This window comes from Pedobacter sp. CG_S7 (assembly GCF_040544395.1).
In the GTDB taxonomy this organism is placed as follows: Bacteria; Bacteroidota; Bacteroidia; order Sphingobacteriales; family Sphingobacteriaceae; genus Pedobacter.
Window position 1 is genome coordinate 115,344 of sequence record NZ_JBEONS010000002.1, and the last position, 104,335, is coordinate 219,678.

Here is a 104,335-nt window from a genome sequence, read left to right on the forward strand (position 1 = left end):
ACAAGCAGAAATAACGGCTGAACTTTATCCTGCTGCTTCAAAACTGAAGAAACAGATGAGTTACGCAGATGCTAAAAAAATTCCTTTTGTGATTTTAATTGGCAGTGATGAAATGCAAAGTGGCTTACTTACTCTTAAAAATATGACTACCGGAGATCAGGAGAAATTAAGTTTGTCCGCAATCATTAACCACTTAAAGCATTAAAATGCAGTCATAACTCATAAAAAACAATTTTTAATATGTGGTGTTATTACGTAAAATCAGTACATAATGAGGTCTATCTGGAAAGGTTCTATCGGTTTTGGCTTGGTTAATATCCCTGTTAAACTTTATTCAGCGGTTCAAAAAAGTAACCTTGATCTGGATATGCTTGACAGTAAAGACCATGCAAGAATTAAATTTCAGCGGATTAACGAAAACACCCGTAAAGAAGTTCCATTTGAAAAAATTGTACGGGGGTATTTCTTGAACGATAATTATGTGGTTTTAGAGGAACAGGATTTCGCTGATGCCAGTCCCGAGAAAGCCAAAATGATAGAATTAGAGAATTTTGTAGACATCAACGAAATCAACCCGATCTACTATGAAACTTCCTATTATGCCGAACCCGAAACGCAAGGAAAGAAAGCCTATGCACTCTTATTAAAAGCACTTATAGAATCAAAAAAGGCTGGTTTGGCTCGCTTTGTATTGCGCAATACCGAGAACCTCTGTGTCATCCATCCGATGGAGGAAGTAATTGTAGTCACTAAAATTCGTTTTCAGGAAGAGATACGCGCTATAGAGGAACTCCATTTACCTTCACTGGATTCTATTAATAAAAAAGAGCTGGAGGTAGGGATGAGCTTAATTAAACAATATTCCTCACCTTTTGATATTTCGAATTTCAAAGATGAGTATAGCAAAGAATTACTAAAAATCATCAAAGCTAAAGCTGCTGGAAAAAGAGCTAAAGTTAAAAAGCTGAAAACCAGAACAGCTACCGAAGATGATTTATACGGTCAGTTATTGGAAAGCCTGAAAAGCAAGGGTGCCTAGCAATAAGTTTTTCCCGCTAAGATACCTTCAATACGATCTAATAAGTTGTCGATGTCAAAAGGTTTTGCCAGGAATCCATTAGGTTTGAACTCGCCATGTAGAAAATTTTCTTCGGTATACCTTGCAGAAATCATCAATACAGGGATGTCAATGGTATTAACATCATTCCTTAACTGTTGCAGCAATACCCGTCCATCACCATCGGGCAGCATGATGTCTAATATAATCAGGTCAGGTTTAAGCTGCTCAATGTGCATTGGCATGTCAACACTTTTACTTAATCCGGTTACTTTATAAGATTCACTTTGAAGTATCAAAGTAATCACATCTAAAATAGCATGATTATCCTCTATAACAAGGATGTTTTTATAAGATTTAGAGTCTATTACCAATTGATTGCTATTTAGTATTTACTAAGCTACAAAGCTAAGTAATGTTTATGAATTATTGAAATTGTGTAAACAAAATATTTACAAATTTAAGCTCGGTCAATGTTTTCTAAGGGTGTCTTGGCAGTCATTTATTGTTACATCATTAAGCATTTATCTTCTAGCTCGTCGAAATGTTGCTGCGTAGCCCATTTAGGTACCAGTTTTTTACTTAGGTCTAAAGTTAGATCCATATTTAGGGTATAAGAACATTGTTACGCTAACAAATGGCTATAATTATTAAGATTTGATTACTTTTGTGCACATTGAAAAATAGGCGCAACCATATCAAAAGTATTTTATCAGCAATTTTGCTGCTGGTATTTTCTATTGCCTTAACACCATGGAGTGCTTTACATCACCATCCTGAAGTAGTATATCATCCGGAAAAAGAAAAAATATGTACGCATAAACTACACATCAGCAGTCATGTAGACACCTGCTTGGTTTGTGCCGCACATTTCGAGAAAAACTATGTTAATGCCAGCGCTACTTTCCAGGTTTTCCTTTCCATCCAGTTGTGGGTTAAAGAAACTCCTATTCTTCGTAGTTCCTCTGTAGCACTGTTCAGTACCTCCGTTAGAGGCCCCCCTGTAGCAATTTCTTAATTCTTATGGTTTTTATACAGAAGCCATAAAACTTCTTGATTCTTTTGGCCTTAAAATACCTATGGTTTTTCACGGCCTTATAAAAATATAAAATATTCTGATGAAAAAAATACAATTCACACTTGCGGTGATGTTGCTGCTATTTTCTGCCAGTAGTTATGCTATTGTGCTGATACAATTTAATGGTAAAGTTATTGATGCCATAACTAAAGAAGCACTACCAGGTGCTGTTATTTCTATTCCTGACCTGCGTGTTTCGGCGGTGACTAACGACGAGGGGGAGTTTATCCTTAAAAATGTTCCCGGTAAGGGTAGTTTTCTTGTCCAAATTAGGTATATAGGCTATGAAACCATCAGTCAGGTGGTCGATTTTGCAAACTTGCATGCTACCGTATTTGCTTTGAAGCCCAGCGTTATCGAAGGCCGGGAAGTTGTGATAACAGGCATAGCCAACAGTTCAAACAGTCGTAAAAACAGCACTTCTATTGCCACAGTAAGTAAAGAAGAGTTATTAGCTCATCCGGCTACTAATTTAATTGATGCTCTGTCGCGTGTTCCCGGTATAGCTCAAATTACTACGGGCAATGCCATTTCAAAGCCAGTGATCAGAGGCCTCAGCTCTAATCGTGTATTAACCCTCAACAATGGGGTTAAACAACAAGGACAGCAGTGGGGTGATGAACATGGTATTGAGATTGACCAGTACAGTGCCGATAGGGTTGAAATATTAAGAGGTCCTGCAAGTTTACTTTATGGTTCAGATGCCCTGGGTGGCGTTATCAATATTTTGGATGCCCTTCCGGCGCCAGTAGGAACTATACAGGGAGAGTTTTTAACCAATTACGCCACCAATAGTGGTTTAAGTGGCAGCTCTTTAATGCTGCAGGGTAACGAAAATGGTTTTGTTTACCGCGCCAGGGGAAGTTATAAAAATGCACATGCATTTGAAACGCCTACTGGATATGTTCCAAATTCAGGCTTTAATGAAACCGCCTTCAGTGCGCAATTAGGACTTAATAAAGCCTGGGGTTATGCTCATTTAGATCTTTCCAGCTTCCGCAATAACATTGGTTTTTACGAGCCCGCAGTAAATAGCTCAGGCCAGTTTGTGGATGAGAACGGCGATGTCTTTACCAAAGATCAGTTCAAAGACCGTAGCCTTAGTTTCCCTCAACAAGATGTGAGGCATGATAAAATTGCCATCAATAGTAATATCTTGTTTAACGAAGGCAGTTTGAAAACAATTTTAGGTTACCAGCGTAACCAACGCCGGGAACTGGAGGAAGCCGAGGGTGCGCCTGCGTTGTTTTTGGATATGCATACTTATAGTTATGACTTTAAATATTCCTTTAAAGCAACAAATGGCTGGGCACCAGTAGTGGGCCTGTCCGGTGAGTTTATAAATAGTGACAATACCAATGGAATCGAAGCTTTGATACCTGATTTTGATGCGCAATCGTATGGTGCTTTTGGATACATTAAAAAAACGTGGGACAAAAACACCCTGAATGCAGGGATAAGGTTTGATTATCGGAAGCTTAACGGTAAAGAATTCATAGCAGATGATGCGGTAGTCTTTAATAATTTTTCCAATAAATTCTCCAACTTTAGTGGTGGTTTAGGTTATACTCACGAATTCAATGATTCTTTTAGCTTAAAGGCTAATGCAGGATCAGCTTTCAGAGCACCCAATATTGCCGAACTTTCTTCTAATGGTGTTCATGAAGGGGCTTTTCGTTATGAAATTGGGAGTGCTGATTTAAAGCCTGAGCAAAGCTACCAGTTTGATGCCGTGGTTGATTATCAAACAAATACTGTTAGCGCTAGTTTGGGTGGCTTTATGAATTATATCAATAATTATATCTTCTATAATACTACCGGTGAAACCATAAACGATCTCCCGGTATACCGCTCTATACAACGCGATGCTTTTTTAAGAGGATTGGAAGCTTCGTTAACTTTGCATCCGGTAGAACTGTTGCATTTTGAAAATAGTTTCTCCTACACCTGGGCAACCAATAGGGCTACTAAACAGCCGTTACCTTTTATTCCGGCAGCTATTTTACGTAATGAACTTCGTTTTGAACCCGTTTTTGAAGGTGTTAAAAAGTCATACCTTTCTGTTGGATTAGATAGTTATTTTAAACAAAGTAGGGTAAGTGAGTTTGAAACGGCCACCAATGGTTATACTTTACTCAATGCTGCTGTTGGCACCACTATTAATCTTCATAAACAAGAAATTACATTATATGTTTCTGGTAAGAATCTGCTCAATAAAAAGTATTATGATCATTTAAGCCGTTACAAACCTGGTCGATTGGATGAATCAAATCCAACTTTTGGAATTTATAACCCCGGTCGTAATGTTACTTTTGGCGTTATGCTTCCCTTTAATATAAAGAAGTAAAGTTAATTTATTTAAAGGAGGCTGTATCATTTCCAAAATGATCAGCCTCCTTTTTTTGTGCTTTATTCTCATAGATCGGTTAGGGTTGGTAGGTCCTCGGTAGGTCGTTTGTAGGTCCTTTCCTTATCCTCGGTATATCTAAATGACCTAGCAAGGACCTGCCAGGGATAGGCCAAAATCCTGCCAATAAACGTTCAAGGGTTACCCAGAGCTAAACTTAAATAAAATGATTTTTTAAAAATAGAATTTGTTGCTGACTCAAAATTTCAGTAATCCGGCTAAGAGATAGTCGGTCGTTTCCGATGAAGCAATTGCTCATTTTTTATAGTTAGCTATCAAAAGTATAAAAAAACTATATATTTAGAACTTTCACCGCGTTATCTTGTTTTTCGTTAAAATACAACTATGTTTAAAAAGACTTACTTATTGTTGCTGCTCTCGCTATCTCTTACTGCTACTGTTTTTGCTCAAAATATTGATACCCTTTCCATCACTTTAGAGAACGTTAAATATGCTTACCCGGTAAAATATTTTGCCGTGGAAAGTGAAGGACAAGATTTGAGGATGGCTTATATGGATGTCGCCCCTACACAGCGCGTAAATGGCAGAACGGTAGTTCTTTTTCATGGTAAAAACTTTGGTGGGTATTATTGGACTAATGTTATAAAGGGGCTAACCGACCGTGGTTTTAGGGTGGTGGTGCCAGATCAAATTGGTTTCGGTAAATCATCGAAAGCATTCATTCATTATAGTTTCCACCAAATGGCCGCATGGAATAAGGCCTTATTAACCTCTTTAGGTATTGAAAAAGCAAGTATCCTCGGCCATTCCATGGGAGGGTTGCTGGCTACTCGTTTCGCTTTACTTTATCCTGAGTCAACAGAAAAGTTATTACTTGAAAATCCTATTGGTTTGGAAGATTACCGCCAAATTGTGCCTTATGTAAATACGGAAGTACAATATAAAAATGAGTTAAAAGCTACTGCCGAAACGGTACGTAAATATTATCAAAACTCTTATTTTACGATGTGGAAACCCGAGTATGAGTTTTTGGTGCGCGTTGCAGGTGGTGTTACCAATAGTGTAGATTTTCCGCGATGGGCAAAAGTAGCAGCAATGACTTACACCATGATTTATGAGCAGCCGGTGCTCTATGAGTTCCCTAATATCAAGGTGCCAACGGTGCTTTTTATTGGTAAAGAAGATAAAACTATTGTCGGCAGAGGACTTCTCAATCCACAGCAACAAGCGCTATATGGGCAGTATAAAATATTGGGTAAACAAACTGCGGCAAAAATACCTAAAGCTAAATTAATTGAATTTGAAGGCTGTGGGCACATCCCGCATCTGGAAGTGCCCACAGAATTCATGATTGCTTTATTGGGTAGTTTATAAGCTATGCTTTAGGCTTCCAATATTTCCAGTTGCCATAATACTTGTTCTTCTTTTACAGGAAAATCTTCTCCATGGGTAAGGGATTGATAGATGGATTCAAATAACTCCATGTACCGGCCCTTTCCTGAGGTGATTAAAGTGGTGTTTTTATTCCCTTCTTCATCTATCAGCGTCAATACTCCTTCAGATCCTATTTCTTCAATACCATATTGGCTATCTGTAGGTTTCATGTTTTTTAACAGCTGGCCTTCCTGTGTATCCGCACGAGCCTTAATGAAACTACCTTTTTCTCCATGCAACACAAAGCCTGGTTCCATAGCTGCAACCAGCATATTAGCATGAAGAAAAACATTTACGCTGTCGGCATAATTTAAATGAATGCAGAAATAATCGTCTACCTGCGTTTCTTTTCTATTTTTTCCTAATACTTTGTAGTGGCTTAAAGGTTTACCGAATAAGCTGATGGCCTGGTCTATTAAATGCGAACCAAGGTCGTACATTAAGCCACTTGCTGGCATAGGTTCTTCCTTAAATCTTTTGGGGCCAATGGCAGGACGGTAGCGGTCATAGCGGATGTGAACTTCGTTAAGTTTTCCTAAAACACCACTTTCAATTATATCGATGACTGCGTTAAAGTCGCTATCCCAACGCCGGTTATGGTAAACAAATATTTTTTTATCCAGCTGTTTGGCCAGTTCAAATAATTCTTTGGCTTGTGCAGCCGTTGCGGTAAACGGTTTTTCCACTAAAATATGTTTGCCTTTTTGCAAGGCGCTTTTTGCATAATCATAATGGGTAAAGTTAGGGGTGTTGATCACTATTAACTCCAACGATTCGTCGTTCAGTAAATCATCTATTGTATCAAAGCTCTTCAAATTGGGGTAGTCGATAGCTGCTTTTTTTTGGTTACGTTCCAAAATTGCATCCAACTTAAAGCCGGGGTGTGCATCGAGGAACGGGGCATGAAATACTTTTCCAGACATGCCGTAGGCTAGTAATCCTGTTTTAATAACTTTTTCCATAGGCTAAAAATACGAAATACAAATTCGATATAGGTATCTTTGTACCTATGAAACCAGCAGAAATACATGCAAAATGGAAAATTTTACAGCAAAAGATTGCTAAAGAATTTGATTCCGATGTGCCGGACCTTAAAGTCATCTTATTTTTAATTGGTGTACAGGAATTGGGCAAAGGGCCAGGGAAATATAGTAAAAGGCAAAAAGAAGAGCTGATGCATATCGCTACCTGCCGTTTAATGAGTGAAATGGGCTTTTATGAATTGGAAGGTTTAGATCAGGATGGATGGCCTCACTGGAGACTGGTTAAGCCTGTTCCTTCATTCGCTATGATGCAGCAGGAATTAATGCTAATGTCTTTGGCGATTGATTATTTTGAAGATATTTTTAAAGAGGATTAGCCCATTAAAGCATAAAAAAACCCGAAGTACAAAAGTACAACGGGTTTTCATTTTTATAGGTAGATGTAATGTTTAATTAGCTTGTTGTTTTGCTTCCGCTTTAAGTTGATCGTTAGCAACAATTACGATTTCCACACGACGGTTAGCCGCTCTTCCAGCTTCAGTTGTATTGTCTGCAATGGGCTCACTTAAACCTTTACCAATGGTAATTAACCTGGAAGAAGGAACACTTTTTGCCACTGCATAAGCTTTAACCGCTGCTGCTCTTCTTTGTGAAAGGCTAAGGTTATAGGATTCTGCACCTTTATTATCAGTGTGACCGATAATTTTAATATCTGTTCCAGGATATTCATTCAATGAATTGGCTAATGTTTGAATATTTTCTTTTGCAGCAGCTTTCAAGTTAGAGCTGTCAAAGTCGAATAATATACCACTATCAAATTTTACGATAATACCTTCGCCTTCACGGATAACTTCTGCACCAGGAATTGAATTTTGTATTTCTGCTGCTTGTTTATCCATTCTTTTACCAATAAATGCACCAGCTGTACCACCTACGGCCCCACCAATAATAGCACCTACTGCAGTATTTCCTGCTTTTTTACCGATGATAGCTCCTAAAACACCACCAGCAGCAGCCCCAATACCTGCGCCTTTTTGGGTTTTAGTTAAACTATCACATCCTTGAAATGTCATAGCGCCAATTGCTAACGCTATGCTGAATGCTGCTATTTTAAATTTTGAAGTAATCATGTTCTGTTTTTTTGTGAGTTTGTTTGTCTTGTTATAATTGCCTTAAGTCAAACCAAATGCCAATTCTGTTTTTTTGATAATTATAGTGCCCAAAGTTAATAAGTGATGAGAATTTAAGCAATTCTGCCCGATCCTTATTATTTTATGTACACTTTACCATACATTTTTATTCCGAAAAGTAGGCTTTTAACTCTTTCAGGGTATTTTCATCGGTAGGAATATCTTTAATGATCACTCCTTTTTCCATTAAAATGATCCGGTTACAAACGGCCGTTACGTGGTTTAAATCATGGCTGGAGATGATTGTAGTTAAGTTATACCCTTGTTTTAAATGCTTTAGCAATGTTTTAAGTCTAATTTGGGTTGTAGGGTCAAGGTTGGCAAAAGGCTCATCTAGCACTAGCAATTCCGGGTTTTGCATGATTGCTGCTACAATACCTATTTTATTTTGATTGCCTTTAGAAAAATCCCTGATATATTTACCGCTGTTCAGGATTTCACCGTTGAAAAATTCCTCATATTGTTTTAAGTTATCCATCACATGGGAAATGCTTTGATGATGGAGACTGCCAATAAATACAAAATATTCTTCAGGTGTTAAATAATCAATCAAAAAGCCTTCATCCAAAAAGGAAGCAGTATAACTTTTCCATTGATCATTCTGGGCCACATGGATGCCTTTGGATAAGATTTCTCCTTCGTCAGGTCTGATTAAATCCAGTAACATTCTAAAAAGTGTCGTTTTGCCGGCCCCATTATTTCCAACAAGGCCAATCGTTTCGCCAGCGTCAATTTGTAAATGATCGATACTTACCACTGTACGATTGCCGTAGACCTTCTTTAAGTTTTTAATTTCTACAATCATGAGTGTTCTCTAAAGCCTTCGGCTATTTTGTATTTTCTTTTATTAAATTCTTTCACTAAAAAATCAACCCAAAAGCTACGCGTAAAAAGTCCAGCGAGACCAAATACGGTTATCCCAGCCAAACCAAGGTAAGGGTTGCTATAATGGGCCAGGGGTAAGTAGATTAAAAAGGGGATTAGCATTACAGGAAGGCTCATTAGCATCGATGCAGCACCCACACCCTGCCAGTTAAAACTAGAACCTTTGCTGAGGTCTATGAACTTATAATTTCTGGTAGCAAAATACAAAACTATAACTGCTGCTACTCCAATAGAGTAAAAATAAGCGGCAAATTGTACGAGCAATATTTTCCAGCTCATCAATCCATATAAACTTACTACAATGGTAAATATGGTGGAGGATATGGTAAATAATAAAAACTTTGATTTAATGAAAGTCTTAACATTTGTTCTGTTGGCCATCAAACCATCAAACTCAGCACCTTGCCAGCCAAACATAAATTGACCATAAAGCAACACTAAATTTCCAGTCATAAATAGAGCGGCAAAAAGCATCATCCCAAATTTATCTTTTTCTATGAGCTCTGTCCTGTAAAATAGAAATCCGTAGAAAATAAAGATAAGACCTTTTAAAACGGTGGCTTTTGAGCGCTTGTTTCTTAGAATAAGTTTAATTTCCAGTGCAGCAAGTATACCAACTTCACCAAACCTGTCCAGAAAAGGATAGTCGGTTGCAGATTTGCGCTTCTCTTCTACGCGGAGTTCTTCCATGTAGAGGTTCTTTTTCAGGTAATTTGAATTCACCAAAAAAATTGTGAGCGCTAAAAGTGAGAAAATGAAACCTAATAAAGGTTGTAAGGCAACCTGGCTGAATACCTTGTTCGAGACTTCAGCAATTGAAAATAGTTCGTAATATTCCAACGTTGCGAAGCTTAACAACAATAATAAGCCGGCAAATACAAACCAAACACTTACCGTAGAAAGGCGTTTAACATATAAAGCCAGGTAGTTGTTGAATAGGGCTAAAGAAAAAATGGAGACCATAAACATAGCACCGGCAAAACTACCGAAGGTTGCGCTGATGCGAATGGCACAAAAAGGGAAAAAGATGAAAATGGGAATAAGGTTGAATGGTGAAAATAAAGCTTGCAAATTTAAAAAGCTGACCAGCTTATTTTTACGGATGTTTAAATGCAGGTAAGGAACCACGGCTAAAGTTGGGAGCTCCTGCAGCTGCAGCCTTATCAGAAAATCTACCACAAAATAATAGAGAATAAAGCCATTAAAGACCATCAATACATCCTTATTTGGCAAGAATTGCGGGATAAAAACGTCCATCGCTACGCCAATAAAAAAAGCAGATGCTAAAACATAAAGAATTAAAATAGCCATGATAATCTGGATAGCAATATGGCTGCCTTTACCACGGGACCTCCAGAAGCTTGTCCACTGGTGACTTAAAAAAGTGAGAAGCATAGGTTAATAATTGTATTTAGATTTCCAGTTTTGTCGTAATTTTTCTCTTAATTTATCTTCGGCAGGGTTTTTTCCGGGATCATATAATTTGGTTCCACTAATTTCTTCTGGCAAGTATTCCTGCGGGGAGAAGTTTCCCTCATAACCATGTGAATACTTGTAGTCCTTTCCGTAGCCGATGTTTTTCATCAATTTTGTTGGTGCATTTCGGATGTGTAAAGGGACAGGTAAATTTCCTGTTTCTTTGACCAGTGCTTGTGCTTTACTAATGGCTTCATAAGCAGCATTGCTTTTTGGTGAGGAAGCCAGGTAAGTTACGGCCTGGGAAAGGATGATCCTGGATTCAGGGAAGCCAATCACATTGACCGCCTGGAAACAGTTATTCGCCAGGAGCAGGGCATTTGGGTTGGCATTGCCAATGTCTTCTGAGGCAAGGATTAAAAGTCTTCTGGCGATAAATAAAGGATCTTCGCCACCCTCAATCATTCTGGCAAGCCAATAAACGGCCCCGTTTGGGTCACTGCCCCTGATAGATTTAATGAATGCAGAAATAATATCGTAATGCTGTTCTCCGGCTTTATCGTATAAAGCCAGGTTTTGTTGCGCATGTTCCAGCACATTTTTATTGGTCAGGATAATGTCGTTTCCGCCAATACCATTTATGGCAATTTCCAGCACATTTAAAAGTTTCCGCGCATCACCACCAGAAAGGCGGATCAAAGCTTCGTGTTCTTTTATGGTGATCTTCTTTTCTTTTAAGATGATATCCTGCTGCATTGCAGTTTGGAGTAAGCCGGATAATTCCTGTTCATCGAGTGATTTTAAGATGTAGACCTGCGACCTGGAAAGTAATGCGGAAATGACTTCAAAAGATGGGTTTTCAGTGGTGGCACCAATTAAAGTTACCAGTCCGCGCTCAACCGCTCCCAGCAGACTGTCTTGCTGGGATTTGCTGAAACGATGGATCTCATCAATAAATAAAATAGGCTGACCGAGAAAACTATCTTTTAATTGTGCCGCTTTATCGATCACTTCCCTAATATCCTTAACGCCAGAATTTATGGCACTAAGGTTAAAGAAAGGGCGGTCTAAAGTTTGGGAAATGATATACGCCAGCGTAGTTTTACCTACGCCTGGCGGCCCCCAGAATATCATGGAAGGGAGTTGTCCGCTTAAAATAGCTTTACGCAATACGGCATCAGGACCAACCAAATGCTTTTGTCCGACATACTCGTCCAGGTTTTGAGGACGCATACGTTCAGCTAAAGGAGGTAGGTTTTGCATAGCCTAAAGATACTAAATCGGTTACATTGCTTTCTTTTTATGCCAAACTTTCTTTTGTTGTGGTCTGTGACCTTTTGATGGTTCCGTTCTGTGGATAGCTTCGATAGCAGCAATTTTTTGAGGGACTTCAATCACATCGATCTTGCGTTCAATTAATTTCTCTATGCTATCCAGTTTCCGCTTATCACGGGAATTAACTAGGGTAATTGCTGTCCCTTTGCTTTCAGCTCTTGCGGTACGTCCAATTCTGTGCACATAATCTTCTGCATCATGGGGAACATCAAAGTTTACGACAAGGTCTATACCTTCTACGTCAATACCACGACTTAACACGTCCGTACCAATTATTATCGGCAATTGTTTGTTTTTGAAAATCTGCAATATGCTTTCGCGTTCCTTTTGATCTAAATCAGAATGAAAAGCTTCAGCTTTTAAGCCAAGGCCCCTAAACACTTTGCCCAGGTTTTTTACTTTATCTTTTGTGGATGCAAAAACAATAATGCTTTTATAAACGCCGGTTTTTAACAAGTCGGTTAATAAAGGTACCTTTTGCTCATCATGAACCATGTAAACCTGCTGCGAAATTCCTGCTGCGGGTTTAGATATCGCCAGACTAATTTGTGAAGGGTCTTTTAACAGTTTGGCCGCCATAGTCCTTATTTTAGGAGGCATGGTTGCCGAGAACATCACCGTTTGTCTTTTTTCAGGAAGAAAGCTGATGATTTTCATGATGTCTTCATAGAAACCCATGTCGAGCATGCGGTCGGCCTCATCTAAAACCAAGTGTTGCAGCTTATCTAGCTTTAACAACCCTGAAGAGAGGTGAGAGATCAAGCGACCAGGGGTTGCGATAATCAAATCTACACCTTCCCGCATGGATCTTTTTTGCTGTTCGTAAGCTATGCCATCTCCACCTCCATAAACAGTTAAAGAACTGATGTTGGTGAAATAGGAAAGTGCTTCTACTTGCAAGTCAATTTGTTGCGCCAATTCTCTTGTCGGAGCTAAAATTAAGGTGTTATTGTGCCTGTCTTCGGTTTCACTGATCATATTCATGATCGGCAAAAGATAGGCTCCAGTTTTTCCGGTACCTGTTTGCGCGCAGGCAATTAAATCTTTTTTATCTAATATAATCGGGATCGCCTGTTCCTGAATGGGTGTGGCATTGCGAAATCCCATGGCCAGTAAACCCTCTAACAGTTGAGGGTTAAATTTAAAATCTTTAAAATCCAATGTACTTTTTAATTGTTGTTATGTATTGTATAAAAGTAACTTAAATATTTATTTATTCCTATCAGCATAACCAAACACTTTTTGTAATAGCGTTGTAGACCTGGAATTGAAATCATTTCTGATTTTTAATTCTTCTTGTGCAATTTGTATAAACATGCCTTCGATTGCTTTTTGTGCTACATAAGCAGAAAGGTCTGTGTTTACCGGATTAACCAAGGGTAACCTGTTGTATTGCAAAGCGGCATCGCCCCAATATTTCGTGGCACCCACTTTATTTAAGCTATTATTTACCACGGGTTTAAACTTCTCTAGCAGTTGTGAGGTGGTTACACGCTTAAAATAGGCCGTTGCGGCGTCATTATTCCCTAGTAAAATATTTGTGGCATCGCTGATGGTCATTTGTTTAATGGCGGAAACAAAAATAGGCTTCGCTTCTTTTGCTGCATCTTCTGCAGCGCGATTTAAGCTGGTCACCACATTGTCAGCCAAAGATCCTAATCCGAGTGTGCGTAAAGTTTTCTCTACTTTCTGTGCTTCTGTTGGGAATAATATTTTTACAGCCATATTACCTAAAAAGCCATCTTTTGCGGCAAGTTTATCGGCGCCGGCTGAAGTTCCAAATGTTAAAGCTTGTTTTATACCTTCTGCCATTTCAAATGTTGTGGGGTTGCCAGCGCTGGGTATTTGTTTTAAAATATTGCCAAGTTGGGCCTGACTTTGGACATCACAACCACCTAATACGATTAAAAAGGCGCCAAGGAGGAAAGGGATAATTTTATTCATGTTTATTTTTTTGTTGTTTTAGCAAATTTGCGGCCAGCGATAGAAGTATGAGAAAAAATAATTATACTTGAGTTGATTTTAGTGATAAAAACCTTGAAGTTAATCCAACCTAAAACCGGTAATCCTGCCCAAAATGATGGCACCCTTATTGCCCTCTATAAAAAGAATGGCGATCTGGAGGTGTTGGCTCAACTTTATGGGCGTTACATGCATTTGGTTTATGGGGTGTGTTTAAAATACCTCCAGGATGAAGAACTGAGTAAAGACGCAGTAATGCAGATTTTTGAGGAGCTTGTTGTGAAATTAAAAATTCATGAAGTGCAGAATTTTAAAAGCTGGCTTCACGTGCTTTGTCGTAATTATTGTTTGATGGCGCTTCGGAAGTCCTCTAAAAATAAAAACGTCCCTTTGGAAGATACATTTGTGGAAAACACAGATTTCGTGCATCTGAACTTTGACGATACTAAAGAGCAACAGCTTAGCCTAATAGAGAAGTGTATGGAAAGCCTTCCTGAAGAGCAACGAATTAGTGTAGATCTGTTTTATTTACAGGAGAAATGTTATAAAGAAATTGCTGAAATTACCGGTTATGAGCTGCTGAAAGTGAAGAGCTATATCCAGAATGGAAAGAGGAATTTAAAAATTTGTATTGAAAGGAACAGCAGTGATTAAAGATTGGTTGGCTACAACAGTATTAGAAGATTACCTTGACGGAAAGCTGGATTCCTCAGCGATGTACCAGGTGGAGCTGCATGCACTGGAAGATCCTTTTGTGGCTGAAGCTTTAGCGGGTTTATCTGAATCGCCAAAACGTTCCCTCCAATCGATTTCTTTGTTGCAAAAACAATTGCATGACCGGGTTGCTCAACAAAAAACCTATAAAAAAGAGGCCGTTGTTACCTGGCAGCGCTTAAGTATTGCTGCTGCTGCTGCCGTTATATTTATATTGGTCAGTATTATTTTTGTGATGAAAGAAAATGCATCCAGAGCGCAGCAGACCAAACAACAACAGGAAGCTGCAGCAACGGTAACAACTTATTTAACTGCTGCACAGCCTGTTGGAGGTTATCAAGCCTATCAGGTTTACCTCGAAAAAAACAACAGACTTAAAAGTAATAAAATAAATCAAATGGTGAGCCTGACCTTTGTGGTGCAGAATGACGGGAGTGCTGCTGCTTTCGAAGTTTTAAAAAGCCCAGGGAAAGTATATGCTGAAGAGGCTATTCGCCTGATTAGAGAAGGCCCTAAATGGGAACAAACTGCTAAAGAGGAGAGAAAAGTAAGCTTGAGTATTGGGTTTTAGTTATTTTAATCTCCCAGAGTCAGCTGCCTAATAAAGCTCTGGTTAAGTAAAGCCTAACTGAAAAGCCCTGTCATTTTATGTATGACAGGGCTTTTTTTATTTTTAACTATTTTTTATCAACAAATTGTTTTTTTGTTAAAAGAAGAAAAGGTGGATGATCGAAAATACGATGGCTGCCAATACAGCTGATACAGGAATTGTTAAAACCCATGCCCAAAGCAGGCTCACTGTTACTCCCCAACGTACTGCAGAAACCCTTTTTAATAAGCCAACACCAACAATTGATCCGGTGATGGTATGCGTAGTGGATACTGGAATACCGAAGTGTTCAGTCATACCTAAAGTTATGGCACCCGCAGTTTCTGCAGCTACACCTTCAAATGCAGTAACCTTGGTGATTTTGGAGCCCATGGTTTTTACAATCTTCCAGCCGCCACTCATGGTGCCTAGCGCAATTGCGGCATAACAAGATATGGGAATCCATTCTGGCATGGAATCGCCAGTATGCAAAACATTCCCAGCAACCATCGCTACATAAATGATACCCATTACTTTCTGTGCATCGTTACCACCGTGTGTAAAACTTAGTGCAGCAGAAGAAACCAGTTGTAGTCTTTTAAACCATTTTTCGGCAACAGAGGGCCGTGCATTCTTGGAGATATGCAAAATAATAATTGAAATGACTACCGAGACCAACATACCAATAACTGGTGCAAGGACAATAAAGGCAACCACCTTAAATATAGGCGCAAAATTGATGGCAACTAATACATTGTGCCCCAAAAAGGCGGCTTTCGTCATTCCAGCACCTGCAAATCCACCAATAAGCGTATGAGAAGAGCTGGATGGAATACCAAACCACCAGGTAAATAAATTCCAGGCAATTGCAGCAAGTAAACCAGCTAAGATTACTTCTAGTGTAATATAGTTTTCAACCACGGTTTTAGCAATGGTGTTAGCTACTTTGTGGTCTGTAAAGTAAAAGTAAGCAGCAAAGTTGAATACTGCAGCCCAAAGAACTGCTTGAAATGGCGTCAGTACTTTGGTAGAAACAATTGTTGCAATAGAATTCGCTGCATCATGAAAACCATTGATATAGTCGAAACCAATAGCCAGTATAATTACAACGACCAATAAGGTAAAGGTAGGATCCATTTTTTATTTTTAAGCGTTCTTTACCAAAATAGATTCCAACACATTCGCTGCATCTTCACATTTATCTGTTGCAAGTTCTAAGGTTTGAAGAACTTCTTTTTGTTTAATCAACTCAATGGCATTTGTCTCAAAGTCAAACAAACGGGCAATAGCCAGGTTACAGATATGATCTGCCTGATTCTCTCCACTGTTTATTCTAACGCAGGCATCAGCAATTATACGAATGTTTTTAAAACTCCTGAGTTCTTTAATGGCTTTCTCCAAATCGGTACACATTTCTACCAGCAATTCTGCCAGTTTAATCATAGAGTCACCAATTACAACAATATTGTATAATTCAATGTTTGTAGCTGAAGCATGGATATAATCAGCAATATCATCAACAGCACTGGCAAGGGAGTGAATATCTTCCCTGTCAAATGGGGTAATGAAGTTCTTGCTGAGTTCAAGAAAAATGGAGTGAGTAATGTCGTCGCCTACATGTTCCAGGCGTTCTATTTCTTTAATATGTTCTTTTCTTTTTTCCAGATCAGAAGTATTCAAGGCAATTAATAAAGCTTCCGAAATCTTTACCGCATTGTTTGCGGCTTGCTCAAATAGAGGCTGGAATTTTTTATCTTTCGGCGTAAAGAACTTAAAAATATTGTTCATCGGTATGTTTTTGTTTCTTTTATTTGTTCGCTGGGACTTACCTGTTCCGGGCAGATAAAATAAAATATTTTACAAAAGTAGGATTGCAATGTTAAGTTAGTGTTAAGTATTAGGATTCTTATTATTAATATTAAATTAACTTGCCTTGGCTAGGGTAAAAGCAAAAGTAGTGCCTATTTGCAACGTACTTCTAACCGAAATAATTTGTTGGTGTGCTTCAAGTATGTGTTTTACAATGGCTAAGCCTAAACCCGTACCGCCAATTTCTCTAGACCGATGGGAATCTATTCTGTAAAAGCGTTCAAATAATCTCGACAAATGTTTCTCTTCAATACCAATTCCATCATCAGTCACCTCAATTAAATATTGGTCATGCAGTTCAAAAATCTTAATTGCTGTAGAACCATGGTCTTTACCATACTTTAAAGAATTCTGAATCAAATTAAGCATTACCTGTCTTATTTTCTCCCGGTCGGCTCTTACCATAGCGGGGTGGGTATATTTCTCTTTAAAAAACAGTTTGATGTCTTTAATTTTAGCTTTATCTTCCATTGCTTCCATCACCTCCTTAGCGAGGTTTACGAAGTCAAATTTTTGAAAGTTGATAGGTACCTGACCGCTTTCTAACTTAGAAATCGCATCCAGATCGTTAATGAGATACGTTAAACGCTCAACATTTTTTTCTGCTTTCTTTAAAAAAAGTACAGCTCTGTCGGGATCTTCAGTCATACAGTCTTCTAATGCTTCTATATATCCCTGGATAGCAAATAAAGGTGTTCTAAATTCATGGGACACATTGGATAGGAATTCTCTTCTATACTTTTCCTGTTGTTTTAAAATATCAATTTCCTGCTTTTTAGCGCCTGCCCAATCTTTTACTTCTTGCTCAACGTCATTGATAGGGTCATTACTGACGTATTCTCCCAAGGCATCTTTCAGATCCTTACCCAGCTTTAAGTTGTGTATAAGTTTGTAAATCAGTTTGACCTTTGAATATATATATTTTTCCAGCAGGTAATAAAACACAATAAAGCTGGTGATGAAGGAAATCCCAAAGGAGATCAACATGTAATACCAGCTATTTTGGAAATGATAATTGACTAAGCCAATAGAAAGCGCAACGGCAAGCGCAGTAATGAGAACTAATACACTTAACTTCATAGCAGCAATTTACAAGATTATTTTAAATAGCCAAATGGAAGTATCTTTTTTTGTTTTGTTTAAGAATACGGTATATAAGTTAGCTGTTTATTTTATTCCTTCCCATTCTGCGTAAAATTGCTGCAAGTAGATTTGCATAAACTCATGTCGTTCTTCAGCCATTTGTTTTCCAGCAGGCGTTTTCATCAAGTCTTTTAAAAGCAGCAACTTTTCGTAAAAATGATTGATTGTTGGCGCAACTGTATTTTTATAGGCTTCCTTATCTGGATATTGCTGCGGTTTTATTTCAGGATCATAAAGCACCCTGTTTTTGAAGCCGCCATAAGTAAATGCTCTTGCAATGCCTATGGCACCTATAGCATCTAAACGATCAGCATCCTGTACAATATCCAGTTCTTTTGAAGCGAAAGTAATTTTCCCTAAACTAGCTTTAAAACTAAGGTTTCTAATGATTTCCTGAACGTGTTCAATGATAGCCGTTTCCAGATTCAGACTTCTTAGGAAATCTCCGGCAATCTGGGGGCCAATTTCTTCATCGCCGCCATTAAATTTGCTGTCTGCAATATCATGTAATAAAGCAGCTAAGGCCACCACCAGTGTATCGCCTTTTTCCAGGTTATTGATTTGTTTGGCCGTTTTATAAACCCTTTCTATGTGAAACCAGTCGTGCCCGGTTTCAGCACCTGCTAAAGTTTCCTTGACAAAATCAATCGTTTTGCTGATGATGATCTGCTCCATGTTAATTAATCTTGCGGTGTTTTTTGAACAGGTCTTTCTTCTTCTGCTCTGCGTGTGCCATCATACAGTTCATATTCCATCATACGGCAATCTAATTTGCCATTGTAGAATTCAATTTTACGAGAAGCTTTAAGACCTATCTTCTTAGCAAGATCAGGGTTTCCCGTAAAAATATAGCCTGTATAACCTTTGCAATTCTGTTTTAAGAAATCTCCGATTCGTTTATAAGTTAATTCCAGTTTGGAGTGTTCTCCCAGACGTTCGCCATATTCAGGGTTGAAAATAACTACACCTCTGCTGCCTTCGGGAACAGGTGTATCTGCAAAATCGCAAACCTCAAAGGTAATGAAGGTGTCTACACCAGCAGTTTTTGCATTCCTGCGACTAATTTCAACGGCATCTTCAGAAATATCTGATGCAATAATGGTAAGGTCTGCATTTTTAATAACCTGTTCTTTTAAAATTCTGCGCTCAGCAAAGAAAACTTCTTCGTCGTAACCCAGCACATGCATAAAACCATAATTCATTCTATACAAACCCGGACGGCGGTTGGTTGCAATTAAAGCAGCTTCGATGGCTAATGTGCCAGAGCCACACATGGGGTTAATGAAAGGCGATTTTTGGTCCCAGGTAGTGGCTAAAATTGTACTAGCAGCAAGCGCTTCCAGCATTGGTGCTTTTCCGGGGATTTTACGGTAACCATGTTTGGCAAGAGTTTCGCCAGAGGTATCTATAAAAACATCTGCTTCGCTGTCTTTCCAATATAAATGGATAACGGTTTTATTTCCATCAGAACCAGAGTTCGGACGAATGTCTTTTTTTGCTTTGATACGATCCACAATAGCATCCTTTACTTTGAGATTAGCGAATAAAGGGGTGGTAATGGTAGGGTTATCTACATTGGAAGTCACCGAGAAATAGCCAGCAAAATCTATCAGTTCTTCCCATTCTATATCCACAACTTCGCGATAAAGCTCTTCAGGATTATTGGCTTTAAAACTGCTGATGCAGTATAAAATCTGGCTGGCGCAACGCAGGTTCAGATTAAGTTTTATACATTCCGTTAAGGTAATGTTTAACTCTACACCCGTCGGGAAATCCCTGACGATAGTGTAACCCAATGACTTAACTTCCTCTACCAGGTAGGGTGAAAGTCTTTTGTTGCAGGTTATGATAACCTTATTGTTTGTGTGGAAAACTTGCATCATATATTGTGCGAAGTTATCAATAAAAATATAGAGATTTGAATTTCAAAGTATAATATAAGAGTATTTGTTATGGAATTAAAAGGAAAAGTGCACGAAATCGGTGCATTACAACAGGTGAGTGAGACTTTTAAAAAACGTGATCTAATTATAGAGTATGCTGAAAACCCTACTTATCCAGAATATATCAGGTTTGAAGCTCTGCAAGATAAAACTGGTTTATTTGATAGTTTGAAAGTTGGTGACAATATAGAGGTTGCGTTTAATTTACGGGGTCGCCCGTGGACGGATAAAACCGGTAAAGTTTCTTATTTTAATAGTTTAGTAGTTTGGCGTATCAATGCATTGAACAATGCAGCAGGTACAACACCAGAATATGCTCCGCCTGTAGATTTAAACAGTGCACCGGGCGATGAAGATGATTTGCCGTTTTAAAGATCTTTTTTAAGAAAACAGTTTTAATAATTAATGCCGGGATTTTTTCCGGCATTTTTTTATGCGACATAATTGAGGTTCTAAGCTATTTTACCCTTGATTTTACGTAAGTTTTGAAGTAGATTCTTGTCTTTATATTCGAGTTAATATTAACTTAATATAAAATAGTTAATTTTATATCCTTATGGAGAGTTCAAGAAGAAATTTTATTAAAAATACCAGTCTTGTGAGCTTAGGCTTCATTGGATTAAATAATTATGCTGCAAATGCAACGATGGGCTTTTTTGCATTACCTGGGGCTGGCTTTGGTCCGCTTAGTTATCAGAATGGTGACGTGCTCAGTCTTCCTAAAGGATTTATAGCAAAGATTATTTCCCGGAAGGGCGATATGATGAACGATGGTCTGCTGATGCCTGGAATGTATGACGGGATGGGAACTTTTTCACATCAGAATGGTAAAACAATATTGATTAGAAACCATGAAAATAGCCCTGGAGCAGACGAATTAGGTCCTTTTGGGAAAAACAATGAACTGATCAATAAAATCAATAAAAATAAGATCTATGACTTTGCCAAAGGTGATGACACCTGCGTTGGTGGCACCACGACTTTGGTGTATAATGAAAAAACACAAAAAGTAGAATCGCAATATTTAAGTTTAATTGGAACGGTGAGAAACTGTGCTGGTGGTATAACGCCATGGAAATCATGGATCACTTGCGAGGAAAGTAGTTTGAAGATGGGACATGATGGCGGCAGTCTGGAAAAAGACCATGGATTTAACTTTGAAGTCCCAGCTACAGAGAGAATTGGCATTGTTGATCCACATCCAATTAAGGCAATGGGTAGATTTACACATGAAGCAGTTGCTGTTCAGCCTCAAACAGGTATCGTATACCAAACAGAAGACGAAGGTGATAGTCTTTTTTACAGGTATCTTCCAAATGTTTATGGCAAATTACATAGCGGTGGAAAGCTCCAGTGCCTTGCCATCAAGGAATGGAAAAGTGCTGATACCCGCAATTACAACACTTTAACTACTGAAAAGTTCCCTGAAAAGAAATCCTTTGAGGTTGAATGGCTGGATCTTGATGACGTGGAAGCACCCGATGGTGATTTAAGACTCAGGGGATTTAAACTCGGAGCTGCCAGGTTTTCGAGGGGTGAGGGTATTTGGTATGGCAAGAACGAATTGTTCTTTGCTTGTACCGATGGAGGAAAAAACAGGAAAGGGCAAATATTTAAATATACGCCAAGTAAGTTTGAAGGAAAGCCTGGTGAAAAAGATGCACCAGGTATAATGGAATTATTTTTGGAGCCAAATGATGTTGAAACTTTTCAAAACTGCGACAATCTGACAATTGCTCCCTGGGGAGATGTAATCATTTGTGAGGACAAAAAAGACCCACGGATAATAGGTATTACACCACAGGGAAAAACCTATGTTATTGCAAAAAATATTGGTTATCGGGCTTCAGAATTCGCAGGGCCGGTATTTTCTCCTTCAGGAAACACCCTTTTTATAAATATTCAGTCACCAGGGCTAACTCTTGCTATAACTGGTCCATGGAAAAGGAATTATACGACTGGATAATTGAGCTACGTTAACATGCCCCATACCGATAATTAATCGGTATGGGGCATGTTTTAATGAATTCTTATTTTTCATCCGGAACGCAGATTGGCTATCAGCGCTTTACATTGTTGCTTTTACGTTAAAAAGTGTTAAAATGATGCGTTTCTAATAATGCTTACTTAGTTTTGAATATATTATGATTAGCTGGTAGGGTTTACTGGTTTCAGCATCATAATAGAGAATATGGCTTCATATCCTTTAAAATTTTAGTTTAGCAATGAAAAAAACAAGTTTTTGGCTGATTACCGCATTGATGACAATTGCACTGGTTGGTGTAGTGGTCATGCAATTGTATTATATCAGACAGGCTTATCAACTCAATTCCAAACTTTTTGAACAGAATGTAAGTCAGGCTTTAAATGCTGTTGTCAGCAAAGTTCAGCGTAGAAATGCTGCTACTTACATAGACAAGAAAGATTTTGAATGGCGCTTAAAACGAGAACAAGAGCAAAGGAATAAAGAAAAATCAATTCTTCTGCTTGCAGAAAAATATAAGGAAGAAGAAAGACAAAGGAAAATCAGGCAACAAAAGATCATTATTGACGATCTGAATTTTCAGGACAGCATGATCAGGGTTAAGTTTTATAATCCGGCGATTATAACCGAAGCTGAATATTTTGCTTTAAGCAATCAATCTACCACACCATTGGATGTAGATGTTAATGTAGGCTTTGACCAAGACCTGCAAATGGTTGGGGGTAATGTTCGTAAAACCTTTCGTTTAAAAGCCAACAAAACTTTCAATATTAAGCCTGAAAAACTACCTGACAGCATCAGGTACCTTGCATATAGCCCTCTTGACGGACAGCCACTTAAAGTTTCACTTGCTAGTGTTGATGGGGTATTAGATGTTAAATTTAAAAGTGAGGATGCTCTCGCCGAAAGACGTTATAGCCAGGAACTTAAAAGATTAAAGACAGATACGCTTGATATTTTTAACTCTGACAACTTTAACCTGGTGGAAGAGGCAGCCAAAGAGATGCAGCAGGAAAATGTGCCTATCACACAAAGGGTCTCTGAAAATGTATTAGATACGCTAATTAAGAAAGAATTGCTCAATAAAAACATCAACTTGCCTTATAACTTCTGGGTTAAATTGGCACAGCGTGATTCTGTCTTGTTTAAAAAGGTTGCGAATGAAGATGTAGCAGCTTCTCCATCCAATACTTTTCAAACCACCTTATTCAGTAACGATATTAAACGTGATCCTGGGATGCTTTACGTAAGTTTTCCCAATAAGAATGCTGCTATATTTAACAATATGGGAGCCACGCTGGCTTCTTCAGGAGGTTTGCTGCTGGTGCTGATTTTTATCTTTTCTTATACTTTGTATGCTATTTTAAGACAGAAAAAAATCTCTGAAATGAAAACGGATTTCATCAATAACATGACCCATGAGTTTAAGACGCCTGTGGCTACCATTATGATTGCCAGCGAAGCACTCAAAGATTCTGAAATTACTGCTGATAAAAGTCGTATTAAAAGACTTGCGAATATTATTTATGATGAAAACATGCGCCTGGGTAATCATATTGAACGGGTTCTCAGTATTGCGCGGCTAGAGAAAAAGGAATTGCATCTGGAATGGGAAGATGTAATAGTAAATGATTTGATTGCTGCGGTAACGGATAGCATGTGTTTGCAACTGCAGAAACGCGAAGCAACAATGACTTTACGCCTTGAGGCACAGAATTCTACAGTTCTTGGTGATGAGTTGCATCTTTCCAATATTATATATAACTTGATAGATAATGCCAATAAATACAGTGTAGAACCTCCCAGAATTACCATCACCACCATCAATTCCAATAAAAATTTAATTATTAGTGTAGCTGACGAAGGTATTGGTATAGAAAAAGACTATACAAAGCGTATTTTTGATCAGTTTTATCGCGTGCCGACTGGTAATCTGCATGATGTGAAAGGCTTTGGACTTGGCTTAAATTATGTTCAGGATATCGTGACGCAAATGAAAGGTAACATTAAAGTGCGTAGTGAGAAAGATAAAGGAACCGTTTTTGAAATTACCTTGCCACTTAAATCAATATCCTGAAAGCTTCATCACCTTTGAAAAATAAATTATATACCAATGAAAAAAAGCTAATGAAAAAAATACTATTGGTTGAAGATGATCCTAACCTGGGTTTACTTTTACAGGATTACCTGCAATTGAAAGGTAAGTTTGATGTGGTGTTATGTGTAGATGGAGAGGAAGGAATCCGTGCTTTTAATAAGCAACATTTTGACCTTTGCATTCTGGATGTGATGATGCCCAAAAAAGATGGCTTTACTTTAGGTAAAGAAATCAGGAAAACTAATCAGCAGGTCCCCATAATATTTGCTACTGCTAAGGCAATGATGGAGGATAAATCTTTAGCCTATGATTTAGGAGGTGATGATTATATTACAAAACCTTTTCGGATAGAAGAGCTTTTGCTGCGGATTAATGCCTTGCTTAAAAGGGTTTCTGCAGCTAAAGAGGCTGAAGTTAAAGAACCTGTGCAAACAAATTTTCATATCGGCGATTATGAGTTTGACTATACCACACAACTGATCTGGCATAACGGTAAGCAGCAAAAATTATCTACCAAAGAAGCCGAACTCCTGCAACTGCTTTGTTTAAAAAAGAATGCCGTATTAACTAGGGAAGAGGCACTGCTTAGCATCTGGCACGACGATAACTATTTTAACGGCAGGAGTATGGATGTGTTTTTAAGTAAACTGCGGAAATATCTGCGGGAGGATCCAAAAGTTGAAATATTAAATGTTCATGGTAAAGGTTATAAACTTTTAGTAAATTAAGCTTCTTGTTTTTTAGTTTTAACACTTAATCGCTGCAAATGAAATGGCCTTCCCTGCAATCTTTATGGCATGATACCCAAAAAGTAATCCTTCGTTTTCCATTACAAGTGTTAGTAACCCTACTGGCTAACTTAATCTGTTTTTCTTTAGTTGAGTATAGTGGCAGCTCTTTGAATGAAGCTGAATTAATAAAGCTAATTCTTTTATGTAACCTGGCACTGGTTTTATTATTGTCGGCAGACCTATTTGCTGAAGTGAATAACTTCAGCCTTGTAAAAAAATGGGGCCTCCGATTGGTTTGCCTTGGTATTTGTGTGGTGCTTTATTTTACTCTTCATCCGTATCTTTATATCGCTGATTGGTATCGCATTGGCTTATTCGCTTTTTCTTTTCATCTTTTGGTGGCTTTTGCACCTTTTATAAAAAATGGAAACCTCAGTGGCTTCTGGGAGTATAATAAAGTTTTATTTCTGCGCATTTTAACAGCAGGAATTTATGCTGGGGTCCTTTTTGCGGGGTTGGCCGTTGCACTTCTGGCTATAAATAGCCTTTTCAATGTGAAGATCGACTCCTTTGTATACTTGCGTTTGTTATCAGTTGTGGGTATTAGTCTTACGACACTCTTTTTTCTCGCTGGTATACCCGCAGATTTTAAGCGCATCAATGAACTACAGCATCCTTATCCTAAGGGATTAAAAGTATTCACCCAATATGTATTGATTCCTTTATTGGTTATTTACTTCGTTATTTTGCTGGTTTATGAAGTGAAAATTCTCCTCAGCTGGCAATTGCCAAAAGGTATGGTGTCGACACTTATCCTCGGTTACTCGGTATTCGGCGTGCTTTCTTTGTTGTTAATTTATCCCATTAAAGAACAGGAAGGGAACGGATGGATCAGACCGTTTTCCCGGTGGTTTTACTTAATGATGATTCCACTTGTCGTGTTATTGTTGCTGGCGGCATGGAAACGCGTAGGGAATTATGGAATACAGAGCCGCGGTATATTCTGGTCATTTTAGTGCTGTGGTTGTCTATAATTACCGGTTATTTTCTGATTAGCCGCAAGGATAATATAAAAATAATTCCTATCAGTTTATGTGTCCTGGCCTTATTAGCAATATACGGTCCACAAAGTGCTTTTTCCGTTTCCCGCTATTCACAAAGCCAAAGGCTTAAGAAAATATTGAATGCGAAGGATGCCTATGCCCAGAAAGAAAAACCTGCAATTATTCGATACCTGGTGTTAAACCATGGGTTGGAGTCTTTACAGCCATTTACAACAGTTGACCTCCAGGCGGTTAGTCAGCACATAGAAAAAAAATCAGGGTCCTTAAAGCGTTACGCTTATCAACGTGAAAATGATTTGTTGGATACTGCATTTGCATTATTCAAAGTGAATAAGGCAGCAGCAAAAAGCAGAAGCTCGACGGTGTTTTTTGTCACTAAACAAGAAGGTATTGTAGCCGTTAAAGGTTTTGATTATGTAACGGTTATCAATAGCTATGCACAGAAACAGGACAACACTTTGAATGGCGCTCCGCTAATTATAGAAAAATTGGCAGATAATAAATTACAAATAAAAATAGCTAATGATCCCATATTGATTATAGATACCAACCCAAGAGTAGATTCGATTAGAAACGCTTACCTTAATGGAAAGATGGAACAACAACCAGGTAGTAAAAATCTTTATCTTCCTGGTGATGGACTTAGGATAAATGTAAATGGTAAAGGGCATGAGCTTACCTTAGTGCTAACAGAATTAACATTGTCGACTGCTAGTGGAGGCGAGTCCGATAACTATAATTACAAGGGCTTCCTTTTGGTTAAGATAAAATAAAAGCACAACCTTCAGATCAATTAAGTTGATTAGCTTTGCAATATGTCTGAAACTAATCCTGCGGAGCTGGCTGCAAAATTCATCAATTATACTTCGCGACATATTTTCCTTACTGGTAAAGCTGGGACTGGGAAAACTACTTTTCTTCGAAATCTAGTTGAATTGACACATAAACAGGCAGTTATTGTTGCGCCAACTGGCATTGCAGCAATTAACGCTGCAGGGGTTACTATTCATTCCTTATTTCAATTACCCTTTGGCACTTATTTACCTAAACAGCCTGCTATGGGCGATAGTCATTTTAACCAACAATACAATACGCCCAAGTCTATCGTAAGGCATTTACAAATGAACACCACCAAGCGCCGGATATTTATGGACCTGGAGTTGTTGATTATTGACGAAGTGAGTATGCTAAGGGCAGATCTTTTAGATGCCATTGACATGGTACTGCGTTATGTGCGTAAAGATAATTCGAACTTTGGTGGTGTGCAGGTTTTGTTTATCGGTGATTTGCACCAGCTGCCTCCGGTGGTTAAAAACAACGAATGGGCTTTATTGGGTGAGTTTTATCAAAGTGCCTATTTTTTTGATGCACAGGCCTTGCAGGAAAATCCTCCTATATATATTGAACTGGAAAAAGTTTATCGTCAGGCTGATGAGGTGTTCATTAACCTCTTAAATAATTTACGAAATAATTCGGTAACGGAGCAGGATGTGGCTTTGTTAAAAACCTATTATCGGGAAGATTTTAAGCCTGGATGGAAAGATAAATACATTACCCTGACTACGCATAACCAACGTGCTGATGGGTTAAACAAGCAAAGTTTAGAGGCATTAAAAACACCTTCTCATTTTTATAAATCGCAGGTAGAGGCTGAATTCACCGAATCAGCTTATCCGGCAGAACAAAGCCTGGAATTGAAATTGGGTGCACAGGTGATGTTCATCAAAAATGACCCCTCACCAGAAAAGCGCTTTTTTAATGGAAAAATAGCGACCGTTATTTCTTTAAATCCTGATGCTATAGAAGTGGAGACAGAAGGGGCAAAAGATCGCATCATCCTGGAGAAGTATACGTGGAAAAACATCCGTTATACCACCGACAAAGTGACACATGAGATAAAGGAAGAAGTGATCGGTAAGTTTATTCAGTATCCCATAAAATTAGCATGGGCAATTACGGTGCATAAAAGTCAGGGATTAACTTTCGATAAAGCAATCATTGATATAGGTAATGCTTTTGCACCCGGACAAATATACGTTGCTTTATCTCGCTTGCGGTCTTTAGATGGATTGATATTAACCTCACAAATTTCTGGATCCGGCATTAAACAAGATCCTAACGTTGCTATGTTTTCCAGAAATAAAGTGGCCAGCACCATCTTAAATGAACAGGTTAAACTAGAAAGTGATGTTTTTCTGAAAAACTACCTTTTGAAATGTTTCGACCTCACCAACCTGGATAATTATGTTTATGAACATGTTCATTCTTATACCAAAGACCTGAATAAATCTGCTAAGCAGAAACATTATAAATGGGCACAGAAATTACTTGCTGATTTAAGCGAGCAGAAAGCTAATGCTAACAAGTTCCTTAGTCAAATCCACCGTCTTTGCATAGATAAATCTAACCAGGGCTTTAAACTCTTATTGGAACGTACTGTTGCTGCAGAACATTATTTCAACACCTTCCTGCAAAATATGTCCAAAAACATCTTTGCCAGAATGGAGCTGGTGAAACAAGAGAAGCAGATTATAGCGTTTCTAACGGAGCTAATGGAAATGGAGTCTTTGTTTTATGAGCAAAATAAAAACATACGTAAGGCAACGGCCTTATTAAAGGCCACGATTGAAGGAAAGGAATTTACTAAAAAAGATGTTTCTTTATTATTAGATGAGGCTAGCCGCGTTCTGGAGATGAAAAAGGTTTTCGCTATGTCGAATACTTTAGACTTTACGGCTAAAAAAACTTCCTTAGGCAAGAGCAAAAAGACAGTAGTTAAAGCACTAAAAGAAGATACGAAAGAGTTATCCCTGCAATTACTTAAACAGGGGAAAACCCCAATGGAAATCGCAACCGAAAGGAAGATGGTCATCGGCACTATAGAGGGGCACCTGGCCTTTTATGTGGCTAAACAAGAAATCTCCGCAAAAGAGGTAATTGGTGCCAAGAAACTAGAGCATATCTTAAAGGCTATAAAAACCCTGAAGACGTTGCAAATGAGTGCCATCCGTGAACATTTAGGCCGGGAATATACTTTCGGCGAAATTAAGATTGGGCTGGCTGCACATCTTGCTGATGAGGAGTAGTATGGGTTAAATATTAATTTCTCCTGAAAACACTTGCACTGCAGGGCCGCATAAAAAAATATTATTGAATTTGTAACCATCATAGTCAAACGCTATACGCAGGTCTCCACCCAAAACTTTAATAGGCGTACTCAGGTGACCGCTTTTTCCTGTATGCTGTGCCATTGATAATGCAACTGCTGTAACCCCAGTGCCACAGGCATAGGTTTCTTCCTCCACGCCTCTTTCAAAAGTGCGCACAAACAGGTAATCACCTTTGTCTTCAATAAAATTGACGTTTATTCCCTTTTCTTTATAGGTATCATTATTCCTGATGGCTTTACCTTCCCGGTAAACATCAAATGTTTCCAATTCTGTTACCTGCTTTACATAATGAGGTGAGCCCGTATTTAAAACATAAGCATTTCCATCTTTTTGGATGAGATTCACATCAATCATCTGTAGGTCTACCTGGTTGCCTTGAGGTGAGATTTTGGCAAAATGAGGGCCGTCGACTGCCAAAAATGTAGTTTTTGCATCTATTATCCCTAAATATTTTGCGAAGGCAACGATACAGCGGCCACCATTGCCACACATGCTGCCTGGTTTTCCGTCTGCGTTAAAATAGCGCATCTCAAAGTCGTACCCCGGATGCGATTGCAGCAGCATAAATCCATCGGCACCTATACCAAATCTTCGGTCACACAGCATTGCAATGGTTTTAGTGCTCAGTGTGTTGTGTTTTTGATGGCGGTTATCTACTATAACGAAATCGTTACCCGCACCCTGATACTTAAAAAAAGGAATCATTGTTTTTGATGAATGTGCTGTATTTAACATATTTTAACTAAATAATGAGTTTGAGAAGAGACAAATATCGGTGATATGGTATTAAATTTGATTGTTTAACAAGAAAATAACAATAATCATATATAATAAAAACCTTTACCAGGTTTTCTTGTCTAATAAAAGCGCCTGGTGCTGGAAGAAAATTAAATTAAATGCAAATGAAAAGAATAGGATTAATAGTTTTGGCTGCCTTTATAGGCGGAGCAGCATCAATTGGCGCCTATAAGTTTTTAGAGCCTAACGATGCTGAAATGTCAATTAGTGAGAAGCAACAAGTGCTTTTTGCAAATAACCCTTTAAAAGTTTCTTCAACAGGGTCTGTAGACTTTGTTCAGGCTGCTGCTATTGTTTCACCTGCTGTAGTCCATATCCGAACAACCTTTAGCAGTTCAGGAAGTAAGGAGGGTTCCCCTTTAGATATGATGGAAGAGCTTTTTGGTGGCGGAGGGAGAAGATCACGTGCACCAAGGGCTGCTTCTGGTTCTGGTGTGATTTTAACTCCCGATGGCTATATTGTAACCAATAACCACGTAGTGGAAAATTCACAAAAAGTAGAAGTTGTTTTGTCCGACAGGCGTAAGGTAATTGCTAAAGTAATTGGTACTGATCCTAATACTGATTTAGCATTGATCAAGGTTGAGGCAACTGATTTACCCATTATAAAAATTGGTAACTCTGATCAGGTGCAAGTAGGCGAGTGGGTGTTGGCAGTTGGTTTCCCATTAGATTTACAAACCACCGTAACTGCTGGTATTGTAAGTGCTAAAGCGAGGTCGATTGGTATTTTAGCCAGACAGCAACAACAACCAACACAAGACGAATATGAAGAGTACCAAAGGACAGGTAAATTGCCTTCTCGGACTAACAACAGCATAGAATCTTACATTCAAACAGATGCGGCCATTAATCCTGGAAACAGTGGTGGTGCGCTTGTTAATGCAAATGGAGAATTGATAGGTATAAATGCTGCTATAGCATCTCAAAGCGGCACGAATGAAGGTTATGGTTTTGCAATTCCTATTAACCTGGCCAAGAAAATTCTTGAAGATTTTAAGAAATATGGTGTTGTTAAACGTGGTTATATTGGGGTTACCTTTGTGCCACTGGATGCTGATTACGCGCAGCAGTTAAAAATAAATGACATCAATGGACTTTACGTTAATGAAGTGATGCCTAATGGTGGCGGTGCCGCAGCAGGTATTAAAAAAGGAGATATCATTAAAAAAGTGGACGGTATCTTGATTTACGATTCTCCAGATCTTCAGGAAAAAATTGGACGTATGAGTCCGGGTGATAAAGTTAAATTGACAGTTTTAAGAGATGGTCAGCTTAAAGACCTGAATGTTACTTTAAAAGGTGATAAAAGTGTAAATGTTACCAAGCCAGAGGTGGCAGCCAAAAGCACTGGTGCTACTATCAGTCAATTGGGAGCTACCTTTGCACCTGCATCTGAAGCAATGAAAACTAAATTTGGTGTAAAAAGTGGTGTACTTGTTACGGGCATTGAAAAAGGAAAAGTGTTCGATTCATTAGATGTTCCTAGAGGAATGTTAATACTTACTGTAAATGGAAGAGCGGTAAATAGTGTTAAAGATATTGAAGATGCTTTGCCAACCTCTAAAAATGGTATGACAACTATTTCTGGTATTGCTGAGAATCAAAAATTTACTTTTTCTTTCTAATATTAATTTTTAATTAGTGCTATTGGGAGGTCAGTTTTTGGCCTCCCATTTTTTATTAATCCTTAGAATGTTTCTAAATAGCTGATTTGTTGTGGTAATTATGTAATTAATTCATTTATTAAATACTTTTGCAATAACAGAATATAAAAAAACAAACAAATGGCAAGTTTCGGAAACGCTTTTTCCTCTTCTATTGGGAAAAAATTAATAATGGGCATTACGGGCCTGTTCTTGGTTTTATTTTTACTAGTGCATTGCTTTATCAATGCGCTAATCTTTATGAATGACGGTGGACTCACCTTTAACAAGGGTGCAGAATTTATGGCAAATAACTGGCTAATCAGGGCAGGTGAAATTGTGTTGTTTGTAGGCTTAATTGCTCACATCTATCAAGGTGCCCGTCTAACTTTTCAAAATCAGGCCGCCCGCTCGATAAAATATGCAGTTAATGATGGCAACGCAAATAGTAAATGGTATTCTCGTTCTATGGGTTTATTGGGTACACTGCTGCTTATCTTTTTAATTGTGCATTTAGCTAATTTTTGGGTAGTATCCAGGTTTATTGGTATTCCTACGCATGACGCGAATGGGTTAGAAGATCTTTTTGCGGTGATGAAAGGAACTTTCAGTAACGTTGGTATCGTAATTTTGTATGTATTGGCAATGGCTTCTTTGTGTTACCATTTGCTACACGGTTTTGCATCTACATTTCAAACGCTTGGATGGAACCACAAAAAATACAATGGCATAATCAGTAGCTTAGGTATTTGGTATTCCATTATTATATCGGTGGTTTTCGCTTTAATGCCCATAGCCATGTATTTTGATTTAATTAAATAATTTTTTGAACGTCTAAGCTTAAAATAACATGGCAGAATTAAATGCTAATATACCAGAAGGTGAATTAACCGAAAAATGGACTAAGTTACGTTCTTCAATGCCGTTGGTGAATCCATCCAATAAAAGAAGCATTGAAATCATTGTTGTAGGTTCAGGATTGGCTGGTGCTTCGGCTGCCGCTACCCTTGCTGAAATGGGATACAAGGTGAAATGTTTTTGTTTCCAGGATTCTCCACGTCGTGCGCACTCTATTGCCGCACAAGGAGGTATCAATGCTGCAAAAAACTATCAGAATGATGGCGACAGTAATTACCGCTTATTTTATGATACCATTAAAGGTGGTGATTACCGCTCAAGGGAGGCTAACGTTTATCGCTTAGCTGAAGTGAGCTCGAATATTATAGATCAGGCTGTTGCCCAAGGTGTACCTTTGGCAAGAGAATATGGTGGTCTTTTAGACAACCGTTCTTTTGGTGGTACGCAAGTTCAACGGACTTTTTATGCTGCTGGTCAAACGGGTCAGCAATTGCTTTTGGGTGCTTATAGTTCTTTGGAGCGCCAGATCGGAATGGGGAAGGTAGAAATGTTTACCCGCCATGAAATGCTTGAAGTAGTTAAAATTGATGGTAAAGCTCGCGGTATCATCGCACGCAATTTAATTACCGGTGAATTGGAACGCCATTTCGGTCATGCGGTATTAATCTGCAGTGGTGGTTACGGAAACGTATTTTACTTGTCTACCAATGCTATGGGAAGTAATGCTACTGCAGCATGGAAAGCCCACAAACAAGGTGCTTTCTTTGGTAACCCTTGCTTTACACAAATCCACCCTACTTGTATACCTGTTTCAGGAGATCATCAAAGTAAATTAACCCTGATGTCTGAATCCTTAAGGAATGACGGTCGTATTTGGGTGCCTAAGAAAAAAGATGATAACCGCAAGCCTACGGATATCCCTGAAGATGAGAGAGATTATTATTTAGAACGTCGTTACCCTGCTTTTGGTAACCTTGTTCCACGTGATGTAGCGTCGCGTGCAGCAAAAGAACGTTGTGATGCTGGTTATGGTGTTGGTAAATCTAAACTTGCTGTATACCTTGATTTTAAGGCCAATACAGAGCGTTATGGCCGTATCGAAGCAACTAAGCAAAATAACCATAATCCAGATGCGGCTACTTGCATGGCATTGGGCAGGGAAGTGATCAAAGAGAAATACGGAAACTTGTTCGACATGTACAAACAAATTACTGGCGAAGATCCTTATGAACTTCCAATGCGTATTTATCCTGCGGTACACTATACTATGGGGGGTTTATGGGTTGATTATAACCTGATGACCACAGTTCCTGGTTTGTATGCCCTAGGTGAAGCTAATTTCTCTGATCATGGTGCAAACCGCTTAGGTGCTTCTGCATTGATGCAAGGCCTGGCAGATGGTTATTTTGTAATTCCTGCAACTATTAGTGCTTATTTATCTAAAGACCTATCTACCAAAGCAATACCTACAGATCATCCGGCCTTTGTAGCAGCGGAAGCCAGCGTAAGGTCGATCATCGATAAGTTCTTCGCTATTAAAGGAACAAAAACTGTTGATTATTTCCATAAGAGATTAGGAAAGATCATGTGGGAGAAATGTGGAATGGCACGTAATGCCATACAGCTGCAGGAAGCCATTATTGAAATTCAGCAATTGCGTAAAGAATTCTGGAGTGATGTTCGTGTTCCGGGTGAAGCCAATGAGTTCAACCCTGAGTTAGAAAAAGCTGGCCGTGTTGCAGATTTCATTGAATTAGGTGAATTGATGTGTATGGATGCCATGAACAGAAATGAGTCTTGTGGTGGTCACTTCCGCGAAGAATACCAGACTCCAGAAGGAGAAGCCTTAAGGGATGATGACAATTACGCTTATGTTTCGGCCTGGGAATATTCAGGAGATGTTCAATTCACCTTGCATAAAGAAGAATTGAAATTTGAAAATATTAAGGTTGCACAAAGAAGTTATAAATAGTAAAAATCTCAATATCATGAGTACAGGAAATATGAATTTAACGCTAAAGATTTGGCGTCAAAAAAATAACAAAGCCAAAGGTAATTTGGTGGATTATAAAATAGCTGATATTTCTCCTGATATGTCATTCTTGGAGATGTTTGATGTATTGAATGAGGATTTAATTACTAAAGGAGAAGAACCAGTTGTTTTTGATCATGATTGCAGAGAAGGTATTTGTGGTTCATGCTCTATGTTTATCAATGGAAGGCCCCACGGCCCGAAAGATGGCATTACAACTTGTCAGTTACACATGCGTTCTTTTAATGATGGCGATACCATCGTTGTAGAACCATGGAGAGCAACCGCATTTCCAGTTATTAAAGATTTAACGGTAGATCGTTCCTCTTTCGATAGAATTGTTGCTGCAGGAGGCTTTATTTCCGTGAATACAGGGAATGCACAAGACGCAAACAACCTTCCTATTCCTAAAATTCAGGCTGATTCGGCATTCGAAGCTGCGGCTTGTATTGGATGTGGTGCTTGTGTTGCCACTTGTAAAAATGCCTCAGCCATGTTATTCACCGCTGCAAAGATCTCCCAATTGGCACAATTGCCTCAGGGACAGCCAGAACGCTATCGACGTGTACAAAGTATGGTAGCTCAAATGGATGCTGAAGGTTTTGGTAATTGTACCAATACTGGCGCTTGTGAAGCAGAATGCCCTAAAGGCATCACTTTAGAAAACATTGCAAGGATGAATAGCGATTTTTATTCCGCAAAATTTGCTTCTGAAGAAGAAATTTAATAAATTTATAGATCGAGACAAGGATTTAAGCGAAACCCCAGCCTTTATGGTCGGGGTTTCGTGTTTATAATCGTTTATTTCAGTTGTGATATTTGTTACTAGCATAAACTTTTTGTATACCATTTCGTGATTAATAATCAACTATTTTACTGCCCTCGCTAAACCTTTTTTGAGCCTTTAGCTTTTGTTTTTATTTATCTTGGCGGGTTTTTCACCTCCTTAATCAATTTCAACATCTTATCCACATCACTCAGATCCAGCCTCTCTTCCTTTACAAAAAAAGAAAACATGCTTCCTAAGAATTTTCGAAGTAGTTGTCTAATAGTATCCCCGTTGCATGCCGCTTATAATCCTCCCTGCTAATTAAAGGATAATATTCGTGTGCTTTGCCCAAAGCCTGATGCGCCAGAAATCCTTTAACCTCCAAAATACGGATAATCGTTTAAACTGTATTGTAGGCTGGTTTAGGTTCAGGTAAATGCTCCATTACCTCCATCAAAAAACCTTTCTTTATTTGCTAGTGGATTTGCATCAGCTGCTCTTCTGCCCTGGTTAAATCCTTTATTTCCATCTTTACAGTTTTAGTTAGCCGTTTATTTTAGCGAGAATATTCGAATTCAAGACCTTAAGATAAAGCTATAACTAATTGATTAGTTTTACAATTTTTTTATGATTACAAGATTAGTCGATCGGGTTTTATACAAATTAGCTGTACCTTACTGAAGAAAACCTTCCTAACCTATGAAACTATTTTACGCTATTTTTCTGTTATTGTTTGTCGATGCTGCTTATGCACAAAAGAACATGAGTCGGGACCCCTTGATTTCTGGTATGTTAGCAGCGGTATCTGCCGCTAACCTGGGGCAAAGTGTAAGAAAGTTAGTTTCCTTTCAAACCAGACATACCCTAAGTGATACCTTAAGTAAAACCACTGGTATAGGTGCTGCACGCAGCTGGATCAAATCAGAATTTGAAAGTTACAATAAAGACAATGGTGGAAAGCTACAGGTATCTTACGATAGCTTTGTTCAGGCAGCGGATGGCAGAAGAATTTTAAAGCCTGTAGTGCTCAAAAATGTGATGGCAATATTACCTGGTAAAGCAACTGCAGATAAAAGAATGTTAATGGTTTGTGGACATTATGATTCCAGGGTAACGGATATCATGAATAGCAAAGGCTTTGCGCCCGGGGCTAATGATGATGCCTCTGGTGTGGCAGGTGTTTTAGAACTCGCCCGGGTGATGAGTAATCAATTTTTCGACATCACCATTGTGTTTGTAGCCATGGTTGGTGAAGAACAGGGCCTGTATGGTGCAGCACATTTGGCTAAAAGGGCAAGGGAGGAAGGTTGGGATGTTCAATTATTATTGAACAATGACATGATTGGTAACACCTATGGTATGGAGACTGATTTAAAAGATAACAGCCGCGTGCGTGTCTTTTCTGAGGGAGTACCGGCTGCAGAAACCAATGAAGCAGCGCAATTACGACAATCGACGGGCGGTGAAAATGATGGGAATGCAAGGCAGGCTGCTCGATATATTAAGGAAACCGGGGAAAGGTATGTCGACCATTTGGAAGTGAAACTGATATACCGCAAGGATCGCTTTTTAAGAGGGGGAGACCATACGCCTTTTTCGGCACAAGGTTTTACGGCAGTCAGAATTACAGAAATGAATGAGGATTTTAACCGGCAGCACCAGGATGTGAGAACGGAAAAGGGTTTTAAGTTTGGCGATTTACCTGAATATGTTGATTACACTTACCTGCAAAAAATTACCCGATTAAATTTGTCTGTTTTGGCCAATCTCGGTCTAGCCCCTGCACCTCCAATTAACCCGGTTTTAATTACTTCCGTGCTAACCAATATAAGTGCTTTTAAATGGACTGCATCTGCAGTAGGTAAAGACCCTGCTGGTTATAACATCCTGATGAGGGAAACCACCAGTCCGCATTGGGAAAAGAAGTTTTATTTTACAGCAACTTCTGCTGAAATCCCTTACTCCAAGGATAACTATTTGTTTGGACTGCAAGCGGTGGATGCCAATGGCCATGAGAGTCTCATTGTAGTACCCAAGCCTGCTAAATAAGGCTACTATAGTTATGGCCTTATTTAAAAGTTGCGCTTACTTTTAACAAAGAATTTTGGGTAGTGGCCTTGCTTTTAGCAGCTATATTTTCTTGCTCATTAGTACTATTAATGCTGGTGGTGAAGGTTAACAACATCATTACAAAAACAGGTAATAATAAAAGGATAAATGGCGAAACGTTTGCTAATTTTTTCATGATTGTTTGTTTTGATAGAACAAATAGAATCATAAAATATTAGCTGCTAAAATCTTTTAGACCAAGGTGCATTTATCCTAGATGAACCCTAATTGAGGATTGGTAGAATAAAATTGACAGTTCGTCGAACGGAAGCACCTGAAAAGTATTAGTTTTTTAATTTTATAAGCTGTTAAATCTGTTTACGAATGAAACATAAAGGATCCATTTTCATACATATTATCTTCTGGTTATTTCTAGGTATGATCTGCGTAATGGCGATCATCAATAGTGAAAAGAAATCTTCCGGGTATGATATTATGGTTTACTTTGGCTATTATGGACTCATAAATATTTCCATCTTTTATATCAATTATATGCTATTGATTCCTCAGCTGGTCAAGGAGCGTAAAAAATATGGTTTGTATGTCATTGCCATGGTATTGCTCATCGTTTTTATGGGCGTTTTAAAAACATTAGTTGCTTTGTTATACAGCGATATTGTTTTAACTTATGTCAATCATACCACAAGTGCAAAAGTATTCACTAAAATTCCGCAATATATATTACGCACTGTCTTTGTCTCTGGTTTTTTCATGGTTATTAGTTCTCTTATTAAATTTGCAGTAGATTGGTTTGGCAACGAAAGGATACAGCGCCAACTGGAAAGTGAGAAAAAAGACATGGAACTACAGTTTTTAAAATCGCAGTTAAATCCGCATTTTTTGTTCAATTCCCTCAACAATATTTATTCCCTTGCCTATCAAAAATCTGATAAAACCGCTGATGCTATTTTGAAACTTTCAGAAATTATGAGGTACATGATTTATGAAAGTAATGACAGTCGGGTTGCCTTAAGTAAGGAAATTGAATATGTGAAAAGCTTTATTGACCTGCAGCGTTTGAGGTTTAAAGATGGGGCAGCAGTAGCGTTAACCATTCATGGCGAAATTAACGACCAGCCAATTGTGCCCTTAATCTTGATTTCTTTTGTGGAAAATGCTTTTAAACATGGGGTGGCTAACGATCCAAAAGACCCTATAAAAATTAATCTAATCGCTAATCAAAAGATACTTCATTTTAGTATTACTAATAAAAAGAATAATTTTAATAAAGATGAAATGGGTGGCGTTGGCTTAAACAATGTGGAGCGCAGGCTACAATTATTATATCCCGAACGATATAAGTTAAATATCGTAAATTCGGCTACCCATTACACCAGTGAACTAATGCTTGATATATGATAAAATTGAAGTGTATTGCTGTGGATGATGAACCACTAGCCCTGGATATTTTAGAAGATTATATTTCTAAGGTTCCATTTTTAGAGTTGGTTAAACGCACCGAGAATGGTATCGAAGCTTTGCAGCTTGTTCAGGCAGGCGGTATAGACTTGGTTTTTCTTGATGTTCAAATGCCAGAACTAACTGGAATACAGTTTTTGAAAATCGCTTCTGGTAAGTCTAATTATATCTTAACAACGGCCTATTCTCAATATGCCTTAGAAAGCTACGACCTTAACGTATCAGATTACCTGTTAAAGCCTATTGCATTTGATCGTTTTTATAAAGCAGTTGAAAAGGTTCACAACTTACTCAAAAAAGCAGAACCTCCCATAACTGCCGCACCTTTGCTTACCGTAAGCGCTGCAGCAACAACACCGCAAGTTCAGGATTTTATCTTCATTAAAACAGAACATAAAATTCAAAAGATACAACTTGATGACATCCTGTATATTGAGGGTTTAAAAGATTACATTTCGATCTTCACCAGAACAGAGCGGATTATTACCCTTCAAAACATGAAGAAAATGGAGGAAACACTGCCACATTCACAATTTATTCGGGTACATAAGTCGTACATCATTTCACTTGATAAAATTGAAAGTATTGAACGGAGCCGGATTTTTATTGCTGATAAAGTTATCCCAATTGGGGATACCTATAGAGAAGAGTTTTTTAAACGAATAGAGAACAAGAATCTTTAAGCAGGCAGTTGCTGTTGTAATTTTTCACGTATGGAGGTCTCTGCTGCTAGTGTTATTTCTTCCAGCGATTTTCCCTCGGTAAGTAGTGGCGGCAACACTGTCCACCTCAGGCTTTCTCCTGTGCATAATGGATAAGCACCATATTGTACCACTTTCCAGGAATTCTCTATCGCGATTGGTACAATTAGTGCATTCGGATTGATTTTGAATAAGGTTGCAATACCACCAATGTGGAACTTTTTCATCTGTCCATCTTTAGCACGTGTGCCTTCTGCAAAAATCATTGCCGACCAGTTGTTGTCATGCATTCTGCGACCCAATTTAATAATTTCTCCTATTGCCTGTTTATTGTCCTTCCGGTTTATATTGGCACCGCCACCATATTTTAAATTAAAAGATATAGAAGGAATTCCTTTGGTTAATTCAATTTTAGAAATAAATTTCACCTGGTGCTTTCTTAAAAACCAGATCATCCCTGGTATGTCAAACATGCTTTGGTGGTTGGCAATAAAGATGATTGGGCGGTTTTCTGGCAGCTGTTGCTCATTGATAAAAGTGATGGAATTTCCTAAAGTATACTGACAATAAGTTAGGAAGAAATTCAGCATATCTACCGATTTTTTATGTGCTTTATAACCAGATAATTTATAACATAACCATTGGATAGGCTGGAATATGATTAGGGTAAGCAGAAATGACAAGTAAAATAAAGGCGTCAAAACGTATCCAAAAATTTTTTTCATTGGTTATATAATTTGTTTTCAAAGGTGATGAAGCGATCAGGAGTAATGACCCTGCTGTATTAATATATTAGTTTTTAAGATGGCGGCCACGCTCATGCTGTCTGTAATATCTCCGTTCATTACCATACCAAAAGCCTGCTCAAAATGCAGTTTTCTAACGGTAAGTTGTTCTGTTTCTTCAGGCTCAGCTTCACCCATCGTTAAATCCCTTGCAATATAGATAATCGCAAGTTCATTGCTTACAGAATTCGATAGGTGCATGCGCTGTATTTCATGCCATTGGTTGGCCACAATTCCGGTTTCTTCCAGCAGCTCCCGTTTAGCACTGTCTAAAGGGTCAAGGTGTAGTGGGCCGCCTCCTTCAGGGATTTCCCAGCTATAGGCACCTAAAGGGAAACGAAACTGGCCAACAAGCCAGGTGTTGAGGTCTTCATCCAAAGGTAAAATACCGATAGCAAGGTTTTTAAAATGTACTTTTCCATAAATACCTCTGCCACCCGAAGGGTTTATTACCTGGTGTTCGGTCAAACCTATCCAGTTGTTCTCATAAACCATACGGCTTTCTAAAGTTATCCAGGGGTTACTTTCATCCATGGTGCAAGATACAAAATTATGACTTCTACCTTAAGGCCTTGTTCATTTTTGTAATGCGGTAATTAACACTTAAGGTGAAGTTAATGTTTACCTGTACCAGGCAACATTTTTCAATAAATCAGTTGCCGTGTTGCCTTCTGCAAGCCGCGATTGGCCAACGTTGTAGGTAATCTTCATCTTTTTCAATAATTACTATACCATTAAAGAATAAAGACAATATAACTAAAGGCTGGGTCGAATTTTCTCCTTCATAATGGGCAACGATTAATTTAAAATGACCCTTCTTCAGAGCCTTGCGGCTCTTGTTGGTCTGATTTTTTAGTTCTTTTTGCTTGGAAATCAGTTTTTCCAAATCGGTAAGAATAGGTTAAACTTGCCATAGGACCCTGCATGTATCTTTTAAAATCAATGGTAGTGCCCGGGTTAGTGGTTGTCATGCTCCAGTTTCTAGTGTTAAATACATTTCTTACATTTAAACTCAGTGAAGATTTCTTATTTGGGAAGTCATATTTGGCACCTGCATCTGCACCAAACATGGCATTTCTTTTTCCTAGGGCAACTACTTGCGGGGCTCGGTAATCTGCTTTAATTTGTAAAGTAATGCTATAAGGAAGTGTAATGTTATTGGTAACATTGGCATCCCAGCTAAAGCCAGAATTCTCTAATATTCCATATTCTGGTACGCCTTTAATATTACGTTGGAAAAGGTTTACATTGGCCGTGAAATTCCATGCCTTTAGGACATCGATTTTCCCAATCAGCTCCAAACCCGTAGACTTTTCGCTGGTTAGATTTTCTGGAGTTGTGAGGGTAATTCCTTCTTCATCTGGTGCTGTCCTTACACGCTGTATCACATCATTGGTTTGGCGGAAATATACGCTGGAGATAAAGGTAACACTAGGCCAGTATTTATTGTAACTAAATTCATAGGCATGTACATCTTCAGGTTTAAGGTTTGGATTACCCTGGCGATAGTTTAATGGCTCTGAAGTGTCCAAAAAAGGATTGGTATCCCAGCCTCTGGGGCGGTTAACTCTTCTGCTGTAACTTAACTGTACCTGTTGCTCTCCCTTAAGTTTTTGCGTTAAAAACACACTTGGGTAAAGCCTGGTGTAAGCAACTTTTCCTGGAGTGTAAAGAACATCGTTGCCGGCACTGTAAGCGCCAGAACTAGTGTTTAAGGTGGCATTTTCACCCCTTAAACCAAATTGATAACCAAAGTTCTTGATTTGGTTCTGGTAATTGACATAAATGGCATGAACCTGATCTTTGCTGTTAAAATCGTTAGATACCAGGTAATCCACATCATAATTTCCAGTGGTGTTATTTAATATTTCTGCCAGGGTATTGTTATCTGAAAAACGAATCTGGCTGCGGTAACCCGTTTCAAATTTTCCGGCTTTACCAATCGGCAAGGTGTAATCTGTCTGTATGTTGTAATTTTTATCATTCCCGATACCATTATTTGAATTAACAGCTAAGGGCAAAACTACCGTTTCTCCATTTTGGTTATATATTTGTGTATCGAACACCTGGTAGCTGTCATTATTGCCTTTTGAGAAGCCAAAATTAAAAGTTAATTCCTCCCTTGGTTTCTTAAACTTCTGACTAAAGTCTAGGTTTATATCATAACTGCTGCCACTTCTATTGTTGGTATTTATTCTGTTGCTCAGTTCAATCGGATCCATTACGCCATCAAGCTTATCAATATAAATCAACTCCGTCCTGTTATTGTCTCTAATGTTAAAACCACCAGAAAAGCTCAGCACACTTTTTGCTGCCAGGTAATAATCTATACCTGCCTTCAGGTTATGGCCTTTATCTAAGCCCTCTGAATCTGAATTTTGATTTGCAAAAACAGTAGGGAAGGTAGAGTCCAAATAAGTGATGTTGCTGTAACCACCACTCAAACGCTTGCCATTGCGGTAGCTGTAATTTCCAAAGATGTTCATTTTATTATTTTGATAACTTAAACTGGTATTGGCATTGTAACTATCCATATTACCAGCAGTTAGGGCCACCGAACCATTAAATCCTAGTTTTTTGTTTTTCTTCAATACGATGTTAATAATCCCCGATTGTCCTTCGGCATCATATTTTGCCGACGGATTAGTAATTACTTCAACACTTTCGATAGAACTTGCCGGAATAGATTGCAAGATTTGAGCAACATTACCACCGGCAATTAGAGAAGGTTTGCCATCTATTAAAACCCTTACGCCTGCCGATCCTCTTAAGCTTACATTGCCATCCATATCTGTTTGTATAGTAGGTACATTTTGTAAAACATCAGATGCAGAGCCACCCTCGCTCACCAGACTTTGATCGACAGAGAAAACTTTTTTGTCGATACCCAGTTGCATGGTGCTTTTTTGCGCTGTTATTTGTACTTCTTTTAATGCAGTCCCTTTTGAAGGACTCATTTTTATGGTGCCCAGATTGATTTGTTTTTGGGTACCAATGGTAATAGAATCCCTCACCATAGTTTGGTAGCCTACATAACTTATTTTAAAGGTAATTACCCCAGGTGCCAGTCCGCTAATCTTTAATAGACCATTTACATCAGTTTGTACTACTTTTATAATTGCTTTTGTCTTCCTATCAAGTATACTTGCTGTTGCAAATGGAACCGTTTGGTTGTTTTGTGCATCAATAACCTTTGCAACAATAGTAACTGGTTCTATTGATTGTGCTTTAAGGTTTACGGTTATAGCACAAATAGAAAGGGTATATAACAGGAATTTATAGGCATTATTCTTCATCTATCTTTTTCTTTTTTTTAAGTGTATTTATTTATATTGACAAATTAACGGCTAGGAAGTTTAATATTCAGGGCGTAACTATTTTATTACAACAGAAAATGATCAATTACAGTAATATTTTTGTGAACAAAGGTTTAGCTTATCAAGCTTATAGAGATTTAGTCGATAAACTTCTTGCAATGGGTGAAACCACTGGTACAGATAATTCTGCAGCGATGCTTCATTATTCAAAAATGAATGTGCAGAGAATGCGCAGGTTAGATAAAAATATCGTGTTAAATGAGGCTTTTTTAAATGTTTTAGAAAACATAACCAGTAAGTATCGTTTGCTGGTCATATCAGAAGGCTGGTGTGGAGATGCGGCACAAATTATTCCGCTGTTTGAGAAAATAAAGCAGGCTGCTCCAGCTCATTTTGAACTCCGGTTTGTGTTGAGAGATGAACATTTGGAATTGATCGATGCTCATTTAACCAACGGCGGGCGCGCGATACCTATTTTATTGATCCTTGATGCAGAAGGTGTGGTGCTTAATAAATGGGGCCCAAGACCGGCATTGTTAAATCCATTAATAGCGGATTGGAAGAAAGAAAGTGAAGATATGCTGGTTCTTGCTGAAAAACTCCATAGCTGGTATGCCAAGGATAAAACACAAGCTACCCAACAGGAGCTAACAGAATTGTTCAGGTCTTTAGCCTAATCTACAGAAACCGTTAATCCTTCTTGTTTAAGTATTTTACGGTAAATTTCCATTTCGGTATAAGATCCTTCCAGTATGGCACATTTGCCCTTGCTATGAACTTCCCATGCAATTTTTTCTGCCTGAGATTCGGTGTAATCCAAATATTTCATCATACAGTTTATTACATGGTCAAAAGTATTCACATCATCGTTCCATAATATTAAGCGATTGGTCGTTTTTATGGAAGAGAGGATTTCCGCAAGTGTAAACGTTTCTTCTTTTGTTTCTGTAGACATGGTACAAAAATAAGGTAATTTAAAAATATTGTTGCAGTTAAATTGATTTTTTAGGTATAATGATTTAAGGCATGGCCGCTTAAGATCCTTTAAATGAGTTTAGCTAATCCTTCACTGGGGGCAAAGCCGCATCTCCTAGGGAGCTCATAGGGACCTCGTTCGGGAAAACCGGTAGGAGGTGCAAAGGAGCTGGCAACAAGGTCTACTGTTGTTGGCTGCTAACCTTTAGCCTGTTGTCCCCTTATCATTAGAAAGTAGTATGGCCTTTATACGGTCTATATGAACCTGGGATAAACTTGCTCTTTCTAAAGCTGATTTAGCAGCAGATCCACTTTGTTCTTTTGCGATGGTCGTTAACAAGTTCTTCCGCTCCTCAAACATCCTTAAAGCAGTCCACATGGTTTCTTCTATTTTCATTGTTTGCTCTGCCACTAACGTAGCCGAGGTATATGCATGTCCGGTATGGCAACGGTAACGCATGGAAGAACCTTTGTCTACTTTCCATAAAACACCACCACAACCTGGGCAATTAAAAGGAACTTGCTCGCCTAGAGCATTAACAGAAGGTAAATCGCTTAATACGCGTTTAGCAATTTTAGCTTCTATCATAATATCGTTCGGAACCGCTTTCAACGGGCCAGATTTCATTGAAATAAGCTGGTAAAGCAAGCCTCCCATTTCTGCTATGGGCAAACAATAGTCGATTTTTGCCTGATTTAAAGCGTTTTTAGGCATGTCTGGATATTCAGCGTCTTGAGGATCCTGAACAATGCACACGCCTCCACATCTTTTTATGGCTACCATCCCTGCTGTTCCATCATCTAAATAGCCTGTCAGTAATATTCCAATAACATCATTTCTAAACACTACGGCTGCCGATCGAAATAGAGGGTCAATGGCTGGTCTTGACCGGTTTTCCTGCGCACCCTTAGTAATCAAAATATGCTCGTTTTCATCAATCATCAAATGATGGTCGGATGGAGCGAGGTATAAATGACCGGATTCAAGTTTGGTTCCATTTACCGCATGTGAGCATTTTAAATTACTTTTCTTGTTCATGGAATCCAACAGCACATTACCTGTGGCATCAGCAGAAATATGCTGAACCACTAATATCGGTGCTTCAAAATTGTCTTGTAACTGGCTGATTAATTTTATTAAAGCATTAAGTCCTCCTGCCGAAGTGCCTATAACGACTACTTTCTTATGTTTTTTTTCTCCCATTGATTTGGCAATTTTATAAATTTAAATTAAATTAAGATAGCATTTTATCAGGGTTGTTTTCAAAATTATTAAGCATAATAGTGGCTTTTTCTCTTTTGTAAAGTTTAAAGTCTTTTAGTTTTATGATATTTGCAAAAAAACACTTTAATATGAATTGGATTATTTTAGTTATTGCAGGCTTGTTTGAAGTTGCATTTGCTTCTTGTTTAAGTAAAGCGAAAGAAGCTACAGGAAACGAAACCTATTATTGGTATGCAGGGTTTCTGGTTTGCCTTGCCATTAGTATGGGGCTACTGATTAAAGCTACGCAAACTTTACCTGTTAGCACAGCCTATGCCGTCTGGACTGGAGTTGGAGCTGTTGGAACAGTATTGGTCGGTATTTTAGTTTTTAAAGATCCTGCTAGTTTTTGGCGCATTTTTTTTATAATAACACTAATTGGATCTATTATTGGCCTTAAAGCAGTGTCGCATTAAAATTAACGCCTAGAAGCTAATTTTGTTTGATCAGAATATTTAAATTGTCCCCATCATTTTTATATGCAAACAATAGTCCATTATTTTTTTCACTTTATATTTCCAGGGCTAATTGCGTTTGTTTTCTTTAAAAAAGATTGGATAAAAGTATATTTAATTCTTTTATTAACAATGCTGATAGATTTAGACCATTTATTGGCTTCACCAATTTTCGACCCAAAACGATGTAGCGTTGGTTTTCATCCGCTACATTCTTTTTATGTCCTACCACTTTATGTCCTAATGCTTTTTACACCCCAAAAGGTTATTAAAATCGTTGCTATAGGTATCTTGTTTCATATTTTTACCGACACGGTAGATTGCATGTGGAGTTTTACCAATTGCCATGAATGTTATGTGAATTCTAAAATCCATGAGTTATTAGTGTTTCTAAATTTCATTTAAACCGTTACGTCTTTGCTTTACATTTTAAATAGGCTCACTTTTATGCAAGTTACATGAATAAAAGACACAATTAAAATACCGCATTTTTAAAAATAATGTTGCATTTGAAGTAATTTTTGATTATTTTTTCTAAATAAACACGTGGAAATGCAAAGTTCAAAAATAGCAGGAATAGGATATTACGTTCCAAAAAATGTATATACCAATGATGATCTGTCCAGATTTATGGATACCAACGATGCCTGGATTCAGGAACGTACAGGAATTAAAGAGCGTCGCTTTGCAGACCGGTTAGAAGAGACTACCACTACCATGGGGGTTGAAGCTGCAAAGATTGCTATTGAACGTGCTGGCATAACTGCTCAGGATGTTGATTTTATTATTTTTGCAACCTTAAGTCCTGATTATTATTTTCCTGGTTGTGGTGTGTTGCTTCAGCGGGAAATGAAGATGAAAGAAATTGGCGCTTTGGATGTTCGTAATCAATGTTCTGGCTTTGTATATGCCCTTTCCATTGCCGATCAGTACATAAAAACAGGAATGTATAAGAATATTTTAGTGGTGGGTAGTGAGAAACATTCTTTTGCAATGGACTTTGATACCCGTAGCAGAAATGTTTCCGTTATTTTTGGTGATGGTGCTGGTGCTGTGGTTTTGCATCCAGCAACACGCCAGGGACAGGGTATTTTGAGTACACATTTACACAGTGATGGGGCGGAAGCTGAAATATTGGCCATGTATTATCCTGGTGCATCGGCTAATAAATGGTTAAAGGATAAGCCTGGCTATCCCGATCAGGAATTAGGAGGCTTATTTATGACCACCGAACAATTAGAAAGTGGTGCCGCTTTGCCTTATATGGATGGGCCTGCGGTTTTTAAAAAGGCCGTGGTTAAATTTCCGGAAGTGATTAAAGAAGCTTTGAGTGCCAACAACCTTAAACCGGAGGATATTGATCTACTGGTTCCTCACCAGGCAAATTTGAGAATCAGTCAATATGTGCAGCAATTGCTGAAATTACCGGATGAGAAGGTGTTTAACAATATCCAGAAATACGGAAATACGACAGCAGCTTCTATTCCTATTGCCCTTTGTGAGGCCTGGGAAGCGGGCAAGATTAAAGATGGTGATTTGGTGTGTCTTGCCGCTTTTGGTTCAGGATTTACCTGGGCCAGCGCCCTGATCAGGTGGTAAAAGGAAGGTTAACTTCCTTTTGCTGATCTTGTCATCTGTTCAAAGGCATCCCACATTTCGGTTGGGATGGCCTCTAATCCGTTAAACTGACCGGCACCTTGCAGCCATTCTCCACCATCAATAGTGATCACCTCTCCGTTGATGTAGCTGGAGAAATCACTTATTAAGAAGGCCGCCAGGTTAGCCAGCTCCTGATTTTCGCCCACTCTTTTTAAAGGCACCCGGTTTTTGAAATCAAACTTCTCAGCAAGGTCACCCGGTAACAATCGTTCCCATGCACCTTTTGTTGGGAATGGTCCAGGAGCAATGGCATTGGTACGGATACCATATTTACCCCATTCTACTGCCAAAGAGCGTGTCATGGCCAAAACACCTCCCTTTGCACATGCAGAAGGAACTACGTAAGCAGAACCCGTAAAAGCATAAGTGGTAACAATATTTAATATACTTGCTGCTTGTTTTTCTTTAATCCAATGTTTGCCAAAAGCCAATGTACAATTCACTGATCCTTTTAATACAATGTCAATAATCGAAGAAAATGCGTTAGCCGACAATCGTTCTGTTGGGGAAATAAAATTACCTGCAGCATTGTTGAGCAGGGCATCAACTTTGCCGAAAGTTTTTAGGGTTTCCGCTAAAACATGTTCTACTTGCGTGTATTCTCTTACATCGCAGGCTACGGCCAATACTTTTCCACCGGTTTCTTTCTCCAGTTCTTCGGCAGTTTTCTGGATCACATCAAGTTTACGGCTGGTGATTACCAAATTGGCGCCCAGTTTCAAAAAATAAGTTCCCATGGCCTTACCCAGGCCTGTACCGCCACCGGTAATGACAATCGTTTTTCCTTTTAAAGCATCATCTCTGAGCATTGGTTGGTTGTACATGTTTATTTCTTTTGAAGATTGTTGATAATTGTTTCTAAGATGTTCCTTGTGTTTGGCGACCACCATTGCTCCAACATTAAACTTAATACCTCGCTCTGGTCTGCGGTAGTGGCATTAATCAATTCTTTTCTGATGTTTAACTTGCTCTGCTGCCAAGTGTTGGATTCAAATGCCATATATTTTCTAACCCTGCGTTCTGCAGCGGTAAGAATGCTGTCGGCATTGACTAACTCATCTACCAGGCCAATTTGCAGGGCTTCCTCCGGACTAAACAATTTGCCTTCCAGTAAGCTTCTTGTCGCATTGGCTCTGCCTATCCAGTAAGCATAAATCTGGAAAATACTGTTCGGCACAATAATACCCACAGGCACTTCATTTAAGCCGATAATAAATTTGCCTTCTGCCATAACCCTTGCATCACAAGCAAGGGCAATTACACAACCTCCCGCCGGACTATGCCCGTTAATTGCAGCAACTAAAGGTTTTTTAAAGGCAGTAATTGTTGCAGCAAACTTGAAAAACAATTGCCAGAAAGATTTAACTTCTGCTGCATCATAATGGTATAACTCCATTAAATCAAGTCCTGCAGAAAAGAACTTTTCCTGCCCTGTAATCATTACGCCGCCAATATTGTTGTCCGCAGAAATGTTATTAAACATGTCGGTCAATTCCGTAATCATCTCCCTGTTCATGGCATTTGATTTACCGCGGTTTAGGGTAATTATAGCTAAACGGTCTTTTATATTAACTTTAATGGTGTTCATTTTTAATTTATTTTACTACGTAAGTATATTCTGATCGCGCCAATTGTCCTGTTATATTTATTCCTTCCATCACCACCCGGTAAGTTCCTGCAACATCACTGTTAAAAAAATTGAAATTGCCTTTTCCAGCAGTGTCAGTAACAACCTGTGGGTTCCAGTAAATAGTAGTTCTTAAATCTGGAGCTGTATTAACAGGCTGGACATCGTATTTTGGAGAATAAAACTCCCTGCTATAAGCATAACCTTTAGGATTATGGGTAGTTATGCCTGGGGCATAACTGGAATAGCCAGATAGACCACCGCCCCTTTTGGTGGTGATAATAAGTATACCTCCACCACCGCGAGAGCCATAAATGGCCAGGTTACCCACACTTTTTAAAACCTCTATAGTTTCAATATCCTGCACCGTAATAGCGTCAAGAAATTCACCTTCTACAAACATCCCGTCGACAATGATTTGCATAGGGCTGCTGCCACCATTACGAGATAGGTAAGGTAACCCGTTACGGATCATTAAACCAGCAACACGGCCTTGCAGACATTGGATCAAGTTGAAACAGTTGCTGAGCTGATCAGCGGTAATGATCGCATCTGCTCTTCCCGCTCCATTTAAATTAGAGGAATTCTTAGCTGGATTTCTCTTCTCTACAATGTTTACTTCTTCTAGTAGAAGCGTACGTTGTAAAGAGCCACGTTTGGTGAGTTCGTTAAAATAATTTTCGCTTTTTTGTACATAAGCGGAAATAGATTCATTTACGTTTACCGTTATATCTCCTGTGTTTTTGTTCTTGTTAACTACTTGACCTGGAATGATATCTAATTTAATCTCTGTATTTTTCTTGTTCTTTACTGTTCTGCCTTGTACAATAAATTTAGTGCTGTCGCCGAAAGCAAGGTTGTCAAATACAAAACGACCTTTGTCATCAGAAAGTGTGTCAATGGCCAATAATCCGCCCGATGAGGAAAATAAAGACACTTTACCATTGGCAATAGGCTTACCACCAAGGGTAAGCAATGTGCCACTAATGACCAGCGACTTTTCTGGTTGAAATAGCATGGTGGGCTGATTGTTGTTGATTACATTTTTCCATAAAAACCTTCTCCAGCCCTGAGTTAATAATAAGTTGTCTAATTCTTCGAGTGTAGATTTGTCATCATTCAGAAAATAATGATTAGGTTTTTCTATATAGCCAGGCAAATCTGAAGTTAAAAGTAAGGAGCTGAAAATGTTGCTTTCATTTTCGAGGTCGGGCTTTACTACTGCATTATTAGTCACAGCTACAGAAAAGCTGCCCCTAACTGGGGTGCCATCTAAATTTGCATTAAAATTTAAGTTTACTTTTTCTCTTTTACTGTATTCCTTTTTGTCGGAACTGAGGTTGAGGTTGATCGTTTCTGCAGCACTATTCACAAAAACCAGCCTTTCTGCTACTGGCTTGTTTAGCTGATTGAATAAAGTGAGCTGAATGATGCCATTAGGCATGTCTTTTTTTGGAATCGCGATTACTGCAATTTGCTTGTTGCTTTTAATTCTGGCAACAGCCTCCACATTGCCATTGTGTTGTGCCACAAGCTTCAATTCATCGCTTCCCAAAAGTTCTTCACTTAAGTATATCTTTATAACAATTTTGCTGCTGTCTAAACTATTGGCGGAAAGCAAATAGCCAGTAGGTTGTGCCGGAGGTAAATTCACTTTCTGTTCTGAGCCGTCGGCATGTTTAATAATTGCGGTGTAAATACTAGCTGGTTGAGGGTTTAAAACGAAATAGCCCATACCTAGGCTATTACTATCAAATTTAGTGATTTCTGCTCCGTTTTGATCGATGATGATTCCAGAAACAACCTTGCCTAAGCCGTCGTTGCTGATTGCTTTGATGCCTACTTTAGACGGTAGTTTAGTGACTAAATTGCCTCCTTCTGGAAAAAACTGTAGTGATAACTCATCGGAAGTCGCGGTAACCGGTATGATTTTGATAATCTTCTCTTTGTTGGGTAGGGTAAGTGTGGCCGTAATTTTTCCTGCCTGACCAATCTTGTTGGCCGGGTTAAGGAAAGCAAAGTTTATTTCCCCATTATTATTGGTCATTGCTTTACCTTTTTCTACATTTTTAAAGTTAAGCTGTACTACATAACTTACTTCATTATTGATATATGGTGCAGCGTTTTTATCGGTAAATTTTAAAATCGTATTTACCTTTTGTGTATTGTTCTCTGTGGTGTAAGTGTAGTTCGCTTTTGTAAATACTTTGTTTGCCCAGGCATTGCCGATCTTTATTGTTTTCTCGTAAAAGAATTTTGACCCTGCATTGCGCATCCAATTAGTATAAGCCCTTATTCTGTAATTACCCTCGCTTAAAGAGTCGGGGAGCTTAAAATCTCCTAATGAAATGCCACTTGTTAAAGGAAGAAGTAGTTGTTTCTTAATGGAATCTGATTCGTTAATTAGCTCTACATATAAGATGTTGCTGATGGCAGAAGGGTGATTGGTAAAGGTGTTGATCACATACGCTTTAAACCAGATATCGTCACCTATGGCATAATAGGGTTTATCTAAATGAAGGTGTACTTTTTCTTGAAGGTTTTTCTGATTGTAGCTATCCATTTTCTTAAGCAACAACGAAAATGGATCGTCTTCCATTTTAAAGGAGGCGAAAATTGATAAACCTGCGAGCAGAAAGAGTGTTAATATATATTTGGTTTTCATGGAGATAAGATTAACCTAATAAAGCCTCAATATACGAGTATTACGGCTTTATTAAAATTTATTCTTCCACATCATGCTTTCTACTGGTTTGGTGGTTTTATTATTGTATTTAGCATTGTTTTTGGTGTTGTACATGGTGGCAATTTCGCCCTCAACCATGAAATAGATGAGTTGCCCAATAGGCATGCCTGGATAAATTCTTACCGGTTGAGAGCAGGATATTTCCAGGGTCCAGGTATTGCAAAAGCCTACATCGCCTTTACCAGCGGTAGCATGAATATCTATCCCTAAACGGCCTGTGCTTGATTTTCCTTCTAAAAAGGGTACGTGGGCATGAGTTTCTGTGTATTCAAGGGTTACGCCAAGGTATAGCGTCCCAGGTTGTAAAACGAAGCCATCTTTAGGTATTTCAAAATGTTCAATGGTGTTGTGCTTTTTTGCATCCAATACGCGGTCATTATAAGTTGCCAGGTATTTGCCCAAATGCACGTCGTAAGAGTTAGTGCCTAAACAATCTGCAGTAAAGGGCTCAATAATAATCGTACCTTTTTCTATTTCTTCAAGTATACGTTTGTCCGATAGTATCATTTATTAAGATTTCGCTAAAATTATGATTAATTTAAGATACTTTTACCATTGAATTCCAAAATAGAGATGCCAATCGTTTATAATAAAAATATTGATGATCAAACCATACTGGCTGTATGGAAGATACAAGAAACTGAAGCGGAATTAACTGCAGGCTTGCAATTAAAACAGCATGAAGTTGATTTCCTGTTTTCCTTAAATAACGGTAAGCGTTTATTGCACTGGCTAAGCACCCGCTTGTTGTTGAGGACCATGCTTAAAACTAATGAATACATTGATTGTAGAATGGATGAGCACGGTAAACCTTACCTGGTAAATATGCCGTATGAAATTTCTTTAAGCCATTCTTATGATTATGCCGCTGTAATGATTAGCAAGGATAAAAAGGTTGGTGTTGATATCGAATTGATTAAGGAGAAAATTCAACTTATTAAGAAAAAGTTCTTATCTGTAGAAGAGTTGCAACAAGTGGATTTAGATACCAGTACGGATGGATTGTATGTGTGCTGGTGTGTGAAAGAGGCCATATATAAATGGAATGGCAGAAAAGGGCTGGAGCTAAAAAAAGATATTTACATAAAAGCTTTTGCATTACAAGATACTGGAGCTGTGGATGCTGTAGTGAGTTTGCCTATGGGCAAGCAGGCATTGTTGGCCAATTACTTCAAGACTGATGATGGTTACATGCTAGCTTATATAATGGCTTAATTTTGTAAAAGATGAATAAAGAAGTGAAATATGAAGACTGGGGATTGATTAATTACCAGCAGGCTTGGGATAGGCAAGAAGAAGTTTTTAAAGCTACGGTAGCGGTTAAGACGGAAAATCGCACCCATCATACCACCTGTAAAACGCCAAATGTACTGGTGTTTTGCGAACATTCACATGTATATACTTTAGGCAAAAGTGGCCTGCCTGAAAACTTGCTCCTGGATGAAAAAGGTCTTGAAGAAAAGCACGCTACTTATTATAAAATTAACCGAGGTGGAGATATTACCTACCATGGTCCGGGTCAAATTGTGGGTTACCCAATCCTTGATCTTGATAATTTCTTTACAGATATACACTTATACCTGCGTACTTTAGAAGAAGCCGTTATTTTAACGTTAAAAGATTACGGAATTGAAGCCGGGCGTTATGCTGGATTTACAGGGGTCTGGTTAGATGCTGATAATGAAAAAGCTCGTAAAATTTGTGCCCTTGGCGTAAGGTGTAGTCGTTGGGTTACCATGCATGGCTTCGCCTTTAATGTAAATACCGACCTCGATTATTTCAAAAATATCATTCCCTGCGGTATCGATGATAAAGCCGTTACTTCCATGAAAAATGAATTAGGTTATGATTTACCTATGGAGGATGTTAAATTGAAATTAAGAGGTCATATTGTTGCGCTTTTTGGGATGACGATAGTTTAGGATGCCCTTTTTTAACATTCAGGTAAACTGAGCGGGATGTTCGTTGCCAGTCCACCATCAGAAGTTTCCTTGTATTTAGAGTTCATGTCTAAAGCGGTTTCCCACATGGTATTTACGACTGCATCTAAACTTACTTTTGCCTTGTCAGGGTTGCTCTGCAGTGCCAGCTGACTAGCGGTAATGGCTTTTATGGCACCCATAGTATTACGTTCAATGCAAGGAATCTGGACAAGGCCACCAATAGGATCACAGGTTAAACCCAAATGGTGTTCCATTGCAATCTCTGCTGCCATCAATACTTGTCGTTGTGACCCGCCCTTACACTCTGTTAATGCCGCGGCAGCCATAGCTGATGATACGCCAATTTCTGCCTGACAACCGCCCATAGCTGCAGATATTGTTGCGCCCTTTTTAAAGATACTTCCTATTTCTGAAGCGCAGGCAATGAACTGAATGATTTTTTCATCGCTATAACCATCGCAAAAGGCTATATAATATTGCAAAACAGCAGGTATTACTCCTGCAGCACCATTAGTTGGCGCGGTTACTATTCTTCCAAAAGAAGCATTTTCTTCATTAACGGCCAAGGCAAAACAACTTACCCAGTCCAGAATGTAATTGAAGTTTTGACCGCCATTTCTAATGGCCATTATCCAGCTTTTGTAATCACTGTAAGGCTGGTCGCCGATTAATCTTTTATTTAATGCTGCAGCACGACGACCAACGTTTAAGCCACCGGGTAGATAACCGGTAGTATGACAGCCTCTGTATGTACATTCTTTCATCACTTGAAAATGCTGCAGAATCCCGGCTTCAGTAGCTTGTTCCGTTCTCCAGGCTGATTCATTTTCCATCACTACTCCAGAAACTTTCAACCCCGTAGTAAGGCACCAATGCAATAAATCGGCTGCTTTTTCAATAGGGAATGGTAAATCTACCTGCTTTTTTTTTCTTCCGTCTTCACCTTCTTTAACAACAAAACCACCACCTATTGAATAGTATGTTTCAGAAAAGGCTTTACCCGTGGTTAAAAAGGCCTGAAAGGTAACTGCATTTGGGTGGAAAGGTAAACTTTCCTGGAAAAGAAAAAGGAAGTCGTTCTCAAAATCAAAATGAGTTTTGTGCTTCCCATTAAGGTGCAATTCCTGCTGGTGTTTAATGCTTTCTATGGTAGAATCAATAGCATTAACATCAAAAGTGACGGGATCTGCGCCACTCATTCCTAATAAAATGGCAATGTCAGTGCCGTGACCCTTACCAGTTTTAGCTAGGGAGCCATAAAGCAGTATTTTTACCTGCTCCACCTGCTCCAGGATATTATTTTCTTGCAGGGCTTCGATAAATTGCTGAGCGGCTCTCCATGGACCTAATGTGTGTGAGCTGGATGGGCCCACCCCAATTTTAAAAATATCAAACACAGAGATCTGTTCCCTTTCCATAGTGCAAAGCTAAGCGTTTTAAAGGTTGTTTTAATCCTTAAATAGTAATAATGCTTTATCTCAGAAAGGGTCGGGTTTGACTCTGGGCCCTTAAAAATCGAAAGCTAATATTTTATGATCTCCCAGCATGCGGTTTACAAACTTCTCATGGTTTTTTGGACTGCCAACAGCAATCCATGTTCCACTAATCTTGCCCTCGCGTAACTGCTGTTTACCCCGTATGAACTTTAATTTTGAAAATTTAATGTATTCTTCATATTTATTTAGGTTTTCATTTTCGAAAGCTATTACAATCCGATATACGCGTTTGGTATAGCGGCGTTCTACAACTTCTTCTACATAAGGAAAGGTTAACAGTGAGGTAAGCACGATAACAGTTACGGCTACTGCCTGCACATAATAACCAGCACCAATGGCCATCCCGATGGCCGCAACAATCCAGATTACACTAGCGGTAGTTAATCCTTTAACCTGGTTGTCATCTTTAAAAATGACACCAGCACCCAGAAAACCTATGCCTGTAACAATGTTAGAGGCAATGCGGTCATGGCTTCCCATACCAATTTTAATGGAAAGAATGGTAAACAAGGTTGAACCCAGGCCCATCATGATGAGGGTTTTTAAACCAGCTTGTTTGCTTCTGAATTCTCTTTCAGCGCCAATCAATCCGCATAATAAAATAGCGAGTAAAAATTTATTGACTTCACTGGTCGTTATGTAATTGTTATTTAGCAGCATCGTTGTCAAATCCATACCCTAAAATAACGAAAATTTAAGCACAAAAAAAGGGTGCCGGAAATTTCGGCACCCTTTTTAATAAATAAATAATAAGGCTGGAATTACATCATTCCACCCATGCCACCACCACCCATAGGAGGCATGCCAGCACCGGCTGATTTATCTTCAGGCTCATCAGCTAATACGCATTCAGTTGTTAACAACATGGCTGCAATAGAAGCTGCGTTTTCTAATGCTACACGACCAACTTTAGTTGGGTCAATAACACCAGCAGCAATTAAGTTTTCATAAACATCAGTACGGGCATTGTAGCCGTAGTCACCTTTACCTTCTTTAACTTTTTGAACTACGATAGAACCTTCAATACCTGCGTTTTCACAGATTTGACGTAAAGGCTCTTCGATAGCACGTTTAACGATAGCGATACCAGTAGTTTCATCCTCATTAGCACCTTTTAAGCCTTCTAAGGCTTCAATAGCACGAATGAAAGCAACACCGCCGCCAGCAACAATACCTTCTTCAACCGCAGCACGGGTTGCATGTAAAGCATCATCAACACGGTCTTTTTTCTCTTTCATTTCCACTTCAGAAGCTGCACCTACATAAAGAACTGCAACACCGCCAGCTAATTTAGCCAAACGCTCTTGTAATTTTTCTTTATCGTAGTCAGATGTAGTCGTTTCAATCTGAGCTTTAATCTGGTTAACACGAGCTTTGATATCTTCAGTTTTACCTGCACCGTTGATCATTGTTGTATTGTCTTTATCAACAACAACTTTCTCTGCTGTACCTAAATAAGAAAGTTCAGCATTTTCTAATTTATAACCTCTTTCTTCAGATATAACCGTACCACCTGTTAAGATAGCGATATCTTCCAACATTGCTTTTCTACGGTCGCCAAAACCAGGTGCTTTAACAGCAACAACTTTCAGTGAGCCACGGATTTTATTTACTACTAAAGTAGCTAATGCTTCTCCGTCTAAATCTTCGGCAATGATTAGTAAAGGTTTACCAGTTTGAACTTGTTTTTCTAAGATCGGCAACAATTCTTTCATATTGCTGATTTTTTTGTCGTAAATTAAAATGTATGGGTTTTCTAATTCCGCATCCATTTTATCTGCGTTGGTTACAAAATAAGGAGATAAATAACCACGGTCAAATTGCATACCTTCTACTGTTTTTACTTCAGTTTCAGTACCTTTTGCTTCTTCAACAGTAATTACACCATCTTTACCTACTTTACCCATTGCTTCTGCAATTAGAGAACCAATAATCTCATCATTATTTGCTGAAATAGAAGCAACTTGTTTGATTTTGTTATTGTCTTCACCTACAGTTTGAGATTGTGCTTTCAGGTTTTCTACAATTACAGCAACCGCTTTATCTATACCACGTTTCAAATCCATTGGATTTGCTCCAGCAGCAACATTTTTAATGCCGGCAGTAACAATAGCTTGTGCTAATACTGTAGCAGTTGTAGTTCCATCACCTGCAATATCAGCAGTTTTAGAAGCAACTTCTTTGACCATTTGAGCACCCATGTTTTCGATAGGATCTCTTAGTTCGATTTCTTTTGCTACTGTAACACCATCTTTAGTGATGGATGGAGAGCCAAATTTTTTATCGATAATAACGTTACGTCCTTTAGGGCCCAAAGTTACTTTTACCGCATTGGCCAAAATATCAACACCTCTTTTCAGGGCGTCTCGCGCTTCTACATTATATTTTACTTGTTTTGACATTTTTCAGATTTTTTTAATTTTTAACGTTTAAAGGGTTGGATCTTAAAAGCAATTAAAGAATTGCATAAAGGTCAGATTCACGCATGATTAAATACTCTTTACCTTCGTAAGTAATTTCAGTACCACCATATTTACCATATAATACCTGGTCTCCTGCTTTAACGCTTAATGGAATAAGGTTTCCAGTTGCCTCAGCATATTTACCAGGGCCTACTGCAACAATTATTCCTTGCTGAGGTTTTTCTTTAGCAGTATCAGGGATATAGATACCCGAAGCTGTTTTTTCTTCGGCAGGAGCAGCTTCAACAACTACTCTATCTGCAATGGGTTTAAGGTTTAAAGCCATAACTTATTGTTAAATTTTAATTTAAATTAAATATACAAACGTATTAACTAACAACCCTTCATCAGTTTTTATGCCAAGCCTTATTCCTTTGCCAAATTAACACCGCCATGGCAGCTAAACGTTTGTTGATTGTAAGTTTTGTGTCAGAGTGTCAGCAAACAAAAGCCCGCTAAGCAGGATGCTTAACGGGCTTCAAATGTTTTGTACTTTACAACTATTAAGGTTTCTGAGTTGCAGGAGGCGTAGTATTTGCTGGTGCCTGATTAATTGGTGAAGGCGTAGGAGTCTTGTCTAGTTGCTCTTGAATTTTCGAAGGACCGTTTCCAGTGGTTCCTGTTTTGGACATCATGGTAATAGACAAGGTAATCACTACTACCAAAGTTAAAAGTACCCAGGTGCCTTTTTCTAAAACGTCACCTGTACGTTGAACACCAAACATGTTAGTTCCTCCTGATGCACCGGCAGCTAAACCGCCACCCTTAGGGTTTTGTATTAACACAAATAGGCCTAAGGCAACGCAAACGATGATCAATAAAATAATTAAAAAAATCATATAGGTTATGTAGTTAAATTTTCTTTTCTAAAGATTGGATAAGGTCGGCAAAGTAACGGCTTTTTTCCGGAAACTTCAAACTTAATTTATGATAAGTCTCTATTGCCTTGTGATAAAGCATTTGTTCGATATAAATCTTTGCCAATGTTTCTGAAACAACGTCATTACGGTCTTCTGCACTTTTCTTAGCCTTATTTTCGTTGTCGATTTGTTCTGGCTTCGGCGGACTAATCTGTGGTGCTCTTTTCAGAAATCCGTTAACAATTTCCGTTTCTTTGGCATCCACGTGTTTGCCTTGTGGGGTATTATTTATCACTTCTTCAGCATTAAACGGACTTTGAATATGGAAGATGTGCTCTACATATTGTTGTTGAAGTTCTCCACTTTCATTATTTCTAACCGTTACATATGGTTGAAAAATAGCCTGATGCTCTTTTCTTGTTTTTTTTAGCCACCATAAGAATGAATATGGCAAAGTGTCATCATCGTAATTGCTTACACTGACTGGATTTTCCCGTTCTTTTTCTGGGTTTTCAATTTTATCTGGAATCTCCTCCTTAGTTTCTTCCTTGAGCGGCCCCTTAACGTATTCTCTAATTTCTTCAGTAGCAAAGTTCTCTTCAAGTAAAAAAGCATCCTCAGTAGAAGCTATGTTTGATGAAAAATTTTCTGAGGATGATGCTGTCTGAGGGAGTTCTGTTTCAAAAACATTTGTTTGAAGGTTTGCAACCTGGGTATTCGCTTCAAATGCAGCTTCGTCAACTGGCTCCAAAACAACCTTAGTAGTTGATTCCAAATGATGTTCAGAAATGTCAAATTCTAAAGCAGTCGCTCGTTCCGTTTGTTGCAGTATTTTATGTAGTAAAGCGCCGTTGGAATGCAAAGACGCAGCAGTTAAAGCACTCGCTTTTGTTGGATTTGCTTTGGCAAGTAAAAGGTGCAGTGGCTCGAAAAAAGGAAATTTACTTGAAAGATCTTCTAATAAAGAAATGTCTTGCATCTCCACCTGATAGGGTTTAGCCAGCAATATTGAAATTCTTTCTTTATTTACCATTGTGCAAAAGCCCTGTTAAAAACATCCTCGGTTATCATTACGTTAATATCCTTGATCAATTGTGGCTCAAGAGACTGTAAGCTTTGTCCGTTTAGCGCAAAATCTTTGGACCTGGAAAAACTCTCTTCAAAGCTTTGTTTAGGATTGAGGTTGTTTGTATATTTTGCACTTACCGTGATGGTAAGTTTACTGGATCCTGCGGTAAACTGTTTATTGTCTGTTAATGAAACAGGACTGATGTTATAGTTTGTAATTCTTCCTTCAATAGTGGCATCAGCATCACCTTGTGTTAAACTTAGCCGTGTTTGCGATCTGATGCGGTTTTTTAAATCTTCCGTAAACTGTTGGCTCAAATAAGGAACCACCAGTTGTGCGTTGTTTTCGAAAAAATCAACCTTAAGGGTTTTCATTTCCGGAGGTATGGAAGCCCCATTGAATTTAATGGAACAAGAATTAAAGGTGACCATGATCACCAGCAATAAAAAGGTTAATCTTTTCATGGTTAATTTAAGTTCAGTTCTTTAATTTTTCTATATAATGTTCGTTCCGAAATCCCAAGTTCCTGTGCGGCAAATTTACGCTTACCTTTATGTTTCTTTAGCGCCTTTTTAATCAAATCTGATTCCTTATCAATTAAAGATAACGATTCTTCCACTTCTTCCGCATCATGGGCATAATTATATTCTGCAGGATTATTCGATGTTTGCTTTTTAATGGTTAGTGTTTGCTCCATTCCAGAGCCTAAATCTGCGTCCTGATATAATTGGTTTATATAATGAGGGTTGTCAGCAATGATGTGAGAGGTATTACCGCCACTTTGAATAATTTCTGCAACCAGCTTCTTTAGGTCCATCATGTCCTTTTTCATATCGAAAAGCACCTTGTAAAGAATATCCCTTTCGGTAAAATCTTCCTTATTATGTTGACCGCTCACCATAGGTAAATTTGATGCACTTTCGTTCGGAATATAATTCAGCAAAGCTTGTGCGGTAACATTTCTTTCTTTTTCCAGTACGCAAATCTGTTCGGCAATATTTTTTAACTGCCTTACATTTCCTGGCCAGCTGTAATTGCTAAGGATTTGTATGGCTTCGGGTTCCAATTGTATGCCCGGGCTACGGTATTTGTCACTAAAATCTGCAGAGAATTTTCTAAACAGCAGGTAAATATCTTCCTTACGTTCGTGCAGTGCGGGTATTCTAAGTGGAACGGTATTTAAGCGATAATAAAGGTCTTCCCGAAACTTTCCGGATTTCACCCTGTTATAAACATCCACATTAGTAGCTGCAATAATTCTAACATCGGTTTTTTGAACTTTAGAAGAACCTACCCTTAAATACTCACCGCTTTCCAAAATTCTTAATAAGCGCGCTTGTGTACCTACAGGGAGTTCAGCAACTTCATCTAAAAAGATGGTGCCACCATTTGCGACTTCAAAATAACCCTTACGTGCCTCATGGGCTCCAGTAAAAGAGCCTTTTTCATGGCCGAACAACTCAGAATCGATGGTTCCTTCGGGAATGGCACCGCAATTAACTGCAATAAAAGCACCATGTTTTCTGGTACTCATTTGATGTATTATATGTGAAAAAACTTCCTTTCCACTACCACTTTCTCCTGTTATCAAAACAGACATATCGGTAGGTGCAACTTGTCTTGCGGTATCTATAGCCCGGTTTAAAAGAGGGGACCCCCCAATAATACCAAAGCGGTTTTTAATGTCTTGTATATCCATATTTAATCTGCTATTCTGCCCAATAAAGTAGCTGATGTACAACGCTCAATAATTACATTTACATATTGACCGGGTTTGATTTTTTCTGTAGCTGGAAAAACAACCATAGCATTCTGGTCACTTCGGCCACAATAATCTTTGTCTGATTTCTTAGATACACCTTCTACTAAAATCCTTACACTTTTACCAACACTTTCTTGTAAACGACGTAAAGACCATTCCTGTTGTTTCACCAAAATTTCACTCAGGCGGCGTTTTTTTATTTCTGGAGATATGTCATCTGGCAGTTTCCTGGCTGCCAGCGTGCCTGGTCTTTCAGAATAGCTAAAAGTAAAGGCAAAATCATAACCTACATAGTCCATCATGCTTAAGGTTTCTTGGTGCTCTTCTTCCGTTTCAGAGCAAAATCCTGCGATGATGTCTGAAGAGATGGCACAATTTGGAATTATTTTCCTTACCGCATCGATGCGGTTAATATACCACTCGCGAGTATAGGTGCGGTTCATCAATTCCAATACCCTTGAGCTGCCCGATTGTACTGGCAGGTGAATATAATTACAAATATTATCGTATTTGGCGATGGTATATAAAACCTCGTTTGTAATGTCTTTAGGATGAGAAGTAGAAAAGCGAATCCTCAAATCTGAACTCACTAAAGCAACTTTTTCAAGTAATTGAGCAAAGTTCACCTCTATGGCAGCGTCTTCATCAGCATCAGCACTTTTCCATTTGTATGAATCTACATTTTGTCCAAGTAAGGTAACTTCTTTGTACCCTTTGTCAACTAAATCATGTGCTTCAGCTAAAATAGAATGGGGATCCCTGCTTCGTTCGCGACCCCTGGTAAAAGGAACAACGCAGAAAGAACACATGTTATCGCATCCGCGCATAATAGAAATAAAAGCAGTGATGCCATTTCCATTTAAACGAACCGGACTTATATCTGCATAAGTTTCTTCCCTTGATAAAAGCACATTGATAGCTTTATGGCCATCTTCTACTTGATTCAATAGTTGGGGCAAATCGCGGTAAGCATCTGGTCCAACCACTACATCAACCAGTTTTTCTTCTTCTAGGAATTTTGATTTCAACCGTTCGGCCATACAGCCCAAAACACCAACAATCAATTTAGGGTTACGGCGTTTTTCTGCACCAAATTGCGACAAACGGTTTCTCACCCGCTGTTCTGCATTTTCCCTGATGGAGCACGTATTAATAAACACTACATCAGCCTCTTTATAATCAGCGGTAGTTTCAAATCCGTCATCTTTTAAAATAGAAGCAACGATTTCGCTATCTGCAAAATTCATTTGGCAACCATAACTTTCAATATAAAGCTTTTTACCGTTACGCTTTAAAGGTGAATCTAAAATTAAAGCCTCACCCTGGCGTCCTTCATCATGTGTCTTATCCGTTGGCTGTAAATCAATCATATATAGTTACTATTTTATGGGACTTCAAAAATACATAAATATATTTACAAATGACAAAGTGGCAGAGATATTGTATTGTGTATTTTACAAAAAAATGGTATGATTCAAAATAATGTTGGTTTAAATAAGGTATGGAAATGGGTGATTGGAATTTTTCTTTTTTTAATTATCCTTTTTGGAAGTGCCGCACTTTACTTAAGTGCAAAATGGAAGCCTCTGCTGAGTGAAAAGATCAAAGCTAGCGTGTATGATGGCTCACATCACCTTTACAAAATAGATTTTAAAGATATTCACCTTAACCTGCTTACTAGTAGTGCTACGCTGGATAGTGTAACCCTGATACCTGATACTGCTGTATTTGATGCTTTAAAAAAAATCAAACTCGCACCAGCCTATTTGATGCAATTAAACTTAGACCAGTTGCAGTTTAGTGGAGTAGGAATTTTAACGACTTATTTTAAAAAGAAGTTAGACATGAAGGCTGTTATTCTGAATAAGCCTTCTATTACTTTAATTCATCACAACGTTGAGAAAAGACCGGATACAATTGTTGGCCAAAAGACACTTTATGAGCAAATATCAAAGACATTAAAATCCATTAGGGTGCGGAAAATCAATATTATAGCTGCAGATTTTACTTATATTAATGGCGATAATGGAAAAAAGCAACATGCTATAAAACATTTAAATGTTAGTGTGGACGATTTCCTTTTAGATTCCCTTTCTCAAACTGATACCTCACGTATTTATTATACAAAAGATATTTCTTTTGAGCTGATTGACTATAAATCTTTAAGCAAAGATAAGATGTATACCTTTAAAGCTGATACAATTACCGGGTCAGTAAAGGGAAAGAAGCTTCATGTGAATGGCTTTTATATGTTGCCAAAGTATGCCGATTTGGCTTTTACCCGGAAATATAAAACACAAAAAGACCGTTATGATTTGAAATTTAAAAAAATGAACTTCAGTGGTATTGATTTGGTTAAGTTAAACCAGGAAGGCAGTCTCCATGCCCAGTCCCTAACATTAGGCCCGGCTAAAGTCGCTGTTTTTTTGAGTCGAGAAATGCCTCCCCCGCCAATTGACAAGGGAAAAAATTATCCTCATCTTGCTTTACAAAGGTTGCCTTTACAGTTGCATATTGATACCGTAAAAATTAACAACATTCACGTAGCCTATACAGAATACAACCCAATCACTCAAAAAAGAGGAACGGTGGACCTGGAGAATTTAAATGGAACTATCCTCAATGTGACCAATGATTCCTTGCAGTTAACGAAAAATAACCATGCCATCGCTAATTTAAGTGCTCGAATTATTAAAGCTGCCCAAATTAACATCCATTTAAATTTGAACCTGACATCAAAAAACGGCGCATTTAGTTACAGTGGTAAAATCGGTCCGATGAATATGACTGCTTTAAATCCAGTATCTAAATCGCTCGGACTCGTTAAAATAGAGCAAGGAAAAGTGCAAAAGGCAGATTTCAATATTAAGGGTAATTTGCAGGGCTCCCGAGGAACCGTGCGGTTTTACTATACTAATTTAAAAGTTGCCCTGCTAAAAGAAGGTGAAGATGGCGAGGCGACCAAAAAGAAAGGCTTTTTATCTTTTTTAGCTAATACGATTGTCATTAAACATAATAATCCATCCAAAGGGGAAGATGTGCGTGTAGCAGAAGTTAACTTCAAAAGAACCCATGCTGCCTCTTTTTTCAACCTGTTGTGGAAAAGTGTTTTTATGGGTATCCGTGAAACTATCGGAATAGGTGTGGTACCCATAAAGGGCCCTGAAAAAGCCTATGATAAAGTATCCGAAAAAAAGCAGGAACGTCAGGAAAAGCGCCAGGAAAGAAAAGAAGAGCGTATAAAAGAAAAGAAAAAAAAGGCCGATAAAAAAACAACTAAGGCTTAATAGCTACAAAATTGTATATTGTAATAGTTTTGCTTGCTGCCTATGCTTAAAAATCTCTATAAAACGCACCAATTTTTCAAATGGCTGGTCATCATTGCCGCATGTTTTTTGCTCGTTTTTGGTTCTGTATCGCTTTATATAAATTTTAGGGTAAAACCTATTCTAGCGAAACAACTAAAAGCGCTGGTCTCGAATTCAACCAACAACCTTTATAGCATTCAGTTTTCTGGTATAAGCGTTAATTGTCTCACTGGTGATGCAAACCTGAATAATGTTAAGTTTTTTCCTGATACCAATGTTCTACGAGCATTGATCTCCTCAAAATCGGCACCCAATAATGTCTATTATATACAATTAAAAAAACTTTCCATCCATAATGTTCATCCTTTGCGGGTTTTCAGGAGTAAAAAGTTGAATATCGATGAGATAGATGTACTGCGTCCTAAAATCACGATGGTTAACAAGCAATATGCTTATAACGAAAACAAGCCTCCCAGGCCCGTTCAATCACCTTATAACTTTATCTCTAAATTTTTGAAGGAAGTTCGGGTGGCCACTATAAATTTTAGGGAAATCAATTTCAAATACATCAATCATAACCAGTCTATCCCTATTATTGATTCACTGGAAAATTTAAACATAACACTTCAAGATTGGTTGATTGATTCAAAATCTGCTGAAGATACAACCAGGTTTTATTTATTAAAAGAGCTGACGTTGCAGCTGAGTGATTACTCTTATGCTACTTCAGACAGCCTCTACCATGTGAAGGCCAGTGAAATTAACTTTACCGGGACTACTGGTGCACTGAACATTAAGAAACTTGCTTTAGTGCCCAGATACAGTGAAATGGAATTCGCCAAGAAAATCGGCTTTGCGAAAGACCGCTTTAACATACAGCTCAGTAATGTTAATTTTAAAGGCATCGACTTTCCATTATTTGTTAAAAAGCTGGAGTTTTACGCTACGGAGATGAACATCAGGGATGGGAATTTTGCTGTATTTAACAACAATGCATTGCCTAGTATTCAGTCCGATAAAACCGGCCATTTTCCGCATCAGTTATTGCAGCAATTACAATCTAAAATCACGATAAAAAAACTGAATCTTTCAAATATTGATATTAGTTATACAGAATATGACCGCGATAGCAAGCAGAAAGGAAAGGTTACTTTTGAAAAAACTTCTGGTACGGTGGCTAATATTACTAACAACTTAAAAGCAACCGAGGTAAATCCAATCATGAAGGCCAATTTTAGTACTCTAATGATGGGACAGGGCAGGTTGGATACGCAGTTTGATTTTAACCTTATTTCTACAAATGGTAATTTTTCTTATTCTGGTGAATTGCATGGCTTAAATGGTTCAACACTCAATAGTGTAACTAAGCCTCTTGGGCTGGTGCATATCAAAAATGGCATGGTTAAAAAGTTGACTTTCCATATCAAAGCTAATAAATATAAGGCGTTAGGTGATCTGGAATTCAGGTATAATGACCTGGCCATTGCTTTGTTGAAAAAAGAAGTTGGAAAACCTGGGTTAAGCAGGCAAGGACTTTTGTCGTTCCTAGCCAATCAGCTTATCATTAATCCCGATAACCCGAATAAGAGAGGTGTGTTTACGGCTGCAAAAATAGCTTACGATCGCAAACCTAGCCGTTCTTTTTTTAACTTTATCTGGAAATCCCTTTTTCAGGGAATTAGGTATAGCGTAGGTGTTACTCCACAGAAAGAAGCACAAATCAAGGCGCAGGTTGCTAAGTTCGAAAAAATGAAAGTCGATCGGGATAAGCGAAAGGTCCTTAGAGAAAAAAGAAGACAAAAGAAGAAATAAAAATAAAAAGCCGACATTGGAAAAGATGCCGGCTTATCAATCATTATTTCAACAATTCTTCAGGTACAGGTTTTTCAAGCAGTGTTTTGTAATAAAAACGTATCCTTTCAGACCTGTCATGAGTACTTTTCACCCCGCCCCAGCCATGTCGGCCACCAGGATAAATCATGAGTTCAAAATGCTTGTTTAAGTCTTGCATTTTATCCACCAGTTGTATGGTGTTTTGCATGTGCACATTATCATCCATGTCGCCATGCATAATGCGCAGTAAGCCTTTGTATTGGTCTGCATAAGTTAATACAGATGCATTTTTATAACCTTCCGGGTTTTCTTGTGGGGTGTCCATAAAACGTTCGGTATAATGACTGTCATACAACTCCCAGCTGGTAACAGGTGCACCAGCATAGCCAAAATCAAATACCTCAGCACCATAAGTTAAAGCCATGCAAGTCATATATCCCCCATAACTATGTCCGGTAATCAATAATTTTGAAGGGTCAACCCATGGTTGTGCTTTCAGCCATTTGCCTGCTGTCATGTAATCCTTCATTTCCCATTTGCCTAAATTGCGATGCATTAAGGCCACTCCTGCTTTACCAAACTGACCAGAAGCACGATGATCAACCGCAATTTGAACAATCCCTTCATTAGCCCACCATTGGTTTGCAGTTCCTTTCCAGGTATTGGTAACAGTACCAGCATTTGGGCCACCATAAATACTAAAGATTACGGGATATCTTTTAGTTTGATCGAAATCAGTAGGGTAAGTAATCACGGCAGGTAAATCATAACCATCAGCAGAAGGAATGGTGATCATTTCTGTTTTACCAAAGGCATACTGTTTAAAATCAGCTGATTTGCTGTCAGCAAGTTCCTTGATCACTTTACCATTGTTATCTACCAGCGCTCTTTTTGGTGGCGTAGTTACATTAGAATAGGTTGTAATAAATTTCTTTCCTGAAGGAGCAAGTACTACCTGGTGGGTATAATCACCAAAAGTTAAACGTTTCAAGTTTTTACCATTGTAATTTACCCTGTATAAGTCCGTACGGGTCGAAGCTTCTTTACGGGCCATAAAGTAAATGACCTTTCGTTGCTCGTCAACTTTTAAAAGAGTGGTTACTTGCCATTTTCCACTGGTCAGCGGATTAACCAATTTTCCGGCAAGAGTATATAAATAGAAATGTGCCCATCCAGTTTTATCACTTTTAAGTATATAGTGCTTATTATCTTTAAGGTATTCAATGCGGCCGCTATAATCAAGGTCTATCCATGAAGTTTGTTTTTCATCATAGATCTCTTTTTTAGTTCCGTTTAAAGGATTAACCGCGTAGAACTTTAAGTTCTCCTGTCCACGGTCTATCCACTGCACCATCATACTGCTGCTGTCGAAACTCCAGTACGGAGTGCCAAAGTACTGGTCCGTTTTTTCATTAAAATCTGCCCAAATTACTTTGCCACCGGCGGCAGGAACAAAACCTATTCGCACTTCAGGATTAGGATCTCCGGCCTTCGGGTAACGTGTTTTCTCGGTATAGCCATGCTGACCAGTAGAACCATTGATAGGGAACATGGGGACTTTTGTGTCGTCAAAGCGCATGAAACTAAGTTTTTTACTATCCGGCGACCACCAGAAAGCTTTATATTTTGTTGGTCTGCCTAATATTTCTTCAAAATAAACCCAGGAAGAATAGCCATTATAAATGACATCAGTAGCATCAGTAGTATACCTTATTTCCTTTCCTGTAGCCACATCAACCGCATAAAGGTCATTGTTGCGAGTAAAAGCAACATATTTTCCATCAGGAGATAATGTAGGGTTCTTTTCCTCTTCTACATTATTTGTTAGGCGTTTAGCCGGCTGACTGCCATATTGAATAAATACATCATTTTCGTTAACCATTACTTCTACATCACTTTTTGGAGGTGGAGTGTAGGCAACTTTAACTCCTGTATTGATATCGACCGACTGCAGGTTACGGGTTCTAAAATTTGACTCTAGGTAGTGGTCTTCATCACTCCATCCCGAAATAGGGTTTAAATTAGTGGTAATAGCAGGTTGGCCACCAAAAGTTTGCTGCTGATTAAGTTTTTTTAACTGGGCATGAACAGTGAAATTACAGCAAAATGCTGCGGCAAAACAAAGTAATTTAAATTTATTCATCGGTGTAAAATTATTTTGGGATGTTAAAAAACCTAGGGAAGTTACGGATTGTAAAGATTTTTTGAAAATTGTATGCTGAGTTGTTACGTAAAGAGAAAGGCGCCTGGTTCAAGGCGCCTCTCAAAAAATCATCAATGCAAGCACGATGTAAACATTAAGAATACTATTTACAATACCCAGTTCCAGCCAAATTTATCAGGAGCCAAACCATAACGGATGTCGTTCAAAGTTTTTGCAATTCCTTTAGAGATGCTGCGGGTTTCTGGATCTGCTAAAATATATAATTTGCCGTGATAACTGATTTCACCTATCGGCGTTACTGTTGCGGCAGTACCTGCAGCAAAAGCATCAGTTAAAGTGCCATTTTTTATACCTTCAATTATTTCTTTAATACTGATACGTCTTTCTTCAACTTCAATACCAGCTTCTTTAGCCAAATGAATAATGGTGTCGCGGGTAACCCCATCTAACACTGTACTTCTAATAGAAGGCGTAACCAGTTTGCCGTCGATAACGAAAATTAAATTGGCCGTACCCGCTTCTTCAATATATTCATGAGTTGCAGAATCTGTCCAAATCAATTGATCAAAACCTTCTTTAGCTGCTTCGGCAAAAGGAAATATGGAGCGGCCATAATTGCCAGCAGTTTTAGCGTAACCCACACCACCTTCATCAGCACGTGTAAATTCCGTTTCAATTTTAACTTTTAGCGGCTTGCTGTAATAAGGCCCTGTAGGGGTGGTTAATATAGCAAATGTATATTTATCTGAGGCTTTAACTCCCAGGTAAGGGTCTGTAGCAAACATTACCGGACGAAGGTAAAGGGAATATCCATCCTGATTAGGCACCCATTTTTCATCAATTTTAATTAATTCAACAATACCCTGCATGAAAATCTCTTTGGGGATGGTAGGCATAGCCATACGTACTGCAGATTTATTAAAGCGTTGAAAGTTTTTATCGCCTCTAAATACACTGATCTTACCATCAGCCTGGCGATAAGCCTTCATGCCTTCAAAAATTGCCTGACCATAATGCAGGGCAGAAATAGCCGGGCTCATCGGTATTGGACCAAAGGGTAAAACCTGTAAATTAGACCATACTCCATTTTCATATTCTGCAATAAACATGTGGTCTGAAAACACTTTACCAAAAGGTAAATCAGAAAAATTAATACCAGGTAACCTCGACTGGTCAACCTTGGTTATTTTAATATTTAAAGTATCGGTCACTGTTGTATGTTCTTTAATTTCTGACAAAAGTATATAAAAATTAACAGCTTTAAGCCTCCTATTTTTAGATTTAATAGTTTATGTCATACACTAACAACAAATAAAAGGATTAATATAATACCCTGAATTTAATGGTTTGTTCAATTTTTTTGAGTGCCTTAAACAGGGCCTTGTCGTAAGCAGAATTGATATCTATAATGGCATAACCGATGCTGGCATTGGTCATTAAAAATTGACCTACAATATTGATTTCATGATTGGCAAGGATGGTATTAATTTGCGCCATAATTCCCGGAATATTTTTGTGAATATGTATCAATCGGTGTGATTTTTCTATCCTTGGCAATTGTAGGTTAGGGAAATTCTTACTCATGTAAGTGGTACCGGTATTCATGAAATCGATCATCCTTTTAGGGATGAAATTTTGGTTATGGGGGTTGTTTTTGAGGTCATCGAAAATAACGATGCCCATTTCAGTACAAGTAGCATGGTCAATTTTCTTTGAATTACCCAAATAACCTATAGTTTTTAACTTTATGGCTTTTTTCAGTTTTTCATTGTCCAGGTTTTCTTTGTCGGCAAGCAGCACCATGTGCACATCGGGCACATATTTATCTTCAAAAGTTGTTTTATGGCGAATAGAAAAGCCGTCTTTTTTAAGTAGTTCAATACTTTCAGCAGGCACTTCACCAATAACCAGGCATAGAATGCGGTGTTTTGGATAGGAAATAGCCCTTGGTAGATTGTTTAAATATAAAAACTCATCGAAACTTGGGGTAACGTGATCGGCTTTTTCAACGATACTTTCCCTAGAAATGTTCTCTGTAAAGGCATAGAACTTTTTTATAAGGCCGCTTTCCCTTAACTGGAAATCAGAATAGCCATCACCAATACCGTAAAGATTGCCTTCCAGGTTCAGGTGCTGCATTAATTTAACTTTACCACCCTCTTCACTTAAAGGATTTGCATGGTCATAATCTATAATTTTCCCATCGCCGGTGGTTACAAAAGTATTGGCATAGATATTTTCTTTTTTGATGTGGTATTGGCTCACCACGGGGGTAATAAACTCCTTAAAACCACCCGATACAATTAAAACTTCATCAGCATGTTTTTTAAAGAAATCCGCATTGCGGGAGAAAGAGCTGGAAACTTTTTTCTTAAGCCTTTTAATGAGCTGTTGCAAGTGGTCTTCATTGGCTTCCAATAATTGAACGCGCCTGGCAAGGCTTTCACTAAAAGAAAGTTTGCCTTCCATCGCTAAATTGGTATAATCTTCGATTTTTTTATAAATAAGCTCTCTATCGGGGTGCTTTTTTAAAGAAATTCGAGCTAGTTCATCTAAAGCCTCTACCTGTGTAAAAGTGCTGTCGAAATCTATAATGTAAAAGTTTTTAGTGATCATATCCTGTATATTAATTAAACCTTTTTAGCAAGGGTGGTACAAACTTCGGCGATACTAGCGGCCAGCGGTTTAAACTCCATGTTAATGGTTTTTCTAATTTTATCGTTATTGTATAAACTTACTTTAAGGCTGCTCTTTGCAGCAGCACTGGTTAATGCTGCTGGCTTTCCCGAAAAAACGGAAACTAATTTGGTAGCGCGCCAGGCAATGTTTAAAAGTAAGGGGCTTGCTATTTTTGCTGGTGCTTTTACCTGGAAACCTTTGGCAATTGCAGCAAAAAAATTCTTATAAGTATAATTCTCTGCAGAAATAATAAAGCGTTCGCCACTTATACTATTTTCAGGTTTGTAGCTGCAGTTCATGAGTATAATCATGGCTTTGGCCACATCCTGCACATCTACAAATCCGGTGGCTCCATTAGTGTAATACGACAAGCCCTTTTTTACAAGGTTAAAAATTGCGCCACTACCTTCAAAACCAGCATTAGCACCAATAATAACCGAAGGATTTACAATAATGGCCGTTAGCCCTTCTGTAATGCCGCGCCACACTTCCATTTCACCTTCATATTTTGAAATGGCATAAGAATGAACCCCGGCTTCATAAACCCAGTAATCATTTTCAGTAATTTGCATTCCTTTTTTAGGCTGACCCAGTGCAGCCACCGAGCTTACATGTAAAAGGCGCACGTTAAGATCCAGGCAAAGGTTAACCACATTACTGGTGCCTTCAATGTTTATCCGGAGTAATTCAGCTTTATCTTTCGGGTTAAAAGAAACCAAAGCAGCACAATGATAAACCTGTGTAATGCCTTCAAAAGCATCTTCAAGTGTGGCCAAATCATTGATATCCGCCATAACCCATGTAACAAGCGGGTTTTCTGCGAGTTGCAAAGGAATTAAAGAACTTTCACGTTTTAAAGCAACAACCTTTGTTCCCTGCCTGGTGAGTTGTTGGATTAGTTCAGCCCCTAGAAATCCAGTAGCGCCGGTTACCAATATCATTTCATTATTTTTAGGATGTTCATTAATCTATGGCCTCAAAAATAGATATTTGTGCCCATAGATTATATTACTTTATGACCTTATCAGATTTTTTTTCTCCTGTAAACCTGAATGCAATAACTCCTAAGCAAGGATTTTTAAATAGTCAGCTTGGTTTAAAGGCTCATTTTTATACAAAGGAATTTCCAGAATTGGCAGGGAATACTTTTGATATTGCCATTTTTGGTGTTTTAGACGACCGTGCTGCCATCAATAATGAGGGCTGTGCATTTGGGCCGGATTATTTTAGGGCGCAGTTTTATACACTGAATGAAGGCGATTTTGCAAGTCGTATTATTGATTTGGGTAATATTAAGGCTGGGGCGGCAATCTCTGACACTTACTTTGCGGTAAAAAGCGTGGTAGCGGAATTAATTAAATTGAACATTGTGCCTGTTATTATAGGTGGGGGACAAGATTTAACATATCCGCAATATTTGGCTTATGAGCACTTAGAGCAAAAAGTAGATTTGGTGGTGGTAGATCATAAGTTTGATTTAGATGAAGATGAACATGAAGGTATTGAAGCGCAGTCAGACACCTATCTCAATAAAATTTTTCTTCACCAGCCTAATTACCTGTTCAATTTCAGTAATATCGGTTATCAAACCTATTATGTAAGCCAGGATAGTTTAAAAGTGATGAGCAAATTGTTTTTTGATGTTCATCGTTTGGGAGAATTTACGACAGAGATATCCTTAACAGAGCCTATCATTAGGAATGCCAACATGATTAGTTTTGATATTTCTGCTGTACGGTCTTCAGATGCGGTGGCCAATGCCAATGCTGGTCCGAATGGTTTTTATGGAGAACAGGCATGTGCCATTGCCCGTTATGCAGGGATGAATGATAAATTAACCTCTATTGGTTTTTATGAGTTTAACCCGGCCTATGACCGCAGCAGTCAGACGGCAATGTTATTAGCACAAATTGTTTGGTATTTTATTGATGGTTTTTACCATCGGAAAAGGGATTTTCCATTAATGCCAAAATCACAATACCTCACTTACAGGGCTAGTATAAGCGAAGGGAACGGAGAGATTGTTTTCGTGAAAAGTAAGAAATCAGACCGTTGGTGGATGCAGGTTCCTTACCCAACCGGGGTGTCAAAGAATGAGCGTTACCATTTAATCCCTTGTCGGTATGAAGATTATAATACTGCTGTTAATGGAGAGATACCTGATTTATGGTGGCGCACCTATCAAAAATTACTGTAATATTATAATGGCAATTAGAAATAAGTAAATACAATACTTATTTTTGTTTAGGCGCTAACCTACATGATGGCATAACTTAAACATAAAAATGAAGAAAATTATTTTGTACGCAGCCCTATTGTTGCCTATGGCAGCAATGGCACAAGACGGATATACCCTAAAGGGGAAAATTGGGACTTTAAATAGCCCGGCCAAAGCATATCTGCAGTATAGAACAGGTAACACAGCCGTTCTTGATTCGGCAGATCTTAAAAATGGTGTTTTTGAGTTTAAAGGGAAAGTAAGTGGGCCTACCTCTGCACAATTGGTGCTAAAGCATGATGGAGCACCTGTAAATGCAGGAAAAAGAGCTGCTCTAGATGGTTTAGTGCTTTATCTAGAAAATAAAGTGATCAGCCTTACTGCAGCAGATTCTTTGAAAAAAGCAATTATAAAAGGATCCCCATTAAATGACGACAATGCGCAGTTGTTGGCTATGCTTAAACCGGCAAGTGATAAAATGGCGGCATTAATTGCCGAATATTCAAAAAAAACTAAGGAAGAGCAACAAGACCCTGCCTACATTAAAACGTTGGAAGACCGTGCGGCGTTGGTGCAAAAAGAAATGATTCCTTTAAATAAAAAGTTTATTGATGGGCATAGAGATTCTTATGTTGCATTGGCTGCATTTAGAGGCGTTTTAGGCTACGAAATTAACCCAACGGAAGCCGAACCTGAGTTTAATAAATTTTCGGCAGCAATAAAAGCAACACCTCTTGGTCAAAAAATCAGAGAGTCCATCAATGGTGCTAAAAAGGTAGCAATAGGTAGCATGGCTGCAGAATTTACACAAAACGACACCAATGGCAAGCCGGTAAAATTAGCTGATTTTAAAGGTAAATATGTATTGATAGATTTTTGGGCATCATGGTGTGGCCCTTGTCGCCAGGAAAACCCCAATGTTGTGATGGCTTTTAACAAGTATAAAGATAAAAACTTTACCATATTAGGTGTTTCTTTGGACAGGCCTGATGGTAAAGAGGCATGGTTAAAAGCAATTAAAGACGATGGTTTAGCTTGGACAAATGTTTCAGATTTGAAATATTTTGATAATGAGGTTGCTAAATTGTATGGTATACAATCTATCCCGTCTAATATTTTAGTTGACCCCACAGGTAAAATTGTAGCTAAAAATATTAGAGATGAAGCCTTACAGCAAAAATTGGCTGAATTGCTGGATGACGGTTTAAAAAAATAAGCATTTAGACATTCCATTAAAGAAGGCTAACCGATGATGTCGGTTAGCCTTCTTTGCGTATATAAGGTTTTATTTACACAGTGTTAGCGCAATGATAACACAATCAATGATTGCGTTATCATTGCGCTAACATTGCGTTACCATTGGGTTAACATTGTGTAAAGGGTAATTTATAGTATAATTTTTTCTGATGGAGAGTTGAATTTATCTACTTTTTTTTAATAAAATGATTTGCGACAACTACTTGTTTAAGTAGTTTTTTCGTTTAAATAAAATAATCATCTTTGACGGCGATGAAGAAAGTAGTAAAATGTAAAAGTTGCCTGGATAGAGGTGATATTTGTAGGGTTAGAAGGTCAATTCTTATGAGAATATTTCTTCCTTTTCTTCCTTTTAAAAAATATATGTGTTTTAAATGTCTGGGTACATTTCATATATGGCCTTCGTAACTGTTTGTTTTATAGGAAAATGAGTTAGTTAGCCTGTGATTAAATATTCAACTAATATATTAAATTTATGATTTGTATATTTGGTTAAATGATAAAACTTGGTTTAATAGAAGATGATGTTTCCTTACTTAAAAACTATAAAGAATACTTTAGTAATGAGTCAATATTTAATATAGTTTTTGCAGTTCCTGATATTAAACAATTATTTAAAAATGGTTTTGAAGTTTCTCCTGATATCATTTTGTTAGACCTCATGCTTCCATCGGGAAATAGCTTAGATTTCATCCATAAGATCAAGCAATATTTCCCAAAAGCGAGTATAATCATTTTATCAGCTATATCAGACCAGGCGATTTCTCAATCAGCGCTTCAAAAAGGAGCCCATGGTTTTCTTCTTAAATCGAGTAGTTTACATTTTATAAAAGATGCACTCCTGAAGGTGTCAGAAGGAGGAATGCCACTTTCACCTTCCATTGTAAATCATTTAATTCATTTAAAGAAAAACGAACAAACATTAATTGAAGCATATCCTAATTTAACAAAAAAAGAAATAGAGATTATCTATTTATTGAAAACTGGAATGTCAAATAAAATGGCAGCTGCTGTGCTTGATGTAACCTTTTTCACTATCAATCAGCATTCTAAAAGTATATATAAAAAATTAAATATTCATTCTAAAAGTGAGCTTATCGCTATAAGCCATGTTTATTGAAATTAATTATAATACAATTTTATCATTAAGCGTATTTAATTTATATACGTAATTTATTTAGATCAGCAGCTACTCTTTATGAGCATTAAATAAGTGTTTTGAGGTTTTTACTTCAGTGGTTGTAATACCTTATTTATAATTTTCACTTCAAGCAAAAACACCTTGATAAAGTCTAACCTAAGCCTACAAGAAGATCAATTAAACTATAAACGATATAAAAACTTAATTGATAATCTTGATGATGTTGTTTTTCAAACAGATGAAATGGGGAACTGGATTTTCTTAAACCATTCCTGGGAACGAATAATGGGCTATGAAATTTCTGAGGTAATTGGAAAACCATTTTATAATTTTCTACACCCTGATGATGTAGAAAGGAATTTTGAGTTACTTGAACCTTTAATTAGAGGCGAAAAAACTTCAAGCTCGCATGAAATCAGGTATCTCCACAAATCTGGTGAAATTGTGTTTGTCAAAGCTTTTTCAATTTTAGTAAAAGATGAAAACGGTGCAATAATTGGCACTTCCGGAACTTTGCAGGACATAACAATGGACATGCAAAACAGAAATATGGTTAAGCTGCTTTCTAATAATATCAACGACTTGATTTCCATGTACGATATGGATGGTATTTATAAGTACGTGTCTCCATCATTTAGTGCAATCACTGGCTATTTGCCTAGAGAACTTCTTGGTAAAAACCGATATACATTCTTCCATCCCGATGATATAGATAGAATAAGGAATAATAATCAAAAGCTAATTAATAGTGATAAAGACTATGAGTCCTATATTACTTTTAGATTTCGAGTAAAATCTGGAGGAGCGTATAAATGGTTTGAATCTAACACTAAAGTTATATCTGATGAATATGGGAAATCTATAAGATTAGTAACTTCATCAAGGAACGTGGATCTTCGAGTAAAAGCAGAAGAACAAATTTTAAAATCACTTCAAATTGAGCGGGAACTCAACCTGTTGAAATCGAGTTTTGTCAATTTAGCCTCACATGAATTTAAAATACCGTTAGCAATCATGTCTTCAAGTATAGAGCTGATAGAAGGCTATCTTTCAAAAAATGAAAATCCATCAGTTCTAAGACATACAAAAATTATTCTTTTAGAAATAGCGCGTTTAAATAACCTGTTGGAAGAGGTTTTAATAATAGGTAAAATTGAGTCTCAAGTCTTTATTTGTCAGAAGGAAGTCGTTAATCTGGTCGAATTAGTTCAGGAAGTAATTCAAAATCTGGAAGAGATACAAGAAGATCACCAAACAGCCATCCTGAAAATTAATGGTACCCACCGTATGGTAAATGCAGATCCGTTTTTACTTAGAATTGCTATTACAAACGTAATTTCTAATGCATTCAAATATTCTGCCGGCAAAAGACAACCTTTGGTCCATTTGACCTTTAATGAAAACAACTACCAGATCAAGGTAACAGATTTTGGAATAGGAATACCCATTGAAGCCCAAAACAAGATATTCGTTACCTTTTTTAGGGCTGAAAATGTTCGTTTAATTAAAGGAACGGGGTTAGGGATGTTTATCACCAAGAACTTTATTGAGATGCATGCAGGTGATATTTCTTTTAAAAGCAAATTAGGGAAAACAGAATTCACAATTAATTTAAATTAATAGAAGTCTACCATTGTAGCGAGTTTATTTGTATGCCATGAGAAAAACAAATCATTTAATTAGATACGGTTTTGCGTTGATCGGCTTTATTTTGATTGGTCTTTTTTATATCTCTTATTATACTATTAAACAGGCTAATAACATGGAGGTTTGGGTATTACATACCAATCAAGTGCTGATTCAGACGACTAAAATTCAGTTAATGTCCAGTGATAGTGAGTTGCTAGCTAGAAATTACCTGCATACTGGTAATCAGAACTTTAAAGATCAGTTCGAATTAACAGAGGCTTTGATTTTGCAGGAGATGGATATTTTAGTGAGCTTAACTGCTGATAATAGATCCATCCGGTCGTCGCTGGATTCTGCTGCTGTATTTATTTTTAAAAGAGTTGAATTTTCGAGGAAAATCATTCAATTGCGTGAGAAAAAAGGTTTTTCTCCTGCTGCTGGACTTGTGAAGAGTGAAAAAGGTAAAATATATGCAGATAAGGTAAATTTTTATCTCAAACATATTGTGGATAATGAGCTTAGGTTAATGACAATACGGAGGGGCGATTCAACAAAAGCCGCTCTTATTATGAACATTAGTTTATTTGCTACAGCTTTTTTTTTACTTATCCTGATTGTTGTTTTGGCGAGATATTTTTGGAATGAAGCAATGGAAAGCAGGCGTCTTGTTGAAGAACTACTCCTTAACGAAAACCGGATGAATGTAGCAGAAAAACTCGCATCTTTTGGAGCTTTGAATGTGAATTTAGAAAATAGCACCATAAATGGTTCGGCTGAAATGTACCGCATTTGGGGCTGTGTTCCAGATGAAAAATTAAACACTTTTGAACAATTTATAGAACGAGTATACCCTGAAGACAAAGCGTTTTTTAAGCAAAAATTAGAAGATCTTATCCATCAAGTTGGTTTCGAAACCGTCACCCTAAGGATTATTCCCGAAAGGGAACTTAGGCATGTCAATATAGGGATAACGACCTATCGTGATAGCAATAATAAAATAAGCAGTATAACAGGCTATGTTCAAGATATTACAGACAGGGTAAATGCAGTTGAAAAATTAAGGCGTAGCGAAGAAGGTTACAGACGTATTGTTGAAACTACGACTGATGGTATTTGGATGGTAGATCAAAATAACAAGACTGTTTTTTTTAATGAAAGGCTTTGCCAAATATTGGAATACTCCAGGGAAGAGCTCAATAGCACAAACTATTTTGCTCTTTTTGATCCTTTAGGTGTAAATGTTTTGGTGGAAAGATATGACGCTTTTTTTGTTACAAAAAGTGGGAAAGAAGTTTGGGTGAACTTGTCGGCGAGTCGTTTATTTAGTGAAAATGGATTATATGAAGGTTTACTGGTCATAGTAGCCAATATTACCCAGCGAAAACTTGATGAGGAAGCATTAGCACAATCTGAAGCTAATTTGCGTACTATATTTGATTCCTCCGAAATTTCTTATATTCTTATCAATAGTGATCATAAAATTGTTTCATTTAATAAAACTGCCCAGCTTTATACTGAGAAATATTTTAATAAAAAATTGGAAAGGGGGCAGCCTTTGATCAGCTATTATTTGCCTTCGAGAGAAGGTGAAATTAATGAAAATATTGAAAGAGTAAAAAGCAAAGGGGATTTTTCTAGTGAATACTCCATTCTAAAGCATAGTGAATCTATAAAATGGTTTCAAAGTACATGGATTAACATTGCTAATAGTAATGAAAAAAATCGCGGGTTTGTTTTGGCCAATAAAGATATCACGGCAATAAAACTAGCTGCATTAGAGCGTGAAATGTTCATTGATAACTTGCTTCAGCGAAATAAAACGTTGGAAGATTTTACTTACATTGTTTCTCATAATCTTCGTGCACCAGTAGCAAACATCATTGGATTGGGCCAAATATTAGAAATGATCGGTAGTTCTACTGATGAACAGGAAGTAGTGATTCAAAATATGTTATCAACTGTGAAAAGTCTGGATCAAATTGTGAAGGATTTAAATATGATTCTGCAGATAAGAGAGCATACCAGCGAAACAAAAAAAATCATCTCCTTAAATGCTGTTTTCAAAGATGTTGAAGCTGAATTAAAATTGCTAATAAGTCAGCTCGATATTCGAATTGAATGCGATTTTACACAGGAGTGCAATGTTTCCTCCATATATACTTATATTCATGGTGTTTTTTATAATCTATTACTTAATAGCATCAATTTTAGAAGGGTCAATATTTTAACTGTCATTCGAATAGAAACCATTAGGACTAAAAATAGTATTGAACTGCTATTTAAAGACAATGGTACAGGGATTGATTTGGAAAAGAATGGCTCAGATCTATTTAAATTATACCGGGGGTTCGATGATAGTGTAGCTGGCAAGGGTATGGGTCTTTTTATGGTTAAAACTCAAGTTGCAGCATTGGGTGGTACGATTACTGTGAAAAGTAAGGTGGGTGAAGGAACGGCATTTAGTATTATGTTTCCGTTGTGTGATTAAAGTTTCTTAAGAAAAAATAGATAAATTTGTTTAGCATCCCAAAACTATGACTATGCATAAAAAAGTTTTATTGATTTCTATTTTAATTGTTCCGATTATATTTTTTGGTTTTGGCAATTGTATGGATTCTTCCCGTCCTGAGATTGAAAGTACAACAATTTGGCAAAATTACGATCACTATAAGGAGCCGGCGATAAAAAACAGGATGTTTAAGCATGGGGAAATTATTCCGCTTATTCAAAAACATATTGATTCAAAGGTTTTTACTTCTTCAATTTTAGGGAACTCTGTTCAGGGAAGAAGTATTAATCTTTTAACAATAGGGAAGGGTAAGACAAAAGTTTTGTTGTGGTCGCAAATGCATGGAGATGAATCTACAGCAACAATGGCGTTATTTGATATTTTTAACTTTTTTTCTGTAAGTGACGAAAATGATGAATTCAGGAAGTTTTTGACAGATAACCTGGAAATGAATTTCTTACCGATGTTAAATCCTGATGGTGCGGAAGCCTGGAAAAGGAGAGGTGCCCTTGATATTGATATTAATCGGGATGCCCGTTTGTTAAACACACCCGAAGGCCGGATTTTAACGCAAATTGCCAATAAAATTAAACCACAGTTTGGTTTTAATTTACATGATCAAAGTACGCTTTACTCTGCTGGGGCGACTAAAAATCAGGCGACGATCTCTTTTTTAGCGCCAACCTATAATTATTCAAAAGACATGAATCAGGTGCGGGAGAATGCTACGAAACTGATTGTGCTGATGAACCGTACGTTACAGAAATATGCTCCTGATAAAGTTGCAAAATATAATGATGATCATGATCCTCGGTGTTTTGGGGATACTTTTCAGGGTAAGGGAATTTCAACTATCCTGATCGAATCTGGTGGATATCCAAAAGATCTGGAAAAGCAATATATCAGGAAACTGAATTTTTATGTAATCCTGAGCTCTTTAAACGCTATCGCCAATAAATCTTATGAAAAGGAGGCCATAAAAGATTATGCGGCAATCCCTGAAAATAACAGGTTCTTGTATGATCTTGTGGTTAGAAATGCAATGGTAACTAAAGGTAATGTAAAATTCAGGGCAAACCTTGGAATCAATCGTTCGCAAATTGTTGATGCTGACAAAAGAAGCATGAGCTATTTTGGCCGTATTGAAGAGCTGAGTGATATGGATAAAAATTATGGTTATGATGAGGCAGACGCAAGTACATTGGTTTCTGTGCCAGGGAAAATTAAAATGTTGAAGAAAGCGGAATGGGAAAAAATGAACCTTGCAGCGGAAACAGAACTTGTTAAAGAAGGCTATTTGTTTGTTCGGTTTTCTGATCAGAAATCACCGACAGGCCCTGTTAAAAACAGGTTATTAAACCTCACCAATAACAGCATCCCTCAAAACAATCAGCCTATAGGTTTAGGCAATGCAGCTAATTTTATTTTATCTGCAGATGATAAACCTGTTTTTGCAGTGGTAAATGGTTTTTTAGTAGACCTGACAAAGGATGTTGCGGCTTTGCCCAATTCTTACGGCTTTTGATCACTTTTCTTTCGGTCACATTTTTAATTACGGAAACGTTTTCGTAATTAAATAAATAAGAAAGCATCATTTACAGAATATTTTTAATCAAATTGCTATTTCACAGCAAAAACACTAAACCAAATTTAACCTTGATAAAGAATTTAATCGTTTCTTATCGTTACATTAAATAAAAGTTTGGTTGTACTTCGCACTTGATTAAGAAATTATTTATACCGAATATAGCTTATCTATTGAACCTTAACATGAAAAAAAACAAATTCATTATCCTATTTATGGCATTGACTGCCGTCATCTTTACGACACCGGGGATGGCGCAAAATTCAGCTGGAGATGGTTGGCAATCTCTTTTTAACGGGAAAGACCTGAAAGGATGGAAACAACTCAATGGAAAAGCGAAATATGAAGTGAAAAATGGAGAAATTGTTGGAACAACTGTTCCGAACGAGCCTAATTCATTTCTGACGACCGAAAAAGAATACGGTGATTTTATCCTGGAACTGGATCTAATGGTAGATCCCTCAATGAATTCAGGCTTACAGTTTCGCAGCCTGAGCAAAGCAGAATATCAGAATGGAAGAGTACATGGTTACCAAATGGAAGTAGATCCTTCTACACGAGCTTGGAGCGGAGGAATATATGATGAATCACGCCGGGGATGGTTATATACAATGGAGTATAATCCTGAAGGTAAAAAAGCTTTTAAAAACAATCAATGGAATAAATACAGAATTGAATGTATTGGTAACAGCATCAGGACCTGGGTTAATGGTGTGCCTACGGCAAATTTAATTGATGCAGCAACAGCTAAGGGTTTTATCGCTTTGCAAGTGCATTCGATTAAAAATACAGATGAGCCAGGCAAGCAAATCCATTGGAAAAACATCCGAATTAAGACGGCAAATTTAAAGCCATCTCCTGCAGATCATATTTTTGTGGCCAACACCATTCCCAATAATTTATCAGCACAGGAAAAGAAAAATGGCTATTCTTTGCTATGGGACGGCAAAACGACTAAAGGCTGGAGAGGTGCTTATAAGACTAAATTTCCGGAGAATGGTTGGGAAATTAAGGATGGGGTTTTGAGTGTTAAGAAATCGACAGGAGCAGAATCGACCAATGGTGGAGACATTGTAACCGAAAAACAATATGGCGCATTTGAATTAAAATTTGATTTTAGGCTTACTGAAGGCGCTAACAGCGGGATTAAATATTTTGTTACGGAATCAGAAGGAAATAAAGGATCTGCCATAGGTCCTGAATACCAGATTTTAGACGATGAAAGGCACCCTGATGCAAAATTGGGGAGGAATGGCAACCGTACAATTGGTTCCTTATATGACTTGATTACCTCTAAGAAAACTCCCGGTTCGCAGAAGAAAATCGGTGAATGGAATCAGGGAATGATAAAAGTTTTTCCAGATAATAATATTGAATATTGGCTCAACGGATATAAAATTCTGGAATATACGCGCGGCTCAGCAGAATTTTTGGACCTGGTTTCAAAAAGTAAATATAAAGACTGGCCTAATTTCGGCATGGCTCCAAAAGGCCATATCCTGCTGCAAGATCATGGAGATTATGTTTCCTACAGAAGTATAAAAATTAAAGAACTAAACTAACCACATAAAAATGAGCAATTCAGAAAATTCACGTCGGAAATTTATTCAACAAGCCACTTTAGTAGGTGCTGGTGTTTTAGCCTCAAAAGTGAGTTGGTCGGCACAAAGTTATAAAAGGATTATTGGTGCAAATGACCGGGTGAGAGTAGGTGTAGTTGGCTTTTCTGACCGTCACAAAGCCTCTCATCTTCCAGCTTTTATGGAGCATTACAAGGAGTTAAATTTTGAGGTTACTGCAGTTTCAGATATCTGGAATAAAAGAAGGGATGAGGGTGCCGCTTTATGGAAAGATAAAATGCAACGCAATGTTATTTCTTGCAGAAATAATGAAGAGATGTATGATAAGAAATTGGTTGATGCGGTGTTCATCAGTACAGCAGATTTTCAACATGCAAGGCATGCCATTGAAGCGGTAAAAGCAGGTTGTGATGTTTATTGTGAAAAGCCTTTTGCTGAAACCATGGAAGATAACCGTGCAGCATTAAAAGCGATTAAAGCTACAGACTGTATAATTCAAATCGGTTCGCAAAGAAGAAGTGGGAAAAATTACCATGTCGCTAATGAATTTATTAAATCAGGCAAATTTGGTGACATCACCATGGTTGAACTTACCTGGAACGTTAATCAGCCGGGACGGTGGCGCAGGCCAGAGCTAATTGGCCAATTAAGAGAGGAAGATACAGACTGGAAAAGATTTATCATGAACAGACCTTATGAAAAATTTGATGCCAGAAAATATTTAGAATACCGTTTGTTCTGGCCTTATTCTTCTGGCGCACCTGGGCAGTGGATGAGTCACCAGATTGATACTGTACATTGGTTTACCGGATTACAGCATCCACGGAGTGTGGTTGCCAATGGAGGTATTTACAAATGGAAGGATGGAAGGACAAATTGGGATACCACAACCGCTGTTTTTGATTATGGCCCAACGGCTGATCCAACCAATGGGTTTCAAGTTACTTTTTCATCGCGCATGCATAATGGAGATGAAAATCCAATGGAAATTTATTACTCTAACGGAGGAGAATTGAACCTCAATACAAATATGGTTTCCCCAAAAGGTGGGTTAAATGAAAGACATGCTGCGGCAATGAAAATGAAACCTTTTTTATTGCCGGAGACCAGCTTGTCTCAGGTAGAAAAAGTAGTCTCTTCTGCAAATACTGGTGGAGATAGGCTTACTTCAAGCCATGTTCGCAATTGGATGGAATGCATTAGAAGCCGTAAAACTCCTAATGCACCTGTAGAGGCAGGTTACAGCCACTCTATTGCCACCATTATGACCAATGCTGCTGTCCAAACAGGATTAAAAGCTACTTTTGATGAAGCTACACAGGAAGTTATGGTGGGCGGAAAAGCTTTTAAATATTAAGAAGAAAAAGATTGACTCATTGAGTGATAATTAAAAGGAACTTTATTAAAAAAACCAGTTTAATTGCTAGCGGGATTTTATTGCAAAATGAAATCCTGCAGGCATTTACTTCTAATCGTTGACCAACATTACCGTTATACCCCGCTGTATTTTAAGGTTAAGGAAATGATTATAAATGGTTACCTGGGTAAAATAACACAAAATGTCTAAAAAGTAGATTATAAAATTGCCATATTAACTTTTCAAGTAAACGTTCCCGTTAACGATTGCTAAGCTGTATCTTAGGTTTTTTAAAAAATAGTACTTTTTATAAAACAATGGACAGCGTTAACCTGAAAACCCTTGCGAAAAAACTTAATCTCTCTATATCCACAGTTTCCAGAGCTTTAAGAGACAGCCATGAAATAAGTGTTAAAACCAAACAAAAAGTTCTGGCTTTGGCGAAGGCATTAAATTATGAGCCGAACCCTTATGCTGGTAGTTTGCGTAAGCAGGCGAGTAGAACTATTGCCGTTGTGATTCCTGAAGTAGCCAATAACTTTTTTTCCCTGGCCATCAGCGGCATTGAAGAAATAGCGCAGCTAAAAGGATACCATGTACTTATTTACCTCACCCATGATCGTTATGACTTAGAGTTGTCTATTGCCCGTCACCTTGCCAGTGGTAGGGTAGATGGGATACTCTTATCAGTTTCCAGTGAAAGTAACGATTTCTTACACCTCGTAGAATTAAAGAATAAAAATATCCCTATGGTGTTTTTTGACCGGGTTTGCGAAGAAATTGATGCGCCTAAAGTGACAACAGACGATTTTGAAAGTGGATACCAGGCTACAGTACATTTGATAGAAATGGGATGTAAAAGCATCGCCTACCTGATGATTGCCAAAAACCTTTCCATTGGTCAGAAACGATTGGAGGGTTATAAAGAGGCACTGAAAGACAATGGGCATGATTTTGAGGAACGCCTGGTGATCAATTGCAGCAATGACAAAGAGGTTAATTATGAATTGATTAAAGGTGTTTTAGCTGGTGCAAATCGGCCTGACGGGATATTTGCGTCCGTTGAACACCTAGCCATCGCAAGTTATTATGCCTGCAAAGACAGTGGCTTGAGTATTCCAGAAGATGTAAAGTTAGTGAGCTTCTCTAATCTCGAAACGGCACCATTGCTAAATCCTTCCCTAACAACCATTACTCAGCCTGCTTATCTTATTGGTAAAGAGGCGGCAACGATGCTCTTTAGAATGCTGGAAAAAAAGCCAATTAATATTGAAGATCAGCATTTGGAGTTAAAATCAATGCTTTTCCAAAGAGAGTCTACTGCTTAATAGGACTTTAATATTATCGACCGAATCTATTGAAAAGTGAGGTAAAAACACATTATAAAACAATAGCCCCACAGAATAAACTGGAGGGCTTTTAGTGTAGAATACAATTGTTTCGATTACCTAAAATTTTTGAAGATTTTAGCTAATGTATAATTGTTTATTTAGCGATAGTACCTTAAACCTTAAATCAAATCAAAACCAATGTCTTCTCTAAAGTATTTACCATCAAAATAAACACGAGCTGCATCTGCGGTAGCGCATTGTAAAGCTTCAAACTGAGTGTTCTGTAAACTGGTAATAGCTACCACACGACCGCCATTTGATTTGATCACACCACCTTCGGCAATTGTACCCGCATGGAAAGCCATAGATTCACGTAAGTTATCTAAGCCGGTAATCATTTTTCCTTTCTCGTAATCACCTGGATAACCGCCGGCAACAATCATTACGGTTGCTGCATTTTTAGGACTGATTGTCAACTTAACTTCGTTCAACCTTTTTTGTGCCGTCGCCAGGAACAGTTCTACAAGGTCATTCTCAATTCGTGGAATAACACTTTCCGTCTCCGGATCACCCATTCTACAATTGTATTCTATCAAATAAGGTTTTTCGTTTACTTTTATTAAGCCAAAGAAAATGAAACCGGTATAATCAATTTTGTCTTTCTTTAAGCCTTTGATCGTGGGGATAATGATGTCCAGCTCTACTTCTTTTAAGAATGCTTCGCTAGCAAAAGGTACCGGAGAAACCGAACCCATGCCACCTGTATTTAATCCTGTATCCGCTAGTCCGATACGCTTGTAATCTTTCGCCTCTGGCAAAATAACGTAGTTTTCGCCATCTGTTAATACAAATACAGAAAGTTCTATGCCGGTTAAAAATTCTTCAATAACTACCGTTGAACCTGCAGCACCAAATTTACCGCCCAACATTAATTGAAGCTCTTTTTGCGCCTCTCCTATGTTTTCAAGAATTAAAACACCTTTTCCGGCAGCTAGTCCATCTGCTTTTAAAACGATGGGTAAAACGTGGGTTTGCAAGTATTTTAAACCTTCATCAAGTGTTTGGTTGGTAAAAGATCTTGATTTAGCTGTTGGGATACCATGGCGTGCCATAAATTGTTTGGAAAAATCTTTACTACCTTCCAAAATAGCACCTTCTTTTTTAGGCCCTATTACCGGTATCCCAGCAAGGTTTTCGTCTTGGAGAAAAAAATCATGAATTCCATTAACTAAAGGTTCTTCTGGTCCAACTACAACCAATCCAATGTTTTCTTTAAGTACGACTGCCTTTACGGCCTCGAAATTATTGGGATCCAGGTTAATGTTTTTGCCATAAGCAGTTGTTCCACCATTTCCAGGAGCAATAAATAGTTTTTCACATTGAGAAGATTGACTCATTTTCCACGCAAAAGCACTTTCTCTTCCGCCAGAACCTAATAGTAAGATATTCATATCATGCAAAGATAAAATAAAACGGCAGTGACGGAGCAATGTACAAGATATTTTGTAATTTTAGCGCCCGACAACTGCCAATATGACTTATAGTGTCCTATGGCTTAATTGTTGTAATTTCAAGATTTTTAAATATATAAACACAAGAATAAAAAGATGTTAGGATTTTTAACCAAGGTATTTGGCAGCAAATCAGAAAGAGATATTAAAGTACTACAGCCTATTGTCATCAAAATAAATGAAGAATATGCTAAGCTTGCTGTATTATCTAATGACGAGCTTCGACATAAAACAGTTTATTTCAAAGATATAATCGCTAATGCTTTAGCAGATATTGATGGTAAAATTAGTGGATTAAAAACTGATGCCGAGAATCAGGAGCTTTCATTAGCAGAAAAAACTGCTTTGTATGATCAGATTGATGCATTAATTAAAGACCGCGATAAAGAACTTGAAATTGTTTTGACAGACATATTACCTCAGGCTTTTGCTGTTGTAAAAGAAACCTCTAAACGCTTTTCTGAAAACCAGTTCCTGGAAGTTACTGCTACACAATTTGACAAAGATTATGCAGCACGTAAAAAAAATGTGGAAATTAAAGGTGATAAAGCATTATGGGCTAACCATTGGGATGCCGCAGGAAGTGATGTTAAATGGAATATGGTCCATTACGATGTTCAGCTAATTGGTGGTGTGGTTTTGCATAATGGTAAAATTGCTGAAATGGCTACTGGCGAGGGTAAAACCCTTGTAAGTACATTACCGGCTTACTTGAATGCTTTAGCAGGAAAAGGCGTACACATCGTTACAGTGAATGATTACCTTGCCCGCCGTGACTCTGAGTGGAATGGTCCTTTATTTGAATTTCATGGTATCTCTGTAGATTGTATCGATAAACATGAACCAAATTCTCCTGAACGTAGAAAAGCCTATCTGGCTGATATCACTTACGGAACAAATAATGAGTTTGGATTTGATTACCTGCGAGACAACATGACGCAGGCTCCCGATCAATTGGTTCAGCGTAAACTGCATTTCGCAATGGTGGATGAGGTCGATTCAGTTTTAATTGATGATGCACGTACCCCATTGATTATTTCTGGTCCTGTGCCTTTCGGAGATCAACATGAGTTTCATGAATTGAAGCCAAGAATCGAGCGTTTGGTTAATGCTCAAAAAGAATTCGTTTCTAAAGCTTTACATGAGGCTAAAAAGTTAATTCAAGATGGTAAAAGTGGGACAGAAGAGGGTGATGGAGGCCTAGCTTTATTGAGAGCACACCGTGGTTTACCAAAAAATAAAGCTTTGATTAAGTTTTTAAGTGAAGGTGGCAATAAGCAGACTTTACTGAAAACTGAAAACCATTACATGGCTGATCAGAGTAAAAACATGCCTAAAGTAGATTCTGAGTTGTTCTTTCATATTGATGAGAAAAACAACCAGGTTGAATTGACTGAAAAAGGTATCGAACTAATCACTAAATCTGGTGAGGATACAAGCTTTTTCGTTTTACCTGATGTAGGGACTGAAATCGCTGAAATTGAAAAATCTGCTTTAAGCAGCGAAGATAAAATTGCCAGGAAGGATGAACTGATGCGTGATTATTCAATCAAAGCAGAGCGTATCCACTCGGTAAACCAATTACTGAAAGCTTACACTTTATTCGAAATTGATGTAGAATACATCATTGATGAAGGTAAAATTAAAATTGTAGATGAGCAGACCGGCCGTATTATGGATGGTCGTCGTTACTCTGATGGTTTACACCAAGCTATAGAAGCTAAAGAGAATGTAAAAGTTGAGGATGCTTCCCAAACTTATGCAACAGTTACTTTGCAAAATTTCTTTAGAATGTACCATAAACTTTGTGGTATGACCGGTACAGCCACTACTGAGGCAGGTGAGTTTTGGTCTATTTACAAATTAGACGTTGTAGAAATTCCTACAAACAGGGTAATTTCAAGAACAGATCACCAGGATTATGTTTACCGTACTATTCGTGAAAAATACAACGCTGTAGCAGAAGAGATTGTTAAATTAACAGAAGCTGGTCGCCCAGTATTGGTTGGTACAACTTCCGTTGAGATTTCTGAGTTGTTGAGCCGCATGTTAAAGCTTCGCGGAATTAAACACAATGTACTGAATGCAAAGATGCACCAAAGAGAGGCAGATATTGTTGCTGAAGCTGGTCAGGCTGGTCAGGTAACCATTGCTACCAATATGGCCGGTCGTGGTACGGATATTAAACTAGGTGCAGGTGTTAAAGATGCAGGTGGTTTGGCTATTGTGGGTACAGAAAGACATGAGTCTCGTCGTGTCGACAGACAGTTACGTGGTCGTGCTGGTCGCCAGGGTGATCCGGGTTCTTCTCAGTTCTTCGTTTCTTTAGAAGATAACCTGATGCGTTTATTCGGTTCTGAGCGTATCTCTAACATCATGGTGAAAATGGGAATTGAGGAAGGTGAAGTTATTCAGCATTCCATGATTACCAAATCTATTGAACGCGCACAGAAAAAAGTTGAAGAGAACAACTTTGGTATTCGTAAGCGTTTGCTGGAATATGATGATGTGATGAACTCTCAGCGTTCTGTAATTTATGCTAAGCGTAAAAATGCCTTGTTTGGCGAACGTTTAGATGTAGATATGAACAACATGGTTTTTGATGTTGCTGAAGACATTGTTACAGAATATAAAGAAACAGCTAATTACGAAGGGTTTAAACTTGAAGTTATTAAAAACTTCTCTTTAGACAGTTCAATTTCTGAGCAGGAATTTACGGCTAAAAACATCCATGTTTTAACGGATAAGTTATTTGAAGAAGCGGAGACTTTCTATGGCAGAAAGTGCGAAGCCATCATAACTCAGGCGATGCCGGTATTACACCAGGTATTTGAAGAGCGTGGTGAACATATCGAACAAATTGTTATACCGTTTACTGATGGCCTGCGTAGCATTCAAGTTCCGGTAAGTTTGAAACTGGCGATCGATAATAACGGACGTGAAGTAACCAAGTCTTTCGAGAAAACAATTGTATTAGGCTTAATTGACGAATCATGGAAAGAGCATTTGCGTGAGATGGATGAGTTGAAGCAATCGGTTCAAAATGCTGTTTATGAGCAGAAAGATCCATTGGTGATCTATAAAATGGAAGCATTTAACTTGTTTAAAAACATGCTAAATGCAGTGAACAAAGAGGTTGTAAGTTTCTTGTATAAAGGAGGTATTCCGATTCACCAGGAAGCAGATGATTTAAAAGCTGCGGAAGCCCCAAGGGTTACAACCAGCAATATTAAATTATCTAAACCTGAATTTCAACATGCTGGTGAAGCACCTTTAATGATGGAAGATACACGTGAGCCTGTTGTACAACAGCCTATTCGCAAAGAAGTAACCATAGGTAGAAACGAACCCTGTCCCTGTGGTAGTGGTAAAAAGTATAAGAACTGCCATGGTGCAGGATTGTAATTTGTAATAAACATTTAGAATGCCGAGTTTTGTAAAGAAAATTCGGCATTCTTTTTTTATAGCCCTTCATGAAAATCATATTTACTTGCTTAGTGTGTATATTTTGCGTTCCTGCCTTTGCCCAAAATAGGGGCGAGGTTATTATCGTAAAGGATCCTTTGATTGACCGTTTAATTGAAAAAAGACTAGAACTCAATAAAACAGTAATTTCACCTACTATTACAAGAAGCGGCCCAATGGTTGCTCAGGTGGGTTACCGTGTGCAAGTGTTTTATGGATCAGACCGCAGAAAAACTTTCCTTGAACAAGGAAGGTTTAAATCACTTTACCCTAAATTGAATACTTATATTATTTATAAGGAACCTAATTATTATTTGAGGGTAGGTGATTTTAGAACGCGATTAGAGGCCCAGCGACTCATGAATGAGTTGCGTCCCTTATTTCCTACGCTCTTTATTTTTAGAGAGAAAATTAATGCACCCATTTTAAATGATAGTAATGATTAAAGAACAGATACAGGAACAAGCAGAACATATATTTGAACAGGTAGTTTCCTTTCGCCACCACCTCCACGCAAATCCCGAGCTTTCTTTTAAGGAATTTCAGACCTCTTTATTTATCCAGGAGAAGTTAACTTCATGGGGAATTCCTTTTACAATCCTGGCCAATACAGGTGTGGTAGGTTTGTTAAAAGGTGATTTGCCTTCAGAACAGGTTATTGCATTACGTGCCGATATGGATGCCCTGCCGATACAGGAAACCAACGATAAGCCTTATGCGTCTAAAGCTAAGGGTGTAATGCATGCCTGTGGTCATGATGTACACAGTTCTTCTTTATTAGGTACTGCTTTTATACTTTCGCAACTTAAATCCCAGTTTGGAGGAACCATAAAGTTGATATTTCAACCGGGGGAAGAACTATTACCTGGTGGTGCCAGTATAATGATTAAAGAAGGGGTGCTCGAAAATCCAAAACCCAATTATATTGTCGGACAACATGTAATGCCTTTTATTGATGCCGGTAAGGTTGGTTTTCGTTCCGGTATTTACATGGCCTCAACAGATGAGTTGTATGTTACAGTGCATGGTAAAGGTGGCCATGGTGCACAACCTCAGCAAAATATTGATCCGGTTTTAATTGCTTCTCATATTGTTGTCGCGTTACAGCAAATTGTTAGCAGAAATGCTGATCCTCGTTTGCCTACTGTTTTATCATTCGGTAAAGTTACCGCCAATGGTGCTACCAATATTATTCCTAATGAAGTGAAACTTGAAGGTACTTTCAGGACTTTAAATGAAAATTGGAGACTGGAAGCAAAGCGGCTAATGAAAAAAATGGCTGAAGGTATTGCTGAAAGTATGGGGGGAAGTTGTGATTTTAAAATCATGAAAGGTTATCCTTATTTAATTAATGAGCCTGTATTGACTGCCAGTGCTCGGGCAAGTGCAGTAGCGTATTTAGGTGCAGCTAATGTTGTAGACCTAGATATCTGGATGGCTGCAGAAGATTTCGCCTACTATAGCCAGGTAACGGATGCGTGTTTTTACAGACTTGGGACGGGTAATGCAGCAAAAGGAACCACAAATTCGGTGCATACTCCTAATTTTGATATTGATGAGGATGCCCTTAAAATTTCTACTGGATTAATGGCTTATATTGCATTGAAACAGTTAGGTAATTAATTTTCATAAGCTTTTATCCTTTCCGTCATGTTCCTAAAGAAAATTATTTTGCTCACCTTCTTTGTAGCCCTTTATTTTAAGGGTGTTGGTCAGCAGATTTCTAGATTTAATCCGGATACGATAAAAACGATAACCCTGGATTCTTCGGTAAACATTGTTGCCAAAAGGCTAAGTGCAGAAACTTTTATTGATGCCATTATATCTGATACTAGTTTTTATAAGGCTTTTCAGCAGATGAAGAAGTACAGTTTTCTGGCTGAGAACAGCATCTATACTTACGATAAAAAGAATAAGGTTAACGGCAGTATTTATAGGAAAATAAAGCACAATAGCCAGGCGCCAAAGATGGAGTACCTGGTGAAAAAGGATGATGGTCGCATTTATAAAAAGAATGGTAAATTTCAGCTTTATACTGTAGAGCTGTTCGATTATATTTTTATGAATGCTTATAAATCTGAATTTTCCGCTGCAGACTTTGAGGCTAAACCTTCCGGTGGAGGATCAAATGCCAGTTATAAAGATAAATTGAAAACACTTATTTTTTCTCCCGGCCGACCCGTAAAAGGATTGCCTTTTATTGGGAGCAAGACTGAAATATTTACGCCAAATATGCGTCAGTATTATGATTATAGTTTTTATAGTGCTACTTACCTGGATTCTATTCCGGTATATCGCTTTAAAGTTTCAGTGAAGCCTGATTTGAGTAGCTGGACTAAAGACGGATTGATGATAAAAGAGTTGATTACCATTTTCGATAAGCGTAATTTTGAAATTCTTGGTCGTTATGTAGATATGAAATATAGCAATATGCTCTTCGACTTTGATGTACAGATGAATATTGAAATGAGTTACTTCGGCGAAGAGAAATTACCTTCTAAAATTTCTTACCAGGGTAATTGGAATGTCCCTTTGAAAAAAGAGGAGCGTGCGAGTATATTGATCTTACATAAAGATTACAACATAGATTAGACTGCCTAACCGTTTAAAGTTTTATCACTTTTAAAAACCTAAAAACCAATGAAAATTTACCTAAAAGTATTATCTGCATTTTTAATTGTTTTATTATTTACCTCTATGGGGCCTAAACCTAAGAAAATTTTGTTTTTTGGTGATTCTATTACTGAAATGGGTGTTAAAGCCGGTGGCTATGTTTCCCTGATTAAAAAAAGTCTTGATCCCTCAAAATATTCGGTTATTGGGGCGGGCATTGGAGGAAATAAAATCTATGATTTATATCTGCGCCTGGAAGATGACGTATTAAATAAAAACCCAGATTTGGTTGTTATTTACATCGGTGTTAACGACGTATGGCACAAGCAGTCTTCCAGAACAGGTACCGATCAAAATAAATTCGTTAAATTTTACCAAGCTCTTATTAATAAGATTACTGAAAAAGGCGCGAAAGTAATTTTATGTACCCCAGCTGTGATTGGGGAAAAGAAAAATGGTGCCAATGAAATGGATGGCGAACTTGACAAATACGCTGGCGAAATTCGTAAATTAGCCGCAGATAACAAACTTCCTTTAGTAGACCTGAGAAGCTTATTTACGGCTTATGATTTGTCTAATAATACTACTGATTCAGAAAAAGGCGTTTTAACTGTTGATGGTGTTCATTTGAATGATAAAGGAAATCAAATGGTAGCCGCCCAGTTACTGCCTTTAATAAAATAGCAAACTAATAATGATTAACCACGATACCATTAACAAAATTATGGATACTGCCCGTATAGAGGAGGTAGTAGGTGATTTTGTAGCTTTAAAAAAACGTGGTACCAGCTTAATTGGAAATTGTCCTTTTCATAATGAGAAAACCCCTTCTTTCCACGTTTCCGTAACTAAGGGGATTTACAAGTGTTTTGGCTGCGGTAAAGGTGGTGATGCGGTCCATTTTATTATGGACCATGAAAAATATTCTTATCCGGAAGCCTTAAAATTCCTTGCCCAAAAATACAATATCGAAGTTGAGGAAACCGCGCAAAGTAGTAAGGAAGTAGAAGCCCAAAATGCCCGGGAATCTTTATACATCGTTTCTCAGTTTGCGACGGCATTTTTTGCCAATGAACTTTGGACAGGCGCTGATGGCCGTGCAATTGGCCTGAGCTATTTTAAAGAGCGTGGTTTTCGGGAAGATATTATCAGGAAATTTGAACTGGGCTATTCTCCTGATGTTTGGGATGCGTTAACGGTGAAGGCTGTTAACAGCGGCTATAAGGAAGAAAACTTGGAGCGTGCAGGGCTTTCCATTAAAAACGACAAAGGTAAGCTATACGACAGGTTTAGAGGTAGGGTCATGTTCCCTATCCATAATTTTACGGGCAGGGTTATTGGTTTTGGCGGGCGTACTTTAAAAACAGACAAGAACGTTCCAAAATATGTCAATTCCCCAGAAAGTGAAATCTATCACAAATCCAATGTGCTTTATGGACTTTTCCATGCTAAAAAAGCCATCCGGGAAACCGATAATTGTTACCTTGTAGAGGGTTATGCAGATGTGCTTTCGGTACACCAGGCAGGAGTGGAAAATGTTGTAGCATCCTCTGGAACATCTTTAACTGTTGAACAAATCAGGCTCATTGGTCGCTTTACTCAAAATGTTACCATCTTATATGATGGAGATGCAGCGGGAATAAAGGCTTCCTTGCGTGGGTTGGATATGATTCTTGAAGAGGGCCTGAACGTAAAAGTGGTGAACTTTCCTGATGGTCATGATCCGGATTCTTACATGCATAAGGTTGGTGCCGGTGCTTTCAAAATTTATATTGAAAACAACCGCAAAGATTTTATTTTATATAAGGCCACAACATTATTAAAAGAGGCCGGAAACGACCCCATAAAAAGGGCTGGTATCATTCGTGATATTGTTGAAAGTATTGCCAAGATTCCCGATAGCATCAAAGCTTCGGTATTTATCAGGGAGTGCAGTCACCTGTTGCAAGTAGAAGAGCGCATCCTGGTCTCTGAACTCAATAAAATGCGGGTGGCCAAGTTTAAGAAATCTGGAACTCCTTCGGGGTCCTCTTCTTATGCACCACAACAACAGGGTGGGCCACCAGATAATTTATTTGACGATAATGCTGTTGCCGGAGAAGATATTGGCCTTACAGCCGTTAATGACGAACTGCAGGAGCAGGAAATTATTAGGTTATTGTTAACCTATGGGCATGAATTGGTGACCTGGGACAATATAGATAACATGTATATCGGCTCTTTCATTATGCAGAATTTAGCTGATGTTACTTTTATAGATGAAATTTGCCTGAAAATAATAACCCATTATAAGCAGGAAATTGAAAATGGCCAACTCCCAACTGCCAATCAATTTATTAAAAATGCTGATCGCAAGATTGCAGGTATGGCCATCACCCTTTCTACATCTCCTTATGCTTTGAGTGAAAACTGGTACAATAAGCACCAGATTTATGTGCGGGATGAAACCGTTAATTTAAAGGCGACCATTTTAGGTGGAATATTTCACCTTAAAAAAAGGAAAGTTGACCGCATTTTAATTAACCTGCTAACGGAGATAAAAGATGAAGCCGATGCCGTGAACCAGGAAATTTTAATGCAGCGTTATGCTACTGTGAAAAATGTAGAACGGGAAATTTCTAAATTCCTTGGTTCCGTTGTAATCAAATAATGGCAGAGCATAATGATCTGGGTCGGTATGGCGAGCAATTAGCCAAGCTTTTTTTAGAAGAAAAAGGTTACCGGATCATGGAACAAAATTGGGTTTATGGAAGAGCTGAGATCGACCTTATTGTTTTTAAGGATGAAATAATCATCTTTGTAGAAGTCAAAACCCGAAGCTCTGTTGCTTTTGGTGAACCTGAAGATTTTGTGTGTTGGAAAAAAGAACAACAACTGGAGTTTGCTTCCCTAGAATATATTGAGCGGCGCAATCACCAGGGAGAAATTCGTTTCGATATCATTGCAATTGTATTTGAAAATAAAAAACTTTATAAAATTAATCATATTGAAGATGCATTTTGGCCTAGCTAGTATTAAGAAAACCTTTTTAACATTTTGTATGTTTGGTATGCTTTTGAACATTACTATGACCTTATCTTGTAAACAAGAACAAATCAGCAGCAATGTTTCCTTCAAGTTTCCGGAACAAGGTAAAACAGTGAAATTGGGTGATGATTTGACCATAGCGCTCGATGTTCCTGCTGCAATGAAAGTTACTGCTACTACTTATTTGGTAGATGGTAAAGTTGTTGGCACAAAAAACAATGCTGAAGCGTTCACCTTAAAAACCAATGACCTTTCCTTAGGTTATCGGTTGATTTCTGCGATAGTGGATGATGGGAACATCAAAGATACCATTACCGTAAATATTGAGCTGAGATCGGCTATTTTGCCTCCTGTTTTAGGTTATAAAGTAGTTAATGTTTACCCACATGATACCACTTCTTATACACAGGGTTTGGAATACCATGACGGCAAGTTTTTAGAGAGTACCGGTGAGTATGGTTTCTCCACATTAAGATGGGTTGATTTAAAATCTGGGAAGGCACTACAGAAAATAGATATTGATAAAAAGTACTTTGCTGAAGGCGTATCGCTTGTTGGCGATAAAATAGTTCTTTTGACCTGGCAGGCCAATACTGGTTTTATTTATGATGCTAAATCATTGAAACAAACTGGGACTTTCCTATATCAAAACAGCCGCGAAGGCTGGGGCTTAGCTTATGATGGCAAACAATTGATCAAGTCTGATGGAACCAACAGAATTTGGTTCCTCCATAAAGACACCTACAAAGAGGAAAGTTATATAGATGTTTATGATGATAAGGACCAGGTTGATCAACTAAATGAATTGGAATATATAGATGGTAAAATCTATGCTAACATTTATCAAACGGACAAAATTGCTATTATAAACCCTAAAAGTGGTGCTATAGAGCAATATGTTGATTTGACGGGAATCTTGCCTGCAAAGGACAAGTTCTTAAACACAGATGTTTTAAACGGTATAGCCTGGGATGCAAAAGGTAAAAGACTTTTTGTAACCGGCAAAAAGTTTGATAAACTGTTTGAAATTACGCTTGTCCCATAAATAGCGCATTCTTATTTCTTCTTAGGCTCCGCAATATAGCCATTGAATGAAATAGGCTGTCTGTTATTGTTCATTACATTCAAGGTACCATAACCGCTTTCTGTTACATATAAGGTTAGCTTTTGATAGTCTTTAACATCTTTAGGGACGATAACAATGGTCCACCCTCCTTTTTTTCGGTCGCTCTTGGCATAAGTAAAGTCTTTGGATTTGAATTTTATGCCGGCATCATCGGGATCTAAAGAGGGGGAATAAGACCTTCCGAAAAAGGGCAAATAAGCCACCACACTATCTTTTTTTACAACAAGGTCATACTGTGAGCCACTCAGGTTAATGGCGCCTGAGGCAAGGGGACTGTTCAATTTGTTTAAAATAGCAGAGATCTCTTGAGTAGACATGGGTAAAGCCGTAGTGGCAACAAAAATAAAGTCTTGATTTTCTACGATTTTTTTTGTGGTTGCTTTGTCTGTCTGTGCAAGAACCGGAAAAGAAACAATCAAAAGCAATGCAGCGAGGTATATTTTTATTGTTTTCATGTGAGGTGTAATGATAATAGTTGTTATATAGACAATTGATAGTGATAATAGTTTAAATATTCTTAAGCGTTTGCTTAAAAGCTGACGCGCACTTGATACGCACATCATAGCGAGCTGATAGGGGGTTGGTAGGTCTAAAGCGGTTCAAGGTCCCTGTTAGGTCCTAATCAGATCCCCATTAAGGAGGCACAAGGATCCAGTCAAAGTGCACTTGTTCTAAACCGAGATTAGTTAGTAGTAAAAAGGTAAAATATTGATTAATGTTTACAACAATAAAATTAAATGCTGACAACTGTTTAAGCGCACAGCACCTTCATTCGCAAATCTCAAAAAAAAAGGGGTTATAACATTGTGCTCAATGTTATAACCCCTTTTTAAGGGAATTATATGCCGCTTAAATAAAATCTGCTGCTTTAATTTCCGTGTTTATTTTAACTTCTTTAACGGTAATCACAAATTCCTGATTGCCTTTTGGCGTTTGAATAGATTTATTTATACTGTAAGGTAGTAGAATATTGCCAGTCTTACGATAATCCCTGTATTCCGTAACCTCTACCACTTCAGTTCCGTTAATTTTTGTAGTTTTTTCTTCTTTCACTAAAAGGCCTGAATTAACATCATAATACTCTGTTGTTGTTTTTCCCGAAGCACCAGTAATTTTCACTTGATACACGTCTGCAGCACCAACTTTAGCTGTTCCCACAACTTCAAGTTTATTTCCTGAATAATATAATTGTTCAAATAAGCCTTTCTTTTCTTTTTTCTCAGTCAATTCTTCAGCAGTCATTTCTTTTTTCTGTCCCATTTGACTTTGAAAACCAGTTACGCCATTGAAAACTGCTTTCATTACCGTAGTGCCATTCATAGAAATTTCGTTGCTTTCCATATTAGGAAACATTACTTTGATGGTTGCATTCAACTTTTGTCCTTGAATTTCAAAATCTGCCATTTGCAAAATGGAAGTAACTTTTTTTAGCTCGTTGGCACCACCAATTGCAGTCAGGTAGGTTGAAATAATTTCTGCCGCTGATTTTTTAACTGTGGCCAGGGCAGTTACCCCTGTAGCAGCGGTAACAGGTGCTGCATATTTATCGAACGTTTTTACTTTAAAGCCTAATTTCTTTAATCCTGGAAGTAAAGTTTCCTGCTTTCCTACAATGACGATACGGGCATCAGCATAACCAAAATACTTTTTGCTGACGCGTAAAATATCTTCCGGTGTAACGGCATTAATTTTTTGCAAGTAGGTGCGGTAAAAATCTTTAGGAAGGTTATTTATTAAAATGTTGCTGGCAAAAGCGGCCATGCGTGCAGGGTTTTCCAGACCTAGTGCAAATGAGCCATTGTAAAGGTTCTTTGCGTTCTGCAAATCTTCTGCACTCACTTTCTGCGTACGCATCACGTTAATTTCTTTAAGGAATTCGACAACGGCGCTGTCCACTTTTTCATTTCTTACTGCAGCGTTTGCGGTGAAACGGCTTTGAAAACGACCAGAACCAATGGAAGAATAGGCACCGTAAGTAAAGCCATGTTTTTCGCGCAGGTTTTTGAATAACTTAGAATCGGCTCCTCCACCAAGAAGTTCGTTGGCTAATAATACTGCATGGTAATCAGGACTGCTTAAAGGAAGCGTGATTAAGTTGGTAATGGTTATTTCGGACTGTACTGCGTTCGGAACATCAATTACGTCAATTTCTGTCGTTGCTGGGTTAATTACTTTCGCTATAACTGGCAGTGTCAATGTGGCACCTTTCCAATTACCGAAAGCTTTCATTGCCAAGGCACGTGCTTCAGCAGGTTTGATGTCGCCTACAAAAGTAAGGTAGCTTCTGGAAGGAGTGACATATTTTTGATAAGCTGCTTTTACGTCCGCTAAGGTGAGTGCATTGATACTTTGCTCGGTTTCAAATTCTCCGTTAGGGTGGTTAGTTCCGTAGGTTAAAGCATTAACAACACGACCAGATATTGCTTTCGCGCTACGTTCGTTTGATTTTAAGGCTGTAATGGACTGTGATTTTAGTTTTTCGAAAGAAGGCTGCGGGAATGCCGGGTTGCGGATGGCATCTGCCATTAACAAGAAAGCATCATCAAAATAGCGTGTTAATGCAGATGTGCTTCCGCCAGCGGCTGAAACATTTACATTAGCACCCAATTGGTCAACGGCCTCATCAAATTGTACTTTTGTTTTTGTTGCCGTACCTTCATTGAGCATGCCTCCCATAATGCTGGTCACACCAGCCTTTGAGCCTTCGGTTATAGGACCTGCATCGATGCTGAATGTTGCGCTCACCTTTGGTAATTTATGGTTTTCTACCACTAAAATGGTGATGCCATTTGGCAATTTATAAGTAACCGGATCCGCGAAGGTGATAGTAGGTGCTGGTCCTGGTTTCGGTTTTTGGCTTCTATTTAGCTTTTGCGCAACTGCTGATTGTATAAAGAGCACAGCAAGTGCAAATAATAATATCTTTTTCATCAGTATATAATTTGTTTTTCAAAGGTGATGAAAGCGGTCATGAGCATAAAGCTAAGATTGCTTTCATTAGCACATCTTTTGTTTAATATTCAGACTATTTCTTTGGTAAATAATAAAGTACCACACGCTGGTCTTTGTTTAAATATTTACGCGCTACCTCTCTGATTTCTTCCCTGGTGATTGATTTAACGGTGCTTAATTCTTCGTTAATGTCATTCGTGTTTTTATTTTGAAAAGTATATCCACTGGCAAGGTTTTCTGCTACTCCCAGCATTTTACTATTGGCACTGATAAAGCCGTTCTCAAACTGGTTTTGTAATTTTGTGTATTCAGATTCGCTGATCAAGTCTGCTTTTAAGCGTGCTACTTCAGTGTCTATGTCTTTCAATAGGTCATTTAAAGGCGTGTTGTTGTTTGGTAAAGCCAGGGTGATATATGCGCCATAATCCTCTAATGTGTAATTAAAAGCAGCTACCTGCAAAGCTGTTTTCTTCTCGTCAACCATTTTAGTGCTTAATCTGGAACTGCCACCACCAGAAAGCAAGGTACTGATCATACCCAATATTTTATTGTCGCGGCTTTTCATTCCTGGCACACGGTAAGCAGCAAATATTGCAGGTATCTGAATATTAGCATCGTATGCTGTGTCAATAATTTCTTTTGTAATCGGTTTTAAATTAAAATCTCTTTTAATTACAGGTGTACCTTTGGGCACTTCATCAAAATATTTTTTGACTAGGCCTTTGGTTTTATCAACATCAATATCTCCCGCAATGGTTAGTACAGCATTGTTAGGGGCATAGTATTTTTTGAAAAAAGCAAGGAACTCAGGCAGTTTTGCAGCATCAAGATGTTCCATAGCGCCAATTGGCTGCCAGCGGTAAGGATGCTCCGTAAATAAATGCTGGAAAATATTTTCCGCAAATTTCCCATAAGGCGCATTGTCTACACGCAATCTTTTCTCTTCTTTAACCACCTCATTCTGCGTTTTAACACCAGCTTCGTCAATTTTTGGATGTAACATGCGCTCACTTTCCAGCCATAAACCTAATTCCAGCTGATTTGATGGAAAGGTTTCATAATAGAAAGTTCTATCCTGAGAAGTGTTTGCATTGTTTTGACCGCCATTGCTACTTACTAACTTCATAAATTCGCCTCTTTTCATGTTTGGGCTACCTTCAAATAAAAGGTGCTCAAAAAAGTGTGCGAAACCGGTTCTTTCTGTTTCTTCATCTTTTGAGCCTACGTGGTACATCACGGAAACGACCACCACGGGGGCGGTTTTATCTTGATGTAGAATAACATGCAAACCATTGTCCAGGTCGTATTCCGTGAACTTTACCTGTTGCGCATTCGCACCCAGAAACAGGCCAGCAAAGGCGATTGTTAAAATGAGCTTTAATTTCATTTTTTAATGTTGTTTTTTTATGATTTTTTTAGTTGAATTATCTCCAGGATTTAAATTGGTTGATCAGGCCATTCGTGGATGCATCGTGTGAGGTTATCTGCTTCTCATTTTTTAATTCAGGCAGGATACTTTTCGCCAGTTGTTTGCCAAGTTCTACGCCCCATTGGTCGAAACTAAAGATGTTCCATATAATGCCTTGTACAAATATTTTATGTTCATATATGGCGATTAGAGTGCCAAGGCTGTAAGGTGTTACACGCTTTAATAAAATAGAGTTGGTGGGTCTGTTGCCTTCAAAGACTTTGAAAGGTGCTATTTGTTGAATTTCTTTTTCAGATTTTCCCTCTTTTTTTAGCTCTGCCACCACCTGCTCCAACGTTTTGCCGTTCATTAGGGCTTCTGTTTGTGCAAAGAAGTTGGATAATAAGATGGGATGATGGTCGCCAACTGGATTATGGCTTTGCGCTGGAGCAATAAAATCACAAGGCACCAAACGCGTGCCCTGGTGTATAAGCTGGTAAAATGCATGTTGGCCGTTGGTTCCTGGCTCTCCCCAAATAATTGGACCAGTTTCATAAGTAACCTCATCGCCATTGCGATCTACATGTTTGCCATTACTTTCCATATCTCCCTGTTGGAAATAAGCAGCAAAACGATGCATGTACTGGTCGTATGGTAAAATAGCCTGAGTTTCTGCATCAAAGAAATTAATATACCAGATTCCTACCAGGGCTAAAATTACAGGGATATTTTTTTCAAAAGCAGTATTTTTAAAATGCTCATCTGCAGCATGCGCACCTGCTAATAATTGTTTGAAATTATCAAAACCGATACTTAGGGCAATAGGTAAGCCAATAGCGCTCCATAAAGAATAACGTCCACCTACCCAATCCCAAAATTCAAACATGTTCTCTATATCAATTCCAAAGGCTTTCACATCCTCCGCATTGGTAGAAAGGGCAGCAAAGTGTTTTGCAATATCTGCTTCCTGCGCCTCGCTATTTAAAAACCATTCTCTTGCCGTATGGGCATTCGTCATGGTTTCCTGTGTGCTGAAAGTCTTTGAAGCAATAAGGAATAAAGTAGTTTCAGGATTTAAATTTTTTAAAGTTTCTACAATGTGGCTACCATCAATGTTAGAAACAAAATGCATGTTTAAATGGTTCTTGTAAGCTTTAAGTCCTTCAGTAACCATTACAGGGCCTAAATCTGAACCTCCTATGCCAATATTGACCACATCAGTAATTTCTTTGCCAGTGTAACCTTTCCATTCACCTGAAATAATAGCCTGACTAAATTTCTCCATTTTAGCCAAAACATGGTTTACTTCTTCCATAACGTTTTTGCCGTCAACAAGAATGCTATTATTTCCCTGGTTTCTTAATGCGATATGAAGAACAGGCCTGTCTTCTGTCTGGTTGATTCTTTCTCCATTAAACATGGCTTGAATAGCTTCATCAAGCTTGCATTCTTTTGCCAACTGTACCAACAAGGCCATCGTGGTGTCGTCAATTCTGTTCTTGGAAAAGTCTACTAGGATGTCTTCAAATAGGATAGAGAATTTTTCAAAACGAACAGCATCTTCAGCAAAAAGATCTTTGAGGCTTTTCTCGTTTATATTAATAAAGTGATCAGCCAGGTATTTATAGGCTTCAGTTTCTGTGAAATTTATCGTTGGCAGCATGGTTTTCGTATTTATGTAAATGTAATGGTTTATTTTATTAGGTGAAATAACAGTTTCCTTTATTCCATTAAAAAATATATTATAACTAATTAGGTTACACTTTTTAGTCTTATCGTTACCAGGGTCAACGCATTTAAATTTGATTTAAAATTTTAAGGAGAAATTGATCGTCCCAGCCGGCTTTTAGCCTTTTGGTTACCAGAGACCCCTTTGA

Annotated in this window: 89 protein-coding genes and 1 pseudogene (1 of these 90 running past the window's edge); 47 read left to right on the forward strand and 43 right to left on the reverse strand. The window is 38.1% G+C overall.

The features are described 5' to 3' along the window. Together hisS and ku are read left to right on the forward strand one after the other, a co-directional pair. A protein-coding gene (gene hisS / locus AAKU52_RS02460) for a histidine--tRNA ligase (RefSeq protein ID WP_354329856.1) crosses the window boundary here: on the forward strand, positions 1-205 show its final stretch. The gene continues 1,178 nt to the left of window position 1, outside the view; 205 of the gene's 1,383 nt are visible here — the last part of the coding sequence; its start codon lies off the left edge, out of view; the stop codon is at positions 203-205. A 66-nt stretch (positions 206-271) separates the two neighbouring features. Continuing rightward, positions 272-1,039, forward strand: coding sequence for a non-homologous end joining protein Ku (ku, locus tag AAKU52_RS02465; RefSeq protein ID WP_354329858.1), 768 nt, complete (start codon positions 272-274; stop codon positions 1,037-1,039). Here ku and AAKU52_RS02470 read toward each other — a convergent pair. Continuing rightward, entirely contained in the window at positions 1,036-1,431 is a 396-nt protein-coding gene (locus tag AAKU52_RS02470) for a response regulator transcription factor (protein WP_354329860.1), read from the reverse strand. The genes ku and AAKU52_RS02470 overlap by 4 nt on opposite strands. 293 nt (positions 1,432-1,724) lie before the next feature. Here AAKU52_RS02470 and AAKU52_RS02475 point away from each other — a divergent pair, with 293 nt between their 5' ends. From AAKU52_RS02475 to AAKU52_RS02485, 3 genes are all read left to right on the forward strand, one after another. Beyond that, the gene (locus tag AAKU52_RS02475) at positions 1,725-2,075 is read left to right on the forward strand and encodes a hypothetical protein (RefSeq protein ID WP_354329862.1); all 351 of its coding nucleotides are present in this window, start codon (positions 1,725-1,727) and stop codon (positions 2,073-2,075) included. A gap of 100 nt (positions 2,076-2,175) precedes the next feature. Next, positions 2,176-4,482 carry a TonB-dependent receptor gene (locus tag AAKU52_RS02480; protein WP_354329864.1) on the forward strand — a complete coding sequence of 769 codons (2,307 nt, stop codon included), beginning with the start codon at positions 2,176-2,178 and terminating at the stop codon, positions 4,480-4,482. 405 nt (positions 4,483-4,887) lie between these two features. Beyond that, positions 4,888-5,877: an alpha/beta fold hydrolase gene (locus tag AAKU52_RS02485; protein WP_354329866.1), complete on the forward strand. Its 990-nt coding sequence runs from the start codon at positions 4,888-4,890 to the stop codon at positions 5,875-5,877. 8 nt (positions 5,878-5,885) lie between these two features. Here AAKU52_RS02485 and AAKU52_RS02490 read toward each other — a convergent pair whose 3' ends face one another. Then, positions 5,886-6,899: a Gfo/Idh/MocA family oxidoreductase gene (locus AAKU52_RS02490; RefSeq protein WP_354329868.1), complete on the reverse strand. Its 1,014-nt coding sequence runs from the start codon at positions 6,897-6,899 to the stop codon at positions 5,886-5,888. A gap of 47 nt (positions 6,900-6,946) precedes the next feature. Here AAKU52_RS02490 and AAKU52_RS02495 point away from each other — a divergent pair, with 47 nt between their 5' ends. Further along, entirely contained in the window at positions 6,947-7,297 is a 351-nt protein-coding gene (locus AAKU52_RS02495; protein ID WP_354329870.1) for a hypothetical protein, read from the forward strand. A gap of 72 nt (positions 7,298-7,369) precedes the next feature. Here AAKU52_RS02495 and AAKU52_RS02500 read toward each other — a convergent pair whose 3' ends face one another. The 6 genes from AAKU52_RS02500 to AAKU52_RS02525 all read right to left on the reverse strand — a co-directional run bounded on the left by AAKU52_RS02500 (position 7,370) and on the right by AAKU52_RS02525 (position 13,690). Continuing rightward, the gene (locus tag AAKU52_RS02500) at positions 7,370-8,050 is read right to left on the reverse strand and encodes a YiaD family glycine zipper/OmpA-like lipoprotein (RefSeq protein ID WP_354329872.1); all 681 of its coding nucleotides are present in this window, start codon (positions 8,048-8,050) and stop codon (positions 7,370-7,372) included. A gap of 166 nt (positions 8,051-8,216) precedes the next feature. Continuing rightward, positions 8,217-8,915: an ABC transporter ATP-binding protein gene (locus AAKU52_RS02505; protein ID WP_354329874.1), complete on the reverse strand. Its 699-nt coding sequence runs from the start codon at positions 8,913-8,915 to the stop codon at positions 8,217-8,219. Continuing rightward, positions 8,912-10,390: a DUF5687 family protein gene (locus tag AAKU52_RS02510; RefSeq protein ID WP_354329876.1), complete on the reverse strand. Its 1,479-nt coding sequence runs from the start codon at positions 10,388-10,390 to the stop codon at positions 8,912-8,914. Before AAKU52_RS02510 ends, AAKU52_RS02505 begins: the two co-directional genes overlap by 4 nt. A 3-nt stretch (positions 10,391-10,393) precedes the next feature. Beyond that, on the reverse strand, positions 10,394-11,674 hold the full coding sequence (locus AAKU52_RS02515; RefSeq protein ID WP_354329878.1) for a replication-associated recombination protein A: 1,281 nt from the start codon (positions 11,672-11,674) through the stop codon (positions 10,394-10,396). A gap of 21 nt (positions 11,675-11,695) precedes the next feature. Then, entirely contained in the window at positions 11,696-12,907 is a 1,212-nt protein-coding gene (locus AAKU52_RS02520; RefSeq protein ID WP_354329880.1) for a DEAD/DEAH box helicase, read from the reverse strand. 48 nt (positions 12,908-12,955) lie between these two features. Continuing rightward, positions 12,956-13,690, reverse strand: coding sequence for a DUF4197 domain-containing protein (locus AAKU52_RS02525; RefSeq protein WP_354329882.1), 735 nt, complete (start codon positions 13,688-13,690; stop codon positions 12,956-12,958). A 93-nt stretch (positions 13,691-13,783) separates the two neighbouring features. On the opposite strand from AAKU52_RS02525, the gene AAKU52_RS02530 reads away from it, so the two are divergent. Beyond that, positions 13,784-14,362: an RNA polymerase sigma factor gene (locus AAKU52_RS02530; RefSeq protein ID WP_354329884.1), complete on the forward strand. Its 579-nt coding sequence runs from the start codon at positions 13,784-13,786 to the stop codon at positions 14,360-14,362. Further along, positions 14,340-14,993 (forward strand): hypothetical protein, encoded by a 654-nt coding sequence (locus tag AAKU52_RS02535; protein ID WP_354329886.1) that lies wholly within the window; start codon positions 14,340-14,342, stop codon positions 14,991-14,993. Before AAKU52_RS02530 ends, AAKU52_RS02535 begins: the two co-directional genes overlap by 23 nt. Before the next feature lie 135 nt (positions 14,994-15,128). Here AAKU52_RS02535 and AAKU52_RS02540 read toward each other — a convergent pair whose 3' ends face one another. From AAKU52_RS02540 to AAKU52_RS02560, 5 genes are all read right to left on the reverse strand, one after another. Beyond that, complete coding sequence (locus tag AAKU52_RS02540; RefSeq protein WP_354329888.1) at positions 15,129-16,148, reverse strand: inorganic phosphate transporter; 1,020 nt, start codon at positions 16,146-16,148, stop codon at positions 15,129-15,131. Between the two features lie 9 nt (positions 16,149-16,157). After that, positions 16,158-16,799 carry a DUF47 domain-containing protein gene (locus AAKU52_RS02545; protein WP_354329891.1) on the reverse strand — a complete coding sequence of 214 codons (642 nt, stop codon included), beginning with the start codon at positions 16,797-16,799 and terminating at the stop codon, positions 16,158-16,160. A 135-nt stretch (positions 16,800-16,934) separates the two neighbouring features. Beyond that, positions 16,935-17,960: a sensor histidine kinase gene (locus AAKU52_RS02550; protein WP_354329893.1), complete on the reverse strand. Its 1,026-nt coding sequence runs from the start codon at positions 17,958-17,960 to the stop codon at positions 16,935-16,937. A gap of 87 nt (positions 17,961-18,047) precedes the next feature. Further along, a complete protein-coding gene (locus tag AAKU52_RS02555) occupies positions 18,048-18,698 on the reverse strand; it encodes an HD domain-containing protein (RefSeq protein ID WP_354329895.1) in 651 nt (216 codons plus the stop codon). A 5-nt stretch (positions 18,699-18,703) separates the two neighbouring features. Further along, the gene (locus AAKU52_RS02560) at positions 18,704-19,903 is read right to left on the reverse strand and encodes a THUMP domain-containing class I SAM-dependent RNA methyltransferase (RefSeq protein ID WP_354330037.1); all 1,200 of its coding nucleotides are present in this window, start codon (positions 19,901-19,903) and stop codon (positions 18,704-18,706) included. 72 nt (positions 19,904-19,975) lie between these two features. Here AAKU52_RS02560 and AAKU52_RS02565 point away from each other — a divergent pair, with 72 nt between their 5' ends. From AAKU52_RS02565 to AAKU52_RS02595, 7 genes are all read left to right on the forward strand, one after another. Further along, a complete protein-coding gene (locus tag AAKU52_RS02565; protein WP_354329897.1) occupies positions 19,976-20,338 on the forward strand; it encodes a DUF3127 domain-containing protein in 363 nt (120 codons plus the stop codon). Between the two features lie 184 nt (positions 20,339-20,522). Then, entirely contained in the window at positions 20,523-21,932 is a 1,410-nt protein-coding gene (locus tag AAKU52_RS02570; RefSeq protein ID WP_354329899.1) for an alkaline phosphatase PhoX, read from the forward strand. 259 nt (positions 21,933-22,191) lie between these two features. Next, positions 22,192-24,027, forward strand: a complete 1,836-nt coding sequence (locus AAKU52_RS02575) for a sensor histidine kinase (protein ID WP_354329902.1) — start codon at positions 22,192-22,194, stop codon at positions 24,025-24,027. A 50-nt stretch (positions 24,028-24,077) separates the two neighbouring features. Continuing rightward, on the forward strand, positions 24,078-24,776 hold the full coding sequence (locus AAKU52_RS02580) for a response regulator transcription factor (protein ID WP_354329904.1): 699 nt from the start codon (positions 24,078-24,080) through the stop codon (positions 24,774-24,776). A gap of 38 nt (positions 24,777-24,814) precedes the next feature. Next, entirely contained in the window at positions 24,815-25,795 is a 981-nt protein-coding gene (locus AAKU52_RS02585; protein ID WP_354329906.1) for a DUF4153 domain-containing protein, read from the forward strand. Further along, positions 25,738-26,616: a hypothetical protein gene (locus AAKU52_RS02590; protein WP_354329909.1), complete on the forward strand. Its 879-nt coding sequence runs from the start codon at positions 25,738-25,740 to the stop codon at positions 26,614-26,616. Before AAKU52_RS02585 ends, AAKU52_RS02590 begins: the two co-directional genes overlap by 58 nt. A gap of 42 nt (positions 26,617-26,658) precedes the next feature. Continuing rightward, a complete protein-coding gene (locus AAKU52_RS02595; protein ID WP_354329911.1) occupies positions 26,659-28,929 on the forward strand; it encodes a helix-turn-helix domain-containing protein in 2,271 nt (756 codons plus the stop codon). Positions 28,930-28,935: 6 nt separating this feature from the next. Here the strand turns inward: AAKU52_RS02595 and dapF are convergent, their stop codons facing one another. After that, positions 28,936-29,718, reverse strand: a complete 783-nt coding sequence (dapF, locus tag AAKU52_RS02600) for a diaminopimelate epimerase (RefSeq protein ID WP_354329913.1) — start codon at positions 29,716-29,718, stop codon at positions 28,936-28,938. 197 nt (positions 29,719-29,915) lie between these two features. Here dapF and AAKU52_RS02605 point away from each other — a divergent pair, with 197 nt between their 5' ends. The 4 genes from AAKU52_RS02605 to AAKU52_RS02620 all read left to right on the forward strand — a co-directional run bounded on the left by AAKU52_RS02605 (position 29,916) and on the right by AAKU52_RS02620 (position 35,074). Further along, positions 29,916-31,439 (forward strand): trypsin-like peptidase domain-containing protein, encoded by a 1,524-nt coding sequence (locus AAKU52_RS02605; protein ID WP_354329915.1) that lies wholly within the window; start codon positions 29,916-29,918, stop codon positions 31,437-31,439. Between the two features lie 159 nt (positions 31,440-31,598). Next, positions 31,599-32,279, forward strand: coding sequence for a succinate dehydrogenase cytochrome b subunit (locus tag AAKU52_RS02610; protein WP_354329917.1), 681 nt, complete (start codon positions 31,599-31,601; stop codon positions 32,277-32,279). A gap of 28 nt (positions 32,280-32,307) precedes the next feature. Next, positions 32,308-34,287: a fumarate reductase/succinate dehydrogenase flavoprotein subunit gene (locus tag AAKU52_RS02615; protein ID WP_354329919.1), complete on the forward strand. Its 1,980-nt coding sequence runs from the start codon at positions 32,308-32,310 to the stop codon at positions 34,285-34,287. 16 nt (positions 34,288-34,303) lie between these two features. After that, entirely contained in the window at positions 34,304-35,074 is a 771-nt protein-coding gene (locus AAKU52_RS02620; protein ID WP_354329921.1) for a succinate dehydrogenase/fumarate reductase iron-sulfur subunit, read from the forward strand. Positions 35,075-35,268: 194 nt separating this feature from the next. On the opposite strand, the pseudogene AAKU52_RS02625 reads toward AAKU52_RS02620, so the two are convergent. After that, positions 35,269-35,588: pseudogene (locus tag AAKU52_RS02625) on the reverse strand (BlaI/MecI/CopY family transcriptional regulator). Positions 35,589-35,815: 227 nt separating this feature from the next. Between AAKU52_RS02625 and AAKU52_RS02630 the strand changes: the two are divergent. Next, entirely contained in the window at positions 35,816-37,165 is a 1,350-nt protein-coding gene (locus tag AAKU52_RS02630; RefSeq protein ID WP_354329923.1) for a M20/M25/M40 family metallo-hydrolase, read from the forward strand. 19 nt (positions 37,166-37,184) lie between these two features. Here the strand turns inward: AAKU52_RS02630 and AAKU52_RS02635 are convergent, their stop codons facing one another. Beyond that, complete coding sequence (locus AAKU52_RS02635; RefSeq protein ID WP_354329925.1) at positions 37,185-37,361, reverse strand: hypothetical protein; 177 nt, start codon at positions 37,359-37,361, stop codon at positions 37,185-37,187. A gap of 188 nt (positions 37,362-37,549) precedes the next feature. Here AAKU52_RS02635 and AAKU52_RS02640 point away from each other — a divergent pair, with 188 nt between their 5' ends. After that, a complete protein-coding gene (locus AAKU52_RS02640; RefSeq protein WP_354329927.1) occupies positions 37,550-38,584 on the forward strand; it encodes a sensor histidine kinase in 1,035 nt (344 codons plus the stop codon). Continuing rightward, the gene (locus AAKU52_RS02645) at positions 38,581-39,327 is read left to right on the forward strand and encodes a LytR/AlgR family response regulator transcription factor (RefSeq protein ID WP_354329929.1); all 747 of its coding nucleotides are present in this window, start codon (positions 38,581-38,583) and stop codon (positions 39,325-39,327) included. Before AAKU52_RS02640 ends, AAKU52_RS02645 begins: the two co-directional genes overlap by 4 nt. On the opposite strand, the gene AAKU52_RS02650 is transcribed toward AAKU52_RS02645, so the two are convergent. The 3 genes from AAKU52_RS02650 to AAKU52_RS02660 all read right to left on the reverse strand — a co-directional run bounded on the left by AAKU52_RS02650 (position 39,324) and on the right by AAKU52_RS02660 (position 43,426). Further along, positions 39,324-40,070, reverse strand: coding sequence for a lysophospholipid acyltransferase family protein (locus AAKU52_RS02650; protein WP_354329931.1), 747 nt, complete (start codon positions 40,068-40,070; stop codon positions 39,324-39,326). The two genes, AAKU52_RS02645 and AAKU52_RS02650, sit on opposite strands and share 4 nt — an antisense overlap. A gap of 36 nt (positions 40,071-40,106) precedes the next feature. Beyond that, on the reverse strand, positions 40,107-40,664 hold the full coding sequence (locus AAKU52_RS02655; protein ID WP_354329933.1) for an NUDIX domain-containing protein: 558 nt from the start codon (positions 40,662-40,664) through the stop codon (positions 40,107-40,109). A 269-nt stretch (positions 40,665-40,933) separates the two neighbouring features. After that, the gene (locus AAKU52_RS02660) at positions 40,934-43,426 is read right to left on the reverse strand and encodes a TonB-dependent receptor (protein ID WP_354329935.1); all 2,493 of its coding nucleotides are present in this window, start codon (positions 43,424-43,426) and stop codon (positions 40,934-40,936) included. 98 nt (positions 43,427-43,524) lie between these two features. On the opposite strand from AAKU52_RS02660, the gene AAKU52_RS02665 reads away from it, so the two are divergent. Beyond that, positions 43,525-44,124, forward strand: a complete 600-nt coding sequence (locus AAKU52_RS02665) for a thioredoxin family protein (RefSeq protein ID WP_354329936.1) — start codon at positions 43,525-43,527, stop codon at positions 44,122-44,124. Here AAKU52_RS02665 and AAKU52_RS02670 read toward each other — a convergent pair. Continuing rightward, positions 44,121-44,402, reverse strand: coding sequence for an ATP-dependent Clp protease adaptor ClpS (locus AAKU52_RS02670; RefSeq protein ID WP_354329938.1), 282 nt, complete (start codon positions 44,400-44,402; stop codon positions 44,121-44,123). The two genes, AAKU52_RS02665 and AAKU52_RS02670, sit on opposite strands and share 4 nt — an antisense overlap. A gap of 225 nt (positions 44,403-44,627) precedes the next feature. After that, complete coding sequence (locus AAKU52_RS02675; RefSeq protein ID WP_354329940.1) at positions 44,628-45,626, reverse strand: chemotaxis protein CheB; 999 nt, start codon at positions 45,624-45,626, stop codon at positions 44,628-44,630. Between the two features lie 149 nt (positions 45,627-45,775). Here AAKU52_RS02675 and AAKU52_RS02680 point away from each other — a divergent pair, with 149 nt between their 5' ends. The 3 genes from AAKU52_RS02680 (at position 45,776) to AAKU52_RS02690 (ending at position 47,740) form a co-directional block, all read left to right on the forward strand. Further along, positions 45,776-46,102 (forward strand): DMT family transporter, encoded by a 327-nt coding sequence (locus AAKU52_RS02680; RefSeq protein ID WP_354329942.1) that lies wholly within the window; start codon positions 45,776-45,778, stop codon positions 46,100-46,102. Between the two features lie 63 nt (positions 46,103-46,165). Then, complete coding sequence (locus tag AAKU52_RS02685; RefSeq protein WP_354329944.1) at positions 46,166-46,546, forward strand: DUF6122 family protein; 381 nt, start codon at positions 46,166-46,168, stop codon at positions 46,544-46,546. Positions 46,547-46,693: 147 nt separating this feature from the next. Continuing rightward, positions 46,694-47,740: a 3-oxoacyl-ACP synthase III family protein gene (locus AAKU52_RS02690; RefSeq protein ID WP_354329946.1), complete on the forward strand. Its 1,047-nt coding sequence runs from the start codon at positions 46,694-46,696 to the stop codon at positions 47,738-47,740. 8 nt (positions 47,741-47,748) lie between these two features. Here the strand turns inward: AAKU52_RS02690 and AAKU52_RS02695 are convergent, their stop codons facing one another. The 4 genes from AAKU52_RS02695 to dcd are packed head-to-tail and all read right to left on the reverse strand — an operon-like array spanning position 47,749 to position 52,680. Continuing rightward, positions 47,749-48,624 (reverse strand): SDR family oxidoreductase, encoded by an 876-nt coding sequence (locus AAKU52_RS02695; RefSeq protein WP_354329949.1) that lies wholly within the window; start codon positions 48,622-48,624, stop codon positions 47,749-47,751. A gap of 2 nt (positions 48,625-48,626) precedes the next feature. After that, a complete protein-coding gene (locus tag AAKU52_RS02700) occupies positions 48,627-49,388 on the reverse strand; it encodes an enoyl-CoA hydratase/isomerase family protein (protein ID WP_354329951.1) in 762 nt (253 codons plus the stop codon). 7 nt (positions 49,389-49,395) lie between these two features. Continuing rightward, a complete protein-coding gene (locus tag AAKU52_RS02705; protein WP_354329953.1) occupies positions 49,396-52,092 on the reverse strand; it encodes a TonB-dependent receptor plug domain-containing protein in 2,697 nt (898 codons plus the stop codon). Positions 52,093-52,143: 51 nt separating this feature from the next. Continuing rightward, a complete protein-coding gene (gene dcd / locus AAKU52_RS02710; RefSeq protein WP_354329955.1) occupies positions 52,144-52,680 on the reverse strand; it encodes a dCTP deaminase in 537 nt (178 codons plus the stop codon). Positions 52,681-52,728: 48 nt separating this feature from the next. Here dcd and AAKU52_RS02715 point away from each other — a divergent pair, with 48 nt between their 5' ends. Together AAKU52_RS02715 and lipB are read left to right on the forward strand one after the other, a co-directional pair. Further along, positions 52,729-53,388, forward strand: coding sequence for a 4'-phosphopantetheinyl transferase family protein (locus tag AAKU52_RS02715; protein WP_354329957.1), 660 nt, complete (start codon positions 52,729-52,731; stop codon positions 53,386-53,388). Between the two features lie 11 nt (positions 53,389-53,399). Then, the gene (gene lipB, locus AAKU52_RS02720) at positions 53,400-54,095 is read left to right on the forward strand and encodes a lipoyl(octanoyl) transferase LipB (RefSeq protein ID WP_354329959.1); all 696 of its coding nucleotides are present in this window, start codon (positions 53,400-53,402) and stop codon (positions 54,093-54,095) included. A gap of 11 nt (positions 54,096-54,106) precedes the next feature. Here the strand turns inward: lipB and AAKU52_RS02725 are convergent, their stop codons facing one another. The 9 genes from AAKU52_RS02725 to miaB form a co-directional block, all read right to left on the reverse strand. Next, positions 54,107-55,534 carry an L-serine ammonia-lyase gene (locus tag AAKU52_RS02725; protein WP_354329961.1) on the reverse strand — a complete coding sequence of 476 codons (1,428 nt, stop codon included), beginning with the start codon at positions 55,532-55,534 and terminating at the stop codon, positions 54,107-54,109. A gap of 90 nt (positions 55,535-55,624) precedes the next feature. Continuing rightward, positions 55,625-56,287: an MgtC/SapB family protein gene (locus AAKU52_RS02730; protein WP_502931009.1), complete on the reverse strand. Its 663-nt coding sequence runs from the start codon at positions 56,285-56,287 to the stop codon at positions 55,625-55,627. A gap of 86 nt (positions 56,288-56,373) precedes the next feature. Next, a complete protein-coding gene (groL, locus tag AAKU52_RS02735; RefSeq protein WP_354329964.1) occupies positions 56,374-58,014 on the reverse strand; it encodes a chaperonin GroEL in 1,641 nt (546 codons plus the stop codon). Positions 58,015-58,066: 52 nt separating this feature from the next. Next, a complete protein-coding gene (gene groES, locus AAKU52_RS02740; RefSeq protein ID WP_354329966.1) occupies positions 58,067-58,360 on the reverse strand; it encodes a co-chaperone GroES in 294 nt (97 codons plus the stop codon). A gap of 217 nt (positions 58,361-58,577) precedes the next feature. Beyond that, entirely contained in the window at positions 58,578-58,913 is a 336-nt protein-coding gene (gene secG, locus AAKU52_RS02745) for a preprotein translocase subunit SecG (RefSeq protein WP_354329968.1), read from the reverse strand. 13 nt (positions 58,914-58,926) lie between these two features. Beyond that, positions 58,927-59,967, reverse strand: coding sequence for a DUF8458 domain-containing protein (locus tag AAKU52_RS02750; RefSeq protein ID WP_354329970.1), 1,041 nt, complete (start codon positions 59,965-59,967; stop codon positions 58,927-58,929). Next, positions 59,961-60,467 carry an LptE family protein gene (locus tag AAKU52_RS02755; protein ID WP_354329972.1) on the reverse strand — a complete coding sequence of 169 codons (507 nt, stop codon included), beginning with the start codon at positions 60,465-60,467 and terminating at the stop codon, positions 59,961-59,963. The genes AAKU52_RS02750 and AAKU52_RS02755 overlap by 7 nt, the downstream gene beginning before the upstream one ends. Positions 60,468-60,469: 2 nt before the next feature. Beyond that, on the reverse strand, positions 60,470-61,702 hold the full coding sequence (locus tag AAKU52_RS02760) for a sigma-54 interaction domain-containing protein (RefSeq protein ID WP_354329974.1): 1,233 nt from the start codon (positions 61,700-61,702) through the stop codon (positions 60,470-60,472). A gap of 2 nt (positions 61,703-61,704) precedes the next feature. Then, the gene (gene miaB / locus AAKU52_RS02765; protein WP_354329976.1) at positions 61,705-63,135 is read right to left on the reverse strand and encodes a tRNA (N6-isopentenyl adenosine(37)-C2)-methylthiotransferase MiaB; all 1,431 of its coding nucleotides are present in this window, start codon (positions 63,133-63,135) and stop codon (positions 61,705-61,707) included. A 99-nt stretch (positions 63,136-63,234) separates the two neighbouring features. Between miaB and AAKU52_RS02770 the strand changes: the two genes are divergently transcribed. Together AAKU52_RS02770 and AAKU52_RS02775 are read left to right on the forward strand one after the other, a co-directional pair. Next, positions 63,235-65,052 carry a hypothetical protein gene (locus tag AAKU52_RS02770; protein ID WP_354329978.1) on the forward strand — a complete coding sequence of 606 codons (1,818 nt, stop codon included), beginning with the start codon at positions 63,235-63,237 and terminating at the stop codon, positions 65,050-65,052. A gap of 42 nt (positions 65,053-65,094) precedes the next feature. Beyond that, positions 65,095-66,885 (forward strand): hypothetical protein, encoded by a 1,791-nt coding sequence (locus AAKU52_RS02775; protein WP_354329980.1) that lies wholly within the window; start codon positions 65,095-65,097, stop codon positions 66,883-66,885. Between the two features lie 43 nt (positions 66,886-66,928). Here AAKU52_RS02775 and AAKU52_RS02780 read toward each other — a convergent pair whose 3' ends face one another. From AAKU52_RS02780 to AAKU52_RS02795, 4 genes are all read right to left on the reverse strand, one after another. After that, a complete protein-coding gene (locus tag AAKU52_RS02780; protein ID WP_354329982.1) occupies positions 66,929-69,049 on the reverse strand; it encodes a S9 family peptidase in 2,121 nt (706 codons plus the stop codon). Between the two features lie 167 nt (positions 69,050-69,216). Then, positions 69,217-70,281, reverse strand: coding sequence for a branched-chain amino acid aminotransferase (locus tag AAKU52_RS02785; RefSeq protein ID WP_354330042.1), 1,065 nt, complete (start codon positions 70,279-70,281; stop codon positions 69,217-69,219). Between the two features lie 109 nt (positions 70,282-70,390). Beyond that, on the reverse strand, positions 70,391-71,686 hold the full coding sequence (locus tag AAKU52_RS02790) for an HAD-IB family phosphatase (protein ID WP_354329984.1): 1,296 nt from the start codon (positions 71,684-71,686) through the stop codon (positions 70,391-70,393). 14 nt (positions 71,687-71,700) lie between these two features. Continuing rightward, complete coding sequence (locus AAKU52_RS02795; RefSeq protein ID WP_354329987.1) at positions 71,701-72,690, reverse strand: NAD-dependent epimerase/dehydratase family protein; 990 nt, start codon at positions 72,688-72,690, stop codon at positions 71,701-71,703. A gap of 74 nt (positions 72,691-72,764) precedes the next feature. Here AAKU52_RS02795 and AAKU52_RS02800 point away from each other — a divergent pair, with 74 nt between their 5' ends. The 9 genes from AAKU52_RS02800 (at position 72,765) to AAKU52_RS02840 (ending at position 86,353) form a co-directional block, all read left to right on the forward strand. Then, positions 72,765-73,946 (forward strand): formimidoylglutamase, encoded by a 1,182-nt coding sequence (locus AAKU52_RS02800; protein WP_354330044.1) that lies wholly within the window; start codon positions 72,765-72,767, stop codon positions 73,944-73,946. An 88-nt stretch (positions 73,947-74,034) separates the two neighbouring features. Continuing rightward, entirely contained in the window at positions 74,035-75,183 is a 1,149-nt protein-coding gene (locus AAKU52_RS02805) for a redoxin domain-containing protein (RefSeq protein ID WP_354329989.1), read from the forward strand. A 537-nt stretch (positions 75,184-75,720) separates the two neighbouring features. After that, positions 75,721-76,344, forward strand: a complete 624-nt coding sequence (locus AAKU52_RS02810; RefSeq protein ID WP_354329991.1) for a response regulator — start codon at positions 75,721-75,723, stop codon at positions 76,342-76,344. A 162-nt stretch (positions 76,345-76,506) separates the two neighbouring features. Further along, positions 76,507-77,985, forward strand: coding sequence for a sensor histidine kinase (locus tag AAKU52_RS02815; protein WP_354329993.1), 1,479 nt, complete (start codon positions 76,507-76,509; stop codon positions 77,983-77,985). Positions 77,986-78,022: 37 nt separating this feature from the next. Further along, positions 78,023-80,482 carry a PAS domain S-box protein gene (locus tag AAKU52_RS02820; RefSeq protein ID WP_354329996.1) on the forward strand — a complete coding sequence of 820 codons (2,460 nt, stop codon included), beginning with the start codon at positions 78,023-78,025 and terminating at the stop codon, positions 80,480-80,482. 52 nt (positions 80,483-80,534) lie between these two features. Beyond that, the gene (locus AAKU52_RS02825; RefSeq protein WP_354329998.1) at positions 80,535-82,028 is read left to right on the forward strand and encodes a M14 family zinc carboxypeptidase; all 1,494 of its coding nucleotides are present in this window, start codon (positions 80,535-80,537) and stop codon (positions 82,026-82,028) included. A gap of 311 nt (positions 82,029-82,339) precedes the next feature. Next, positions 82,340-83,650: a 3-keto-disaccharide hydrolase gene (locus AAKU52_RS02830; protein ID WP_502931010.1), complete on the forward strand. Its 1,311-nt coding sequence runs from the start codon at positions 82,340-82,342 to the stop codon at positions 83,648-83,650. Positions 83,651-83,660: 10 nt separating this feature from the next. After that, on the forward strand, positions 83,661-85,025 hold the full coding sequence (locus AAKU52_RS02835; protein WP_354330002.1) for a Gfo/Idh/MocA family protein: 1,365 nt from the start codon (positions 83,661-83,663) through the stop codon (positions 85,023-85,025). A 317-nt stretch (positions 85,026-85,342) separates the two neighbouring features. Beyond that, positions 85,343-86,353 carry a LacI family DNA-binding transcriptional regulator gene (locus AAKU52_RS02840; RefSeq protein ID WP_354330004.1) on the forward strand — a complete coding sequence of 337 codons (1,011 nt, stop codon included), beginning with the start codon at positions 85,343-85,345 and terminating at the stop codon, positions 86,351-86,353. Positions 86,354-86,535: 182 nt separating this feature from the next. Here AAKU52_RS02840 and purD read toward each other — a convergent pair whose 3' ends face one another. Further along, on the reverse strand, positions 86,536-87,807 hold the full coding sequence (gene purD, locus AAKU52_RS02845; protein WP_354330006.1) for a phosphoribosylamine--glycine ligase: 1,272 nt from the start codon (positions 87,805-87,807) through the stop codon (positions 86,536-86,538). Positions 87,808-87,963: 156 nt separating this feature from the next. Between purD and secA the strand changes: the two genes are divergently transcribed. The 8 genes from secA to AAKU52_RS02885 all read left to right on the forward strand — a co-directional run bounded on the left by secA (position 87,964) and on the right by AAKU52_RS02885 (position 98,017). Next, on the forward strand, positions 87,964-91,272 hold the full coding sequence (secA, locus tag AAKU52_RS02850) for a preprotein translocase subunit SecA (RefSeq protein ID WP_354330009.1): 3,309 nt from the start codon (positions 87,964-87,966) through the stop codon (positions 91,270-91,272). 68 nt (positions 91,273-91,340) lie between these two features. Next, positions 91,341-91,778: an SPOR domain-containing protein gene (locus AAKU52_RS02855; RefSeq protein WP_354330011.1), complete on the forward strand. Its 438-nt coding sequence runs from the start codon at positions 91,341-91,343 to the stop codon at positions 91,776-91,778. Further along, the gene (locus tag AAKU52_RS02860; protein WP_354330013.1) at positions 91,771-92,955 is read left to right on the forward strand and encodes a M20 metallopeptidase family protein; all 1,185 of its coding nucleotides are present in this window, start codon (positions 91,771-91,773) and stop codon (positions 92,953-92,955) included. The genes AAKU52_RS02855 and AAKU52_RS02860 overlap by 8 nt, the downstream gene beginning before the upstream one ends. Before the next feature lie 27 nt (positions 92,956-92,982). Continuing rightward, a complete protein-coding gene (locus tag AAKU52_RS02865) occupies positions 92,983-93,924 on the forward strand; it encodes a hypothetical protein (protein WP_354330015.1) in 942 nt (313 codons plus the stop codon). A gap of 48 nt (positions 93,925-93,972) precedes the next feature. Next, positions 93,973-94,629, forward strand: coding sequence for an SGNH/GDSL hydrolase family protein (locus AAKU52_RS02870; protein ID WP_354330017.1), 657 nt, complete (start codon positions 93,973-93,975; stop codon positions 94,627-94,629). Between the two features lie 10 nt (positions 94,630-94,639). Further along, positions 94,640-96,595 (forward strand): DNA primase, encoded by a 1,956-nt coding sequence (gene dnaG / locus AAKU52_RS02875; protein WP_354330019.1) that lies wholly within the window; start codon positions 94,640-94,642, stop codon positions 96,593-96,595. Continuing rightward, complete coding sequence (locus tag AAKU52_RS02880) at positions 96,595-96,957, forward strand: YraN family protein (RefSeq protein ID WP_354330021.1); 363 nt, start codon at positions 96,595-96,597, stop codon at positions 96,955-96,957. The genes dnaG and AAKU52_RS02880 overlap by 1 nt, the downstream gene beginning before the upstream one ends. Before the next feature lie 28 nt (positions 96,958-96,985). Beyond that, complete coding sequence (locus tag AAKU52_RS02885; RefSeq protein WP_354330023.1) at positions 96,986-98,017, forward strand: glutaminyl-peptide cyclotransferase; 1,032 nt, start codon at positions 96,986-96,988, stop codon at positions 98,015-98,017. A gap of 11 nt (positions 98,018-98,028) precedes the next feature. Here the strand turns inward: AAKU52_RS02885 and AAKU52_RS02890 are convergent, their stop codons facing one another. From AAKU52_RS02890 to pgi, 4 genes are all read right to left on the reverse strand, one after another. Continuing rightward, positions 98,029-98,553, reverse strand: a complete 525-nt coding sequence (locus tag AAKU52_RS02890) for a DUF4251 domain-containing protein (RefSeq protein ID WP_354330025.1) — start codon at positions 98,551-98,553, stop codon at positions 98,029-98,031. A gap of 394 nt (positions 98,554-98,947) precedes the next feature. After that, complete coding sequence (locus AAKU52_RS02895) at positions 98,948-101,029, reverse strand: M16 family metallopeptidase (protein WP_354330027.1); 2,082 nt, start codon at positions 101,027-101,029, stop codon at positions 98,948-98,950. A 94-nt stretch (positions 101,030-101,123) separates the two neighbouring features. Beyond that, the gene (locus AAKU52_RS02900; RefSeq protein WP_354330029.1) at positions 101,124-102,437 is read right to left on the reverse strand and encodes a M16 family metallopeptidase; all 1,314 of its coding nucleotides are present in this window, start codon (positions 102,435-102,437) and stop codon (positions 101,124-101,126) included. Positions 102,438-102,474: 37 nt separating this feature from the next. Then, positions 102,475-104,121, reverse strand: coding sequence for a glucose-6-phosphate isomerase (gene pgi, locus AAKU52_RS02905; protein ID WP_354330031.1), 1,647 nt, complete (start codon positions 104,119-104,121; stop codon positions 102,475-102,477). Positions 104,122-104,335 lie beyond the last annotated feature (214 nt).

What these genes read in the sequence shown, in the direction of transcription:
- ku (WP_354329858.1), top strand. Translation starts at nt 272, where the DNA reads ATGAGGTCTATCTGGAAAGGTTCTATCGGTTTTGGCTTGGTTAATATC.
- AAKU52_RS02480 (WP_354329864.1), top strand. Translation starts at nt 2,176, where the DNA reads ATGAAAAAAATACAATTCACACTTGCGGTGATGTTGCTGCTATTTTCT.
- AAKU52_RS02485 (WP_354329866.1), top strand. Translation starts at nt 4,888, where the DNA reads ATGTTTAAAAAGACTTACTTATTGTTGCTGCTCTCGCTATCTCTTACT.
- AAKU52_RS02490 (WP_354329868.1), bottom strand. Translation starts at nt 6,899, where the DNA reads ATGGAAAAAGTTATTAAAACAGGATTACTAGCCTACGGCATGTCTGGA.
- AAKU52_RS02495 (WP_354329870.1), top strand. Translation starts at nt 6,947, where the DNA reads ATGAAACCAGCAGAAATACATGCAAAATGGAAAATTTTACAGCAAAAG.
- AAKU52_RS02500 (WP_354329872.1), bottom strand. Translation starts at nt 8,050, where the DNA reads ATGATTACTTCAAAATTTAAAATAGCAGCATTCAGCATAGCGTTAGCA.
- AAKU52_RS02505 (WP_354329874.1), bottom strand. Translation starts at nt 8,915, where the DNA reads ATGATTGTAGAAATTAAAAACTTAAAGAAGGTCTACGGCAATCGTACA.
- AAKU52_RS02510 (WP_354329876.1), bottom strand. Translation starts at nt 10,390, where the DNA reads ATGCTTCTCACTTTTTTAAGTCACCAGTGGACAAGCTTCTGGAGGTCC.
- AAKU52_RS02515 (WP_354329878.1), bottom strand. Translation starts at nt 11,674, where the DNA reads ATGCAAAACCTACCTCCTTTAGCTGAACGTATGCGTCCTCAAAACCTG.
- AAKU52_RS02525 (WP_354329882.1), bottom strand. Translation starts at nt 13,690, where the DNA reads ATGAATAAAATTATCCCTTTCCTCCTTGGCGCCTTTTTAATCGTATTA.
- AAKU52_RS02540 (WP_354329888.1), bottom strand. Translation starts at nt 16,148, where the DNA reads ATGGATCCTACCTTTACCTTATTGGTCGTTGTAATTATACTGGCTATT.
- AAKU52_RS02545 (WP_354329891.1), bottom strand. Translation starts at nt 16,799, where the DNA reads ATGAACAATATTTTTAAGTTCTTTACGCCGAAAGATAAAAAATTCCAG.
- AAKU52_RS02550 (WP_354329893.1), bottom strand. Translation starts at nt 17,960, where the DNA reads ATGAAGTTAAGTGTATTAGTTCTCATTACTGCGCTTGCCGTTGCGCTT.
- AAKU52_RS02555 (WP_354329895.1), bottom strand. Translation starts at nt 18,698, where the DNA reads ATGGAGCAGATCATCATCAGCAAAACGATTGATTTTGTCAAGGAAACT.
- AAKU52_RS02560 (WP_354330037.1), bottom strand. Translation starts at nt 19,903, where the DNA reads ATGCAAGTTTTCCACACAAACAATAAGGTTATCATAACCTGCAACAAA.
- AAKU52_RS02565 (WP_354329897.1), top strand. Translation starts at nt 19,976, where the DNA reads ATGGAATTAAAAGGAAAAGTGCACGAAATCGGTGCATTACAACAGGTG.
- AAKU52_RS02570 (WP_354329899.1), top strand. Translation starts at nt 20,523, where the DNA reads ATGGAGAGTTCAAGAAGAAATTTTATTAAAAATACCAGTCTTGTGAGC.
- AAKU52_RS02575 (WP_354329902.1), top strand. Translation starts at nt 22,192, where the DNA reads ATGAAAAAAACAAGTTTTTGGCTGATTACCGCATTGATGACAATTGCA.
- AAKU52_RS02580 (WP_354329904.1), top strand. Translation starts at nt 24,078, where the DNA reads ATGAAAAAAATACTATTGGTTGAAGATGATCCTAACCTGGGTTTACTT.
- AAKU52_RS02585 (WP_354329906.1), top strand. Translation starts at nt 24,815, where the DNA reads ATGAAATGGCCTTCCCTGCAATCTTTATGGCATGATACCCAAAAAGTA.
- AAKU52_RS02590 (WP_354329909.1), top strand. Translation starts at nt 25,738, where the DNA reads ATGGAAACGCGTAGGGAATTATGGAATACAGAGCCGCGGTATATTCTG.
- AAKU52_RS02595 (WP_354329911.1), top strand. Translation starts at nt 26,659, where the DNA reads ATGTCTGAAACTAATCCTGCGGAGCTGGCTGCAAAATTCATCAATTAT.
- dapF (WP_354329913.1), bottom strand. Translation starts at nt 29,718, where the DNA reads ATGATTCCTTTTTTTAAGTATCAGGGTGCGGGTAACGATTTCGTTATA.
- AAKU52_RS02605 (WP_354329915.1), top strand. Translation starts at nt 29,916, where the DNA reads ATGAAAAGAATAGGATTAATAGTTTTGGCTGCCTTTATAGGCGGAGCA.
- AAKU52_RS02610 (WP_354329917.1), top strand. Translation starts at nt 31,599, where the DNA reads ATGGCAAGTTTCGGAAACGCTTTTTCCTCTTCTATTGGGAAAAAATTA.
- AAKU52_RS02615 (WP_354329919.1), top strand. Translation starts at nt 32,308, where the DNA reads ATGGCAGAATTAAATGCTAATATACCAGAAGGTGAATTAACCGAAAAA.
- AAKU52_RS02620 (WP_354329921.1), top strand. Translation starts at nt 34,304, where the DNA reads ATGAGTACAGGAAATATGAATTTAACGCTAAAGATTTGGCGTCAAAAA.
- AAKU52_RS02630 (WP_354329923.1), top strand. Translation starts at nt 35,816, where the DNA reads ATGAAACTATTTTACGCTATTTTTCTGTTATTGTTTGTCGATGCTGCT.
- AAKU52_RS02635 (WP_354329925.1), bottom strand. Translation starts at nt 37,361, where the DNA reads ATGAAAAAATTAGCAAACGTTTCGCCATTTATCCTTTTATTATTACCT.
- AAKU52_RS02640 (WP_354329927.1), top strand. Translation starts at nt 37,550, where the DNA reads ATGAAACATAAAGGATCCATTTTCATACATATTATCTTCTGGTTATTT.
- AAKU52_RS02645 (WP_354329929.1), top strand. Translation starts at nt 38,581, where the DNA reads ATGATAAAATTGAAGTGTATTGCTGTGGATGATGAACCACTAGCCCTG.
- AAKU52_RS02650 (WP_354329931.1), bottom strand. Translation starts at nt 40,070, where the DNA reads ATGAAAAAAATTTTTGGATACGTTTTGACGCCTTTATTTTACTTGTCA.
- AAKU52_RS02655 (WP_354329933.1), bottom strand. Translation starts at nt 40,664, where the DNA reads ATGGATGAAAGTAACCCCTGGATAACTTTAGAAAGCCGTATGGTTTAT.
- AAKU52_RS02660 (WP_354329935.1), bottom strand. Translation starts at nt 43,426, where the DNA reads ATGAAGAATAATGCCTATAAATTCCTGTTATATACCCTTTCTATTTGT.
- AAKU52_RS02665 (WP_354329936.1), top strand. Translation starts at nt 43,525, where the DNA reads ATGATCAATTACAGTAATATTTTTGTGAACAAAGGTTTAGCTTATCAA.
- AAKU52_RS02670 (WP_354329938.1), bottom strand. Translation starts at nt 44,402, where the DNA reads ATGTCTACAGAAACAAAAGAAGAAACGTTTACACTTGCGGAAATCCTC.
- AAKU52_RS02675 (WP_354329940.1), bottom strand. Translation starts at nt 45,626, where the DNA reads ATGGGAGAAAAAAAACATAAGAAAGTAGTCGTTATAGGCACTTCGGCA.
- AAKU52_RS02680 (WP_354329942.1), top strand. Translation starts at nt 45,776, where the DNA reads ATGAATTGGATTATTTTAGTTATTGCAGGCTTGTTTGAAGTTGCATTT.
- AAKU52_RS02685 (WP_354329944.1), top strand. Translation starts at nt 46,166, where the DNA reads ATGCAAACAATAGTCCATTATTTTTTTCACTTTATATTTCCAGGGCTA.
- AAKU52_RS02690 (WP_354329946.1), top strand. Translation starts at nt 46,694, where the DNA reads ATGCAAAGTTCAAAAATAGCAGGAATAGGATATTACGTTCCAAAAAAT.
- AAKU52_RS02695 (WP_354329949.1), bottom strand. Translation starts at nt 48,624, where the DNA reads ATGTACAACCAACCAATGCTCAGAGATGATGCTTTAAAAGGAAAAACG.
- AAKU52_RS02700 (WP_354329951.1), bottom strand. Translation starts at nt 49,388, where the DNA reads ATGAACACCATTAAAGTTAATATAAAAGACCGTTTAGCTATAATTACC.
- AAKU52_RS02705 (WP_354329953.1), bottom strand. Translation starts at nt 52,092, where the DNA reads ATGAAAACCAAATATATATTAACACTCTTTCTGCTCGCAGGTTTATCA.
- dcd (WP_354329955.1), bottom strand. Translation starts at nt 52,680, where the DNA reads ATGATACTATCGGACAAACGTATACTTGAAGAAATAGAAAAAGGTACG.
- lipB (WP_354329959.1), top strand. Translation starts at nt 53,400, where the DNA reads ATGAATAAAGAAGTGAAATATGAAGACTGGGGATTGATTAATTACCAG.
- AAKU52_RS02725 (WP_354329961.1), bottom strand. Translation starts at nt 55,534, where the DNA reads ATGGAAAGGGAACAGATCTCTGTGTTTGATATTTTTAAAATTGGGGTG.
- AAKU52_RS02730 (WP_502931009.1), bottom strand. Translation starts at nt 56,287, where the DNA reads ATGGATTTGACAACGATGCTGCTAAATAACAATTACATAACGACCAGT.
- groL (WP_354329964.1), bottom strand. Translation starts at nt 58,014, where the DNA reads ATGTCAAAACAAGTAAAATATAATGTAGAAGCGCGAGACGCCCTGAAA.
- groES (WP_354329966.1), bottom strand. Translation starts at nt 58,360, where the DNA reads ATGGCTTTAAACCTTAAACCCATTGCAGATAGAGTAGTTGTTGAAGCT.
- secG (WP_354329968.1), bottom strand. Translation starts at nt 58,913, where the DNA reads ATGATTTTTTTAATTATTTTATTGATCATCGTTTGCGTTGCCTTAGGC.
- AAKU52_RS02750 (WP_354329970.1), bottom strand. Translation starts at nt 59,967, where the DNA reads ATGGTAAATAAAGAAAGAATTTCAATATTGCTGGCTAAACCCTATCAG.
- AAKU52_RS02755 (WP_354329972.1), bottom strand. Translation starts at nt 60,467, where the DNA reads ATGAAAAGATTAACCTTTTTATTGCTGGTGATCATGGTCACCTTTAAT.
- AAKU52_RS02760 (WP_354329974.1), bottom strand. Translation starts at nt 61,702, where the DNA reads ATGGATATACAAGACATTAAAAACCGCTTTGGTATTATTGGGGGGTCC.
- miaB (WP_354329976.1), bottom strand. Translation starts at nt 63,135, where the DNA reads ATGATTGATTTACAGCCAACGGATAAGACACATGATGAAGGACGCCAG.
- AAKU52_RS02770 (WP_354329978.1), top strand. Translation starts at nt 63,235, where the DNA reads ATGATTCAAAATAATGTTGGTTTAAATAAGGTATGGAAATGGGTGATT.
- AAKU52_RS02775 (WP_354329980.1), top strand. Translation starts at nt 65,095, where the DNA reads ATGCTTAAAAATCTCTATAAAACGCACCAATTTTTCAAATGGCTGGTC.
- AAKU52_RS02780 (WP_354329982.1), bottom strand. Translation starts at nt 69,049, where the DNA reads ATGAATAAATTTAAATTACTTTGTTTTGCCGCAGCATTTTGCTGTAAT.
- AAKU52_RS02790 (WP_354329984.1), bottom strand. Translation starts at nt 71,686, where the DNA reads ATGATCACTAAAAACTTTTACATTATAGATTTCGACAGCACTTTTACA.
- AAKU52_RS02795 (WP_354329987.1), bottom strand. Translation starts at nt 72,690, where the DNA reads ATGATATTGGTAACCGGCGCTACTGGATTTCTAGGGGCTGAACTAATC.
- AAKU52_RS02800 (WP_354330044.1), top strand. Translation starts at nt 72,765, where the DNA reads ATGACCTTATCAGATTTTTTTTCTCCTGTAAACCTGAATGCAATAACT.
- AAKU52_RS02805 (WP_354329989.1), top strand. Translation starts at nt 74,035, where the DNA reads ATGAAGAAAATTATTTTGTACGCAGCCCTATTGTTGCCTATGGCAGCA.
- AAKU52_RS02810 (WP_354329991.1), top strand. Translation starts at nt 75,721, where the DNA reads ATGATAAAACTTGGTTTAATAGAAGATGATGTTTCCTTACTTAAAAAC.
- AAKU52_RS02820 (WP_354329996.1), top strand. Translation starts at nt 78,023, where the DNA reads ATGAGAAAAACAAATCATTTAATTAGATACGGTTTTGCGTTGATCGGC.
- AAKU52_RS02825 (WP_354329998.1), top strand. Translation starts at nt 80,535, where the DNA reads ATGCATAAAAAAGTTTTATTGATTTCTATTTTAATTGTTCCGATTATA.
- AAKU52_RS02830 (WP_502931010.1), top strand. Translation starts at nt 82,340, where the DNA reads ATGGCGCAAAATTCAGCTGGAGATGGTTGGCAATCTCTTTTTAACGGG.
- AAKU52_RS02835 (WP_354330002.1), top strand. Translation starts at nt 83,661, where the DNA reads ATGAGCAATTCAGAAAATTCACGTCGGAAATTTATTCAACAAGCCACT.
- AAKU52_RS02840 (WP_354330004.1), top strand. Translation starts at nt 85,343, where the DNA reads ATGGACAGCGTTAACCTGAAAACCCTTGCGAAAAAACTTAATCTCTCT.
- purD (WP_354330006.1), bottom strand. Translation starts at nt 87,807, where the DNA reads ATGAATATCTTACTATTAGGTTCTGGCGGAAGAGAAAGTGCTTTTGCG.
- secA (WP_354330009.1), top strand. Translation starts at nt 87,964, where the DNA reads ATGTTAGGATTTTTAACCAAGGTATTTGGCAGCAAATCAGAAAGAGAT.
- AAKU52_RS02855 (WP_354330011.1), top strand. Translation starts at nt 91,341, where the DNA reads ATGAAAATCATATTTACTTGCTTAGTGTGTATATTTTGCGTTCCTGCC.
- AAKU52_RS02860 (WP_354330013.1), top strand. Translation starts at nt 91,771, where the DNA reads ATGATTAAAGAACAGATACAGGAACAAGCAGAACATATATTTGAACAG.
- AAKU52_RS02865 (WP_354330015.1), top strand. Translation starts at nt 92,983, where the DNA reads ATGTTCCTAAAGAAAATTATTTTGCTCACCTTCTTTGTAGCCCTTTAT.
- AAKU52_RS02870 (WP_354330017.1), top strand. Translation starts at nt 93,973, where the DNA reads ATGAAAATTTACCTAAAAGTATTATCTGCATTTTTAATTGTTTTATTA.
- dnaG (WP_354330019.1), top strand. Translation starts at nt 94,640, where the DNA reads ATGATTAACCACGATACCATTAACAAAATTATGGATACTGCCCGTATA.
- AAKU52_RS02880 (WP_354330021.1), top strand. Translation starts at nt 96,595, where the DNA reads ATGGCAGAGCATAATGATCTGGGTCGGTATGGCGAGCAATTAGCCAAG.
- AAKU52_RS02885 (WP_354330023.1), top strand. Translation starts at nt 96,986, where the DNA reads ATGTTTGGTATGCTTTTGAACATTACTATGACCTTATCTTGTAAACAA.
- AAKU52_RS02890 (WP_354330025.1), bottom strand. Translation starts at nt 98,553, where the DNA reads ATGAAAACAATAAAAATATACCTCGCTGCATTGCTTTTGATTGTTTCT.
- AAKU52_RS02895 (WP_354330027.1), bottom strand. Translation starts at nt 101,029, where the DNA reads ATGAAAAAGATATTATTATTTGCACTTGCTGTGCTCTTTATACAATCA.
- AAKU52_RS02900 (WP_354330029.1), bottom strand. Translation starts at nt 102,437, where the DNA reads ATGAAATTAAAGCTCATTTTAACAATCGCCTTTGCTGGCCTGTTTCTG.
- pgi (WP_354330031.1), bottom strand. Translation starts at nt 104,121, where the DNA reads ATGCTGCCAACGATAAATTTCACAGAAACTGAAGCCTATAAATACCTG.